This is a genomic window from Natrinema sp. CGMCC1.2065, from assembly GCF_051225675.1.
GTDB lineage: Archaea > Halobacteriota > Halobacteria > Halobacteriales > Natrialbaceae > Natrinema > Natrinema thermotolerans.
Genome location: NZ_JBPJSJ010000001.1, coordinates 111,535 through 221,378 on the forward strand (window position 1 = coordinate 111,535; position 109,844 = coordinate 221,378).

At 66.4% G+C, this 109,844-nt stretch carries 118 protein-coding genes and 2 pseudogenes (1 of these 120 running past the window's edge); 62 read left to right on the top strand and 58 right to left on the bottom strand.

Features of this window, described 5'->3' with window-relative positions:
• Together metX and ACSBP4_RS00545 are read left to right on the top strand one after the other, a co-directional pair.
• On the top strand, positions 1-727 hold the 3' portion of the coding sequence (gene metX, locus ACSBP4_RS00540) for a homoserine O-acetyltransferase MetX (RefSeq protein ID WP_049965193.1). 533 nt of this gene lie to the left of the window's left edge; 727 of the gene's 1,260 nt are visible here — the last part of the coding sequence; its start codon lies beyond the left edge, outside the window; the stop codon is at positions 725-727.
• Between the two features lie 137 nt (positions 728-864).
• Positions 865-1,656 (top strand): hypothetical protein, encoded by a 792-nt coding sequence (locus tag ACSBP4_RS00545; protein WP_006648544.1) that lies wholly within the window; start codon positions 865-867, stop codon positions 1,654-1,656.
• A gap of 147 nt (positions 1,657-1,803) precedes the next feature.
• Here ACSBP4_RS00545 and ACSBP4_RS00550 read toward each other — a convergent pair whose 3' ends face one another.
• Positions 1,804-2,181: a hypothetical protein gene (locus ACSBP4_RS00550; protein ID WP_049905506.1), complete on the bottom strand. Its 378-nt coding sequence runs from the start codon at positions 2,179-2,181 to the stop codon at positions 1,804-1,806.
• A 166-nt stretch (positions 2,182-2,347) separates the two neighbouring features.
• On the bottom strand, positions 2,348-3,040 hold the full coding sequence (locus ACSBP4_RS00555; RefSeq protein WP_435551063.1) for an HAD family hydrolase: 693 nt from the start codon (positions 3,038-3,040) through the stop codon (positions 2,348-2,350).
• A gap of 119 nt (positions 3,041-3,159) precedes the next feature.
• Here ACSBP4_RS00555 and ACSBP4_RS00560 point away from each other — a divergent pair, with 119 nt between their 5' ends.
• Together ACSBP4_RS00560 and ACSBP4_RS00565 are read left to right on the top strand one after the other, a co-directional pair.
• The gene (locus tag ACSBP4_RS00560; protein WP_435551064.1) at positions 3,160-3,327 is read left to right on the top strand and encodes a hypothetical protein; all 168 of its coding nucleotides are present in this window, start codon (positions 3,160-3,162) and stop codon (positions 3,325-3,327) included.
• A gap of 140 nt (positions 3,328-3,467) precedes the next feature.
• Positions 3,468-4,925, top strand: a complete 1,458-nt coding sequence (locus ACSBP4_RS00565; RefSeq protein ID WP_049965195.1) for a PAS domain S-box protein — start codon at positions 3,468-3,470, stop codon at positions 4,923-4,925.
• Positions 4,926-4,934: 9 nt separating this feature from the next.
• Here the strand turns inward: ACSBP4_RS00565 and ACSBP4_RS00570 are convergent, their stop codons facing one another.
• Complete coding sequence (locus ACSBP4_RS00570; protein ID WP_006183188.1) at positions 4,935-5,390, bottom strand: universal stress protein; 456 nt, start codon at positions 5,388-5,390, stop codon at positions 4,935-4,937.
• A 144-nt stretch (positions 5,391-5,534) separates the two neighbouring features.
• On the opposite strand from ACSBP4_RS00570, the gene serA reads away from it, so the two are divergent.
• Entirely contained in the window at positions 5,535-7,121 is a 1,587-nt protein-coding gene (gene serA / locus ACSBP4_RS00575; RefSeq protein WP_049965196.1) for a phosphoglycerate dehydrogenase, read from the top strand.
• 63 nt (positions 7,122-7,184) lie between these two features.
• Here serA and ACSBP4_RS00580 read toward each other — a convergent pair whose 3' ends face one another.
• Positions 7,185-7,625, bottom strand: a complete 441-nt coding sequence (locus ACSBP4_RS00580) for a PIN domain-containing protein (protein ID WP_049965197.1) — start codon at positions 7,623-7,625, stop codon at positions 7,185-7,187.
• Entirely contained in the window at positions 7,622-7,918 is a 297-nt protein-coding gene (locus ACSBP4_RS00585; RefSeq protein WP_049965198.1) for an AbrB/MazE/SpoVT family DNA-binding domain-containing protein, read from the bottom strand. Before ACSBP4_RS00585 ends, ACSBP4_RS00580 begins: the two co-directional genes overlap by 4 nt.
• A 182-nt stretch (positions 7,919-8,100) precedes the next feature.
• Here ACSBP4_RS00585 and ACSBP4_RS00590 point away from each other — a divergent pair, with 182 nt between their 5' ends.
• The 4 genes from ACSBP4_RS00590 (at position 8,101) to ACSBP4_RS00605 (ending at position 10,467) form a co-directional block, all read left to right on the top strand.
• Positions 8,101-8,358 (top strand): hypothetical protein, encoded by a 258-nt coding sequence (locus ACSBP4_RS00590; RefSeq protein ID WP_066300240.1) that lies wholly within the window; start codon positions 8,101-8,103, stop codon positions 8,356-8,358.
• Between the two features lie 77 nt (positions 8,359-8,435).
• Complete coding sequence (hisI, locus tag ACSBP4_RS00595) at positions 8,436-8,804, top strand: phosphoribosyl-AMP cyclohydrolase (protein ID WP_006648536.1); 369 nt, start codon at positions 8,436-8,438, stop codon at positions 8,802-8,804.
• 1 nt (position 8,805) lies between these two features.
• A complete protein-coding gene (locus ACSBP4_RS00600) occupies positions 8,806-9,984 on the top strand; it encodes a DUF7118 family protein (protein ID WP_435551065.1) in 1,179 nt (392 codons plus the stop codon).
• 87 nt (positions 9,985-10,071) lie between these two features.
• On the top strand, positions 10,072-10,467 hold the full coding sequence (locus ACSBP4_RS00605) for a universal stress protein (protein WP_049965201.1): 396 nt from the start codon (positions 10,072-10,074) through the stop codon (positions 10,465-10,467).
• 368 nt (positions 10,468-10,835) lie between these two features.
• On the opposite strand, the gene glmM is transcribed toward ACSBP4_RS00605, so the two are convergent.
• On the bottom strand, positions 10,836-12,212 hold the full coding sequence (glmM, locus tag ACSBP4_RS00610) for a phosphoglucosamine mutase (protein ID WP_435551066.1): 1,377 nt from the start codon (positions 12,210-12,212) through the stop codon (positions 10,836-10,838).
• A gap of 102 nt (positions 12,213-12,314) precedes the next feature.
• Between glmM and ACSBP4_RS00615 the strand changes: the two genes are divergently transcribed.
• From ACSBP4_RS00615 to ACSBP4_RS00630, 4 genes are all read left to right on the top strand, one after another.
• Complete coding sequence (locus ACSBP4_RS00615; protein ID WP_435551067.1) at positions 12,315-13,148, top strand: HVO_0234 family beta-propeller protein; 834 nt, start codon at positions 12,315-12,317, stop codon at positions 13,146-13,148.
• A 63-nt stretch (positions 13,149-13,211) separates the two neighbouring features.
• Positions 13,212-13,733 (top strand): hypothetical protein, encoded by a 522-nt coding sequence (locus ACSBP4_RS00620; protein WP_435551068.1) that lies wholly within the window; start codon positions 13,212-13,214, stop codon positions 13,731-13,733.
• Positions 13,734-13,823: 90 nt separating this feature from the next.
• A complete protein-coding gene (locus ACSBP4_RS00625; RefSeq protein ID WP_049965208.1) occupies positions 13,824-14,681 on the top strand; it encodes a ribose-phosphate diphosphokinase in 858 nt (285 codons plus the stop codon).
• Positions 14,682-14,775: 94 nt separating this feature from the next.
• Positions 14,776-15,315: a heme NO-binding domain-containing protein gene (locus ACSBP4_RS00630; protein ID WP_435551069.1), complete on the top strand. Its 540-nt coding sequence runs from the start codon at positions 14,776-14,778 to the stop codon at positions 15,313-15,315.
• Between the two features lie 15 nt (positions 15,316-15,330).
• Here the strand turns inward: ACSBP4_RS00630 and ACSBP4_RS00635 are convergent, their stop codons facing one another.
• From ACSBP4_RS00635 to ACSBP4_RS00645, 3 genes are all read right to left on the bottom strand, one after another.
• Positions 15,331-17,379 carry a hypothetical protein gene (locus tag ACSBP4_RS00635; RefSeq protein ID WP_435551070.1) on the bottom strand — a complete coding sequence of 683 codons (2,049 nt, stop codon included), beginning with the start codon at positions 17,377-17,379 and terminating at the stop codon, positions 15,331-15,333.
• 334 nt (positions 17,380-17,713) lie between these two features.
• Positions 17,714-20,920, bottom strand: a complete 3,207-nt coding sequence (gene ileS, locus ACSBP4_RS00640; protein ID WP_435551071.1) for an isoleucine--tRNA ligase — start codon at positions 20,918-20,920, stop codon at positions 17,714-17,716.
• Positions 20,921-21,011: 91 nt separating this feature from the next.
• Complete coding sequence (locus ACSBP4_RS00645) at positions 21,012-21,665, bottom strand: hypothetical protein (protein ID WP_435551072.1); 654 nt, start codon at positions 21,663-21,665, stop codon at positions 21,012-21,014.
• Positions 21,666-21,809: 144 nt separating this feature from the next.
• On the opposite strand from ACSBP4_RS00645, the gene ACSBP4_RS00650 reads away from it, so the two are divergent.
• Together ACSBP4_RS00650 and ACSBP4_RS00655 are read left to right on the top strand one after the other, a co-directional pair.
• Positions 21,810-22,382, top strand: coding sequence for a helix-turn-helix transcriptional regulator (locus ACSBP4_RS00650; RefSeq protein ID WP_373632075.1), 573 nt, complete (start codon positions 21,810-21,812; stop codon positions 22,380-22,382).
• Between the two features lie 173 nt (positions 22,383-22,555).
• Positions 22,556-23,575 (top strand): hypothetical protein, encoded by a 1,020-nt coding sequence (locus ACSBP4_RS00655; protein WP_435551073.1) that lies wholly within the window; start codon positions 22,556-22,558, stop codon positions 23,573-23,575.
• A 154-nt stretch (positions 23,576-23,729) separates the two neighbouring features.
• Here ACSBP4_RS00655 and ACSBP4_RS00660 read toward each other — a convergent pair whose 3' ends face one another.
• The gene (locus ACSBP4_RS00660; protein ID WP_006648523.1) at positions 23,730-23,960 is read right to left on the bottom strand and encodes a hypothetical protein; all 231 of its coding nucleotides are present in this window, start codon (positions 23,958-23,960) and stop codon (positions 23,730-23,732) included.
• Positions 23,961-24,099: 139 nt separating this feature from the next.
• On the opposite strand from ACSBP4_RS00660, the gene ACSBP4_RS00665 reads away from it, so the two are divergent.
• From ACSBP4_RS00665 to ACSBP4_RS00680, 4 genes are all read left to right on the top strand, one after another.
• Positions 24,100-24,807 carry a uracil-DNA glycosylase gene (locus ACSBP4_RS00665; RefSeq protein ID WP_435551074.1) on the top strand — a complete coding sequence of 236 codons (708 nt, stop codon included), beginning with the start codon at positions 24,100-24,102 and terminating at the stop codon, positions 24,805-24,807.
• Between the two features lie 32 nt (positions 24,808-24,839).
• Positions 24,840-25,259 (top strand): HIT family protein, encoded by a 420-nt coding sequence (locus ACSBP4_RS00670; protein WP_435551075.1) that lies wholly within the window; start codon positions 24,840-24,842, stop codon positions 25,257-25,259.
• A gap of 156 nt (positions 25,260-25,415) precedes the next feature.
• Positions 25,416-25,721, top strand: a complete 306-nt coding sequence (locus tag ACSBP4_RS00675) for a hypothetical protein (RefSeq protein ID WP_435551076.1) — start codon at positions 25,416-25,418, stop codon at positions 25,719-25,721.
• An 84-nt stretch (positions 25,722-25,805) separates the two neighbouring features.
• Positions 25,806-26,036, top strand: a complete 231-nt coding sequence (locus tag ACSBP4_RS00680) for a hypothetical protein (protein ID WP_049965218.1) — start codon at positions 25,806-25,808, stop codon at positions 26,034-26,036.
• Here the strand turns inward: ACSBP4_RS00680 and ACSBP4_RS00685 are convergent.
• Positions 26,028-27,056, bottom strand: a complete 1,029-nt coding sequence (locus tag ACSBP4_RS00685; RefSeq protein WP_435551077.1) for an A24 family peptidase C-terminal domain-containing protein — start codon at positions 27,054-27,056, stop codon at positions 26,028-26,030. The two genes, ACSBP4_RS00680 and ACSBP4_RS00685, sit on opposite strands and share 9 nt — an antisense overlap.
• Positions 27,057-27,291: 235 nt before the next feature.
• Between ACSBP4_RS00685 and ACSBP4_RS00690 the strand changes: the two genes are divergently transcribed.
• A complete protein-coding gene (locus tag ACSBP4_RS00690) occupies positions 27,292-27,798 on the top strand; it encodes an HPP family protein (RefSeq protein ID WP_435551078.1) in 507 nt (168 codons plus the stop codon).
• An 8-nt stretch (positions 27,799-27,806) separates the two neighbouring features.
• On the opposite strand, the gene ACSBP4_RS00695 is transcribed toward ACSBP4_RS00690, so the two are convergent.
• The 3 genes from ACSBP4_RS00695 to ACSBP4_RS00705 are packed head-to-tail and all read right to left on the bottom strand — an operon-like array spanning position 27,807 to position 29,814.
• Entirely contained in the window at positions 27,807-28,250 is a 444-nt protein-coding gene (locus ACSBP4_RS00695) for a low molecular weight phosphatase family protein (RefSeq protein WP_435551079.1), read from the bottom strand.
• Between the two features lie 15 nt (positions 28,251-28,265).
• A complete protein-coding gene (gene arsB, locus ACSBP4_RS00700; RefSeq protein ID WP_435551080.1) occupies positions 28,266-29,426 on the bottom strand; it encodes an ACR3 family arsenite efflux transporter in 1,161 nt (386 codons plus the stop codon).
• Positions 29,419-29,814 carry an ArsR/SmtB family transcription factor gene (locus ACSBP4_RS00705; RefSeq protein WP_435551081.1) on the bottom strand — a complete coding sequence of 132 codons (396 nt, stop codon included), beginning with the start codon at positions 29,812-29,814 and terminating at the stop codon, positions 29,419-29,421. Before ACSBP4_RS00705 ends, arsB begins: the two co-directional genes overlap by 8 nt.
• Before the next feature lie 140 nt (positions 29,815-29,954).
• Here ACSBP4_RS00705 and ACSBP4_RS00710 point away from each other — a divergent pair, with 140 nt between their 5' ends.
• Positions 29,955-30,374 carry a RidA family protein gene (locus ACSBP4_RS00710; RefSeq protein ID WP_006648513.1) on the top strand — a complete coding sequence of 140 codons (420 nt, stop codon included), beginning with the start codon at positions 29,955-29,957 and terminating at the stop codon, positions 30,372-30,374.
• Between the two features lie 304 nt (positions 30,375-30,678).
• Here the strand turns inward: ACSBP4_RS00710 and fer are convergent, their stop codons facing one another.
• The 5 genes from fer to ACSBP4_RS00735 all read right to left on the bottom strand — a co-directional run bounded on the left by fer (position 30,679) and on the right by ACSBP4_RS00735 (position 34,987).
• Positions 30,679-31,068, bottom strand: coding sequence for a ferredoxin Fer (fer, locus tag ACSBP4_RS00715; RefSeq protein ID WP_006183160.1), 390 nt, complete (start codon positions 31,066-31,068; stop codon positions 30,679-30,681).
• 356 nt (positions 31,069-31,424) lie between these two features.
• A complete protein-coding gene (locus tag ACSBP4_RS00720; protein WP_049965222.1) occupies positions 31,425-32,609 on the bottom strand; it encodes an inorganic phosphate transporter in 1,185 nt (394 codons plus the stop codon).
• Positions 32,610-32,834: 225 nt separating this feature from the next.
• Positions 32,835-33,260 (bottom strand): universal stress protein, encoded by a 426-nt coding sequence (locus ACSBP4_RS00725; RefSeq protein WP_435551082.1) that lies wholly within the window; start codon positions 33,258-33,260, stop codon positions 32,835-32,837.
• Positions 33,261-33,327: 67 nt separating this feature from the next.
• Positions 33,328-34,506, bottom strand: coding sequence for an inorganic phosphate transporter (locus ACSBP4_RS00730; RefSeq protein ID WP_006648510.1), 1,179 nt, complete (start codon positions 34,504-34,506; stop codon positions 33,328-33,330).
• A gap of 103 nt (positions 34,507-34,609) precedes the next feature.
• Complete coding sequence (locus tag ACSBP4_RS00735) at positions 34,610-34,987, bottom strand: hypothetical protein (RefSeq protein WP_373632090.1); 378 nt, start codon at positions 34,985-34,987, stop codon at positions 34,610-34,612.
• Between the two features lie 481 nt (positions 34,988-35,468).
• Between ACSBP4_RS00735 and hisA the strand changes: the two genes are divergently transcribed.
• The gene (gene hisA, locus ACSBP4_RS00740; RefSeq protein WP_006648507.1) at positions 35,469-36,221 is read left to right on the top strand and encodes a 1-(5-phosphoribosyl)-5-[(5-phosphoribosylamino)methylideneamino]imidazole-4-carboxamide isomerase; all 753 of its coding nucleotides are present in this window, start codon (positions 35,469-35,471) and stop codon (positions 36,219-36,221) included.
• Positions 36,222-36,331: 110 nt separating this feature from the next.
• Here hisA and ACSBP4_RS00745 read toward each other — a convergent pair whose 3' ends face one another.
• Complete coding sequence (locus ACSBP4_RS00745) at positions 36,332-36,589, bottom strand: hypothetical protein (RefSeq protein WP_006648506.1); 258 nt, start codon at positions 36,587-36,589, stop codon at positions 36,332-36,334.
• A gap of 276 nt (positions 36,590-36,865) precedes the next feature.
• Here ACSBP4_RS00745 and hisB point away from each other — a divergent pair, with 276 nt between their 5' ends.
• Positions 36,866-37,453 (top strand): imidazoleglycerol-phosphate dehydratase HisB, encoded by a 588-nt coding sequence (gene hisB, locus ACSBP4_RS00750; RefSeq protein WP_006183152.1) that lies wholly within the window; start codon positions 36,866-36,868, stop codon positions 37,451-37,453.
• Here hisB and ACSBP4_RS00755 read toward each other — a convergent pair whose 3' ends face one another.
• Positions 37,454-38,155 (bottom strand): hypothetical protein, encoded by a 702-nt coding sequence (locus ACSBP4_RS00755; RefSeq protein WP_049965224.1) that lies wholly within the window; start codon positions 38,153-38,155, stop codon positions 37,454-37,456. It abuts the gene before it with no gap.
• Between the two features lie 118 nt (positions 38,156-38,273).
• Here ACSBP4_RS00755 and ACSBP4_RS00760 point away from each other — a divergent pair, with 118 nt between their 5' ends.
• Entirely contained in the window at positions 38,274-38,777 is a 504-nt protein-coding gene (locus ACSBP4_RS00760; RefSeq protein ID WP_006183149.1) for a hypothetical protein, read from the top strand.
• Between the two features lie 4 nt (positions 38,778-38,781).
• On the opposite strand, the gene ACSBP4_RS00765 is transcribed toward ACSBP4_RS00760, so the two are convergent.
• The gene (locus tag ACSBP4_RS00765; RefSeq protein ID WP_006183148.1) at positions 38,782-39,204 is read right to left on the bottom strand and encodes a DUF7522 family protein; all 423 of its coding nucleotides are present in this window, start codon (positions 39,202-39,204) and stop codon (positions 38,782-38,784) included.
• Between the two features lie 210 nt (positions 39,205-39,414).
• On the opposite strand from ACSBP4_RS00765, the gene ACSBP4_RS00770 reads away from it, so the two are divergent.
• Entirely contained in the window at positions 39,415-40,023 is a 609-nt protein-coding gene (locus tag ACSBP4_RS00770) for an IMPACT family protein (protein ID WP_006183147.1), read from the top strand.
• A 2-nt stretch (positions 40,024-40,025) separates the two neighbouring features.
• Here the strand turns inward: ACSBP4_RS00770 and ACSBP4_RS00775 are convergent, their stop codons facing one another.
• From ACSBP4_RS00775 to upp, 6 genes are all read right to left on the bottom strand, one after another.
• Positions 40,026-40,895, bottom strand: coding sequence for a hypothetical protein (locus ACSBP4_RS00775; RefSeq protein WP_435551083.1), 870 nt, complete (start codon positions 40,893-40,895; stop codon positions 40,026-40,028).
• 51 nt (positions 40,896-40,946) lie between these two features.
• Positions 40,947-43,655, bottom strand: a complete 2,709-nt coding sequence (locus tag ACSBP4_RS00780) for a TRAP transporter permease (protein ID WP_435551084.1) — start codon at positions 43,653-43,655, stop codon at positions 40,947-40,949.
• Complete coding sequence (locus ACSBP4_RS00785) at positions 43,652-44,185, bottom strand: DUF1850 domain-containing protein (RefSeq protein ID WP_049965228.1); 534 nt, start codon at positions 44,183-44,185, stop codon at positions 43,652-43,654. The genes ACSBP4_RS00780 and ACSBP4_RS00785 overlap by 4 nt, the downstream gene beginning before the upstream one ends.
• A gap of 47 nt (positions 44,186-44,232) precedes the next feature.
• Positions 44,233-45,183 carry a TAXI family TRAP transporter solute-binding subunit gene (locus ACSBP4_RS00790; RefSeq protein ID WP_435551085.1) on the bottom strand — a complete coding sequence of 317 codons (951 nt, stop codon included), beginning with the start codon at positions 45,181-45,183 and terminating at the stop codon, positions 44,233-44,235.
• A 433-nt stretch (positions 45,184-45,616) separates the two neighbouring features.
• Entirely contained in the window at positions 45,617-45,991 is a 375-nt protein-coding gene (locus ACSBP4_RS00795; protein WP_435551086.1) for a cupin domain-containing protein, read from the bottom strand.
• Positions 45,992-46,144: 153 nt separating this feature from the next.
• Positions 46,145-46,822 (bottom strand): uracil phosphoribosyltransferase, encoded by a 678-nt coding sequence (gene upp, locus ACSBP4_RS00800; RefSeq protein WP_435551087.1) that lies wholly within the window; start codon positions 46,820-46,822, stop codon positions 46,145-46,147.
• Between the two features lie 461 nt (positions 46,823-47,283).
• Here upp and ACSBP4_RS00805 point away from each other — a divergent pair.
• The 5 genes and pseudogenes from ACSBP4_RS00805 (at position 47,284) to ACSBP4_RS00825 (ending at position 51,226) form a co-directional block, all read left to right on the top strand.
• Positions 47,284-47,765, top strand: a pseudogene (locus ACSBP4_RS00805) (hypothetical protein).
• A 77-nt stretch (positions 47,766-47,842) separates the two neighbouring features.
• Positions 47,843-48,565: a DUF5828 family protein gene (locus ACSBP4_RS00810; RefSeq protein ID WP_006183136.1), complete on the top strand. Its 723-nt coding sequence runs from the start codon at positions 47,843-47,845 to the stop codon at positions 48,563-48,565.
• A gap of 89 nt (positions 48,566-48,654) precedes the next feature.
• Positions 48,655-49,086 carry a hypothetical protein gene (locus ACSBP4_RS00815; protein WP_435551088.1) on the top strand — a complete coding sequence of 144 codons (432 nt, stop codon included), beginning with the start codon at positions 48,655-48,657 and terminating at the stop codon, positions 49,084-49,086.
• Between the two features lie 168 nt (positions 49,087-49,254).
• Positions 49,255-50,448: an inorganic phosphate transporter gene (locus ACSBP4_RS00820; RefSeq protein ID WP_435551089.1), complete on the top strand. Its 1,194-nt coding sequence runs from the start codon at positions 49,255-49,257 to the stop codon at positions 50,446-50,448.
• A gap of 49 nt (positions 50,449-50,497) precedes the next feature.
• A complete protein-coding gene (locus ACSBP4_RS00825) occupies positions 50,498-51,226 on the top strand; it encodes a hypothetical protein (protein WP_435551090.1) in 729 nt (242 codons plus the stop codon).
• Between the two features lie 48 nt (positions 51,227-51,274).
• On the opposite strand, the gene ACSBP4_RS00830 is transcribed toward ACSBP4_RS00825, so the two are convergent.
• Positions 51,275-52,678, bottom strand: a complete 1,404-nt coding sequence (locus tag ACSBP4_RS00830; protein WP_049965236.1) for a hemolysin family protein — start codon at positions 52,676-52,678, stop codon at positions 51,275-51,277.
• Between the two features lie 108 nt (positions 52,679-52,786).
• Here ACSBP4_RS00830 and ACSBP4_RS00835 point away from each other — a divergent pair, with 108 nt between their 5' ends.
• From ACSBP4_RS00835 to ACSBP4_RS00850, 4 genes are all read left to right on the top strand, one after another.
• Complete coding sequence (locus ACSBP4_RS00835) at positions 52,787-53,077, top strand: glutathione S-transferase N-terminal domain-containing protein (RefSeq protein WP_049905504.1); 291 nt, start codon at positions 52,787-52,789, stop codon at positions 53,075-53,077.
• Positions 53,077-53,592: a redoxin domain-containing protein gene (locus ACSBP4_RS00840; RefSeq protein ID WP_435551091.1), complete on the top strand. Its 516-nt coding sequence runs from the start codon at positions 53,077-53,079 to the stop codon at positions 53,590-53,592. Before ACSBP4_RS00835 ends, ACSBP4_RS00840 begins: the two co-directional genes overlap by 1 nt.
• Before the next feature lie 50 nt (positions 53,593-53,642).
• Positions 53,643-54,230, top strand: coding sequence for an L-threonylcarbamoyladenylate synthase (locus ACSBP4_RS00845; RefSeq protein ID WP_006648490.1), 588 nt, complete (start codon positions 53,643-53,645; stop codon positions 54,228-54,230).
• Positions 54,231-54,336: 106 nt separating this feature from the next.
• On the top strand, positions 54,337-54,546 hold the full coding sequence (locus ACSBP4_RS00850) for a hypothetical protein (RefSeq protein ID WP_435551092.1): 210 nt from the start codon (positions 54,337-54,339) through the stop codon (positions 54,544-54,546).
• Positions 54,547-54,552: 6 nt separating this feature from the next.
• Here ACSBP4_RS00850 and ACSBP4_RS00855 read toward each other — a convergent pair whose 3' ends face one another.
• Together ACSBP4_RS00855 and ACSBP4_RS00860 are read right to left on the bottom strand one after the other, a co-directional pair.
• Entirely contained in the window at positions 54,553-55,236 is a 684-nt protein-coding gene (locus ACSBP4_RS00855; protein WP_435551093.1) for a CRISPR-associated protein Cas4, read from the bottom strand.
• Between the two features lie 159 nt (positions 55,237-55,395).
• The gene (locus ACSBP4_RS00860) at positions 55,396-55,986 is read right to left on the bottom strand and encodes a hypothetical protein (protein WP_006648488.1); all 591 of its coding nucleotides are present in this window, start codon (positions 55,984-55,986) and stop codon (positions 55,396-55,398) included.
• Between the two features lie 180 nt (positions 55,987-56,166).
• Between ACSBP4_RS00860 and ACSBP4_RS00865 the strand changes: the two genes are divergently transcribed.
• Positions 56,167-58,353 (top strand): (Fe-S)-binding protein, encoded by a 2,187-nt coding sequence (locus ACSBP4_RS00865; protein ID WP_435551094.1) that lies wholly within the window; start codon positions 56,167-56,169, stop codon positions 58,351-58,353.
• A 154-nt stretch (positions 58,354-58,507) separates the two neighbouring features.
• On the opposite strand, the gene ACSBP4_RS00870 is transcribed toward ACSBP4_RS00865, so the two are convergent.
• From ACSBP4_RS00870 to alaS, 6 genes are all read right to left on the bottom strand, one after another.
• Complete coding sequence (locus tag ACSBP4_RS00870; RefSeq protein ID WP_049905484.1) at positions 58,508-58,960, bottom strand: type II toxin-antitoxin system VapC family toxin; 453 nt, start codon at positions 58,958-58,960, stop codon at positions 58,508-58,510.
• Entirely contained in the window at positions 58,957-59,235 is a 279-nt protein-coding gene (locus ACSBP4_RS00875) for a hypothetical protein (RefSeq protein ID WP_006648485.1), read from the bottom strand. Before ACSBP4_RS00875 ends, ACSBP4_RS00870 begins: the two co-directional genes overlap by 4 nt.
• A gap of 136 nt (positions 59,236-59,371) precedes the next feature.
• Positions 59,372-60,109, bottom strand: a complete 738-nt coding sequence (locus tag ACSBP4_RS00880) for a type 1 glutamine amidotransferase (protein ID WP_049965242.1) — start codon at positions 60,107-60,109, stop codon at positions 59,372-59,374.
• A gap of 128 nt (positions 60,110-60,237) precedes the next feature.
• Positions 60,238-61,491 (bottom strand): class I adenylate-forming enzyme family protein, encoded by a 1,254-nt coding sequence (locus ACSBP4_RS00885; RefSeq protein WP_435551095.1) that lies wholly within the window; start codon positions 61,489-61,491, stop codon positions 60,238-60,240.
• A gap of 59 nt (positions 61,492-61,550) precedes the next feature.
• Complete coding sequence (locus ACSBP4_RS00890) at positions 61,551-62,336, bottom strand: alpha/beta fold hydrolase (RefSeq protein ID WP_049965244.1); 786 nt, start codon at positions 62,334-62,336, stop codon at positions 61,551-61,553.
• 79 nt (positions 62,337-62,415) lie between these two features.
• Positions 62,416-65,193, bottom strand: coding sequence for an alanine--tRNA ligase (gene alaS / locus ACSBP4_RS00895; protein ID WP_435551096.1), 2,778 nt, complete (start codon positions 65,191-65,193; stop codon positions 62,416-62,418).
• Positions 65,194-65,525: 332 nt separating this feature from the next.
• Here alaS and ACSBP4_RS00900 point away from each other — a divergent pair, with 332 nt between their 5' ends.
• Genes ACSBP4_RS00900 through ACSBP4_RS00910 form a run of 3 tightly spaced genes read left to right on the top strand, consistent with a single transcriptional unit; the run spans position 65,526 to position 69,055 of the window.
• Positions 65,526-66,182, top strand: a complete 657-nt coding sequence (locus ACSBP4_RS00900; RefSeq protein ID WP_435551097.1) for a twin-arginine translocation signal domain-containing protein — start codon at positions 65,526-65,528, stop codon at positions 66,180-66,182.
• Positions 66,179-66,889, top strand: a complete 711-nt coding sequence (locus ACSBP4_RS00905; RefSeq protein WP_435551098.1) for a hypothetical protein — start codon at positions 66,179-66,181, stop codon at positions 66,887-66,889. The genes ACSBP4_RS00900 and ACSBP4_RS00905 overlap by 4 nt, the downstream gene beginning before the upstream one ends.
• Before the next feature lie 45 nt (positions 66,890-66,934).
• Complete coding sequence (locus tag ACSBP4_RS00910; RefSeq protein WP_435551099.1) at positions 66,935-69,055, top strand: GAF domain-containing protein; 2,121 nt, start codon at positions 66,935-66,937, stop codon at positions 69,053-69,055.
• A 9-nt stretch (positions 69,056-69,064) separates the two neighbouring features.
• Here ACSBP4_RS00910 and ACSBP4_RS00915 read toward each other — a convergent pair whose 3' ends face one another.
• The gene (locus tag ACSBP4_RS00915; RefSeq protein WP_006648477.1) at positions 69,065-70,057 is read right to left on the bottom strand and encodes a replication factor C small subunit; all 993 of its coding nucleotides are present in this window, start codon (positions 70,055-70,057) and stop codon (positions 69,065-69,067) included.
• 131 nt (positions 70,058-70,188) lie between these two features.
• Between ACSBP4_RS00915 and ACSBP4_RS00920 the strand changes: the two genes are divergently transcribed.
• The 4 genes from ACSBP4_RS00920 to ACSBP4_RS00935 all read left to right on the top strand — a co-directional run bounded on the left by ACSBP4_RS00920 (position 70,189) and on the right by ACSBP4_RS00935 (position 72,474).
• Positions 70,189-71,286, top strand: coding sequence for a bactofilin family protein (locus tag ACSBP4_RS00920; protein WP_435551100.1), 1,098 nt, complete (start codon positions 70,189-70,191; stop codon positions 71,284-71,286).
• Between the two features lie 82 nt (positions 71,287-71,368).
• On the top strand, positions 71,369-71,620 hold the full coding sequence (gene samp2 / locus ACSBP4_RS00925) for a ubiquitin-like small modifier protein SAMP2 (RefSeq protein ID WP_373632133.1): 252 nt from the start codon (positions 71,369-71,371) through the stop codon (positions 71,618-71,620).
• A 2-nt stretch (positions 71,621-71,622) separates the two neighbouring features.
• Entirely contained in the window at positions 71,623-72,045 is a 423-nt protein-coding gene (locus ACSBP4_RS00930) for a GNAT family N-acetyltransferase (RefSeq protein WP_006648474.1), read from the top strand.
• 60 nt (positions 72,046-72,105) lie between these two features.
• A complete protein-coding gene (locus ACSBP4_RS00935) occupies positions 72,106-72,474 on the top strand; it encodes a hypothetical protein (RefSeq protein WP_435551101.1) in 369 nt (122 codons plus the stop codon).
• A 41-nt stretch (positions 72,475-72,515) separates the two neighbouring features.
• Here ACSBP4_RS00935 and ACSBP4_RS00940 read toward each other — a convergent pair whose 3' ends face one another.
• The 3 genes from ACSBP4_RS00940 to ACSBP4_RS00950 form a co-directional block, all read right to left on the bottom strand.
• Complete coding sequence (locus ACSBP4_RS00940) at positions 72,516-73,862, bottom strand: tryptophanase (RefSeq protein WP_435551102.1); 1,347 nt, start codon at positions 73,860-73,862, stop codon at positions 72,516-72,518.
• A gap of 153 nt (positions 73,863-74,015) precedes the next feature.
• Positions 74,016-74,642, bottom strand: a complete 627-nt coding sequence (locus ACSBP4_RS00945; RefSeq protein ID WP_435551103.1) for a hypothetical protein — start codon at positions 74,640-74,642, stop codon at positions 74,016-74,018.
• Between the two features lie 144 nt (positions 74,643-74,786).
• Complete coding sequence (locus tag ACSBP4_RS00950; RefSeq protein ID WP_006648470.1) at positions 74,787-75,965, bottom strand: aspartate kinase; 1,179 nt, start codon at positions 75,963-75,965, stop codon at positions 74,787-74,789.
• Positions 75,966-76,171: 206 nt separating this feature from the next.
• Here ACSBP4_RS00950 and ACSBP4_RS00955 point away from each other — a divergent pair, with 206 nt between their 5' ends.
• Positions 76,172-76,609: a hypothetical protein gene (locus ACSBP4_RS00955; RefSeq protein ID WP_015298622.1), complete on the top strand. Its 438-nt coding sequence runs from the start codon at positions 76,172-76,174 to the stop codon at positions 76,607-76,609.
• A 232-nt stretch (positions 76,610-76,841) separates the two neighbouring features.
• The gene (locus tag ACSBP4_RS00960; RefSeq protein WP_435551104.1) at positions 76,842-77,030 is read left to right on the top strand and encodes a hypothetical protein; all 189 of its coding nucleotides are present in this window, start codon (positions 76,842-76,844) and stop codon (positions 77,028-77,030) included.
• Between the two features lie 29 nt (positions 77,031-77,059).
• Here the strand turns inward: ACSBP4_RS00960 and ACSBP4_RS00965 are convergent, their stop codons facing one another.
• Positions 77,060-78,619, bottom strand: a complete 1,560-nt coding sequence (locus ACSBP4_RS00965) for a DNA-directed DNA polymerase II small subunit (protein WP_006648469.1) — start codon at positions 78,617-78,619, stop codon at positions 77,060-77,062.
• A gap of 178 nt (positions 78,620-78,797) precedes the next feature.
• Here ACSBP4_RS00965 and ACSBP4_RS00970 point away from each other — a divergent pair, with 178 nt between their 5' ends.
• Positions 78,798-79,673: a S26 family signal peptidase gene (locus ACSBP4_RS00970; RefSeq protein ID WP_435551105.1), complete on the top strand. Its 876-nt coding sequence runs from the start codon at positions 78,798-78,800 to the stop codon at positions 79,671-79,673.
• 92 nt (positions 79,674-79,765) lie between these two features.
• Positions 79,766-80,725, top strand: coding sequence for a S26 family signal peptidase (locus ACSBP4_RS00975; RefSeq protein ID WP_435551106.1), 960 nt, complete (start codon positions 79,766-79,768; stop codon positions 80,723-80,725).
• 87 nt (positions 80,726-80,812) lie between these two features.
• Here the strand turns inward: ACSBP4_RS00975 and ACSBP4_RS00980 are convergent, their stop codons facing one another.
• Positions 80,813-82,573 (bottom strand): Cdc6/Cdc18 family protein, encoded by a 1,761-nt coding sequence (locus tag ACSBP4_RS00980; RefSeq protein WP_435551107.1) that lies wholly within the window; start codon positions 82,571-82,573, stop codon positions 80,813-80,815.
• A 1,247-nt stretch (positions 82,574-83,820) separates the two neighbouring features.
• Here ACSBP4_RS00980 and ACSBP4_RS00985 point away from each other — a divergent pair.
• The 5 genes from ACSBP4_RS00985 (at position 83,821) to ACSBP4_RS01005 (ending at position 87,014) form a co-directional block, all read left to right on the top strand.
• Positions 83,821-84,459, top strand: coding sequence for an Era-like GTP-binding protein (locus tag ACSBP4_RS00985; RefSeq protein ID WP_006648465.1), 639 nt, complete (start codon positions 83,821-83,823; stop codon positions 84,457-84,459).
• A gap of 6 nt (positions 84,460-84,465) precedes the next feature.
• Positions 84,466-84,867: a DUF2073 domain-containing protein gene (locus ACSBP4_RS00990; RefSeq protein ID WP_006183099.1), complete on the top strand. Its 402-nt coding sequence runs from the start codon at positions 84,466-84,468 to the stop codon at positions 84,865-84,867.
• A complete protein-coding gene (locus ACSBP4_RS00995) occupies positions 84,867-85,889 on the top strand; it encodes an OapC/ArvC family zinc-ribbon domain-containing protein (protein WP_435551108.1) in 1,023 nt (340 codons plus the stop codon). The genes ACSBP4_RS00990 and ACSBP4_RS00995 overlap by 1 nt, the downstream gene beginning before the upstream one ends.
• Positions 85,890-86,142: 253 nt before the next feature.
• On the top strand, positions 86,143-86,232 hold the full coding sequence (locus tag ACSBP4_RS01000) for a hypothetical protein (protein ID WP_015299283.1): 90 nt from the start codon (positions 86,143-86,145) through the stop codon (positions 86,230-86,232).
• Entirely contained in the window at positions 86,232-87,014 is a 783-nt protein-coding gene (locus tag ACSBP4_RS01005; RefSeq protein ID WP_049965258.1) for a DUF7089 family protein, read from the top strand. Before ACSBP4_RS01000 ends, ACSBP4_RS01005 begins: the two co-directional genes overlap by 1 nt.
• Before the next feature lie 128 nt (positions 87,015-87,142).
• Here ACSBP4_RS01005 and ACSBP4_RS01010 read toward each other — a convergent pair whose 3' ends face one another.
• Positions 87,143-87,721 carry a DUF7090 family protein gene (locus ACSBP4_RS01010; RefSeq protein ID WP_006648462.1) on the bottom strand — a complete coding sequence of 193 codons (579 nt, stop codon included), beginning with the start codon at positions 87,719-87,721 and terminating at the stop codon, positions 87,143-87,145.
• A gap of 349 nt (positions 87,722-88,070) precedes the next feature.
• Between ACSBP4_RS01010 and ACSBP4_RS01015 the strand changes: the two genes are divergently transcribed.
• A complete protein-coding gene (locus ACSBP4_RS01015) occupies positions 88,071-88,751 on the top strand; it encodes a class I SAM-dependent methyltransferase (RefSeq protein ID WP_006648461.1) in 681 nt (226 codons plus the stop codon).
• Between the two features lie 205 nt (positions 88,752-88,956).
• On the opposite strand, the gene ACSBP4_RS01020 is transcribed toward ACSBP4_RS01015, so the two are convergent.
• Positions 88,957-89,532: a DUF1684 domain-containing protein gene (locus ACSBP4_RS01020; protein ID WP_435551110.1), complete on the bottom strand. Its 576-nt coding sequence runs from the start codon at positions 89,530-89,532 to the stop codon at positions 88,957-88,959.
• Positions 89,533-89,676: 144 nt separating this feature from the next.
• Complete coding sequence (locus ACSBP4_RS01025; RefSeq protein ID WP_049965260.1) at positions 89,677-89,913, bottom strand: DUF7127 family protein; 237 nt, start codon at positions 89,911-89,913, stop codon at positions 89,677-89,679.
• A gap of 183 nt (positions 89,914-90,096) precedes the next feature.
• On the opposite strand from ACSBP4_RS01025, the gene ACSBP4_RS01030 reads away from it, so the two are divergent.
• Positions 90,097-92,469 carry an ATP-dependent DNA helicase gene (locus ACSBP4_RS01030; RefSeq protein WP_435551347.1) on the top strand — a complete coding sequence of 791 codons (2,373 nt, stop codon included), beginning with the start codon at positions 90,097-90,099 and terminating at the stop codon, positions 92,467-92,469.
• A gap of 25 nt (positions 92,470-92,494) precedes the next feature.
• Here ACSBP4_RS01030 and ACSBP4_RS01035 read toward each other — a convergent pair whose 3' ends face one another.
• Together ACSBP4_RS01035 and ACSBP4_RS01040 are read right to left on the bottom strand one after the other, a co-directional pair.
• Positions 92,495-92,983, bottom strand: coding sequence for an adenylyltransferase/cytidyltransferase family protein (locus ACSBP4_RS01035; RefSeq protein WP_435551112.1), 489 nt, complete (start codon positions 92,981-92,983; stop codon positions 92,495-92,497).
• Positions 92,980-93,288, bottom strand: a complete 309-nt coding sequence (locus ACSBP4_RS01040; protein WP_049965263.1) for a DUF7521 family protein — start codon at positions 93,286-93,288, stop codon at positions 92,980-92,982. Before ACSBP4_RS01040 ends, ACSBP4_RS01035 begins: the two co-directional genes overlap by 4 nt.
• Before the next feature lie 378 nt (positions 93,289-93,666).
• Between ACSBP4_RS01040 and ACSBP4_RS01045 the strand changes: the two genes are divergently transcribed.
• The gene (locus ACSBP4_RS01045; RefSeq protein ID WP_435551348.1) at positions 93,667-95,535 is read left to right on the top strand and encodes an SLC13 family permease; all 1,869 of its coding nucleotides are present in this window, start codon (positions 93,667-93,669) and stop codon (positions 95,533-95,535) included.
• A gap of 21 nt (positions 95,536-95,556) precedes the next feature.
• Here ACSBP4_RS01045 and ACSBP4_RS01050 read toward each other — a convergent pair whose 3' ends face one another.
• The 5 genes from ACSBP4_RS01050 to ACSBP4_RS01070 all read right to left on the bottom strand — a co-directional run bounded on the left by ACSBP4_RS01050 (position 95,557) and on the right by ACSBP4_RS01070 (position 100,241).
• Positions 95,557-95,748, bottom strand: a complete 192-nt coding sequence (locus ACSBP4_RS01050) for a hypothetical protein (RefSeq protein ID WP_049965264.1) — start codon at positions 95,746-95,748, stop codon at positions 95,557-95,559.
• A 74-nt stretch (positions 95,749-95,822) separates the two neighbouring features.
• Positions 95,823-96,134 (bottom strand): hypothetical protein, encoded by a 312-nt coding sequence (locus ACSBP4_RS01055; protein ID WP_006648452.1) that lies wholly within the window; start codon positions 96,132-96,134, stop codon positions 95,823-95,825.
• A gap of 84 nt (positions 96,135-96,218) precedes the next feature.
• Positions 96,219-97,256 (bottom strand): ABC transporter ATP-binding protein, encoded by a 1,038-nt coding sequence (locus tag ACSBP4_RS01060; protein WP_435551113.1) that lies wholly within the window; start codon positions 97,254-97,256, stop codon positions 96,219-96,221.
• Entirely contained in the window at positions 97,253-99,154 is a 1,902-nt protein-coding gene (locus tag ACSBP4_RS01065) for an ABC transporter permease (protein WP_435551114.1), read from the bottom strand. Before ACSBP4_RS01065 ends, ACSBP4_RS01060 begins: the two co-directional genes overlap by 4 nt.
• Before the next feature lie 4 nt (positions 99,155-99,158).
• Positions 99,159-100,241: a thiamine ABC transporter substrate-binding protein gene (locus ACSBP4_RS01070; RefSeq protein ID WP_435551115.1), complete on the bottom strand. Its 1,083-nt coding sequence runs from the start codon at positions 100,239-100,241 to the stop codon at positions 99,159-99,161.
• A gap of 98 nt (positions 100,242-100,339) precedes the next feature.
• On the opposite strand from ACSBP4_RS01070, the gene ACSBP4_RS01075 reads away from it, so the two are divergent.
• The 3 genes from ACSBP4_RS01075 (at position 100,340) to ACSBP4_RS01085 (ending at position 102,396) form a co-directional block, all read left to right on the top strand.
• Positions 100,340-101,452 (top strand): AI-2E family transporter, encoded by a 1,113-nt coding sequence (locus ACSBP4_RS01075; protein ID WP_435551116.1) that lies wholly within the window; start codon positions 100,340-100,342, stop codon positions 101,450-101,452.
• An 84-nt stretch (positions 101,453-101,536) separates the two neighbouring features.
• Positions 101,537-101,749: a hypothetical protein gene (locus ACSBP4_RS01080; protein ID WP_049965269.1), complete on the top strand. Its 213-nt coding sequence runs from the start codon at positions 101,537-101,539 to the stop codon at positions 101,747-101,749.
• Between the two features lie 89 nt (positions 101,750-101,838).
• Positions 101,839-102,396 carry a DUF5518 domain-containing protein gene (locus ACSBP4_RS01085; RefSeq protein WP_435551117.1) on the top strand — a complete coding sequence of 186 codons (558 nt, stop codon included), beginning with the start codon at positions 101,839-101,841 and terminating at the stop codon, positions 102,394-102,396.
• On the opposite strand, the gene ACSBP4_RS01090 is transcribed toward ACSBP4_RS01085, so the two are convergent.
• The 3 genes and pseudogenes from ACSBP4_RS01090 to ACSBP4_RS01100 form a co-directional block, all read right to left on the bottom strand.
• Positions 102,397-103,689: an ABC transporter permease gene (locus ACSBP4_RS01090; RefSeq protein ID WP_435551118.1), complete on the bottom strand. Its 1,293-nt coding sequence runs from the start codon at positions 103,687-103,689 to the stop codon at positions 102,397-102,399. It lies immediately after the preceding gene.
• The gene (locus ACSBP4_RS01095; protein ID WP_049965272.1) at positions 103,686-104,444 is read right to left on the bottom strand and encodes an ABC transporter ATP-binding protein; all 759 of its coding nucleotides are present in this window, start codon (positions 104,442-104,444) and stop codon (positions 103,686-103,688) included. Before ACSBP4_RS01095 ends, ACSBP4_RS01090 begins: the two co-directional genes overlap by 4 nt.
• Positions 104,445-104,553: 109 nt before the next feature.
• Positions 104,554-104,864: pseudogene (locus ACSBP4_RS01100) on the bottom strand (hypothetical protein).
• A gap of 318 nt (positions 104,865-105,182) precedes the next feature.
• Here ACSBP4_RS01100 and ACSBP4_RS01105 point away from each other — a divergent pair.
• From ACSBP4_RS01105 to rpiA, 3 genes are read left to right on the top strand one after another with little or no spacing between them, the layout of a single operon-like run.
• The gene (locus ACSBP4_RS01105; RefSeq protein WP_435551119.1) at positions 105,183-106,124 is read left to right on the top strand and encodes an ATP-binding cassette domain-containing protein; all 942 of its coding nucleotides are present in this window, start codon (positions 105,183-105,185) and stop codon (positions 106,122-106,124) included.
• Positions 106,121-106,975: an ABC transporter permease gene (locus ACSBP4_RS01110; RefSeq protein ID WP_006648441.1), complete on the top strand. Its 855-nt coding sequence runs from the start codon at positions 106,121-106,123 to the stop codon at positions 106,973-106,975. The genes ACSBP4_RS01105 and ACSBP4_RS01110 overlap by 4 nt, the downstream gene beginning before the upstream one ends.
• 53 nt (positions 106,976-107,028) lie before the next feature.
• Positions 107,029-107,736 carry a ribose-5-phosphate isomerase RpiA gene (gene rpiA / locus ACSBP4_RS01115; RefSeq protein ID WP_435551120.1) on the top strand — a complete coding sequence of 236 codons (708 nt, stop codon included), beginning with the start codon at positions 107,029-107,031 and terminating at the stop codon, positions 107,734-107,736.
• 22 nt (positions 107,737-107,758) lie between these two features.
• Here the strand turns inward: rpiA and ACSBP4_RS01120 are convergent, their stop codons facing one another.
• Complete coding sequence (locus tag ACSBP4_RS01120; RefSeq protein WP_435551121.1) at positions 107,759-108,214, bottom strand: hypothetical protein; 456 nt, start codon at positions 108,212-108,214, stop codon at positions 107,759-107,761.
• A gap of 117 nt (positions 108,215-108,331) precedes the next feature.
• Positions 108,332-108,499 carry a DUF1931 family protein gene (locus ACSBP4_RS01125; RefSeq protein ID WP_004267503.1) on the bottom strand — a complete coding sequence of 56 codons (168 nt, stop codon included), beginning with the start codon at positions 108,497-108,499 and terminating at the stop codon, positions 108,332-108,334.
• A 298-nt stretch (positions 108,500-108,797) separates the two neighbouring features.
• Between ACSBP4_RS01125 and larB the strand changes: the two genes are divergently transcribed.
• Positions 108,798-109,556: a nickel pincer cofactor biosynthesis protein LarB gene (gene larB, locus ACSBP4_RS01130; RefSeq protein ID WP_006648438.1), complete on the top strand. Its 759-nt coding sequence runs from the start codon at positions 108,798-108,800 to the stop codon at positions 109,554-109,556.
• Between the two features lie 117 nt (positions 109,557-109,673).
• Complete coding sequence (locus ACSBP4_RS01135; protein ID WP_006183067.1) at positions 109,674-109,823, top strand: DUF7563 family protein; 150 nt, start codon at positions 109,674-109,676, stop codon at positions 109,821-109,823.
• The last annotated feature ends 21 nt before the right edge of the window (positions 109,824-109,844 follow it).

The following is a 109,844-nucleotide window of genomic DNA, read 5'->3' on the forward strand; positions in this document are numbered from 1 at the left end:
GCAGTGTCTCGCGCTCGATACCGTCGCCCGCCGGGCCATCACGAGCGATCCCAACTGGAACGGCGGCCACTACTACGGCGCCTCCGAGAGCGACGCGAACGGAGGGTCGTCGGACTCGTCCGACGGGAGGGCCGAACCCGAGGAGGGGCTGGCTCGAGCCCGCCAGATCGGCCACATCATGTACCTCTCGAAGGCCTCGATGGGCCGGAAGTTCGGCCGGCGGTCGGCGGGCCGGGAGACGGTCCGCGAGGAACAGCCAGACCCCGCGGCCGCCTTCTTCCCGTATCGGGAGGTCGAGTCCTATCTGGACTATCAGGCCGACAAGTTCGTCGATCGGTTCGACGCCAACAGCTACCTCTACATGACCCGCGCGATGGACGACTTCGATCTGTCGGCGGGCTACGAGGGAGACGCCGATGCGCTGGCGGCCTTCGAGGGCGAACTCCTCTTGCTCTCCTTTACCGGCGACTGGCACTTCACCACCGAGCAGGCCGAAGCGCTGGCCGAGGCCGCCCGCGCGGCCGGCGTCGACGTCGCCCACCACGTCGTCGAGTCCGATCACGGCCACGACGCCTTCCTCGTCGAACCCGAGAAGGTCGGCCCGCCGCTGTCGGACCTGCTCGCAAGCGGGCTCGAGGGGCGGGCGATCACCGACACCGAACCGGAATCCGAGTCCGACGACTCCGGTGAGTTCGCGCCGGTCCACACGAGCCTGTTCTCCGAGTGAGATCGTGCCAGCACCGATACCAGACGGAAAGTCGACAGGTAGTTGGGACGGTTCACACGGTATTTCGCCAGCCAATATCGGTATCAGCGGGAAACAGTGCCGTAAATTATAATACCTGTCTGGCTGATGTATTGGTGATGTCAGACGGGAAGCAACTCGATTACGAGGATGAATCGGATGTACAGCGGCAGGTCCCGCAGGGCAGCGGGAACGAACTGCCGGTCAAAGAGGGGGCGGTGTTCGGGGCCATCGCCGTCGTCGCGACGTATCTCACGCACCTGCTCCTGACGATGATCGCGACGGCACAGTCATCGCCGATCGCCGAGGCGGTCGGAACGGGTGAGGACTCGTTGGTCATCACGGAGATGGTTCCTTCCTGGAAGGCTGCCGGGTGGAGTTACCTCAGTGTGTTCGGGACGGGATTCGAAGTCGACGGCGAAGCCGCGGCGCTCGGCGATGCCCCGAATCACGCTGCCGCGTTCGGCAGCGGCCCGGGTAGCCCATTTTTCCTGTCGGCGCTGTTTCTCTTCCTCGTGACGGTCGGGGGGATCGTTGCTGCCGGGTACGCGGTCGCCAAGTACACCGACGCCGACGATACCGTCGACGCCGCGAAGGCGGGTGTCACCGTCGCGCTCCCCTACGTTGCGTTCGCCGCCATCGCGGCGTTCCTGATGAGCCACAGCTACTCCGAAGTGCCCACCGTCGCGAGCCTCATCGGTTCCGAGGGCAGCGGTGTGCTGGGCCTCGAGGTCACCGAGTACCTCAACGACGCGGGCGATTCGGTCACCACTAACGCCAAATTCGGTCCGTCGATGACCGACGCGCTCCTCTTCGCTGGGATCATCGTGCCGGCGATCCTTGGTGCCGTCGGCGGCCTGCTCACCCAGCCCCGCGACGCCCTCGAAACGGTGATGGCGAAGATCCAGTAACGATCGGTCCGCATCGACGCACGGAGCCGACTCGCTCAATAGACCGAACCAATCGGTTTCTCACCCGGTCGAGACGAACACAAACGGACTGTCACGACCGTGGGATGGTAGAATGGCGGGTTCAGCACGAGACTATAGTCGAAGGAGTCAGTACTGTTGTTCGCGACCCTGCTCGAGCGCGAGGTACTGTTCAGCGTGAGAATCGGCCGATCGGCGGCGCGCGAGCCAGTACTGGAGATCGGAGACGAACAGCGCGAGGTTCTCCCGGGCGAACAACTTCATCGAGATGCCCTGGGGCGATCGGAACAGTGCGATCAGCGACCACATCGAGCCGGCGGCGAACGCGCCCATCGCCGAAAAAGTCATCCCGAGCGTGAAGAACGTCGTCGCGTAGACGAAGCCGATCCCCATCGACGGGAGACTCGTGCCGAGGGGGACCCGCGCGCTCGAGTCGCGCAGGGTCGGCGCGAGGAAGACGATCGAGAGGCCGCTACCGAGCATGAATACGAGGTCTTGCCACATCATCATCAGTACTTACTCGGTCACGAGTTAATAACTCCCCCGGTGCCGAAATCGGCAGTTAGACCCGAGATTCACGCCGAACTAGAGGACGAGCGGAAACGGCGAAGGGAGACGGCCAGTGGCGGAGATCGAATATCGGCGAGTGATACAACCAGCGATTACGGGACGGTCACTTGTCGTCGAGGACGTCGTCCGCGACGAGCGTCTCGCGGGCCTCAGCCATCGTCGAGACGACGGTATCACAGTGGGGTTCGACCGCCGGCTTGGGTTCGAACCCGATCGCCAGCCCTGCGACCTCGAGCATCGGCAGGTCGTTGGCCCCGTCGCCGACCGCGACGGTGTCGGCGAGGTCGACGCCGACCTCGTCGGCGAGGTCCGCCAGCGCGTCGTCCTTGGTGCCCTCGATCAGCGGCCCCTCGACCGCGCCGGTGAGTACTCGCGGCTGATCGCCGCTCGTACTGTCCGAGGCTGTCGCCTCGCTCTCGCCCGCTTTCATCGGCAGCCGGTTCGAGACGATGTGATCAACGGAGACGCCCTCGCGCTCCAACGCGGCCGCGACCCCGCGCTCGAACCCACCCGTGAGGATGGCGGTCGTGACGCCGGCGTCGTTCAACTCGGCGATGAGGTCGGCCGCGCCCTCGCGGAGGACGACCTCGTCGAAAGCGGCCTCGGCCTCGGCTTCGGGCAGTCCCTCGAGCAGGGCCGCGCGCTTGCGCAGGCTTTCGGCGTACTCGATCTCGTCGTTCATCGCACGCTCGGTGATCTCGTCCATGTCCGCGGCGACGCCACGGCGGTCACCCAGCAGGACCGTCATCTCGGAATCGGAAAGCGTCCCATCGAAGTCGAAAGCGACGACTGTCATCGCTCGCCGGTTGACCGTCCCGGGATAAACCAGTTCAGGTTTCCCATCGCGAGAGTTGCCGTTCGTTCAGCCAGAGCCGAACCGAAACGTAGTATCGAGCCGCCCACAGTAGCGCGTATGTGTCAGAGATACTATGTTTCGAGTACGAGAAGGGGTCGAGTCTCGAGGAAGCGGACCGGTCGGACGGCGACGCGGACGCCAACGAGAGCGACGCCGACCCAGCGGAGAGCGGTCGGCCGACGGGAATCGCCGTCGCGCCTTGGAAAGGGGACTCGCCGCCGGCGTGAGCGCGTTCGCGGTCGTGGTCGGGGCCGCCGTCGCCGCCGTTTCGCGACTGGCCGGACCGGCTCGGTAACCGACGCCGATCGTCTCACGTTTCCGCCCGGTGGCCGATGTTTATATAGGTTCAGCGCACTGTTTCCCTGGCGTGACCGACGGCGACCGGGCGCGTGAGCGGTCGAGTTCGACCGACGACCTCGAGTCGCCGCTGTTTCCCTTCGAGGAGGGCGAGTTCTTCCGGCAGTTGGTCGCCAACACTTCCGAGGGGTTGCTGACCATCGACGAGGAGAGTACCATCGTCTTCGCCAACCCCGCGATCGAGGAAATCCTCGGCTACAGCCCCGCGGAACTCATCGGCTCCTCGAAGATGACATTGATCCCCGAACGGCTGCAGGACGCCCACGCCGCCGGGTTGGAGAAGTATCTCCGAACCGGCGAGAAACACATCGACTGGGACGGGATCGAACTCCCCGCGTTACACAAGGACGGCCACGAAGTCCCCGTGCTGGTAAGCCTCCGGGAACACACCCACGAGGGCCAGCGGCTGTTCACCGGCCTCTTTCGTGATCTCTCCGACCGGAAGGCCCGACAGCGCCGCTTCGAGGCCGTCTTCAACAACACCTACCAGTTCACCGGTCTCCTCGAGCCCGACGGGACCGTCCTCGAAGTCAACCGGACGGCGCTTTCCTTCGCCGGGGTCGAACGAACCGACGTCGTCGGCAAGCCGGTCTGGGACACCGACTGGTTCCAACTGGACGACGCGGCGCGCGAAACCGCACTCGAGGCCGTCAAACGCGCCGGTGACGGAGAGCTGTTCCGGGACGAACTCCGGATCCGAGGTGCCGACCGAACCGCGATCATCGACTTTTCGATCCGGCCGATCACCGACGAACGGGGCGAGATTCAGCTGCTCGTCACCGAGGGACGGGACATCACGCCGCTGAAACTCCGGGAACAGCACCTACGAGTCCTCCACCGACTGCTCCGTCACAACCTCCGCAACGAACTCAACGTCATCAGCGGGTTCGCGGAGACACTGCTGGCGGAACTCGAGGACGAGACCCACCGCGAGTACGCGGCCGAAATCGCGGCGACGGCCGCGTCGTTGATCGATCTCAACGAGTCGGCGAAGGAACTCGCCGACGTGACCCTCGAGGACGGTCGCCCGCGGCGGCCGGTGGCCGTCGGTGACGTCCTCGAGACGGTCGTCGACGATCTCCGTGACCGACATCCCGCGAGTACGATCACGATCACCGGGGCGACGGCCGCCGTCGTCGCCGGCGACGATCGGCTCGCGACCGTTCTCGAGGAACTCGTCCACAACGCGATCGTCCACGCCGACGCGGCCGAGCCGGCCGTCGAAATCGGCGTCGACGAAAGCGCCGAAACGGTCGCCGTTCGGATCGCCGACACCGGGCCCGGCATCCCCGCATCCGAGCGGGCCGGCATCTTCAACGACGAACCGATCACGCAGGTCAGACACGGCAACGGGCTGGGGCTGTGGCTCGCCAGCCTCATCGTCGACGACTACGGGGGCTATCTCGACTACACGTCCCGCGATGGCGCGGGGAGTTGCGTCGTCGTCCGCCTCCCGCGAGCGAAATAACGGACGATCCTACTCGCCGTCCTCGACCGGGGTCTTGACGATCGTCACCGGACGAGAGGCCAATCGCGCGACGCGATCGGTGACGCTCCCGAGCAGCTGGCGGTAGTCGCCGGACCGTTCCTTCGACCCCATTACGAGCATGTCGACGTCGGCCTCGTCGGCGTACTCGAGGATCTGTTCGTGGGGGCGGCCGTGTCTGACGACCGTCGTGGGCTCGAGACCCGCGTCTCGGGCCGCTTCGGCGGCCGACTCGAGGGCCTCCTCGCCGACGTGTTCCAGCGCGGCCTCGAGGCTCTCGAACTCGTGGACGTACTCGTCCCCGCTGTAGGAGTTATAGACGTCGCTGTCGACGACGTACAGCAGGTGGAGGTCCGCACCGGTGTCCTCGGCGACGGCGACGGCGTGTTCGATCGCGAGTTCCGTTCCTTCCGCAGCGTCGGTCGGCAGCAGAATTTTGTCGTACATACGTACATACTGTCGTCCGTCGATTGATAACTCTTGGCCGTAATTCTCGGTCGATGGGACGACGAGGGCGGACAGACAGCGGTATTTTTTGCCGGCCCCGACCACAACGGAAGGGTTTACGTGTTCCGCCCGGTTGTCTCGCGCATGAAGGTTCTCGTCACGGATCCGATCGCGGACGCGGGTCTGGACGTACTCAGAGACGCCGGCCACGAGGTCGAAACGGGCTACGAACTCGAGGGCGAGGCACTCCTCGAGGCGGTTTCGGACGCCAACGGCATGATCGTTCGCTCCGGGACCGAGGTCACCGAGGAGGTCCTCGAGGCCGCCGAAGAGCTGGCCATCGTCGGCCGGGCCGGCATCGGCGTCGACAACATCGACATCGACGCCGCAACGGACAACGGCGTCATCGTCGCCAACGCCCCCGAGGGCAACGTTCGGGCGGCCGCCGAACACACCGTCGCGATGACGTTCGCGACCGCTCGCTCGATTCCCCAGGCACACATCCGCCTGAAAAACGGCGAGTGGGCCAAAAGCGACTATCTCGGAGCCGAACTCGACGGCAAGACCTTGGGCGTCGTCGGCCTCGGCCGCGTCGGCCAGGAGGTCGCCAAGAAACTCGACTCGCTGGGCATGGACATCGTCGCCTACGACCCCTACATCAGCGAGGAGCGCGCCGACCGCATCGGTGCCGAACTCGTCGAGTTCGAGGACTGTCTCGAGGCCGCCGACTTCGTGACCGTCCACACGCCGCTGACCCCCGAGACGGAGGGGCTGATCGGCGAGGACGAACTCGATCTGCTGGGCGACGGCTACCTCGTCAACTGCGCCCGCGGGGGCGTCGTCGACGAGGATGCGCTGGCCGCCAAGGTCGAGGACGGAACGCTGGCCGGCGCGGCGATCGACGTCTTCGCCGAGGAGCCCCTGTCCGCTGACTCACCGCTTCTAGAACACGACGAGATCATCGTCACGCCCCACCTGGGTGCCTCGACGGAGGCCGCTCAGGAGAACGTCGCCACCTCGACCGCCAGTCAGGTCAACGCTGCACTGGCCGAGGAACCCGTCGCGAACGCCCTGAACGCCCCCTCGATCGACGAGAGCGCGTTCCCCCGCGTCGAGCCCTACATCGAGATCGCCGAGACCGCGGGCAAGGTCGCCGCGCAACTGCTCGAGGGCCGCATCGAGGACGTCGAAGTCGTCTACGAGGGCGAGATCGCCGACGAGGACATCGAGTTCGTCACCGCCTCGGCGCTCAAGGGCGTCTTCCAGCCCCTCGAGTGGCAGGTCAACGCCGTCAACGCACCCCAGATCGCCGAGGATCGGGGCGTCGATGTGACGGAATCGAAAACGCGACAGGCCGAGGACTTCCAGAGCCTGATCTCGGTGACCGTCAGCAACGACGACGACGAGGTCTCCGTCGACGGGACCCTGTTCGCCGGCAACGATCCCCGGATCGTCCGCGTGGACGGCTACCGCGTCGACGCCATCCCCCACGGCCGGATGGTCATCGCCCGCAACACCGACGAACCCGGCGTCATCGGCCAGATCGGCTCCGTGATGGGCGAGTACGACGTCAACATCGCCGGCATGTTCAACGCCCGCGAGACCATCGGCGGCGAGGCCCTGACCGTCTACAACGTCGACAGCGAGGTCCCGGTCGAGGCCAAGGAGGAACTCGAGTCCGACGAGCGGATCATCGGGATCAACGACATCACGCTGAACGGTCAAAACTGATCGGACAAAGCGTAGAACCGATTCTGACCGGCGGAGCGTTCCTCCCGATCCGATCTAGTAGGGCTATACGCCGTGGTCACGGAACCGCTCGCACGACACCTCGAGCGGGAGATCGTCGAAATCGTCATCGCCACCGACGACGAGCGTCGCGTCGCGTTCGGACGCGAGTGCAACGGCGGCCGCGTCGGCCAGCGAAATGCGTCCGTCGCCCTTTACTTCCCCGACGAGTCGCCAGTCGGGAGTTGCGACGGCCACTCCGCGTCGCTCGAGGGCACGGAGATCGCGGTCGGCGACGCGAAACGAATGGGTGGTCGGCGTTCCGTCGTTGGCCCCCTCGAACCGAGCGACGAGATAGAACACTTCGCTGGCGTTCGCGTCCGCGAGAAAGCCGTCCGCGTCACCGGCGAAAACGTCCGAAAGGAGGTCTGCAACGACTTCGTGTCCGGGTTCGCCGTAGAAGTATGCGATGATGGCTTCGGTGTCGAAAACGTAGCACTCGGTCATTCGTCGCTATCGGGCCGTAGTCGTTCGAAGCGCTCTGCCTCACGGCGGCGGTCTTCGTCTTTGAGTTCGTGCATCCGTTCGGTAATCGAGCCGGGTTCGTGTGCGTCGGCGTGGATTCCGTGGAGTTCGTCCGGTGACGGAACCGGTTCGATGACGATTCGATCACTCTCCTCGTAGACGAACACCTCGCCAGGCGTCTCGATACCGAATTTCTCACGTAACGCCTTCGGGATGGTTGCCTGCCCCTTCTGCGAAACGCGTACTACCTCTGGACTAGTTGTATTACCACTCATTCTTAGTTGTACTCTTAGTGCCGTATCTTACTAAAAGCACCGTAGTAGCAGTACCGTCCGCTACTAGAGGCCGGACACTCACGCTCGAGCGAACCTGATCCCTCCACCACACGGACAGTCCAGCCGCTCGTGAACGCGCTTTATCCCCGTCGGGAGCCTCAGTTCTAGCGGAGGCGAACGACATGACAATTCAGGATCGCGGGACCGTACAGCAGCCGACCGACAGCGCCCGCGAGGACGCTGCCGACACGAGATGGGGTATCCGGGAGGGGATCGGCGTCTCGCTGGTCTCGATCTTCGGGCTGTTGTTCCTGGTGGTCGGCCTGCTGCTGGCTCCAGGACTGGCCGAAGCGGCGTCGACGGTCGCCATCACGGTCGGCCTGCTGGCGGTCGCGGTCGCGCTTGTCGTCGTCGGCCGCTGGAGTTGGCAGGGACGCTAGGGGATCATTTTTCGACGCGCTTGCGACGACCGAGTCGCGGCAAAAGACCTATCGCTCGGACGACCGATACCGCGAGTATGGACGAGGCAGTTTCGGTCGACTTCGGCGAGGACGGACTCGTCCCCGCCGTGGCACAGGACGCCGACTCCGGCGAGGTACTCATGCTCGCGTACGTCTCGCCGGAGGCCTTAGAGCGGACCCGCGAGACGGGGCGGGCCCACTACTACTCGCGGAGCCGCGAGGAGTTATGGGAAAAGGGCGCAACCAGCGGCCACGTCCAGTCCGTCAGGGAGGTCCGCGTCGACTGCGACGCCGACACCCTGCTCTATCTGGTCGACCAGGAGGGCGGCGCGTGTCACACCGGCCACCGGTCGTGCTTCTACCGGACGATCGAGGGCGAGACCGTCGGCGAACAAGTGTTCGACCCCGACGCCGTCTACGAATAGGATGAGCGAACGCGCTCCGCCCTCCGACGCGCGCGCAGGCGCTACCGCAGGGAGCGACGACGGGCCGACCCCGCTCGAGGAACTCGAGGCCGCCCGGAACCGTCTCGAGACGATCGAGGACCGCATCGCCGACCACGGCGAGGACACCGTCGACGAGGTCGCGACGGCCTATCGGCGGACCGAGACCCTGCTCGAGGACTACGTCGACCGCGCGACCGGCACCGGCAAGGAGAACTTCCAAGCCTACATCGAACTCGAGGGGAAGTTCGACGGGCTCGTCTCCGGGCTCTCCGAGGACCTGCCCGAACACGAGGCCTTCGAGGACGCCCTCGAGGCGATCGACAAGCGCCGGCTCAGCGAGTCGGACTTCGAACGGGCCCGCGAGGCCCTCGAACCCGCCGCCGAGTACGCCGATTTGCTCGACGACCGCGAGAGCGCCCGCGCGGAGTTGGCCGAGGCCCGGAAGACCGCGAGCAAGCGCCTCCGGACCGTCGAGGACGAGATCGACGACCGCAAGCGCCTGCTCGAACTCGCGACCGCCGACTTAGACGCCCCCGTCGAGCGGCTCCGCGAGCCGATCGAGCGCTACAACGAGGCCGTCCGCGAGGCGTTCCGCGAGTACCGGCTCGAGGCGAGCGCTCGCGAAGTGTTCGACCTGCTCGAGCGGAGTCGGTGGTACCCGTTCGTGGGCTACGAGCGGCCACCGGCGGACCTGTCGCGGTACGTCCGCGAGAACGACGCCGGCGAGTACACGATCCCCGAACTGCTCGAGTACGCCGACTACTCCCGGTCGAAGCTCTCTCATTACGTCGACAGCGCGGACGAACTCAAGCGCAACGTGGCGACCCAGCAGACGTTTCTCGACGGGATCGACGCCGAACCGCTGACGGTCGACTGGCCGCCCGAACCGGCCGGCGCACTGCGCCGCCGGGCGCGGGAGTATCGCCCCTTCGTCGCCCGGATCGCAGACGAGGACGTCGTGGCGAACCTCCGCGAGGTCCGGCTGCTCGCGACCGATCCCGACTACGATCGGCTCCAGACGGCCGCCCAGGCGGTCACACAGCTCTCGGCCGACCAGCGCCGACGGCTGACCGACGGCCGCGTCGAAGCCGAACTCGAGGAGTTGCGGGACGAACGCGAGCGGCTCGAGGACGCGCTCGAAACCGAGGACCCGGTCTGAGGCGTCGACCGGACGCGAGTCTCCGCGTCGGCGCACCCCCCTCGAGCCGCCCCCCGTACTTTAGCCGCCGCCAGCCGAACGACGCGTATGGGCAGACACGTCCTCGTGCCGATGGACGACTCCGAGCCGGCGCGGGCGGCACTGGACCACGCCCTCGAGTGGGTGCCGGCCGACCGCGTGACGGTCGTCCACGCGGTCGACGACCTCACGGCCGACTACGAGGGCATCGTTTCGGGGGCCGACGAGCCGGATTTCTTCGCCGACGCGCGGGCGATCGCCGAGGAGTATGGCCGGTCGCTCGAGACGACCGTCGTCGAGGGCGAGGGGGCGGCCGAGGCGATCCTCGAGTACGTCGACGAGGCCGACGTCGACGCGATCGTGATGGGCAGCGAGGGGAAGGCGGGCGTCTCGCGGCTGTTGTTGGGCAGCGTCGCAGAGGGGGTTACGCGGCGGGCCGCGGTTCCGGTAACGATTGTTCCCTGAGTCGGTCGCGCTGTTCAGTACAGATGCGTATGAAACACGATAGATTGAGCTACGAATTGTCAGCAGTTTGAAAGAGAGAATACAGACAAATAGCGATACTAATGAAAATCAGATATACTGTCCACGATTTGTCTCCACTTATAATAGTCACAACAGCAAGAACTGCAAACGCTAAGGCAACGATAGCCGAACGAATCGAACGGAGATGTGCTGTTAACAGCAAATACTGATCGTCATTCATAGATAATATATAGTATTTCTATAATATATGCCTTCTGTTAATAGAGGGTAGAGCTAATTACTACTTCGAGACCTGCATGGCCTGTACTGAACAGTTAGGCCGCTCGAGCGGACGATAGAAACCGGGTTCAGGCGTCGGCCTTCGCGTCGGCCAGCGCCTCGTACATGTCCGCAACGAGTTCCTCGGCGCGGTCGCCCTCGCGGGCTTCGGCGTAGACCCGGACGAGCGGCTCGGTGCCGGAGGGACGGGCCAGCACCCACGCGTCGCCGTAATCCAGCCGGTAGCCGTCTCGAGTGTTGAGGTCCGCGTCGGCCGCTTTGGCCTGGTTGGCGGCCGCATCGAGCATCGCGTCGCGTTCCGCCGTCGACTCGTACTCGAGGTTGCGCCGGACGTTGACGTAGCCGTCGTAGGGGGCGACGATCTCGCTGACCGGCCGCTCGGCGACCAGTTCGAGAAACCGGGCGGCGGTGAAGGCCCCGTCCCGGGAGAGCCGGTAGTTCGGGAAGAAGATCCCGCCGTTGCCCTCGCCGGCGATCGGGACCCGCTGGCCCGAGGCCTCGAGTTCGCGGATGCGGGTGATGATGTTCGTCGAACCGATCGGGGTGAGTTCGAGGTCGGCCCCGACCTCGTTCACGACGTCGACGAGCCGCTGGGAGACGTTGACCGCCGAGACGGTCGTGTCGCCGGCCTCGAGTTCGGCGGCCGCAAGCGCCGCGAGCGTGGCGTCGCCCTCGACGTACTCGCCGTCCTCGTCGAAGAAGATGGCCCGGTCGGCGTCGCCGTCGTGGGCGATCCCGACGTCGGCATCGGTCGATCGGACGAGCCGGCCCAGATCGGCGAGGTTGTCGGGGACGGGTTCGGGGTCACGACCGGGGAAGTGGCCGTCCGGCTGGCCGTTGACGGTAACGACCCGACAGCCCAGTTCCCGGAAGAACTCCGGGCTGGTCAGCGCGCCCGCGCCGTGGCCGGGATCCAACGCGACGGTCAGGTCCGCGTCGGCGATCGGCTGGCGGTCGGCGGCCGCGAGCAACCCCTCGACGTAGGCCCGGCGAACGCCGTCGATCTCGCGGACCCGGCCCGTCTCGTCCCAGGCGGCCGCGGTGAACGATTCGGTCAGCAGTCGGTCCTCGATGGTCTCGAGGGTCGCGACCGAGAGCTCGACGCCGTCGGCCCCGACGAGTTTGATCCCGTTGTACTGGGGCGGGTTGTGCGAGGCCGTGACGACGATCACCGGGACCGCCTCGTGTTCGGCGTAGGTTTGTGCCCCCGGCGTCGGAACGATCCCCAGTCGGTCGACGTCGATGCCGATGCTCGCTAACCCACTGGCGGCCGCATCGGCCAGCATGCGGCCGGTGTAGCGGGTGTCGCGAGCGATCCCGACCCGCTCCGCGCCGGCGTCCTCGGCCCAGATCGTCCCCGCCGCCTTCGCGACGCGGAGGACGAACGCGGGCGTCAACTCCTCGTTGGCGACGCCCCGCGTCCCGCTCGATCCGAATATCTCCATTACGCGTTAGTCAGCGGGGCCGCCCCATAGTGATTCCGCAAACCGCTCCCGAAGACGGCCCCGGGACGGAACGTTTTCGGCCCGTCCCGTCCACGGTCACGTATGCACTCGATCGAGGAGAAACGCGTCTACGGCGACCGAGAGGGCGCGATCACCGCCTACGTCGCGAGCGCGTTCGGTGTCGTTCGGGTCCGCGTCGCCGGCGACACCGTCGGCGAGTTCGGCCTCTGCGAACGCTGCGAGGGTCGAGGCGTCGCGACGACCGACGAGAGCGTCGCGATCGCGACCGACGAGGACGTCCGGGTGGCCCCGCTCGAGGACGGAGACGGGGGCGAGGAGTCGTTCGCCGAAACCGGGTTCGGTCCGGCGGTCGCCGTCGGTGCCGACGGCGGCGAGCTGCTCGCGGCCAGTCCCGATGGCCGGGTCGCCCGCCGGCCGGCAGGGGCCACGGAGTGGACCACGCTCACGGATGAGACCGTCGCGTCGGTACGGGCGATCGACGGCGATCTCGTCGGAACGGAAGACGGCGTCTATCGGATCCAAGACGGCGGACTCGACCACGCCGGTCTGACCGACGTACGAGACGTCTCGGCCGCCGGCGTCCCGCTCGCGGCCACCGCCGAGGGCCTATACAAACTGGGCAACGGGTGGATGGCGATCCGCGAGGGACCGTTCGATGCCGTCTCGGCGGACCCCCGATCGGAACAGGGGACGCTGACGCGCGCACACGCAGTCGCGAGCGAGGAAGTATACGGCTACGCCGGCGACGACGAGTGGGACGCGCTCCCGGACGCGAGCGAACCGATCGTCGACGTCGGCTACGGCGAGACGGTCTACGCCGTGACCGAGGACGGAACCTTCCTAGCGGCCGCCGAGGACGGATGGCGACCGCACCCGATCGGGGTCCGAGACGTGACCGGGCTGGCCGTGCGATAGCGGGAGACCGCCGATCCGCGTCTGACGGAGGTTTAATTACGTGGGCTGCTACCCACGGGATATATGGGAGAGCTACCACGACGGAAACTGCTAGCCGTAAGCGGTACTGCCCTCACCGGCGCGGTCGCCGGCTGCATGGGCGGTGACGACGGCGCCGACGGGAACGGTGACGGGTCCGGGGACGGCGGGACCGACGACCCCGCCGACGGGGAGACCGAAAGCGAAACCGTCGACGGAACGATCCTCGGCGAGATCACCGTCGACAACCTAGACGGCGATGCCCACACGGTCGACATCATCGTCGAATTCGACCGGGAAATCGAGGACTGGGCGACCGAGGAACTCGAGGCCGGCGGCGGGACGACCCTCGATCGAAACTGGCCGACCGAGTCGGGGCAGTTCCGCGTGACGACGCGGCTCGATCAGGGCGAGCCGGTCGAAGTCACGCCGGCGGACTGGAACGACCCGTCGTGTCTGAACCTCTTCGTTCGGATCGATCGGAACGGGGAACTGACGCTCCTGAGCGATACGACCAGCGGACCGTGTGGTGCCGGCGATCCGAGCGTCGACGACACCGACACGTGACAGGCCCCGCCGGCCGCGCTCACGCCTGCCCGAACGAGGGTGTGGGTCCAGAACGAAAACTGGTTTAGCCCCCGCGCTGTCGAACCGACTATGATCGTCAGCGGATCCGCGTCGCAGGCCCTGGCCGCGGCGCTGGCACGCGAACTCGAGGAATCGCTCGCCGCCGTCGAGTACGACCGCTTTCCCGACGGCGAACTGCTCGCGGCCGCCCCCGGCGTTGCCGAGGCCGACCCCGATCGAGCCGTGATCGTCGCCTCGACCGTCTCGAGCGACGCCCACCTCGAACTGCTCCAGCTCCAGGACGCCGTCCGCGAGGCTGGCGTCGAGGAGGTCGTCACCGTCCTCCCCTACATGGGATACGGCCGTCAGGACGCGGCGTTCGAACCGGGCCATCCCGTCTCCGCGCGAGCGGTCGCCCGCGCGATTTCGACCGGGAGCGACCGCGTGCTGACGGTCAACCCCCACGAAACCGCCGTCTGCGAGTTCTTCGAGCCGACGGCGACGGCCGTCGACGCGGCGGGCCGGCTAGCCGATCCCCTTCCCGACGACCTCACCGAACCCGTCTTTCTCTCGCCGGACGCTGGCGCGATCGAGTTGGCCGAGACGGCCCGCGACGCCTACGGGACGGGCGAAACCGACTACTTCGAGAAGACCCGCCACTCCGGTACCGAGGTCGAAATCTCGCCAAGCGACGTCGACGTGGCCGGCCGCGACGTCGTCGTCGTCGACGACATCATCGCGACGGGATCGACGATGAGCGAGGCCGTCAGCGTCCTCTGCGATCGCGACGCCGGCCGCCTGTTCGTCACCTGCGTTCACCCGCTGTTGGCCCGCGATGCCGTCACGAAGCTCTCTCGAGCCGGTGTCGAAGCGATCTACGGCACCGACACCATCGAGCGGGGCGTCGATACCGTCTCGGTCGCCCCCACGATCGCCGAACACCTGTAAGTAAACGATTAAGTAGCCGCCGAACACGGGTCTAGGTGGTATCGCGTCGCACGACTGCGGTCGGGTCGACCGCTCGGCGACGCGGGGGAGCCCGATGCACGGAATCGTCCACAAGACCCTCGAGGAGTACGTCGTTGAACGGACCGACGACGACACCTGGGACACGATCGTCGAGCGCTCGGAACTGGAGCCGCAGCTGTACCTGCCCGTCTCGCATTACGACGACGACGAGATCGACGCCATCCTCGAGACGCTCTCGGGGATGGCGACGCAGGACAGGGACGCGATCGAACGCGATTTCGGCCGGCGGCTGGCCCCGGAACTACTCTCGACGTTCAGCGCACACGTCGGCAGCGACTGGGACCTGCCCGAGTTGCTGGTCGGTCTCGAAGACGTCTACGACGACATCGAAACCGCAACCGACGAGACGTCGCTGCCGAAGCTGTCCTGTACTCGCGAGTCCGATCACGCGATCGTCACGTACGACACTCACCGAGATCGCCAGTACTGCGGGCTCGCCCACGGAATTCTCGACGGGCTCGTCGCTGCGTTCGACGCCGACGCGACGGTCACGAAAACCGACTGCGTCGAAGACGGGGCCGACGCCTGTCGGTTCCGGGTCGACTTCGAGTGAGCGCCGGCACGGAACTTACCGTCGCCGGACTGCCAGTACCGTCGCGAACAGCAGTAGAACCGCGCCGAGCGTCGCCGAAACCCCGAAGCCGGGGACGTCGTCGATCGCCGCGCCCGTCCCCGTCTCACCGACGCCGACCGTCGCCGTTCGCTCGCCGACGCCGACCTCGTACCGACCCGCCTCGTCGAACCGGAGTTCGGCTTCGACCGTCGCCGTCCCGTCGGGACGAACCGCTACCGGTCGCTTGGCGGCGACGCCGTCGACGGTCCGGAACGCGAGAACGGCAGCCCCGGGCCCGTCACCGGCGGCCTCGACGGTTGCGGTCGCCGTCACCGGCTCGCCGGGGTCGACCGCCTCGGGCTCGAGCCGGAGGTCGGTGACGGTCACGCTCGGCGACGAGCGGACGACGGCCGTCAGCCGCTCCGAACCGACGCGCAGGACGTACGTCCCGGGGTCTTCGGGCGTCCACGAGAGCCGGTGAGAGCGCTCCCCGCCGGGTGCGAGCGTCCCCTGCCGATGAGCGACGGTTCGGCCGTCGGCCCCCAGCGTCAAATCGTACGTCCCCTCGCGCTCGCCGACGTTGGTGACCGTCGCCGGGAGCGTCACCGACTCGCCGGCGGGCACGACGATCGCCTCGTCAGTGCCGGCCTCGACGCCCGCTTCGGACGCCGACCACCGCGGCCACTCCTCGCCGGCGACCTCGATCGGGCCGGTGCCGAACCCGGACGCGAAGCTCGCGACCGACTGGTCGAACGCGGCCCCGTGATCCGATCGGCTCCACACGTCGGGCGTCGCGTCCGTTCGGGTGTAGCGCTCGGCGTCGGTCCGAACGGCCGTCCCGGCGTAGGCCTCGATCGATCCCAGGAGGTCCGCCTCGGTCACCTCGTCGTCGTCGGCGTTCAGTTCCCGGACGACGTCCGACAGGGTCCGATCCCCGTCGGTCGCGACTCGTAACTGGCGGTCGATCTCGCCGGCCACGAGCGCGCCTTTGACGTAATCGGTGCGCTCGTGGTCCCACGTCGCGGGGTCGGCGAGCGCGCCGTCGGCGTAGGGCGACTCCGTCCCGCGCTCGAGCAGTCGACTGAACTGCTCGAAATCGGTGTATCCGGCCTCGAGAGCAAGCAGTCCAGCGTGGTAATCGGCCTGTCCCTCGACGACCCACTCCGTCTCGGTCGTCGTCCCGTCGGCGGTGTTGGCAAAGCGCTGGCGGACGTGGACGTACTCGTGGAGCCAGGCCGGGTTCGGGCTGTCGAGCGGTTCGTCCGCGACGACCCAGGCGTCGGACTCGCCGTACTGGATGCCCCGGGGACCCCAGTCGACGGTGTCGGGGACCGCGACGACGAACGTCTCGTCGGGTCGCGCTCCGACCTCGAGCCGGTCGCTCGCGTCGACCAGTGCGGAGAGGATCGTGTCGGGCGACTCCTCGAGCGTCGCGGCCTCGGGGATGGCCAGCCGGAACCGCTCCCCATCGACGGTCCGTTCGCGTTCGGTCACCGCGCCGAAGAAGGCGATATCGCCGCCGGTCGCGCCGGGGCCGTCCACCCGAACCGTCTCCTCGATGCCGACCGGATCCGTCCGACGCAGCGAGATCGCCACGTCCGGGACCGGGACGACCGCCCACTCGCCGGTGTCGACGAAGGAATATCCCTCGCCGGTCGCGCTGGCACCCTGGGTACCCGTTCGGTCGGCCGGCATCGTATATCGGACCGTCGGCTCGTCAGTCGTCCCCGTCCACTCGAGGGTCCGCTCGCCGGTCCGCTCGAACCCCGTCGTCGACTCGACGGCCGCACCTCGCTCGAGTTCGATCTCGAGTTCAGTCACCGAGTCGGGCACCCGAAACGTCGTTTCCGTCTCGAAGACATCAGTATCGGTCGGTCGATGGCGGAGCGTCGTCGTTCGATGGAGGACGTCCGACGAACTCCCAGTCGCTGCCGCGCCGACGGATGGACTCTCGAGATCGGCGCTCGCGGGCGCTCGATCGGTCGGTGTCCCGGCGGCGATGCCGGCCGGGAGGCTACAGGCGAGCAAGACGACGAACGCGAGGGTCACGAACCGGGAGGTCACTACCCCCCACTGGTGAATCAGCGGACAAGACTTTTATGGCAGCCGTAGTGTCACTCGACGACGAAAGAGCGGCCATCGCGAGTTTCTCGAGATTCCAAAACGCAGACCGGTCGGCTTCGCCTCCCGGTCTCAGTCCGACGGCTCGGCGGCCGCCAGCGGCTCGAGCGCGACCTCGACATCCACCTTTTTACGCGTCGGGTTCGGTCGCTGCTCACGGTTCCCGTTGGTCACCGCTCGCTGTCCGAGGACTCACTCTGTTCGCCCTCGCTTTCCTCCCTCACCACTCGCGTAAAAATCTGGACCAAAAAAGCCGTCTCGCTACGCTCGACGGGACTTAATCGGAGGCTTCAGCAGCCGCCAGCGGCTCGAGCGCGATTTCCATCGTCACACCTTCGACTTCCCACTCCTTGCGGTGGCCGTCCTCGACCTCGCGGCGCTCGTCGGCACGGACTTCCTCGCTGATGAGGTCCGTGCGCTCGGCGACGAGATCGGCCACGCGGTCGTCCTCGATCGTGAGATCCAGCGCGATCCGTTCCTCGACGTCGAGGTCGAGGTCCTTACGCATCTCCTGGACCCGGCGGATGACTTCGCGGGCATAGCCCTCGCTCTCGATGTCGTCGGTCAGCGAGGCGTCGACGTAGACGACGCCCCGGTCGTCGCCGTCGAGGCCGAAGGCGGTGCCGGCGACGCCGTCGGGCGTCTGGGTGACGAAGGAAACCATCTCGTCGGTGATCCCCTCGTCGTCCTCGAGGACGTCCGAAACGGCCGCTTCGATCGCCTCGAGGCCGGGCTCGTCGATGCGGGCCTCGTTGAGCGCGTTCATGACCTGTCCGGCGCGGTCCCCGAAGGCCGGCCCGAGTTCGCTCATGTCGGCCTCGGCGCTGTAGGAGAGTTCGCCCCAGCGTTCGTCGGGCGAGACGAGTTCGATCTCGCGGGCGTTGAGCCGCTCCTCGAGCAGGCCGGGGTGGCGGGACACGGCCTCGACGACCCGCTCGTCGTCGGCGGCGACGACGACCCGCGGGACGGGCCAGCGCAGCTTCCGGCCGGCCTGCTGACGGGCGTTCGCGCCGGCCTCCTCGATCGCGCGGAGGAGCGCGACGTCGGTCTCGAGTTGCTCGTCGGCCCAGTACTCCTCGACGGCGGGCCAGTCCTCCATGTGGACGGTCGGGTGGCCGTCGTCGCCGGTCAGCGTCCCGTAGATCTCCTCGCTGATGAACGGCGCATAGGGAGCAAGCAGCGCGACCGTCTCCCGCAGCACGCGGTAGAGCGTCGCGTAGGCGGCCCGCTTCGAATCGCTGTCGGCCTCGTCCCACATACGCTCGCGGACCGCCTGCACGTAGAACCGCGAGACGTCCTCGACGACGAACTCGAGGAGGGCATCGATCGCCTTGTCCTGGCGGAACTCCTCGAAGGCCGCGGTCATCTCGGCCTTCGTGGACTGCAGTCGGGCCAGCACCCACTCGTCGAGGGGCTCGAGGTGGTCGTCGACCGACTCGAGGGTGGTCTCAGTGGGGTCGAACTCGTCCAGCCGCATGTACGGCAGCGGGAACCGGAAGACGTTCCACAGCGTCCGGAGGTGGTTCTCCATCGTCTGCATCCCGTCCCAGTCGAAGCGCATGTCCTCGCCCTGTGGGTTGTTCGACAGCAGGAACAGCCGCATCACGTCCCGGCCGTGGCGGTCGATCGCCTCGTGGGGATCGATCAGGATGTCCTTGGACTTGGACATCGCGCGGCCGTCGGGCATCAGCGCGTGGCCGTGCATCAGGACCTCCTGATAGGGACTCTCGCCGAGCGCGGCGGTTCCCATCCCCAGCTGGGACCAGAACCAGCCCCGGGTCTGGTCGTGGGCCTCGAGGATGAAGTCGGCGGGCCAGAGTTCGTCGAACCGGCTGTCGTCCTCGGGGTAGTTCAGGGTGCCCCACGAGGCGACCGAGGAGTCGAGCCAGACGTCGAAGACGTCGGGGACGCGGGTGTAGGTGGTGCCGTCCTCGGTGATCGTCAACTCGTCGACGGTGTCCTTGTGGAGGTCCACGGTTTGGGAATCGATCTCCTGATCGACCCGCTCGGCGAGTTCCTCGCGGTCGCTGATGACGATTCGGTCCTCGTCGTCGTCGCGGTCCTCGGGGGTCCAGACGGGCAGCGGGATGCCCCAGTAGCGCTGGCGGGAGACGTTCCAGTCCGGCGCTTCCTCGACGAAGTCCCGGAAGCGGTTGTCGCGGGCCCACTCGGGGTGCCACTCGCTGTCCTCGATGTTGTCGAGCAGCTCGTCTTTCACGTCGGTGATCGTGATGAACCACTGGTCGGTGACGATCTGGACGATCCCCGTGTCACAGCGCCAGCAGTGGCCGTAGCTGTGGGAGATCGTCTCCGACGCGAGCAGGTCACCGTCGGCCTCGAGGTCGGCGATGATGTCCTCGTTGGCGTCGCGGACGAACTGCCCCTCGTAGTCGCCGCCCTGTTCGGTGTAGACGCCGTCGCTGCCGACTGGACAGAAGATCGGGAAGTCCAGTTCGCGACCGCGCTCGAAGTCCTCCTCACCGTGGCCGGGCGCGGAGTGGACCAGTCCGGTACCGTCGCCGTGCGTGTCGACGTAGTCGGCGGCATAGACCTGACAGGCTCCCTCGTGGTCGGGGTGGTCCGGAACGCGGTCGGCCATCGGGTGGTCGTAGGCCCAGCCCAGCAGGTCCTCGCCGGTGTGTTCTTCGACGACTTCGTAGTCATCGTAGCGGCCCGCTTTCAGCACGTCCTCGAACTTCGGTTCGGCGACGTACAGCAGTTCCTCCTCGCCATCTTTCTCGGCGCGGACACCGACGTAGTCGCCCGCCTCGTCGACCGCGACGAAGGTGTTGGCGGGGATGGTCCACGGCGTCGTCGTCCAGATGACGAGTTTCCCGTCCCGATCCTCGAGGTCGAACTTGACGTAGATCGAGGGGTCCTCGACGTCCTCGTACTCGACCTCGTTGTTCGCGATCGCGGTCTCACACCGGGGACACTGCGAGATCGAGCGGTGGCCCTTCTCGACGAGTCCGCGGTCGGCGGCGTTCGAAAAGCCCCACCAGGCGGCCTCCATGTACTCCGGTTCGACCGTCCGGTAGGGGTCGTCCCAGTCCATCCAGACGCCGAAGTCCTGGAAGTCCGCCTGCAGGCCCTCGAGTTGCTCGTCGGCGTAGTCCTTGCACTCCTGGATGAAGTTCTCCTCGCCGAACTCCTCGATGTCCTTCTTGTTCTCGAAACCCAGCCGCTCCTCGACGCGGGTCTCGATCGGGAGCCCGTGCATGTCGTAGCCCGGACGGTCGGTGACGTCGTACCCCTGCATTCGGAAGAAGCGGAGGTAGACGTCCTTCAGCGACTTGTTCCAGGTCGTCCCCATGTGGGCCGAACCCGACGTGTACGGCGGGCCGTCGACGAAGAAGAAGGACTCACCGTCCGACCGATGCTCGACCGTCTGCTCGTAGGCGTCGACGTCGTCCCAGTACTCGAAGACCCGCTGCTCGAGTTCGTGGGGGTCGTACTGGTCGTCGACCTCGGCGAACCTGCTCATACCCGACCTAATCGCCTCCGGCAGTAAAGAGGAATCGATATCGCGGGTCCCGCGCTAGCCGCAGTGTCGGCTCGGCGTCGTGGCGGGCAGCTCAGTCCGTGACGACGACGACCCGCTCGGCCGCCAGATCGACCTGCGCTTCGTATCGTACCTCGTTCGAGTCGGGATCGCTGATCGCGACGGTGACGTCGTCCTCGGCGTACGTCTGCTCGGCCGGCGAAACCACGACTGCGTCGGCTCCCCGCTCGACGGTGAAGTCCCCGGATTCGCCGGTGAACGTCCGGGTCGTGGTCCCGTTTTCCGCCTCGACGGTCGTCGTCTCCGAGAGGGAGATCGACATCCGGTGCATCGAGTCGGCGTGGATCCCCTTGATGGGTTCGACCGCGAGTTCGTAGTCGTCCATCGATTCGAGCCGCCGCGTGACGGTCTCGTTGGCGCGCGCGATCTCGAGCGCGCGGTCTCGTTCCGCGTCCGTCAGCGGATCGGCCGGCTCGGAATCGACGGTCAGCCGACCGTCGGCCGCCGCGATCTCGATCGATTCGGTTCCGGAGACGTTCTCGAGGACGGTGACCTCGCTGTCGCCGTCCGAAAACGTCACCCCGTTCTCGGAGACGCTGAACTCGCCGCCGGAGCCGGTCGCGATCGGGTCGCCGAGTCCGACGGCGGCCCCCGCCCACGCCGTTCCGACGCCGAACGACGCGAGAGCGAGCAGCGCGATCAGCCGGACGGCGACGGGACGGTTCATACGTTCTCCGTTGTCCGGAAGCCCTCATCAACGTTGTGTCGAAACTCGTTTGAAACGCGTTTCAAGCGCGTTTCAGTGGTGTTTCACGGCGGTTCTCCCGGTCAGAATCGGTGGTCATTAGGAGACGTGTTCGAATGGCGAACTATGGATCTGCGGGCCCTCCACACGAGACAACTCTTTGCGGCGGTCCTCTTTCTCGCATCGACGGTCGTACTGGCGATCCAGCTGATCAACCCGTCGCCGGTCATGGTCACGGTCGGCGAAAACGGGACCGAAGTCGCCGAGCTGGGCGGTTACTTCGAATACACCGACGTTGCAGTAATCGCGATCGCAGCGTGTTCGCTCGGCGCGAGCGGCACGTACGTCCTCCTCGGCGGGTCTGTCGGGGACCCGGCGAGCGCACGGGAACGGCGAACCAGCGACGGGGACGTAGCGGGGCCGGCTCCCGTCGAGACGGAACCCAACGGCGAACCGAGCGACGAACTCCTCGAGGCCCGCCGCCGAGAGTGGGAGGAGACGGCCGAGCGGCTCGCGAACAACGAGCGGACGATCTACGAGACGCTGCTCGAGGCCGACGGCGTGTTGCCCCAGAGCGAGATCGTCGAGCGGACCGACCTCTCGAAAGCGACCGTCAGTCGGGGATTGGACGGCCTCGAGACCAAGAACCTCGTCGAGCGGAAGCGCCGCGGGATGGGGAACACGGTCTTGCTGTTGTAGCCACAACCGGCGTATCGGCCGAAATTCGGCCCGTAACCGTTCCGAAACACGTTTTCAACGGGTGACTAAGGGGGCTTTCAAACGACCCGTAACCGGGCGGCGCGAACGACCGACCCGACGAACGACCGACGCTCGTCGACGGCCGGTCGACGCGCTCGCCCGAGAGAGACATCATGGAAACGAAAACGAAACTGACCGCACTCGCGCTCGCAGTGTTGCTTGCCATCGGGACCGGTGGCATCGCCGCCGCGACCGGCGCGAGTTCCGGGACTGACGAACTGGCCGACGAACCGCACCACCAGTCGACGGTCGACGTCGACGGATACGAGTTCACGGTTTCGACCGAAGACGACGGGTTCGGCGCGGATCGAACCGCCGACCTCGAGGCGATACCGGCGATGGTACTGAACGACGACGAAGCCGGGGACTGGCTCCGCGATCACGTCGGAACGGACGACGACCTCGTCCTCGAAGTCTACGGCTCGCTACAGCGAGACGACGACAGCGCACACGTCCGCATCCATCCGGACCGAACGGCCGAACACGGGGACGCGCGTCCCCTGCTGGAAGCGACGGTCGACACCGAGACCGGCACCGTCGACGTCGTCGGCACCGACACCGAGCCCGTCGAGTCGGCTCACCGACTCGAGGCCGCCGAATCGACCGATATCGACATGTCCGACCGACGGGTCACACTCGTCGACGACGGCGCGGTCGTGGACGAACTGACGACCGACGTGGTGTCCACCGTGGAGTCCATCACCCGGTTCGACATCCGATCGGTAGCGACCGTCGACGACGGGGAGACGTTCACCGTCGATACCGACGCCGACGACACCGAGCGAGCGACGACCGACGCCGATCTCGCGGTCCGCGATCCGAACGATGAACTGACCGACGCCGAACTCGAGACGGTTCGAACGCTCGTGACGAACGACGAAGCGGCGACGGAGCGGTTACGGGATCGGTTCCCGACCGCCGAGACGATCACGCTGACCGTCCACGGCGTCGAGCCAAGCGGAGACGTACACGTCGACGCTACTGCACCGGGTGACAACCCCGAGACGGCAGTCGTCGTCTCCCCGTCCAGCGGCAACGTGTCGGTCGATGCGGCTACGCTGCTCGAAGCCAGTGAGAGTAGCCGGATCGACACCGACGGCTCGACGGTCGTCTGGAAAACCAACGCAGCGTAACTGACCGGCGTCACTGACGACCGGCAAGCGGAATTCGAAGCGGCGCTCACGACGATCGCACGTCCGTCGTGCGATCGGCCGTGACGCACTGTCAGCGGCTGGTCGGTAGAGCAGTTGCGACGCGGGGTTCAAAATAGACCGGCGAACGGACGACTCAGACGTACTCCGAGAGGACCTTCTGGTAGCCGACGCCGTACGCACCGGCATACAGCATGAGGCCGCCGAGCGCGCCGAGCCACAGGGCGATCATCGCCTCGCCGGTACCGAGGTGTTGGAGACTCGCCTGCTCGACGAGGACGCCACCGACCGTCAAGACGCCGGCGACGACGGTATACAGGACCAGTTGCAGTGATTCCGCGAGCAGTTCCGGGCCGAGGGATGTCATTAGGACTTCTCTACCCACCCACCCAACGTAAACCTGTCCCCTCGAGTGCGACGCATCCACACGGTCGGCGACGACTACTCGACCGGCAGCCGCGACCGAGAACCGACTCGGCTAAACCGCTGGGAACGTAGTCCGGACCGTGCCCGCGTCCGATTCCGAGACCGACGCCGACGACGGGTCGGCGACCAGCGACGAACCCGCCGTTCCGACCGAGCGCAACGTCCTCGAGCCCGACTGTACGCGCTGTCCGAAACTGGCCGAGAGCCGCGAATGCATCTCGTGGGGGACCGGCCCGCTCGACGCGAGCGTCGTGGTCGTCGGCGAAGCACCCGGCTACGGGACCCCCGACGCGGACCGCTGGCAGGGCGGCAACTGGACCGGCAAGGCCTACACCTCGCGTCACTCCGGCCGCCGGATCCGTCGCATGCTCGAGCGAGTCGGCTACGGCGACGACGCCTACTACACGAACGCGGTGAAGTGTTTTCCAGCCGATCCGGACGACCCCACCACGAATCGCGAACCGACGCCCGAGGAACGAACGAACTGCCGATCGCATCTGCTGACCGAACTCGAGGCGATCGATCCGACGATCGTCCTCGCGACCGGCAAGCACGCGACGGAGACGGTACTCGCGGCCGAGAGCCGTGACCTCGAGGGATTTCTCGACAGCGTCCTCGAGCCGGTGTGGTGTGACCGCCTCGGCGTGTGGCTCGTACCGATCCTCCATCCCTCGTATCAGGACGTCTGGATCGGCCGGCTGGGATACGAACCCGAAGAGTATCTCGCGGCGATCGCCGAGACGCTCGACGACCTGTGTCGTGGCCGGGACAGCGGTAGCGGCGAGTAAGCTTCTTACGACGAGACGACACATACCCGCGTATGAGTACGATCTTCAGCCAGATCGTGGCGGGGGAGATCCCCGCACGGATCGTGTACGAGGACGAGACAACGATCGCCTTCCTGGATGCCAATCCGCTCGCGCCGGGCCACACGCTCGTCATCCCGAAAGACGAGTACGAGCGGCTGAACGACGTCCCTGACGACGTCGCCGCGGACCTCTACGAGACCGTCCACCACATGGTCCCCGTCGTCGAGGACGCGGTCGATGCCGACGCGACCACCGTCGCGTTCAACAACGGCGAAGAAGCCGGCCAGGAAGTACCCCACGTCCACTGTCACATCGTCCCCCGATTCGAGGGCGACGGCGGCGGCCCGATCCACGCCGTCGCGGGCGACCGCCCGGATCTCGACGACGACGAACTCGACGACATCGCCGCCGACATCGAGGCCAGCGCCTGAGATCGGCGGCTCAGTTCTCGCCGTCGCTCGAGCGGCCCACCCGCTCGAGCGCGCCGGCCACGTTCCGTGAGCGAAGCGCTCGTCCCTCGGTCGTCCGCCGCCGGCGAATATATTCGTCCCGAGGGCTTTGCACCGTCGCCCCGAGGTCGGGAACGAATGTGCGATCGGGAGGAGACCCTGCGGGAGCTGGCGGCGCAGCTGTGCGAGAAGGAGGCCGTCGCCGACGCGTTCGTCGCGAAGAGCTTCACCGATCACCACCTGCTGGTCGACCTCGAGGACGGGGAGTCGATGCCGACGGAGATCCGCGAGCTGCTTGCGGCCCACGACCTTCGTGGGGCGAACGCGGAGTACGACACCGACGCGGATGATCCCTCGTTCGCGGGCGAGTTAGAAGACGGAACGCGTCACCAGTTCGTCGATACCGAAACACGGGGCGACCACCAGTCCTACGTCGTGGACTGACGGCGGTGCCGTCGGTGGACGACCCGTTGGCTGCCACGGTATGGCTGTCGTGACGTTTTTGCCGTCCGCACGCGACGCTGGCGTATGGCCTTCGCCGGCATCGTCGCCCAGTTTCGCGCCCACCCCGTTGCCACCGTCCTCGAACTCGGCAGCGTCCTCGTCTGCTGTCTGCTGTTTGCCGGTACCTTCGTCCTGCTCTCGACTGGCGTGCCGACCGGGCGGGGCGACCCGTGGCTCGTCCTGATCGGGATCGGTGTCGCGTTCGTCCTCTTCTGGACGGCGCTGGTGCCGCTCTACGAGCGGACCCTAGAGTAGGGTCCCAAGCAGCAGGTCGCCGTAGACCAGTGCGATCACCAACCCGGCGAAGATCGGCACCAGGAACGGCGTCCCCGGCGAGATCCAGACCGTCTCGTTTTCGCTTAGCACCGCGAGTCCCTCCCGGAGCGTCTCGGGCGTCGTCCCGTAGGCCGAGCCCTCGATGTCGTCGAGGAACGCCTCGGCACCCCACGGATCGTCGACCGTGGGCGCTCCCTGCGGGTCGGTCGCCGCGGTCACGGCCGTCTCGGTTTCGGCCCCCTCGAGCGCGCCGCCGTCGCCCCGGAGATCGGCGTCGGCAGTCACCGCACCGTCGGTCGGCGGGTTCGGCTCGTCGGGGAGGGTGGCGGGGTCGCGGTACCGCTCGGGGGCTTCGCGCAACTGCGCCAGCGAGAGTCCCCGCCAGCGCAGGTACATCCGCAGGGCGTCGAGGTCGAGGCCGCCCCGCGAGAGCCCCGTCGGCGTCTCGAGCAGGCGGCCGTGGGTCTCCGGAATCCGCTCCCACGGGACCGGCCAGCCGACGAGCATCACGGGCGCGATCCGACCCGCGGCGGCGTTGCGGATCGCCAGCACGACCGGGAGCGCGACCGCGACGAGGACGGCGTTGGTCAGGATCGTAAACGAGAAGGCACCGATCCGGGTCGGCTCGAGCGGCAGCGTCACCGGCCCCAGCGCGTACTCGGGGAAGGTTGGGAACAGGACCGCGAGGACGAGTAAGGCCTTCGCGTCGGCCCCGCCGAAGCCGCCGACCCACCAGAACAGGTAGGCGATGGGGACGACCAGCCCCAGGCTGATCGCCGTCGGGACGAGGAAGTCGTAGCTCCAGGCGGTCCCGCCGGCGGCCCACGCCAGTCGGGCGTCCCAGAGCAGCAGGACGGCCCCGAGGAGCGCGAGGGGGATCCAGACGGTACTCGAGACGCGCCTGGTCTCGATGTCGCGGTAGGCGGTCCAGGCGAAGACGGGGACGGCGACGAGTCGAAGGAGGTCCGGCCCGGTCGCAACGGTACCAGCGAGCGTCACGGGCGTCCCTGCGAAGCGCGGTGCCGTTACGTTTTCGGCCTCCGGGCGGCATCGGGGGCGACCGCGACCGTACCGGTTTCCCCGGGTGTGCCGGTATCGGACAGCGAACCGGCCGGGAACTGAACGCAAGAGCAGCGGTGGTCGCTCACGGTCGAATTCCGACACCGGCTCGCGCGTTCGGCCGGTGATCGTCACAGCAAACGGCATATCCGTCCGTCCCCCGAACGCCTCGAGCATGAGGGACGGCGCGGCCTTCTCGACTCTGTACACCGGCGTCTTACTCGCGGTACCGGGCCTGCTGGCGTGGGTGACCGGGCAGGCACTGCTCTTTCCGAGCCTGGGGCCCACGGCGTTCCTGCTGGCGACAGTTCGGGAGGGAGAGGTGACCGCGCCGCGGCGGGTCATCGGCGGCCACGTCGTCGGGATCGTCGCCGGGCTCATCGCCTACCACACCATCGCGCCCGGCCTCGCGGTCACGACGGCTGCACCGATGTTCGCGGTCGGCCAGCTACGGCTGGTCACGAGCGGCGTCGCCGCCGTCGCACTGACCGCGGGTGGGATGCTCGCGACCGAGACGGTCCACCCGCCCGCCTGCGCGACGACGCTGATCGTCTCGCTGGGGCTGCTGGCGTCGCCGCTCGAGGGCACACTCATCGCGCTGGCCGTCGTCGTCCTCGTCGGCGTCCACGAACTGGTCACCCACGGCCGTCCGTTCCGCGAAGACCTCCCGATCGGGCGCTAAGGGCGCCCTCAGGGTGCGTCGCTGAACTCGTCGAACAGCGCGGCCACTCGGCGCTCGATCTCGTCGCGGATCTCCCGTACCGCCTCGGGATCGCCGCCGTCCGGATCGGGCAGCGCCCAGTCGCGGACGTCGACGCCGTCGACGTCGCCCAGCTCGAGCGTCGAACAACCCATCGTCGCGACGTAGTCACACGAGCGGAGTTCCTCGGTGGTGACCTCCCGCGGCGTTCGGTCGGACAGGTCGAACTCGAGTTCGGCCATGGCGTCGATCACGCCCGCGTGAACCTCGTCGGCCGGGTCCGTGCCGCCGGTCAGAATCTCGAGGGAGTCCGCGAGGCCGCGACGCTCGCGTTCGCGCTCGGCGAAGGCGGTCGACATCTGGGAGCGGCCGGCGTTTTGCACGCAGACGAAAGCGATGCGGATCGGGTCGTCGGAGTCGGTATCGATTGACATGGTGTGTTCTCGTAATCAGTCGTCGGTCGGTGTCTCTCGCGGTGTCGGCTCGAGGCTCCCCGTATCGCGCTCACCCCAGTCGAACCGGCGCTGGAAGTACAGCGCGACGTTGACCAGCGCGAGCAGGACGGGGACCTCGATGAGCGGGCCGACGACGGTGGCGAAGGCGACGCCGGAGCCGACGCCGAAGACGGCGACGGCGACGGCGATCGCGAGTTCGAAGTTGTTCGAGGCCGCGGTGAAGCCGATCGCGGTCGTCGTCGAGTAGTCCGCACCGATCCCCCGGCCCATCCCGAAGCTGACGAGGAACATGACGACGAAGTAGATCGTCAGCGGGACGGCGATCAGCAACACGTCGGCAGGCGCGGCGACGATGTTCTCGCCCTGCGTGGCGAACATCACGACGATGGTGAACAGCAGGGCGACCAGCGTGAGCGGGTCGATCGTCGGGACGAACTCGTCGTCGTACCACTCCTCGCCTTTGGTTCGGGTCCCGACGTATCGGGTGAGAATGCCCCCGGCGAAGGGGATCCCGAGGAAGACGGCGATCGCCCAGAACACCTGTTCGGGCGAGACGTTGAACGTCGTGATCTCGGCCGCGAGCGCCTCCATTCCGAGCAGCGGCGGGAGGACGAGCGCGAAGAACCAGACGTACACCCCGTAGGTGACGATCTGGAAGAGGCTGTTAAAGGCCACGAGGCCGGTCACGTACTCGGTCGAGCCCTCTGCGAGTTCGTTCCAGACCAACACCATGGCGATACACCGGGCCATCCCGATGAAGACGAGCCCCAGGAAGTACTCCGGGCGGGCGGGCAGGCCGGGCACGAGCCCGCTGAAGAAAAACACCGCCAGTCCGAACATCAGCGTCGGCCCGATGAGCCAGTTCTGGACGAGACTCAGACCCAGCACCCGCCAGTTGCTGAAGACCGTCGGGAGCCGCGAGTAGTCGGCCTTCGCCAGGGGCGGGTACATCATCGCGACGAGTCCGATCTCCACGAGGTGCAGGTCTCGAATCGGCTCGGTCACCGACGGCGCGACCTGCCCCAGGCCGACGCCGACGATCATCGCGGCGAAGATCCACACGGTGAGGTACTTGTCGAGGAAATCCATCGACCGCGGATCCCCACAGCTCTCGCAGCCGCAGTCCGGCCCGTGGTCGTGTGTCGCGCTACCCATCCACGCTCCCCTCGAGGACGGTCACGAGCGCTACGGCGCGGTTGGTCGCCCGGTACTTCTTCCAGCGGCCGTCCTTGCGGCCCTCGACGAGGCCGGCCTCGACCAGCCCCGAGAGCGCGTGACTGAGCCCGCTCTCGGTGACGTCGACGACCGCGTGGAGTTCGCAGACACAGAGTTCTGCCTCTGCGGCGACGAGAACGCGAACGAGCGTATAACGCGTCTCGTTGGCCAGTGCGGAAAGAACGTCGAGTTCGGTGTTGACCTGTTCCGGCCCGATCGCTGCCTCGAGCGTACTGAGTTCGTCGAGCCGTTCTTCGACATCTTCGCTGCGACACTCCCCGAGTTCGTCCTCGAGATATCGTTGGAGTCGCTCCGTCGCTCGTGCCATCGCTAGTTGGTTGAGTAGTAGCTCAATTAATGCTTCCGGTAGAAATCCATGCTAGTGGAAAGAGCCCTATATAGCGGGCATAGGACTAGAGTTTTGGAATCAGCCGAATACTTTTAGTTGAGCATTTTCTAAACTGTCGTATGGAGAATCAGCAGAGAGGCGAGTCTCGTCTCGATCGTGTCAGTGAAAGCAGTCGGAAGCAACGGGACGGAGCAGAATTCGTCGGTGCGTTCGGGAAGAAAACCGGGAGTTCCGATCTCGTCTTTCTCGAGGGGTTGCTCCCAGAACGGGACGGTGAGGTCGCTCGTAGGGAACCGCCGTCACGGCAGCTAGAAATCTGTCTCCAAACGCTCAAAGCGGAACTGGACCGGTATGGCAAAGACCCGTCAGACGTTCTTCAATTAACGGTGTATCTCACAGACATGGATGCGTACGGGGAAATCAATGACACGTACGAGCAGTTCTTCGAGACGACATGCCCCGCACGTACGACGGTGGGCGTCTGTGAACTCCTCGGAGGGGCAGCAGTGACCGTTGACGGTGTTATCGCCATCGAATGAACGCGACGTTCGCGTACGCCCGTACCGAATCACCTCGTTACGTTCGACGCGGTAAACAGTGGGAGACTACTGATACCGTAGCGGTCGCCGTCGAAGCGGTAAATCGGTGATGGAATCGTGGAATTCGCCGAAGATGGGGATACTCTCGGGCGGAATCTCGTCCGTACCTGACTGAGAACGGCTGCCGGCAGTTCCTGTCGTCGCCGGAGACACGGTAGAAAAGAGTCGAGACTACCCGCGGGTTGGGCGGCACTTGTCGGTTCGAAAAAACGTTGTTGTGGCCACGATGTGGCCCGCTCAAATTTTAAATGACGCGGTTCTGCAGGTAGTCGAGGTGCTTGGCGTTGTAGACGATCTTGACCTCGTCGGTCTCGGGCGAGCCGATGCAGGTCAGGCGGACGTTCTTCTCTTCGACTTCCTCGTCGGAGAGGATCTGCTGCATGTCCATGTCGATCTCGCCCTCCTTGACGATCGCCGCACAGTTCGCACAGGCACCCGCGCGACACGAGAACGGCCAGTCGTAGCCCTGGGCCTCGGCCGCCTCGAGGATGTATTCGCCCTCGGCGACGTCGAGCGAGCCGTAGTCCTCGTCGTCGAGGCCGGCGTCTGCGGCCTCGTCGAAGAGGTCCTCGTCGTCCATGTCCCAGCCGTGGTCGTCCAGTACTTCGTAGTTGAGGTATTCTACCGTGGGCATCAGTCTTCGGTTCGGGTCCCGCACTGGTATAGCTTGCTGTTCAGTCCTAAATTGTCTATGAGTCAGAATCGACTAATTCGAAGGAAAGAATCCCCGTGTTCGTTATAGAATCAGTGGATAGGAACGAGAAGAAAAAGAAATGTCGGAAAGAACCCGCCAAATGGTGGTGGTATTTGCCGAATCCGAAACCCGCCGCTGTACGGACATGAATCGTTGCTGGTCGCCGTCAGCGACGGCTCCGGATCGCGTACGGTCCGGCCACAGCGGGACGACGGAACGAACGTATCGAACAATCCGGCCAAAACGGAGAGACCAATGAGAGGGTACGCGACGAACCGACCGGGACCCGCGGGCGGTCAGAACCCGAAGATCGGGACGAACCGGAAGGTGAAGTAGGCCCCGATCGTCGAGATGGCCGGGACGACGTTTTGCATCAGGATCACGCGGGCGGTCGTCGAGGGATCGAATAGATCCGACGCCTTCGGGATGTCCTCGACGTCTTCCTCGCCGATTTCGGGGGAGCGTTCGCCCTCCGCTTCCGCGGTCAGCGCGCCGACGGAGACGCGGGTTTCCTCGCCGCGGGCGGCGTCGGACAGCGTCGTCGTCCGGGTGGCTCGCCCCCAGCCCAGCCCGACGATGCTCATCGTCGCGATGACGACGAAGCTCGCGGGGATCCCGATCCACGAGAGGCTGACGACGATCCCCGAACTGATAACCGCGACGACGATCGCCGCGGTCAGCGGGAGGTTCGTGATGTCGCTCCCGAGCGTGTCGAGGGTCCGGCGAGCGATCGTGAAACAGCCGACCGCGACCGCCGCACAGCCGATCAGGATCAGCGGCACCATGTCGACGTCGCCGGTGCCGTAGATCGGCGCGATCGCGTTGGCGATGTTGCTCGTCCCGGACGCAAAGCCCATCAGACACCCGATGGCGACGACAGTCAGTGCGCCAGTGATTTCCCGGCGGTCGGCATCGGCGCCGAACTGGAGCCGCGGGACGAGCCCCGACCGGTCGATCGAGACCATCGGCCGGCCCTCGTCTTTGGATTCGATGGCGATCCAGGCGTTGATCTGCGGATAGAAGTATCGTCCGACCACGCCGGCCACCCAGAACCCGATGATCGGCGCGACGATCCACCAAACGGCGATTTCGCCGAGTTCGTTCCAGTTGAGTTCGCCGGTCGCCATCCCCAGCGCGGCGATAGCGCCGACCGCGGTCATCGACGTCGAGGCGGGGACGCCGGCGTAGTTGCCGACGAACAGTGCGCCGCCGATAAAGAAGAGGACGGCGACGTTCGAGCGCAGCGTGAAGATCGAGGTGTCGGTAACGAGTTCCTCGCCGAGCGTCGTAACGACCTGCGGACCGATGGTGTAGGCCCCGACGAAGAAGAAGATCGACATCAGGCCGGCGGCCATCACCTTCGTGATCACGTTCGCGCCGACGGCCGGCCCGAACGCGGGGCCGGTCGTCGAGCCGCCGATGTTGTAGCCGACGAAGATGGCGGTGAGGATCCCGACGATAAGCAGCGGTTCCGCGTTCACGGTCAGTAGTCATGCGATCGGATATTAAAAATACGCCTATTCGTAGCTCTGGTCGTCCGCTCGTGTCGTCAGGGAAGGAACTCGCAGCTGACGGAATCGGCGCGCGTCTGCTACAGTCACGACGGTGGACCACACCACGGAACCGCACGCTCGAGGGAGTCGCGGAAGGCGGCGAGCGGGTCGTGATCGATCGCCGTGCCGACCGGCGGGTCGTCGGCCCGCGGCTTACCGGACGACGACGACCGGAACCGGGGAACTCCGGAAGACCTTCTCGGCGACGTTGCCAACGAAGATACGATCCGCGACGGATCCACTGTGAGTCCCGATAACGACCGTCTCGTAGTCGTCCGCCCGGTTGATGATCGCACGCGCGGGATGGCCGAATTCGATCGCGGTCTCGAGTTCCGCGTCGCCGTCGGCGTCCGCGACGATGTCGCGTGCGCGATCGAACACCTCTTTCGCGCGTTCCTCCGCCGCTTCCTCGAGATCGTCGGCGAGCGCGAGCCCCGTCGCGTGTCCCCACATCTGTGACGGTTCGCCGACGACGTGTAAGGCGGTTATCTCGGCGTTCGGGAAGACCTCGAGGGCGTACTCGAGGGCACGGTCGCTCATTTCCGAGTCCTCCATCGGGACCAGGACACGTGAGACCATACGTCCCCTTCACCGTTGGGACGAATAAACACGCGGGGGCCGGGTCGAGCTGAGCGGGCACGTCGAGTCAGAGGCCGAAGACTGGAACGAACCGGAAGGTGGCGTACGCGCCGGCCGTCGCGATGACCGGGACGATGTTCTGCATGAGGACCACGCGGGCCGTCGTTGCCGGATCGAAGAGATCGGACGCACGTGGGATCCGTTCCGGGTCCTCGTCGCCGATCGGCGGCAGCGTTTCGCCCTCCGCATCGGCGGTCAAGGCGTCGACGGAGATCGGGACCGATTCCTCGCCCCGGACGGCATCGGCCACGGTTATCGGGCGCGTCGCCCGTCCCCAGCCGAGGCCGATGATACACATCGTCGCGATGATGACGAAACTCGCGGGAATGCCGATCGCGGAGAGAAAGATGACGAGCGAGGCACTTACCGTCGCGGTGACGATCGCCGCCGTCAACGGCAGCTCCGTGAGATCGTTCCCCATCGTCTCGAGGGTGCGGCGCGCGATCGTGACCGTGCCGATCCCGACCGCGGCACAGCCGATGACGATCGCGGGGTTCATCGCGAGTTCGCCGCTGCCGACGAGCGGGGCGACCGCGTTCGCGATGTTCGAGGTCCCCGAGGAGAACGCCATCAGACAGCCGATGACGATCACCATCGCGATGCCCCCCAGCTCGCGCCGATTCGTGGTCTCGGTCGGGACCGGAACCGGAACCCGACGGGACCGATCGATTCGGTAGAGAGGGCCCTCACTGCGAACCATCGCGAGCCGTCGGTTGAGAGACGAGTAGAAGTAGCGGCCGATGATCAGCGAGACCCAGAACCCGATAAACGGCGAGACGACCCACCAGATAGCGATCTCACCCATGACCGCGACGTTGAGTTCGCCGGCGGCGAGGCCGAGTCCCGCGATCGAGCCGACGGCCGTCATCGACGTCGAGGCGGGGACGCCGAAGAAGTTCCCGACGAACAACGCAGCGCCGATAAAGAAGAGGACGCCGATACTCGCCTCGAGCGTGAAGACGCCGGGATCCCGGACGAGTTCGCGGCCGAGGGTATCGACGACGCGGCGACCGATCGTCCACGCTCCGACGAAGAAAAACACCGTCATCAACACGCCGGCCGCGGTCTTCGAGATCGCATCGGCACCGACGGCCGGGCCGAACGCCGGTCCTGTCGTCGCACCGCCGACGTTGTATCCGACGAAAACGGCCACGAGGATCCCGACGAGAAGCAACGCGGACACCATACTGAGAGGTAGCTATCACGTCGATTCGGATATTCGTTGTGCCGTCTCGTACGCAGAGAGGATCGACGGCCGTCGGACACGGGTTTCGATCGTCGACGAGGGACTATCGGGCGGGGTCGTCGGTCTCGTCCGATTCGTCGGTGTCGACGACAGTCTCCTCGAGGAGATTCTCGATTTCGTCCTCGCGTGGCCGACGATCGATGCGTTCGTCGACGGTTTCGATCCGTTGCTGGACCGTATCGACTTGCTCACCGATCGTCTGTTCGACGGCCTCTTCGACCGTCTCCTCCATCTCCGTCGTCATCCATTCCGGATCGAAGCGTGCCATCTTCCAGATGACGTGTAGTGCGTACGAGACGAGGACGCCTAACCCGAGCGCTAACCCGACTCGTGTTCCCTCGACGACGATCAAAACGACCGACACGAAAATCAGACCGCCGTAGGCGAGATCGATGATCGCGTCGATATAGCGTGGCTTCATCGCTCGGTCAGCCCCTTCAGCGCAGTCGCGGGTCGGTTTCGAACTCGAGCCATACGGGATCGCATCACATACCGTCATTTCAGGACAACGTGTGAAAGCACTTTGGGGAATCTGCATCGAACGGCCCGGAGGGACGCGATCGCAAACACCGTCCCGAGCGACGGAAGCAGCTGTAAGGTACACCGATCCGGCCGACGGTACCGAACCGGTAGCTGCCGGGGTCGGAATCAGGAGGACATCGCCGAGTCGATAGGAACCCCGTCGGCTGGACGACCAGCCAATGTCCCGCCACCGGCCTCCTCGAGCCCGATCCCACGCGGAATCGCACCGCCCACAGGAAGTTGATCTCCCACTCGACGGCCTCATCGAAGGCGATAGGCGCTAAGACGCCGATTGTGCCCACCGCGACGACGCCCACAACGCGGCGACGGCAGTCGACGAAACCGTCGCCTTTACTCGCGCCGGCCTCGCGCACTCGAGTATGGGTACTGATGGCAACGACGGAAGCGGGACGTTCGAGGTGATCCCGGCGGTCGACGTACAGGACGGCGAAGTCGTCCAACTCGTCCAGGGAGAACGCGGCACGGAAAAGAGCTACGGCGAGCCGATCGAGGCCGCTCAGCGGTGGCTCGACGCCGGTGCGGAGTCGCTGCACCTGGTCGATCTCGACGGGGCGTTCGAGGGCGAACGGGGGAACGCCGACGCCATCGATGCGGTGATCGACGCCGTCGACGTCCCCACGCAACTGGGCGGGGGCATCCGCACCGTCGACGACGCCGTCGACCTGCTCGAGCGGGGCGTCGACCGGGTGATCCTCGGGACGGCGGCGGTCGAGAACCCCGAGATCGTCGGCGAGATCAGCGAGCGCCACCCCGAGAGCGTCGTCGTCAGCCTCGACGCGAAAGACGGCGAGGTCGTCGTCGAGGGCTGGACCGAAGGCGCGGGGATTAGCCCCGTTGAGGCAGCCAAACGGTACGAGGATCTCGGTGCCGCCGGGATCCTCTTTACCAACGTCGACGTCGAGGGGCGACTCGAGGGGGTCGCGACCGAACCGGTCCGCGAACTGGTCGCGGCGACGGACATCCCCGTGATCGCCAGCGGCGGCGTCGCGACCCTCGCGGACGTCCGCGACCTCGCGGACGCCGGCGCAGCAGCCGTTGTCGTCGGGAGCGCGCTCTACGAGGGACAGTTCACGCTCGAGGAAGCACAGGCGGCGGTCGACGCCGCCGAGTAGCGTCGCGGATCGGTAGTGGCGGCCAGTCGCGGGAGAACGACGGACCGGTTCGGACGGTGGGCGGCGACCGACCGGTCGAACCGGGTGCGAAACCGCCTCGCGATGCAGCGTTACTGGTTGTAGCCGTGACCGAGGTAGAGTGCGAGGACGTTGATCGCAAGCAGGGCGAGGAAGGCCAGCGTCACGTGGGGATCGCCCAGTCCCTGCATGAGAAGCGGCACATGGACGAAGGGCAACGCGATGGCGCCCCAGAACGACAGGAACTGTGCGGGGCGTTTGACCGACCGGCGGAGTCGGCCGCGGTCACGCTCCGTCTCGGGGTTCGACGGAGCGATCGATTCGTTCGACAGTGGGGAGGGGTTTGACATCGGATCGGGGCACCTCGTCTCGACTGTGAGATTCACTGCAAACGTCATATAACGGGTCGACGGTTGGCGTCGTTTCGGCCCGTTTCAGCCCGTACGTGGCGAGTGAATGACTTTTTTATGGCGTCTGAAATCCCTTTAGACGTTTTATTATAGCATCTCCTCCGCTATCGGGAGTGCAGAGCTGAGTCGCCGAATTCGGCGGTCGATTCGGGAGGCGGTGCGATGCGAGTACCGACGAGCGGAACCGCCTTGTATCGGGGGCGGCATGGGTTCGACATGAGCGAGCGAACGGCAACGGTCACGCGCGAGACGGCCGAGACGTCGATCGAGTGTACTCTCGAGATCGACGGGAGCGGGACGGCCGCGGTCGACACCGGCATCGGCTTCTTCGATCACATGCTGACGTCGTTCGCGAAACACGGCCTGTTCGACCTCGAGGTCGACTGCGACGGCGATCTCGAGATCGACGACCACCACACGGTCGAGGACGTCGCGATCGTCCTCGGCGAGGCATTTGACGCGGCGCTTGGCGATCGATCGGGTATCGTCCGGTACGCCGACCGACGCGTTCCGTTGGACGAGGCGGTCGCGGGGGCCGTCGTCGACGTCAGCGGCCGCCCACGCTTTTACTTCGAGGGGACGTTCTCTCAGGCGTCGATCGGCGGGTTCACCAGCGACATGGCCCGTCATTTCGGGGAATCGCTGGCGATGAACGGCGGCCTGACGCTCCATCTCGAGGTCGACGGCGAGAACGCCCACCACGAGGTCGAGGCGCTGTTCAAGGCGCTGGCGCGGACGCTCGACGACGCGACCCGAATCGACGAGCGCCGGGAGGGGACGCCCAGTACGAAAGGGACGCTCTAGTCACGGTCGCCGAAGCGTCTCCCCCTTCTCGACGAACTCTCCGTCTTCGATCGCGTAATCGACGATCGCCTCGGCCTCGCGGGGCTCGAGGTCGTAGGCCCCGGCGGCCAGTTCCTCGACGGCGCTGCGGTCCATGGGAAACTCGCGATTGCGCAGGAGCCGAACGACCTTGGCGTAGGCCGCCGGTCGGCCGGTCGCGGTCCCGTCCCGATCGTCGCCTCGGTCGGGCTCGCCATCGGCGGCGTCGGCCGCGCCGGCACCGTCGTCGCCAGCGGTATCGGCCGCCGTCTCGTCGGCCGACTCGGTGGCGGCACCGCGTTCGTCGCGTTCGAACGTGATCCCGTCCTCGAGCGATGCGTCGGCAGCATCGGCGTCGGCCGTCGCGGTGGCGGCGTCGTTGGAGCCACTCTCGGGGACTGAATCGGCTTCTGCCGCGTCGGCAGTCGTCGGAACCGTCGCGGCCGAACTGCCCCCGTCGGATCGGTCGTCGCCGGTCGCATCGGTGTCCGTCCCACCGGCAGCCGCGCCGTCGCGGGCCCGGGCGAGCAACGGTTCGAGCAGCCCCTCGAGTCGCTCCCGACAGTCGGGACAGAGAACGACCCGTCGCTGTTCGGCTTCGGTCGGCTCGAGTTCGGGCGGGACGATCTCGAAGGTCCCGGCGGCGTCGCCCGCACAGAAGTCGCAGGTCCGGAGTTGGCGCATACGGACGGTATCGGACGGGGCGTACAAAAGCACACGTCAGACGGGTATCGGGGACGCCGTCGTCGAACGAGGTCAATCACCGGACATTATACCACCCCGGCCGTAGGGACGACAACGAATGTTCGACGAGATCATGGAGAAGTTCGAGGGATCACCGAGCCAGCAGGCGGTCATCAGGTTGCTACTCGAGCGGGGCTTTTCGGTCAACGACGACGGCCGGGTCGTCTCCGGCGGGATCGAGATCCCGAACACCGGCATCGCCCGCGAGATCGGCGTCGATCGGCGGGTCGTCGACTCGACGACCGACGTCATCCTCGAGGATCCCGAACTGCGGCGTATCTTCCAGAACATCTCGCAGGTACCGAGCCTGATGGATCTCGCCCCGGTGTTGGATCTGACCGTCCTGTCGGTCGCGGTTCAGAACGCCGAACAGGAGGGGATCGTCGCCGAGGTCACGGGAACGCTCGCTGACAACGGCATCTCGATCCGACAGACGATCAGCGAGGACCCCGAGTTCACCGACGAGCCGAAACTCTACCTGATCGCCGACGGCGACCTGCCGGGCGAGGTGATCACCGAGATCCGCGATCTCGAGTTCGTCCGGAAGATCGAACTCCAGTAACGGGTCAGGCGGCGTCGGTCCCGTCGGGGGTCGGCGCGTCGACGCTGTCGGCGTACTCGTCTAACACCGACGCAAGCGCGCTCGTTAGTTCCTCGAAGCGCTCGATCGACATGTCGTCGGTCGTCACCCAGACGCCGTGGGGCCCCCGGATGACTCGCGAGAGGAACCCGTTCTCGAACATTCGAATCGTCGCCTCGTACTCGCCGAGTTGGGTGTTCCGGTAGGCCGACTGCGAGTGGAACCCGAGCCGTTCGTGTTCGGCGAAGCCGATCAGATCGGCCGTCTGCTCCAAGTCCGACCGGAGATACAACTGTTCGACGTCGTCCTCGGTGAAGTAGGTGATACTGCGGAGTTCGTCGCCGACCGTCGTTCGGCAGACGCTGTGGATCTCATCTGCGAGGTCGGAATGGATTGCATCGCCGTCCATGTGTCCTCATTGGGCATGGGGGAATAATAGCGTATGGGAGCCAGCGACATACCCCGTGAGAAGCGACGAACCGCCGGCGCGTGACACCGGGCAAACGCTTGTGAGCCGGTCGAGGCGGTCCCGACGAGCGCCAACCGACGGGCTCTTTTCGCCGACCGTTGTAGCGGCAAATATGACACGCGTCCGGACTCGATCGCGGAGGGAACGCCCGTGAGCGACACCTACCGGACCGTCGCGGCGTCGGCCACCGCCGAGTTCGTCGTCCAGGGATCGGAGTTTCTCGGCCACGTCCGTCCCGTGGACTCCGTCTCAGCGGCCGAAGCGTTCGTCGAGACCGTCCGCGAGGAGTACGCCGACGCGACCCACAACGTGCCCGCGTACCGGGTCCGGGCCGGCGACGACGGCGAGTTCCTCCGGGAGTACTCGAGCGACGACGGCGAACCCTCCGGTTCGGCCGGCAAGCCGGCGCTGAACGTCCTCACCCAGCGGGAGATCGAGAACTGTGCGGTCGTCGTGACGCGGTACTACGGCGGGACGAACCTCGGCGTCGGCGGCCTCGTCCGGGCCTACTCGCGGGCGGTGAAAGACGCCCTCGACCGGGCCGGCGTCGTCGAGGAACGCCCCCACGAACGGCTCGAGATCACCGTCGATTACGACGACTCGGGGACCGTCCGCTCGATCCTGGAAAGCGAGGGCCACGAGTTCGACGCCGAGTACGAGGCCGAGGTCCGTTTTGCCGTTCGCGTTCCCCTCCCCGAGGGCGACGCCGTCCGGGATCGAATCCGGAGTGCCACGAGCGGTCGGGCGGACCTCGACTGAAATCACCCCGCCGCGCCGTTCGGGAGCCGGCCCTCGATCTCGGCCCGGAGCGCCTCGAGGTCCGGGAGTTCCTCGCGGTCGAAACGCACGTCGAAGAGTCCCCGATCGAGGACGAGTTCGTCTTCGCGGAGTCGGACGTGAGCGACATCGTCCCAGGGAACGAACTCCCGGGTGTAGGGCCGACGCTTGACGAGACCGTCCGCGTAGACCCGTATCTCGGGCGTGGCTCCGAACGCGCCGAGCCGCCAGCGACCCTCGACGAGTCCGCTGGCAACCCACGCGATCGCCAGCCCGGTCCAGACGAGCGTGCCCACCCAGTTCCCGGTGAGTGCGTCGCCGATTCCCAACAGGAGCCACATCGCAAGGAGGAGGGCGTCCAGCTTGGGGCTACTCGGCGGATTCCATCGCCACGTTGCGATGGGGTCACTGGGCGTGTACGCGTCGGTATAGCGGGTCGCGACCAGCCAGCGGAGGACCAGACCCGCGACGGCGGCGGCGATCGACGCCGCGAGCGCCACGACGCCGACGGGCGACTCGAGCGGTGTCACCAGCGAGACGCCGGCCGCGATCCCGACTGGAACTGGCAAGAGGACGAGCGCGGCCCGTCGACCCCACGTTCGGCCGAGCCGGACGGCCAGCCCACGGATTCGACTCGCGAGGACGACGCCGACGAGACAGCCGCCGCCCAGTCCAGCGGCGTACGTTCCCGCCACGCCGTTCGAAGTCGTCTCCGGACGGACCAGCACGACCAGTACCGTCACGAGACCCGCAACGAGAACGCCGACGTAGCCGCCGAACGCGAGTCGAAACACGCGGTCCGGTGAGGGCACGTCGTTAGGAACGAGCGAGCGATCAGACTCTCGAGCAGTCACGAACGACTCTTGGGCAGATTATGTTAAAACAGTAATGGGTCGACGGTTCGATTACACGTCGTTCGGCGTCGGTGTGGCGGCCCCCAACTCGGCACCGGATGCACGGGCGGAGTTGCGGTAGGAAAGCGAGACGAGAATCGCCAGTCCGAGCGCCCGGATCGGGAGCGTGACGAGGAGGTCGGTGAGGCCGACGGACAGTCCGGCCAGCGAGAGGACGCCCTCGAGGACGAGGAGCGGCACCTCGGGGACCATCAGGAAGATCGACGCGGCCGCGTACAGCGTCCGGCGACCGGAGTCGACCGGGGAGTACTGACAGCCGATGATCGTGACGCCGAGTGCGTACACGCCGAGGAACATTCCGAGGACGGGAACGACGACCTCGGGGAGGAAGAAGCCGAGGTCCGAGATATCGGCCCAGCCGATGAGTCCCCATTCACCACCGGTCTCTCGGACGAGCAGGATACCCGGCGAGAAGACGAACGCGAACGGGACGAGGATCTTGTTCAGCGAGAGGAGGAACGCAGTGATCGCGGTTTTGAGTTCGTCGGCTTTCGCGACGCCTGCACCGGCGAACGCGGCGACTGCGACGGGTGGCGTGACGTCCGCCATCAGCCCGAAGTAGAGGATAAAGAGGTGGGCGGCGACGACCCAAACGCCGAGGTCCTCCATCGGTCCGCCGAGCATCGCGACCAGGATGATGTACATCGCGGTCGTCGGCATCCCCATTCCGAAGATGATCGCCGCGACGCCCGTCAGGGCGAGCAGGATCAGGATCGACCCACCGCTGACGGCCTCGATGAGCGCGGCGAGGTTCGGGCCGAGCCCGGAGACGCTGATCACGCCAGGGACGACGCCCGCCGCTGCGACGGCGATGACGACCGTCGTTGCGGTCCGCGCGCCCGAATCCATCGATTTCACGACGAACGTGCCGAAGCGGTAGCCGGCGTTGCCGGCGATCGACGGACGGCCGATCGCTTCCGCGCTCCGGCGTGCGGAGTCGTCGACCGCACTGTCGAGTTCGAGCAGCGGTGCGTCCGACCGCGGCCGAGCGAGCAGGAAGCCGACGCTGACGAGGATCGCGATCGTCCCGAGGTCCGACGCGGCGGCGGTCGCCGCAGCACCGAGCGCGTACGGATCGGCCGCCGACTCGAGGCCGATCGGGACCTGAATCGCGGTCCCGAGCCCGACGCCGTAGGTCGCGAACGCCGCGGCGTGGGCGAGCGTAATCGCGGCGATCGATCCGAACAGCGGGCCGCGACTGCGTTCGTCGTAGGCGGCCACGACGGCGATCAACGCGACGATAGCGATGATCGTATACCAGCCGGCGCGGTTGATCGACAGTCGAGCGATGACCAGGAAGTGAATCAGGAGGACGAGCGGGATCAGATAGAACCATCCGGTGCGGAAGTTCTCGAGACCGTTCGGAAGCTCACCGCGTGCGATCCCGCCGATCCCGCCACGAACCGCCTCGAAATGGACCATGACCCACATCCCGAAGAAGAAGGCGATCGCGGGCAGAGTCGCCGCCACGATCACGTCCGAATACGCCGTCCCGGTGAACTCGACGATGAGGAACGCGGCCGCACCCATCACCGGCGGGAGGACCTGCCCGCCCGACGACGCCGAGGCCTCCACCGCGCCGGAGAACGATGGCGAGTAACCCGACCGTTTCATCAGCGGGATCGTGAACGCGCCCGTCGTCACCGTGTTGGCGATCGACGAGCCACTGAGCATTCCCATGAAGCCGCTCGAGACGACGCTCGCTTTCGCCGGGCCGCCCTTTCTGGTGCCGGTCAGCGAGTACGCGAGGTCGATGAACCACTTGCCGGCACCGCTCATCTCGAGGAAGGCACCGAAGAGAATAAAGATGTAGATGAAACGAACGCTGACCGCGACGGGCGTACTCATGATGCCCGCTTCGGTGGTGTACCAGAGGTCGTAGACGATACTCGCCCAGGTATCGGGCTGGATCGCCAGCGCCCCGATCGCCGAGTCGTGCGGGATGAAATATCCCCAGCGAGCGTAGGCGATGAACGACGCGATCAGCGACATGAGGACGACGCCGAGGGTCCGGCGCGTCGCCTCAAGCACCAGCACGATACCGAGCGCGCCAAGCAGGAACGCACCGGACTGCTCGTCGATCGGTACGCCGAACGTGGCCAGTGCGACCACGAACGGCTCGAGTAGCGGGATGGCCTCGCCGAGCGGCTCGCCCGACTGGATACCGAAGGTCGCCAGCCGCTTGATCTCGTCGTACGAGGTGACGACGTAGTACATCGGGAACAGCGAGAGGACGGCGAGGACGGCGTCGAGCGGCGTAATCCGTCGCAGGTTCGGATCGACGGCCGCCCAACGGAGCCCGTCTCCGAGCCGTTCGACGGCCCGGGTAACGGAGCTGTCCGGACCGAATCGGCGTCGGGCAGCGGGAACGATCGCGCCGAGTCGACGGGCGATGCGCCCGTCGCCGCCGCTCGCCGGGAACAACAGGAACGCGAGGACGAGCGCGAACGTCACGTGGATCGAGTACACCTGCAGTGGCTGTAGCGAGGCGATCTCGACGGATCCGACGACCGGTAGCGTCACGCTGAACTGATAGCTCCGGGCCGCGATCCACATCTGGAACGCCGAAAACGTGATCCCGATCAGGGCGACGAGCGCAGCCGAGAGTCCCTGATGGGTTCGGCTTCGATCGACCTCCTGTAGTACGTCGTCCTGTTCCTCAGTCGAAAGCGCGTCTTCGTCTCGTGTGTCCGTACTCATGGTTGCATGTGTAGTGATCTCGGATCGTCTATCGACGCGAAGCGAGCCTCGGTCCGGAGGAAATCGTCGACGAACGTCGGCTCGAGTATGGAGAGGGAAACTGCCCCATCGGAGAGCGAGACCAGATCGTAGCGCTCGCCGTCGACGATGAGTTCGTGTCCGGCGATCGATCCCGGAACGACCCCGACTTCGTCGTACGATTCGTTGAGGTCGAGGACGAGCCCCTCGTCGGTCGTCTCGATCGGCGCGTCCGAGGGCAGCCCAGCACCGTGTGAGTGAAAGACCATCCGATCCATTCGGAGCTGGGTGCCGTCGACGACGTAGATATCCTCGACGGGCGTCTTCTCGACGCTGTGCGTATACGAGAGCGTAACGACGTCGCCGTCGTCTACCGGCACCGAAAGCAGTTGCTCGTCGGTTTCCGTGTCGGTAACGACGAGCGTCCGATCCGCTGACGCCGTCGGCGCGACGGTCGCTGCCGCTCCGAGCAGGACGAGAAGAGCCAGTATACCGGCCAAGTAGCGCGACATTGAGCGGGTCACGGTCAGTGAGTGCGTATCAAGAACGGCGGAGCCGATCAGTCGAAGTACGCTGCAGCGCCCGAGTGGAGATCGATCGACATCCCGTTCTGTGCCGACTCGACATCGATGAACTCCGCCTTCTGATCGATGTCGCCGGTGTGGTCGAAGATCGCCGTCGTAACGGCCTCGACGGTCTCCTCGTCGACCCCCTCGTGGGTCGCGATCATCGCCTGGACCGACACCGTCTCGACGGCCTCACTGACCCCGTCGTAGGTGTCGGCAGGGATCGTGTCCTCGGCGAACCAGTCGGCCTCGTTCATTACGTTTTCGCGGGTCTCGCCGCCGATCTCGACGATAGAAATACCCGCACTGGTCGCGAGGTTCTCGATGGAGCCGACCGGCCAGCCACCGACGACGAACGCCGCGTCGACGTCGCCGTCGCGGATCTGGTCGGTCGCCGTATCGAAGTCGGTGTTTTGCTCGGTGAAGTCGCCCTGTTCGATGCCGGCAGTTTCGAGAATCTGCAACGCGTTGACCTGCGTCCCGCTGCCTGCATCGCCGGTGTTGACCGTTTTGCCGTCGAGGTCCGCGACCGTCTCGATGTCCGAATCGGCCTGCGTGATGACGTGAATCGTCTCAGGGTACAGCGTCGCGACGCCCCGGATGTTCTCCATCGCGTTGCCTTCGAGGTCCTTGTGACCCGTGCCGTTGACCGCGAAGTAAGCGATGTCGTTTTGAATCAGTGCGAACTCGGCGTCCTCACGGTTGAGGCTTCCGACGTTCTCGAGACTCGCGCCCGTCGACTGGACCTGCAGGGAGTACTCCGTGTTGTCTTCGACGATCGTTTTGAAGTTATTCGAGAGCGGGTAGTACGTGCCGCCAGTACCGCCCGCGTGCCACGAAAGCGTGTTTCCGTCACCGCCGCCACTGAGACAGCCGGCGAGACCGGCGATCCCAGCAGCACCCGCTGCCTTGACAAAATTGCGCCTGTTGAAATGAGATGACATACTTCGATTCCAAGTAACGGGGCTATATATACATTATTGATTGTCAATCGTATCCCCAGTATTAGTTTGCATCACTACATTACAGGCCCTAATGACGAATATTCGTTCAAAAACATAATTATCTATATAGCCTTATATTCCTCGCGACAGATGAGGGGAAGACAAAAGTCGGGTTCGACTGGAAACGAAGGGGTCGCGGACACCCATACTCACACCGGGATCGTTCGAATGAACACGGCCAGAAACGTCGGCGGTCTCGGTTGCATCGTCCTCGCAGTGCGTCTCAATCGGCTACCGGACCATATCCGGCCGATCGGCACCCCACGTTCATCGCCGGCAGTGACCTGCTCGCCACCGCGGTCAGCCAGCAGTAGCCGGTGAACGCGGCGCTGGGAATCGATGCCTGCAGCGAGGAGGTGGCGGACGCTCGAGGTTACGCCTCGGGTTCGTAGGGCGCGACGTCGTCGACCGCCGGCGCACCGATCGCCACGACCGACACCCGTTCGTCGGCGTCTTCGGGATTGTAGGCCCGGTGTGGCGACTCCGGCCGGGCCGCGAACAATGATCCCTCGGGAACCTCGAGGTCGCCCTCGGGCGTCTCGACGTGGAGCGTCCCAGAGAGGACGAGGAACGCCTCCTCTTGGGTGTCGTGGACGTGATAGGCCAGCGGTAACTGTTCGCCCGGTGCCGCGTCGAAGCGGTTGATCGCGACGTTGTCCAGGCCGGCCGCGTCGCTCAGTCGGCGGCGGTCACAAGGCCGTTCGTCGACGTACTCGAGGTCGTCCGGATCGACGACGCTGTACTCCATGGGGGTCTGTACGAGGCGGTCCGCAAAAGTCCGTCGCCACCAGTCCGCTCGGTGATACCTCGAGCGCGAGTTCATACGGTCGACTGTCCGTCATTACCGGTGGGACCGCGACCGCCCTGCAGTCCCGCCAGGACATCGGGACAGCAAACCGTATCAGGTCGTGCGGAACGCGCGGTCGCCGGCGTCGCCCAGTCCGGGGACGATGAAGCCGTTCTCGTCGAGTCGGTCGTCGATCGACACCGTCAGCAGGTCGGCCTCGTCGAACTCCTCGTCGACACGGAGCAGTCCCTCCGGTGCCGACACCGCCGAGAGGACGATCAGGTTCTCCGGCTGGACCGCGTTCTCGACGACGTGATCGAGGACGGTACACATCGTACTCCCGGTCGCGAGCATCGGGTCGGCGATGATGACCGTGTCGTCCTCGGTGATCTCGGGCAGTTTCACGTAGTCGACCGTGATGGGGAACGAGCCGTCCGCCTCGCGGCCGGCCTCCTCGTCGCGGCTCGCGCTAATGACGCCCTGTCGCGCCCGCGGGAAGGCCTTCAGCAGTCCCTCGACGAACGGCGTCGCCGCGCGCAAGACGTTGATGATCACGACGTCGTCGAGGCCGCGAACGCGCTCGCCCATCGTCTGCTCTAAGGGCGTCTCGATCTCGACGTACTCGGTCTCCATGCGGCCGTCGATGATCTCGTAGCCACAGATCCGACCGAGTTTGACCAGTCCCTTCCGGAAGCTGACCTGCTCGGTTTCGACGTCGCGGAGCCGACTCAGCGTGTCCTTGGCCAGTGCGTGAGTGATGAGATAGGCGTTGTCCCGGTCTTCGATCGGCATACCCGTATGGCCACCCGCCGGGTAGTTCACAGTGTCGATCAGCGGCGACGACCGTGCGACGCGACACCGTGTCGAGACGGTCGCACCGGGGGAAAGGATGAATTGTGACCGCTAACAGGGTTTTACCGAGGCGCAAGCCACACTTCGCCCGAAGTTCGGGCGGTCGCTACGATACCCGAAACCGGCCTTCGTCCGGCCGAAACGGTCGTAACGGTGGCTCCGGTTTAATCGGCCGATCGGCGTAGCCACCGGTGCCCGATCACGGGCGAGGAATTCCAATGAGCAACCAGCACCACCAGCAGCCGCGACAGGGACCGACGGGAGAGCAACCGACGAGCCGAGGCGGAATGCAGGGGACGGGCGGGCAACAACCGATGGGCAGGCAACGAATGAGCGGCCAGCAGCCGACCAGCGGCGGCCAACAAACGGGTGGTCAGCAGTCGATTGGCGGCGGCCAGCGGATGGGAAGCCAGGGAACGCAGGGCCAGCGATCGTTCGAGGACCACCTCACCAACGAACTGCGAATCGCGCTCGAGGACTTCACCGAACTGTCCCACGTCGCCGACTGGTGTGCGAAGATGTGTGCCTCGGAGGGGCCACAGCTGGCGACGTGTGCGGCGATCTGTCGCGACATCGCGGAACTGGCCGCGTTCAACGAGAAGCTGATCGCCAGGGACTCGATGTTCGGCCCCGAAATCGCGGACACGTTCGTCCGGATCGCCCGGGAGGGCCTGCCGGAACTCCAGCAGTTCCAGCAACATCCCCACGTCGCCGAGACGATCTCAGCGATCGATCGGACGATGGACTCCTGTACGACGCTGCTCGAGATGGTCGGCGGGCAGTCGATGGCGGCCAAGGAACGCAGGGATCGATGGAACGGTCCGGCGGCCAGGGGATGGGACAGCAGTCGATGGGCGGCCGCGGGACGAGCGGCCAGCGGTAACGTCCCCCGGTACCGATCCACGTGACCGACGGCAGAGAAGTTTATACCTGTCCGCACGCTACCACTCGGCCAGCCGAATGGAAGAGAGCATCTCGGGGTTCAAAGTCCGCGGTGACTGGGGCGATATCGTCGAACACGGGGAGCGAATCACGCGCGCGCTCCGCGACGTCGACGTCCACGATCCCGACCAGGAGTGGGGCGCGCGCTTCGCGCGCGCCTTCGAAGAGTGGGACGAGTGGCGACCCAAGGCCCACGAAACCCTCGATTCCGACGTCAGTGAAAAGACCGCCGACCAGGCCAGCGTCGAGGAAGGCAAAGGCGAGAAAGCGGGCAAAGAGCCCGACGAGGACATCAAGACCGCCGGCGAGAAGCTCTCGGAGTCCTACGAGAGCCTCGAGGACGACGACGCCGGGGCCGCGGTCGACAACTGGAAGGAGTCGATCGATTACGTCGCGCGCGCGGCCGACTCAGCGAGCCGCAAGGCCCTGCGTCGGGTCGAGGACACGGTCTACCAGAACGTGATGACCCAGCTCGCGCCGTACTACTTCGACAACGAACTCGTCAGCGCCAACGTCCAGCAGTCGACGCGCAACGGCGGCAACGGCGAACAGTTCGTCTTCGAGGTCAACGTCAACGACGACGACCTCAAGGAAGCCGTCTCGGAACGACTCGCCGAGTACGAGGACGAGATCGACCGCTGGCACGTCGAAGTCGAAAAGGACACCGACGCGGCCGAGGCCATCGAGGGCGCGGAGCCGCCGCCGGAGCCCGACGACAACTCGCGGTCGACGACGAACTGAGACGCCCCGTCGGATCGCCGCCTCGCTCGGTCCCGGAGCGATCCGCTAGAAAATAAAAAGGGTATATGTCTGAATGATAGAAGCATCGTATGGAGCGCGACGGATGCGCGACCGCGAAATGGCTCCTCGAGCCGACCGCCGACGGGACACCGCTCAGCGTCGGAATACTGGGCTGGCTCATCCTAATCAACGGAGTTAGGAACGGTATTCAAGCCAGTAGTGGAGAGAACCCCGTGGAGATCTGGCCAGCAATCGTCATCAGTGTGTGTACAGTCGGTATCGGCTGGACGATTATCACTGGCCGGCCAATCGGCCTCGCCGGTGGATTTCTCGGTTGGAGTTTTCATATTACAGGGGGATTTCTTGGGATTCTCGACTCAGGTACTGTCCAAGGCGATGACGATCTACTACTAAGTGCCGTGGCTGCCACAACACTCTGGCTGACTGGCCTATGGATCCTGTACAAACACAGGGCGTTCTTTCTCGAGTACGTCGCGACCGATTCCGAGCCAGTGAAGTGATGTATGCGGGTTTCCGACGCGGCACAAAACGGATCTGTGATCGGACAGTTTCTCACGGATCTTTCCACCGCATTGACTCGAGCAGACTCCGCGGTTTAGCCGCTCGGCCGCCACTGGCGACCGCAGGTCGGCACACACTTGTAGGGGCCGCTAATAGGAAGCGGATAGATGGTCGATATCGCCACGCTCGGGACCTTCGGCGTCGCCGCGATCGCGAGCCTCTTCATGGCGTGGGCGATCGGTGCCGGCTCGAGCGGGTCGACCCCGTTCGCGCCGGCGGTCGGTGCGAACGCGATCTCGGTGATGCGGGCGGGCTTTCTCGTGGGACTGCTCGGCTTTTCCGGCGCGGTCTTACAGGGTGCGAACGTCTCCGAGGCGGTCGGAACGGAGCTGATCGGCGGCGTGACCCTCTCCTCGCTGGCCGCGACGCTGGCGCTGCTGATCGCGGCCGCCCTGGTGGCGATCGGGATCTTCACGGGGTATCCGATCGCGACGGCGTTTACCGTCACGGGCGCGGTCATCGGCGTCGGCCTCGCGATGGGCGGCGATCCGGCGTGGGCCAAATACACCGAGATCGCCACCCTGTGGGTCCTCACGCCGTTCGTCGGCGGCTCGATCGCCTACGCGGTCGCTCGCGCGCTGCGCGCCGAGGTGGTTCCCGAAGAGTATCTCATCGTCGTGCTGGCCGCCGTGGTCGGCGCGATCGTCGCCAACATCGAGTTCGCGCTGCTGGGCCCGGCGGACGCGGGCGGACAGTCGATCGCACAGGCCTCGAGCGTCTCGCTTCCCGGGCCGGCGATCGCCGGGACCGCCCTCGCAACGGCCGTGATCGCGGTGCTGTGGGCGGTCGCGATCGGGCTGGACCTCCGCAACGGCACCGAACGGGGCGAGCGGCACTTCCTGCTCGTGTTGGGCGGGCTCGTGGCCTTTTCCGCCGGCGGCAGTCAGGTCGGGCTGGCGATCGGCCCGCTGATCCCGCTGTCGGGCGAACTCGATCTGCCGCTGCTCGCGATGCTGGTCGGTGGCGGGTTCGGCCTCCTGCTGGGGTCGTGGACCGGTGCGCCACGAATGATCAAGGCGATCTCGCAGGACTACTCCTCGCTGGGTCCGCGGCGGTCGATCGCCGCGCTCATTCCTTCGTTTATCATCGCCCAGACCGCCGTCTTCTACGGCATTCCGGTCTCGTTCAACGAGATCATCGTCAGCGCGATCATCGGGAGCGGCTACGCCGCGGCCGGCGCCGGCGGCGGCGTCAGCGCCCGCAAAATGGGCGTGACCGTCCTCGCGTGGATCGGGTCGCTGGCCGGCGCGATCACCGTCTCCTTTGTCGGCTACACCGCCGTCGCCGCGGTCCTGCTGTGAGCCGGCCGACATCGAACGGTCTTTACCCGACGGGTCGTGAGTCCGACGTATGGACGAGGACGCCGTCGACGTCACCGACGCCGCCGACGAGACGATCCAGTGGCGTCGCGACGCCAGTACCTCACGTACCGTCCGACTGCTGTGGACGTTCGGCGTCGGCACCTTTTTCGCCGCGATCCTGACGGTCGTCTGCTGGCGGCTCTACAGGCTCGCCGGCGAGGCAGCCGGCGGGACCGGCCACACCGTCGTCGTCGCGCTCATCGCAGCCATCGCCGCGACCGTCCTCGCGGTCGCCGCCTCGAGCGACACCGAACGCCACCTCGAGCGACTCCCGGTCGACATCCCCGGCGAGAAGCGACTGGACCGCGCGGTCGACGCGGCCGTCGGGACCGTCGTGATGGGGGGTGTCATCGGCCTGTTGATGGGGGTCGGGCGGTACGTCTCGCAAAACGAACTGTTGGCCGTCGGTGCCAGTCCCTTTACCTTCGTCGCGGCGGTATCGGTTCCGCTCGCGCTCGTCGCGCTCGTTCTCGCGTCGTTTCTCCAGTCGGTCGGCAGGCTCGACCCCGAAGAGCGAACGATCTATCTCTACGAACCCGAACAGGTGATCGATCTCGCAGTCATCGAAGCGGTTTCGATCCGCCGCCTCGGCGACGCGGCCGTCCTCTCGCTGACGTACGCCCAGCCGGACGGGCAGTACGTGCAGGGACCCCGTCGAATCGTCGTCCCGCCGGCGGTCGCACGCGATGTCGCCGCACTCGTCGGTTCGGAGAGCTGATCCGGCCCGCGGTCGCGCTCGATCGACAGGAAGCAGTGACCCGGCGGGCTACTCGTGGTCGTTGTCGGCCTCGAGCGGCGCTGCGTCGTCGGGTTCCGGTTCGTCGTCGTCCGGCTGCTCGAGTTTCGTGAGTCGGGCTTTCAGGATGCGGGTGTTCTCGACGGTCTCGACGGTGATACGGACGCCGTCGTAGGTGATCTCCTCACCCTCCTCGACGAGCCGGCCGGCACGGTTGAAGATGAAGCCGGCGATGGTCTCGAACTCCTGTCCCTCGGGGAGTTCGATGTCCAGCGCTTCGTTGACGTCCTCGATGTTGACCTCGCCGCGGACGAGGACGGTGTCGTCGGCGATCTCCTCGATGGGCTGTTCCTCGCCGCCCTCCAAGATTTCGCCGATGATCTCCTCGATCATGTCCTCCATCGTCACTAGCCCCTCGGTGGTGCCGAACTCGTCGATAACGATGGCCATGTGCATCCGGTTTTCCCGCATCTCGGTCAACAGTTCGTCGACGTTTTTCGACTCGGGAACGTGTAGCGTCGGCTGGATGAGATCCGCTAGCTCGAGTTCGTCGTTTGCCGCCTCGCCGTAGTTCAGGTCCCGGACGAGATCGCGGATGTGGACGACGCCTTGCACGTTGTCGAGGCTGCCCTCGTAGACCGGGATGCGGGCGTGACCGCTCTGGATACAGGTCTCGATGGCCTCGTCGATCGGGGCGTCTTTCGGCACCGCCGTCATGTCGAGTCGCGGGGTCATCACCTCCTTGACGATGGTGTTGTTAAAGCGGAAGATCCGCGTGAGCATCTCGTGTTCCTCTTCCTCCAGGACGCCCTCGCGCTCGCCGGATTCGATCATCTCTTGGATCTCGTCGCGGGTGACGTAGGGCGACTCGATCGCGCCCGTCGAGCCGATGAGGCGGTTGATCTGCCGGGTGAGGTAGTCGAAGAGGACGATCAGCGGAAAGAGTAGGTACTCGGTGAGCTTCAGCGGTTTCGAGATGCGGACCGACCACGACTCGGTGTTCTCCACGGCGTAGGACTTGGGGACGCTCTCGCCGAACAGGAGGACGATCGCCGTCACGCCGAACGTCGACAGCACGACCGGCACCAGCCCCGACTCGAAGTACAGGCCGAGCAGCGCCGTCGCGATCGACGACATCGCGATGTTGACGAGGTTGTTGCCGACCAGAATCGTCACGAGCAGCCGGTGGGGATCGTCTTTGAGCGACTTCACCAGCTCCGCGCCGGTGATCTCTTCCTCTAACATCCCCTCGAGACGGTGTTTCGGGAGGTTGAACATCGCGATCTCCGAGGAGGAGAAAAACGCCGACAGGGCGACGAGAACGACGATCACGAGTGCGCCGAGGGCCGCCACTATCGACTGATCGAACTCGACGCCCACGACCGGCAGCTCGTAGGCAACCATCGGGACCGCAAGCGACGGAGACAACGCCATTGATGTACAGCCTAATAGCCGGATCGGTTAACCGTTTCCCATTTTACAATGACGGCCATCGCCGCCGCCGACGACACGTTTACCCGGCTGTTTCCCCTAGACGCGACGATGAGCGACACCGACGACCGACAGATCACGTTCTACCGGCTCCAAGGCTGTCCGTTCTGCGAGCGAGTCGCGCGGCTCCTCGAGGAGTACGAGCTGGGCTATCGCTCGCGGTTCGTCGAACCGATGCACTCCGAGCGAGACGTCGTCAAACGCGTCGCCGGCGTCCGGACCGTTCCCGTCGTCGTCGACGAGAACACCGGCGTCACGATGGCCGAAAGCGCCAATATCGTCGACTACCTCGAGTCGACCTATGGCGAGGGAGCCGCGGCGACGGCCGGAGGTGACGACTGATGCCGGAGTTCGACGTCGTCGAGTTGGGTCCGGCGGATCACCCCGAGCCCGGCGCGGACGCGCCCGACTTCACCCGGCCGCTCGTCACCGACGAGTTCTGGGAGGACCGGACGCTGTCGGAGATCGTCGCCGAGACCGACGGCCGGACGATCCTCGTGTTCACGCCGATGACCGGCTCGTTCCTCGCCAAGTACGTCTGGGACGAACTGACGGAGCGAAACTGGGACGAACGCGCCGGCCGCGTCGTCGGCCTCACGGCCTCGACTCCCTACGGCGTTAAGCGGTTCCTCGGGGACAACGACTATCCCTTCACGTTCTTTAGCGACCCGAGCAACGAGGTCGCCGCGTCCTACGGCATCGCCCACGACTTCGACGACATGACCGGCCTCGGCGAACCCCGCGTCGCCTTCTTCGCGCTCGCGGACGACCGCACGATCGAGGGCGCGTGGGTCGCCACCGACTGGCCCGACTTCCCCGACTACGACGCCCTCGAGGCCGAACTCGGCCTCGAGTGACCGGCGCTGAGCGACAGGTTTTTGCCCGAGATCCGCCGAGTTCGACCCGAATGAGCGAGTACGACCGCGCAGCCGAGGCGATCGAGGAGGGGAAACTCGTCGTCTACCCGACGGAGACGGTCTACGGCCTCGCCGCGGACGCCCTCTCGCCCGCCGCCGTCGAGCGGGTCTTCGAGGTGAAAGGCCGGGACCGATCGAAGCCGGTCTCCATGGCGGTGCCGTCGGTCCCGTCAGCGCTACAGCACGTCCGCGCGACCGAGCGGGAACGGCAGTTCATGGGCACGTTTCTCCCCGGCCCCGTGACGGTCCTCTGTCGGCGACGCGAGAGGGTTCCGGACGAACTCACGGCTGGCCAGGACCGCGTCGGGATCCGTGTCCCGGACCACGCAGTCGCGTTGCGACTCTGTGAGCGGGCCGGGACGCCGATTACGTCGACCAGCGCGAACGTCAGCGGCCGGGAAAGCGCACGCCGGATCGACGACCTCGATCCGGAAATCCGCGAAGCCGCGACCGTCGTCCTCGGCAGCGGCGAGACCGATGGCGGGACCGAGAGTACCGTCGTCGACGTCTCGAGCGGAACGATCCACCGCCGCGGTGCGATGGCCGACGAGATCGAGGCCTGGCTCGAGCGACACTGAACCGCAGCAGCCGTGGCTGCCGGTCGCTCCGAACACGTCGCTGCTGCCCCCTTTGACAACGAAACCCACATACGACAACGGTACGACGTGTTTCCGTACGCCGCCCATGAGCAGTCAGCCCATCACCGACTCGTGGTTTCGGACGCGGTCAGTGCTATGGCACCTCCTCACCGTGACGGTCCCCGGCGGTGTGTACGCCGGCAGCCGGATCGTGATCGGCGGGCAGTCGCCCGAGAGCGCGGTGCCCATCGGCATCGTCTTCGGGCTCGTCTTCGCCGTCACGACCGCGGTCCTGAAACACGTACTGGCACGGTAGCCGAGCCTACAGCCCCAGCAGCGATCGAAGCGTCCGCGTCGTGACACCACACTCGGCCGCGAACTCACAGGACTCACATTTCGAGCGGTTGGTCGTCCGCGCCGGCGGCCCGTCGATCTCCCGGACCGCCCGCAACGCGCTTCTGTAGGTCGCTTTCCGGCGGGTCGTCATGTCGACCGAGCGGATCACGCCATGGGCGGGATACTCGAGCCAGGCCCGTTCGACCGTCGTCCCGTGTTCCCAGGCGACTGCCTTCGCGGCCGCGACCGCCTGGACCGACTGGGACTCCCAGACGCCGTTCTCGGGTGGGTCTCCCGAAGACACCAGCACCGGCTCGAGCGGGTCGGAAAGGACCTTGTGAACGATCCCGCGACAGTGGCGGCCGGTGGCGAACACGTCGCGGTCGTGCGGGTCTCGAAGCCGGTCCCACTGCCCGCTCTCCGCGAGCCGGTCCCGGGTCGCCGCCAGTCGATCCCGGTACCGAACCGCCGGAACGGCGATCGGTTCGTCCTCGAGATCTCCCGGTGGGGCCGCGAGCAGCGATTCGTAGCGGGGCTCGAGCGCCCGGATCGAGTCGACTTCGGGCGGTGGCTCGCGCTCCTCGGCCGGCAGTCGCTGCTGATAGTAGCACTTTCGAGGGCAGTAGGCGGCGGTCCGCAGGTCGCTGAACGAGACGGGAGAGCGGGTCACGCCTCGTCTGGCCGCGGCTTCGTATAAGAAGTCTCGCCGGAAACGGCGGTGCAATCGGTCGTGCCGAGCGCGAGCGGAGCGAGCGCTCGGCCTTTTTCATCGAAGTTTTTGCGCCGAGTGGTTCGCCTGCGGCGAACCCGAGGCGCAAAAAGTTCGGTTCTAGAACTCCACGTCCGTCTCCATCCCCTCGGTCGCATCCTCGAGGCCGTCCTCGCGGAGGTCGGAGGCCATGCGTTCGGAGAGGTCGGCGTCCGAGAGGACACTATCGAACTCGTCGCGGTAGCGGTCGTTCGCCGTCCGAGACTGGTCGTCCGCCTCGGCGACACGGCGGTACCGACGGATCCGGTCCTCGCTGACGCCGTACTCCGCCGCCAGCGTCGCGTCGTCCTCGCCGCGATCGCGAATCGCCGCGAGGTCGACTTCGTCGGCGTCGTCCTCGTCCACGAGATGCAACGACATGCGGGCCTCGAAGACCGCGTCCACATCGACGCCGAGTTCGTCGGCGATCTCGTCGTCGCTCCGACCGTCGTAGAAGGCTCTGGCGACCGTTATCAACTCCTCGTCTGCGAGGGGCGTCTCGAACTCGTAGCGCTCGCGCATCTGCTGGACGACGCTCTCGAGGCGTTCCTGATCCGTCCGTTCGTCCCGCTCTAAGGAGCCGCGGGTGTCTTCTTGGGATTCGGTGACGGTCTCCTCGCCGTCGGTGACGTCGGTGAAGATGTCCCGGAGTTCCTCGGTTTTGTCGTTCATGGGTGGACACTCCCGACGGGCGGCTATTTAAGCCTGTTGCCAGATAGGTTGGGCGGGCGAAACGAACATGGACGACTATTATAAACTCGAAATAGTAGGAAAATTTTCGCAAGACGGCGTCGGGGTTGCCTTCGACCGAGTGTGGCAAGAATTAAGTTACCGCCCTCCCCGTCATTGGATATGCATGCACTAGCACAGTCAGACGTGGCGAGGGAGACGTACTGGGGCATCACCAGCGTCGAGTACGCGACGTTTTACTTCCTCGCGTTTACCGCCATCGCCGTCTTCACCTACGGCGTCTATCGGCGGTTCGCCCGCTACTCGCAGGGCGACGACGACTCCTTCGCGCGTCTGAACGACCTGCCGAACCGCATCGTGAGCTCGGCCAAGATCGTGCTCTCGAACGAGAAGCAGTTCAACAGGGACCTCTACGGCGGCCTGATGCACTCGTTTATCCTGTGGGGATTCCTGACGCTGTTTATCGCGACGCTGATCCTGATGGCCGAGGAGTACGCCGCCCAGAAGATCCTTCACATGTCGTTCTGGGACGGTGACTTCTATCTCGCCTACCAGTTCATGGTCGACGCGCTGGGGCTGCTGTTCGTCGTCGGCATCGGGATGGCGATGTATCGGCGCTACTGGGTGCGCAACCACCGTCTCTGGGGCCGACACACCTCCAACGAGGACGATATCTTCATCTGGACGCTGTTCGCGCTGGGCATCGGCGGCTTCCTGCTCGAGGGGCTGCGCGTCTACAGCGCCGGGATTCCGGACCACGAGGTCGTCAGTTTCGTCGCCTACGGAATGGCGCTTGGCTTCGACGCCGTCGGGCTCCCGACGCTGGGTGCCGACCAGGCCGGACTGAACGGGGGCGGCTTCAACGTCGAGAACCTCCACTGGCTCGCGTGGTGGTCCCACTCGCTGATCGCGTTCTTCTTCATCGCGTGGATCCCCTACGCGAAGCCGTTCCACATGATCTCCTCCTTTGCGAACGTCGTCACGCGCGACGAGAAGGCCGGCGCGCGTCTGCCGAACGTCCCCTCGGATCTGGACGCGACGAACGCCGAATCCATCGACGACTTCACCTGGAAGGAGATCCTCGACCAGGACGCCTGTACCAAATGCGGTCGCTGTTCGTCGGTCTGTCCGGCCAAGGCCTCCGACCGGCCGCTCGACCCGCGGAACGTCATCCTCGACCTGAAGTCCTACCGGGAGGCTCTCGAGGCCGGCGGGGAGGAGAAACCGATCATCGCCGACGGCGGTACCTCGGTGATTAACTCCGAGACGATGGACTCCTGTATGGCCTGTATGGCCTGTATGGACGCCTGCCCCGTCGAGATCGAACACCTCAAGAGCTTCACCCGGCTCAACCGCCAGCAGACCGATCAGGGCGACGTCTCCTCGAGCATGCAGGACGTCTTCCAGAACGTCATGCAGAACGGCAACACCTTCGGTGACTCGCCACGCAATCGCGGCGACTGGACCGAGGACCTCGAGTTCGACGTCACCGACGCCCGCGAGGAGGAAGTCGATTACCTCTGGTACGTCGGCGACTTCCCGAGCTACGACGAGCGCAACAAGCAGGTCGCCCGCTCGCTGGCGACGATTCTGAAGGAGGCCGACGTCAGCTTCGGCATCCTCTTCGACGACGAGAAGTTCGATGGCAACGACATCCGGCGGGTCGGCGAGGAACTGCTCTACGTCGAACTGGCCGGCCACCACGTCGAGACGTGGGAGGACTGTGAGTTCGACAAGATCGTCTGTACGGACCCCCACTCCTACAACACCTTCAAGAACGAGTACCCGGAACTCAACTTCGACGAGTTCTCGGACGATCCGATGATGCCCTTCGAGTACGACGAGCAGTGGAACGACGACGGCGAGATCGACGTCTACCACTGGACCCAGGCCGTCGAGGAGCTCGTCGAGGACGGCAAACTCGACCTGGACGGGACCGAACTCGACTACACGGTCACCTACCACGACCCGTGTCATCTGGGTCGATACAACGACGAGTACGAGGCCCCGCGCGAACTCATCAAAGCGACCGGCTGTACGCTCGACGAGATGCCCCGCAACCGCAGCAACTCCTTCTGCTGTGGCGGCGGCGGTGGCGGCCTCTGGATGGACTTCGAGGAAGAGCCAAAGCCAAGCGAGGAACGCATTCGAGAGGCGCTCGAGGACACCGACGCCGGCAGCGGGATCGAGAAGTTCGTCGTCGCCTGTCCGATGTGTATGACGATGTACGAGGACGGCCGCAAGACCGGCGACTTCGAGGACGAGATCGAGATCGTCGACGTGGCCGAACTCATCGTCGAGGCCATCGGCAAGGCAGACGAAGCGAAGGTCGAAGTCGCCGCGGACTGATTGGCACTCCGGTCGGTCCGGTAGCCGACGAATCGGATTCGTTTTGCGGATCGGTCGAACGGGAGAATTCGAACGGTTGTACTGCTATAGTAGCCGCTGAAAGTCATTGCACACCTGATCGCACGACAGCGTTGCGATCAGTGTGTAAATCGTTTCAACGGCTACTATAGTCGTCGCCGATTATCGTCGGATCGATCCGATCGACGAGGCCGTCGAAGTCGTCGTCGAAGCTGAGAACGGAATCGATACCGTCCCGCTCAACGATCGCGATCGTGTTCGCGTCGGTGAAACTAAGCGAATGATCCCGATAGTTCTCGAACGTTTCGAGCGTCTCCTCGAACAGTTCCGGTGTCGTCTGCTGTAGTTCGATCCGATCCGGGTATCCACCACGACCGAGGATTCGCCGTCCGATAGTCCACGCGGCGTCGTAGCTACCCGTTCGTTTCCGGGTAAGCGTGATCGCTTCGTCGATCACGTAGTCGCTCGTGTATGGACGGCCGAGACTGCCTGCGAGGACTGTCTGCATTGCATTGGCTGCCGCTTCATGCCTCGCTGCGGCACGATCGTGCTGCGCGAAGAAAACACCAGTGTCGATAAATACGCTCATTCGCCGTACAGAACCTCATCGATGTCTTCTTCCGTCGTCTCGACACCTGAGTCGACGGTTCCGGACAGCCACCGATCGATCTCGTCCTCCGACAGTGGCTCGAAATCGTCCCGATACGAGTCGATTATCTCGTCTTTCGATTCGTACGTGTTCGTAACGATCCGTTCGAGGAGGTCCTGTTGAGTCACGTTCGTTCCCGTCTCGAGGCGAATCTCTGCTTGAAGTTCCTCGAGGTACGATTTCGTGACATCCGTGACCTTGATCGAGGTACTCATATGCGCTAGTAGCGGACTCCACTGAGAAAACTGTTCTCCCGCTACGAGCAATGTCTTCCGACGGGCGAATTCAGAACGTTACAGTCGCTATCGAATGCCGTTCGAGCAGATAGCAATCGGAGGGGGAACCGGCTAGTCAGTCGGAGCGACCGGCTCGAGTCGCAGTCCGATTGTCGGTCCCGGAATCGACACCGTCCGCGCGCACCTCGCGAACGAACTCGAGGAAGTTGTCGAAGACGAGTTTCGCTTCGCTGGCCTGCCGGTAGTTCTCCGCGGTGATCTCGGCGAGGATCGACTCGCGGCGCTCGTCGGAGAGGTCCTTGCGGTGGACGAGTTCGCGGGCGGTTTTCGCGTCGTACTCGGGGTGGAACTGGACGCCGAAGACGCGGCCCGTGCGGAAGCCGTGGTTCGAGTAGTCGTTTTCGGCGAGGGGGTCGGCACCGGGCGGGAGGGTAGTAACCGCGTCGGAGTGGCTGGTAAAGGACAGGAAGGTCTCGTCGATGCCGTCGAACAGCCGCGAGTCGCCGGTGTGTTCGATCTCGCTGTAGCCGACCTCGTAGACACCCATGTCCTCGACGGTGCCCCCGAGGACGTCGGCGAGCAGCTGGTGGCCCCAACAGACCCCGAGGAAGGGGATCCCGCGATCGATCGCCTCGCCGACCCACTCCTTGACGGGCCGCATCCAGTCGTCGTCCCAGTAGACCGACGAGCGGGAGCCGGTGACGACGGCACCGTCGTAGTCGAAGTCGTCGGGGACTGTACCGTCGGTGGCGTCGAACTCCGCCAGCGAGGCGTCGAGTTCACGTCGGAAGTTCCGCGTCGTGTTCTCGTCCCGGTGAGCCGCGTTCAGGACGGCGATTCGGGGTTTACTCATTACGCCATACTGCCCACTGGACAAGAATAGGTGTTCCGCCCGATGCCGTGGTTGCCGCAACTGCCGACGGCCAGCGCCGCGCCTCGAGCGCCGACGGAATCGAACTCGGTCACGCTCGCGACTGCGACTCATCGCAGGTAGTAGGTCCCCGCTTCGTCCCGCCGGAACCGGTCGCCCGTATCGAACCAGCCGTCGGCGATCCAACCGCGGTCGCCGGCGTCGTCCCCGGTACGCTCGAGTGCGGTCGGCTCGTCCCGCTGTTCGTCGGCGGTTCCGGCAGCGTTTACGTAACCGTCGGCCACCACCGGCCCCGAGAGTTGGAGGCGGCCGTCGGCCGCTCCCTCGAGGACCGTCCCCTCGTCGTCGACCAGCCGGGCACGACAGTCCGGAACCGGACGGCCGACCGGTGACCCCTCGGACTCGTCGACACGGGTGTCGCCGACGAACCCCTCGCTCAGGGCCGTCGGACACTCGAGGCGGCCGTAGACCCGTGCGACCGGCACGTCCCGATCTCGGTAGGCCCGGACCACAGCCCCGTCGTCCGGCGCTTCGCAGACCGCACGCTCGAGCCGGTCGGCGGCGGCGTCGAAGCCGGTTTCGGCTGCGATATCGCGGAGGACCGTCGCTCGGCCGGGCAACAGCGTCGCTCCCTCCTCGGCGATCGCGGTCGCGGCGTCGCCGGGGTCGAAGGCCCGATCGAGCAGGAGCGTTCCGCCGACGTACAACACCGACAGCGCGACGCGGACGAGCCCGTCCGGCGCGGCCAGCGGCGTCGTGAGGGGAACGACGTCGTTCGCGGCCAGTCCCCACGCGGCGACGGCCGTCCGGCAGTTGCGTTTGAGGGTCTCGCTCGCATAGCCCGCGACCGGTCGACCTGACTGGCCATGGAGGGCGAGCAGCGGAGCGTCGCCCGGCCGGCGATCGTCGACTTCGACACCGGCGCGATCCGTCTCGGACAGTTCCGCAAGCGTCACCGATCGGTCGAACGGGATCGACCGCACTAGATCGCGCTGGGCCGCCTCCGCGACGACGATCTCGGGCTCGAGGACATCGAAGGGACGCTCGACGGAGGCAGGCGTCAGCAGATGGGAAACCGGCGCGAGCGTCGCCCCGAGCCGTCGACAGGCGAAAAACAGCCCCAGCGTCGCGACCCGGTTTCGGGTGACGAGACAGACCGTGTCGCCGGGTCCGATCCCGAGCGTGGCGAGCCGTTCGGCGGTTCGGTCTGCGATCGCCGACAGCGCTCCGTAGGAAACCCGGTCCTCGTGAATCGTCTCCGCGGGCGCGTACAGCCGATCCTCGGAGATGTCGACGACCGCCGTCCGATCCGGGAAGCGGTCCGCCCAGCGGGCCAGCGAGAGGGTCACGGAGGTCGCTTCCACGCTCGCATACGTAGTATGGCGGGGGTCAGTCGCAAGCACTCCCCGCATCGGCCGAGCCGTTACGTGGATTCATCCGTCCGATCCGCGAGAAAGCCCAGCAGGAGATCGTTGACCGTCCGCGAGCGCTCGATGAAACAGAGATGCCCCGCGCCCTCGAGGTTGCGGAACTCCCCGCGGGGCAGTCCCCGCGCCAACGCCGTCCCGGCCGCGGGCGACACGAGTTCGTCCGCGCCGCCGTGGATCACCCGCGTGGGCTGGGTCACCTCGACCAGCCAGTCGGTCGCGTCGAACCCCTCGAGCGCCGCGACCTGTGCCTCCCAGCCGTCCCGTTCGGCGTCGCCGTCGGCCCGCCAGTCGACGATCCCCTCGAGTGCGTCGGGTTGGGCCTCGCGGAAGTCCGTCGAGAGGCCGGCCGTGAGCGACTCCCGAAGCGCGTCACGGTCGTCCGGCGGCGCAAAGAGCGGTTCGAGGTCGAACGCCTCGCCCTCGGCCGCCGTTCCGAACAGCGTCAGCGTCGCGACGCGACTCGAGTCTCGAGCGGCACGAAGTGCGATCGCACCGCCGAGCCCGCAGCCGACGAGATGTGCGTTCGGAATCCCGCAGTCGGCCAGCACCGCCTCGAGGTCGGCGGCGAGCGTCTCGAGGTCGTAGGGACCGGGCGGTGCATCCGAGCGACCCGTCCCACGGAGATCCCAGACGACGGCCTCGTGGGGGCCGGCGACGGCGGCGTGTTGCCAGCCCCACAGCCAGCCGCCGAGGCCGGCCTCGGGGACGAAGACGACGGGCGCGCCCTCGCCCGCACGGTCGTAGTACAGCGAGACGGAGCCGTTCGTTGCGGTCGGCATGAGAGAATCGACGGGGCGGCGGTGAAAGAAGGGGACGGTTTCGACTCGAGCGGGAGATCGAACGGCGTCGAACCGCCGATCAGGCGTTCAAGATCTGGCGCAACACGTCGGGGGCGTCCTCGAGCGCGTCGTCGAGGTCCTCGACGTTGGGGCCGCCGCCCTGTGCGAAGTCCGGTGGGCCGCCGCCGCCGCCGCCGACCTTGGCTGCGAGTTCGCCGACGACCTCGCCGGCGTTGACGCCCACGTCGTCGGGGACGGCGACGACGAACTGGGCACCGCTCTCGCCGCTGCCGAGGACGGCGATCTTGCCGTCCTCGACGAGGGCGTTGGCGGTCGCGCGGAGTTCGTCCATGTCGGCGTCGATGCGGTCGACGACGGCGGTCGTCTCGCCGACCTCGACCTCCTCGCCGCCGCCACCGCCGCCGGCGCGGGCCGCGGCGAGCTGTTCGGTCAGGTCCTCGATCTCCTTGCCTCGAGCTTTCCACTCCTCGAAGAATCGCTCGGCGGTCTCGGGGACGTCCTCGGGGGAGACGTCGAGGGTGTCGGCGGCCTCGTAGAGGGCGTCCTCCTTCGCTTGCGTGGCCTCGATGGCGGCCTCGCCGGCCGCGAAGGTGATCCGCTCGACGCCGTCTTGGACGCGCTCGGTCGAGAGGACCTTGATCGTGCCGATGTCGCCGGTGCGGGCGACGTGGGTCCCGCCGCAGGCCTGGACGTCCTCGTCGACGGTGATCAGCCGGATCTGCTCGCCCGGCGGGATCCCGCCCTGATAGAGGTCGAAGCCGTGTTCGGCCTCGGCGTCGTGGCGGTCGGGCCACTCCTGTGTGACCTGCGTGTTGTCCATGACGATCTCGTTTGCTAGGGACTCGATCTCCTTGACGTCCGCCCGGGAGATCCGGTCGTAGTGGCGGACGTCGATCCGCGAGGAGTCGACCCCCTTCTGTGCGCCGGCCTGGCGGATGTGTTCACCGAGTACCTGCCGGGCGGCGTGGATGACGATGTGGGTCGCCGTGTGGTGGCGCATGAGCTGACGGCGACGACCGCCGTCGACCTGCCCGTTGACGAACTCGCCCTTGCCGGGGCTCTCGTCGGTCCGGTGGAGGATCACGCCGTCCTCGATCTGGACGTCTTCGACCTCGACGGTGGTGTCGTCGGTCGAGAGTGTCCCCGTGTCCGCGGGCTGGCCACCGCCCTCGGGGTAGAACATCGTCTGATCGAGGACGACGTCGTAGCCCTCCTCGCGCTCGAAGACGTCCAGCACGACCGCCTCGAACTGGGTGCGCCCCTGATCGTCGTAGTAGAGCTTGTCCGTCTCGGGGAGGTCGGCGAAACGTTCGTCTTCCTCGTCTTCGGCCTCCGCAACGACCTCGGGCGTATCGTGGCGCTTCGCGACGAGGCTGTAGAAGTCGTCGGGGATCTCGACGTCAGCCCCCGACTCCGCGGCGATCTCCGCGACCATGTCCGGCTGGATACCGTGGGAGTCGTAGAGTTCGATCAGTTCGTCGGTCGGGATCGGCTCGCCTTTCTTCGCGTACTCCTCGGCCAGCGTCTCGACCCGGCGGCCGCCCCGTTCGAGCGTCTCGCGGTACTTCTCGACCTCGGTGCGGACGATGTCCCGGATCGTGTCGCGGTTCTCGTACTCGAGCCGTTCGGCCTGCATGTCGACGAGTTCGTCCAGCGGCGCGTCGACGCCGACGGTGTCACAGAGCCGTTTGGTGCGGCGAAGCACCATCCGTGCGAGGTAGCCGGTGCCGACGTTCGAGGGGACGATGCCGTCGCCGAGCATGTACGCCAGCGTCCGGCAGTGATCGGCGATCGCGTAGATGTCCTCGAGCGGCTCCATCAGTTCCTCGAGGGTGTCGACGTCGACGTCGAGTTCGGCCGCGATCTCGCCGCGGGCGGTCTCCATGTCCTCGGCCTCGTCGATGTCCATGTGGCCCGCGAGTTTCGCGGCCCGATGGATCAGTGCCTCCTGCTCGTCGGTGTGGTCGAGGCCGGCGTTGTCCTTCAAAAAGGCGATCATGTCGGGGTAGACCGCCTCGTAGACGGTCGGGGTCCCCTGTGAGACCCAGGTCCAGCGCTCGAGGCCGTAGCCCGTGTCGACGATGTAGGTGTCCATCGGGCTGTAGCGGTTCCCGTCTTTCATCTCGTACTCGCCGTCCGGGTCCTGTTCCATCGACATGAAGACCAGCGTGGCGAGTTCGACGCCGCGGTAGATGACCTCGATGGCGGGGCCGGCGTTGCCGCCGCCGACCCACGGGTCCTCGATGTAAATGACTTCCTCGAGGTCGACGCCCATCGAGTCGAAGAAGCCGTCACAGAGTTCGACGGTGCGGTCCTTCCAGTAGACCTCGCCGTGGTAGGCGTACTCGTCTTCCTCGACCTCCTCGCGCGTGTTGAACGCGTGATGGGCCATCATCTCGAAGGCCATCGTGTGTCGCCCGGTCTTGCCGACGTTGTCGATGTCCTGCATCCGGATGCAGGGCTGGGAGACCGTCAGCGGGTTCGCGGGCGGGGGCGTCTCGCCGCTGGTCACCAGCGGCTGGAAATCGTAGATCGACGCCTGAGTCAGCAAGACGTCGTCTCGCCAGCGGTTCGCCGCGACCGGGTAGGGATCGATTCGCTCGTGGTCGTGGTCCTCGAAGTAAGAGAGAAAGGCCTCGCGCATCCCCGAGAGGTCGTACGACTCCTCGAAGCCGGAGTTGTCGATGAAGCCGTACTCCTCGCAGGGTGGTTCACCGCAGGTCTCCCTGGCGTGATCGCGCGTCCAGAAGTGCGCGCCACACTCCGGGCACTCCTTGCGCTCGAACCCTTCCTCCTCGAAGTACTCGAGGCGGTATTCCGCCGCCAGTTCGCTCATTACGCGTCTATTGGCCCTGCAGCGCGTAAAACAGTTCCGCAACCCCGCCGCCCGCCAGCGAGCGGGGCGAACGTGATCGGGAACGTAACGGCCGGACACGGATGTCGACCGACGACGATCAGGCGTGAGAGTCCCGAAAGGGACCGCCGCTGCGCGTTATTGTCCACGTGTCAAATTGGAAAACTAATAAATAAGATCTTGTTGAACTGGTGACCAATGAGACAGGGTCAGCGGAACCGAGGCGAACGACGAGCGATCGGCGACGACGGCGGAGAGCGCCCGCCGTCGACTCCGGGTTCGGGAGTCGGACGCCAGCGACGGCGGAGGTAACCGTGTCGACGCGACGGGACTTCCTCGGGAAGTTCGGGCTGGCCGGCGTCGGAACGGTCGTCGGAGCGGCGCTGCTCCCGTCGCCGCCGGACGCGACCGACTCGAGCGGGACGGTCGAGGCCGCCGAACCGCCCGCGGAAGCCGGCGACTGGGTCGACGACCCGATCACCGACGAGGACGAGACACCGATCGGCCGCTACCACTACGAGCCGACGCTCGACGGCTACCGGGCGACCGCACCGTTCAACGTCGTCGTCCTCCCGGCTGCAGAGGGCGAGAGCGGCCTCGAGCGGATCGTGTCGGTCCTCATCGACGAGGGCTGGGTCCGCAACCCCGAGGAGTACACCCGGTACGCCTGGGACCGGACGGCCGAGGAGTACGTCCGACAGGAGGCGACGGCCGCCCAGACCTACTACGGGATCAACGGGCGGCGACACGTCCGGTGCTGGTCGTTCGAGGGCGTCGTCTCCATGCAGGCCCACGAGGACACCCCCGCCCGGCCGACACACGGGGTCACGTCCTACCTGCGCGGCCGGGAGACGATGGAACGGATCTTCGCCGACGAGGGGTGGCGCGTCTCCCCGCGCGCGATCGACCTGCGAAACGAGACGGAGCCCGACCACGACGGGCTCGCGACCGTCATCGCGGAGGAGCCATGAGTCCCGGCACGGACGGCCGGAACGCGACGGGCGCGGCCACGTCGATCGGTGCCGCGCTCGAGCATCCCCTCGTCGGCCGCTATCGGCGACGGACGGCGCTGACGATTGCGTATCTGGGCGGACTGATCGCGATGTTCGCCGGGAGCTACCTCGGGGCGCGAGTGAGCGTCGGCGGCGACGTCCTCGACACCGTCTCGACGACGGGGTTCGACGCGCTCAGCATGGTCTTTATCGCGTTCGTCACGCTCACGCTGCTGGTCGTTCCCGTCTGCTATGCACTCTGGAACGGCGGTCCCGGACTGGCCGCGCTCCTCCCGCTGGTCCCGGTCGCGCTCGGCGACCTCGTCGTCGGGAGCTACGTCCTCGATCTCGATCTCGCGACCGGGCTGACCGTCGGTGCGAGCGCGGCTGCGCTCGCGCTCGTCGCGGCGGACGCCCGGCGAGCTGGCTCGCTGCGGTTCTGGGAGGCCCCGATCGACGACGACGGCTTGCTGTTCGTCACGGCGGTGTCGCTCGTCGGCGCGTTCGGCGTAGCCCGGTTCGTCGCCGCCGCACCCGCGTACGTCTACGAGTGGTACGCGCCCTTCGGCGCCCTCTGGCTCGTCCCTGCGGTCGTCGTCGGGAGCTACTGGCTCCGCCGGCTCCGGTCGGCGTGGCGTTCCCGATCGACGGCCGCCGCTCTGACGACCCGGCTCACCGGTCGATAGCGACGACAGAACTTTATCCCGCCGGTCCAGTCACGTCGGACAGACGTGAGCCGCGACGGCACACCCCCTTCGGCGACCTCGCGACCCCGAACGGTTCTCTACGTGGCCGACACCGAACGGGCCGCCAGCGACGGTGCCGCCGCGCTCGAGGCCGTCGAGTCGGGACCGGCGCGGTCGGTCCACGCCGTGACGACGGTCGAGCGGGTCCGCAACTGGGCGGCAGAGGCCGACTGCGTCGTCTTCGCCGAGACGCCGACGACGGCGGCGGGAGCGACGCTGCTCGAGGTCGTCGACGCCTGCGGGGAAACGCCGCTGGTCCTCTTTACCGAGTCGTCGTACGCGCCGACGGCCGCCCGATCGACCGACGGGATCGACGGCTACGTTCGCCGGGACACCGACGACGCCGTTTCGCATCTCGCCGACGAGATCGAGTGGGTCTGTGCGGTGGCCGGGACCGTGGCCGACGGGCCGGAACGAGAGCCCGAGTCCGAACCCGATGCGATCGCGCTGGCCGGCGACCGGGCGCCGTCGACCGACCGGGCGGCCGAGCGACTGCTCGAGGCGGTCCCCGAGCTGGCCGCCTGTCGCGACCGCGACCGGCTCTTCGAGCTGGTCGTCGAGACGGTCGCAGACGCCCTCGAGCGGGATCGCTGCTGGCTGTCGACGGTCAACTTCGGGACGTTCGAGCCACGGGTGACGACATCGGCGGTCGGGACCGACGAGCTATCGCCGCTTCCCCGCGAGGGACCGCTCGAGGGCATCCTGCAGTCCGGCGAGGCGCTTCGGATCGACGACCTCGCCGCCGACGATCGGCTGGCCGCCCCGCTCGCGGACGCGGCGTCGCTGTGTTGTGTCCCCGTCGGCGACGTCGGCCTGCTCTGTGTCGCCGCCGCCGAACCTGACGCGTTCGACGAGGCCGACTGCGAGGTCCTCTCGGCGTGGTGTCGGGCCGCCGGCGCGGTCCGCGAGCGGATCGACGACGAAACGGGTCGCCGACGCGAGCGGGACCGCCTCGAGAACCAGCGGGATCGATTCCGGAGCGAGCGGGATCGACTCGCCGAGGAACGCGACCGACTCGAAGACGAACGCGATCGCTTCCGGGCGCTGTTCGCGAACGTCCCGGAGCCGACAGTCCGTTATGAGACCGACGACGGCCAGCCGGTCATCCGAGATGTCAACGCGGCGTTCCACGAGGTGTTCGACGTCGATCCCGAGTCGATTACGGGGACGCCGGTCGGCGAAGACGCCGTCCCGCCGGGACTCGAACACCGACAGACCGCACTGGCGGACGCGCTCCGGTCGGGCGAGCGTCGCCAGCTCGTCAGCCGCCGGGAGTCGGTCGAGGGAGTCCGGGAGTTCCTGCTGACGCTGGTCCCCGTCGAGCCCGACCCGGAGCGCGACGATCACAACCCCGAGGGGCTGATCGTCTACAGCGACGTCACCGCGGCCAACCGGACCGAGCGGGAACTGGCCGCCGCGCGGGCGCGCCTCGAGACGATCACGGACCTGGTCGACGACGACGTTCGAACGCCGCTGAACGTCGCCCGGGGCTACCTCGAACTCGCGGCCGAGACCGGCGACCCTGACCACTTCGCGGAGGTCGACGAGGCACAGGAACTGCTGCGGGAACGGATCGACGAACTGGCCGCGATCGCCCGCGAGGACGACGTCCTCGTCGAGACCGAACCCGTCGCGGTCCACGACGTCGCCCGGCGGGCCTGGGTCGCCGTCGACACCGGCGACGCGCGGCTCGTGACGCAGGCGCCAAACGACCGCGTCCTCGAGGCGGACAAGGCGCGGCTCCGGGAGCTGTTCGAACACGTGCTGGCGGCCGTTATCGACGAGACGGCCGAGAGCGAGGGCGGCACGGACGGTGGCGGCGGGCGCGACGACGGCACCAGTGAGACGCCACCGGTCGTCACCGTCGGCGCGACCGACGACGGGTTCTACGTCGCCCGGCGGGCCAGTGAGGACGCCGACGAGGGAAGTCCGGCGACGGAGCCCGTACCCGGCCAGTTGGCCGCCGCCGACGGCACCGGGTACGGGCTCGGCACCGTCGAACGGATCGCCGACGCCCACGGCTGGGACGTCGGCGTCGCCGAGGACGGCGACCGCATCGCTTTCGCTTTCCGGGGCGTCGACTCGGCCGACGACGGACCTGCGTAGAAAAGCGCGTTAGGGCTCGTTCTCGAGGGCCAGCGACGCCAGCATCGCCTCGAGTTGCAGGCGTTCGTTCGCTCCCTCCGTGATCCGGTAATCGACCTCGCCGAGTCGCTCGAGCAGGCGCACGGTCGCCCGCTCGGGGACGTCGAACTCCCACGCGGAACGGTGCAGTTGGTCGATCACGTCGCCGCCGGCCAGCCCGCGCTCGGTCAGGAGGTCCTCGAGGGCGGCGCGGGCAGCGGTGAAGTCGCCGTCGATGGCGTGTTCGACCATCGCCTCGACCTCCTCGGGGCGGGCGGTGGCGGTGATCGCGAAGACCGTCTCCTCGTCGACGGTCTCGCCCATCACGGCGGCGGCCTGCAGCCCGTTGATCGCCTTCCGCATGTCGCCGTCGGCCGCGAAGACTAGCGCGTCGACCCCGTCGTCGGTGACGTCGATCCCCTCGTTCGCGGCGATCTCACGAACCTGTGCCTCGATGGCGTCTTCCGTGAGTTCGGTAAACCGGAAGACGGCACACCGCGACTGAATGGGGTCGATGATCTGACTCGAGTAGTTACACGAGAGGATAAAACGGGTGTTGTTCGAGAACTGCTCCATCGTCCGCCGGAGCGCGGACTGGGCGTCGGAGGTCAGCGCGTCGGCCTCGTCGAGGAAGATGATTCGATGCGAGTAACCGCCGAACGAAGAACGTGCGAAGTCCTTGATGCGGTCGCGGACAACGTCGATCCCGCGCTGGTCGGAGGCGTTCAGCTCGAGGAAGTTCTCCCGCCAGTCGTCGTCGTAGACCTCGCGGGCGATGGCCTGTGCGGCCGTGGTCTTTCCCGTACCCGCAGGACCGGCGAAAAGAAGATGGGGGAGGTCGTCCTGCTCGACGTAGTTCTCGAGTCGCGGGACGATATCCGTGTGGCCCTTGATATCGGCGAGCAGTTCCGGCCGGTACTTCTCGATCCAGACCTCCGTCTTCCCGGGGGTGGGCTCCGCCGCCTCGGCGTCGGCCTCGCTCATACCGGTCGAAGGTGCGGACGCAAGATAAATCGCCCGAAGGGAGTTCTCGCATCTCGAGCCGACAGCGGAACCGGCACGGGTATTGATACTCGCATAACACGTTTTTCTATTTGCTCGTGGTCGGGAGGCGTATGCAGGGAGAGCGCTACGGTTCACGGCTCCTCGTCGCGATGCTAGTCACAATCGTGATCATCGGCATCGGTCCGCTGACGGTCGCCGCCCAGTCGAACGGCCAGACCGGCGGCACCGTCGTCGTCGAGGAGGACGAAACGGTCGACAGCCTCGAGGCATTCGGGGGCAGCGTCGTCGTTCGGGGAACCGTCACCGGCGACGTCAGTGCCGTGGGCGGTGACGTCCGGATCGAACGCACCGGCGAGGTCGGCGGCGACCTCGAGGCCGCGGGCGGGAGCGTGACGATCGCTGGTACCGTCGATGGCGACGTCGACGCCGGCGCGGGGAGTCTGACGATCACCGAAGACGGAACCGTCGGCGGGACCCTCACGGCCGGCGTCGGGACCGCGACGATCGACGGCACGATCGAGGGCGACGCCGAGATCGGGGCCGATACCATCCGGCTGGGCGAGACGGCGTCGATCGCCGGGGATCTGCGGTACGACGGCGACCTCGAGGGCAACACCGACGCGGTCGGGGGCGAAATCGTGCAGGACGCCTCGCTGGGAGTTGACGTCGCGCCGACGATCCAGCCGTTCGCGTCGTGGTTGTTCACGGCCTACGCCTTCGCCGTGAACCTGTTGCTGGGCGCGCTCTTGCTCGGGCTGTTCCCGCGGTTCTCCGACGGCGTGGCCGACCGCGTCGCAAGCAGTCCGCTCCGGTCGGGGCTGGTCGGGCTGGCCGCCTTCATCGGGATTCCCGTCCTCCTGATCGCGCTCGCGATCAGCATCGTCGGCCTCCCACTGGCGTTCGTCGGCGGCTTCGCGTTCGCCCTGCTGCTATGGGTCGGAGTCATCTACGGTCGCTTTGCCATCGCCGCCTGGGTCCTGTCGCTCGTCGGGCTCGGGAACCGCTGGCTCGCACTCATCGTCGGGCTGGTCGCCGGTGCCCTCCTCTCGCGGCTACCGGTTCCGATCGTCGGCGAGGTGATCGGACTGGTCGTCCTCCTGCTCGGGCTCGGTGGACTCGTTCGCGGCCTCGTCGGCCACTGGCGGACCGCACGGGATCGCGACCGCGAGCGGCCGGCTCCCGGCTCCGACGAACCGACCGTGGACTGACGGCGGCCGACGAGACGGGGTCGGCTCCGCCGCCATCGACTGCGAGCGACGCGCTCAAGAACGCCCCGTTACAAGTGGGGGTATGCAGGTCACCGTCGACGTCAAGGGCGAGGACACCTACGAGTTCGATCTCGAGGCGGTTGCAGGAGCCGACGCCGGCGGGGTCGACGGCCGCGACGCCGAGCCGCCGACCTACGCCGATCTCCTCCGCGAGATCGACCTGAGTCCCCACGAGGTGAGCGTCCTCATCGACGGCCGTCCGGTGCCCGAGGATCGACCGGTCGAGAGCGAGCAGGTGACCGTGCTGCGGCTCATCAAGGGCGGCAGCCGGTAGAGATGTTCGTCCGTCCCGCGACCCCCGAGGAGTCCCTCGACGTGCGGCGGATCCTCGACGCCGCCATGCTCGAGCCCGGCGACGTCGAGGCCCGAATCGAGGACGGCGACGTCCTCGTGGCGGGCGACCGGCGCGACGCGAGCGCCGACGGAACGGCCGGAACCGACCGGATCCTCGGCACCGTCGTCCTCGAGCCCCTCCCGGACGAGCGGGGTGCCCACGTCGCGTCGATCGGCGTTCGCCGTCGCCACCGCGATCGGGGGCTCGGGTCGGCCCTGATCGATCGCGCCTTGGAGCGCGAGCGCCGGCTCACGGCCCGATTCGACGACAGCGTCCGACCGTTCTACGAGCGACTGGGGTTTACGATCGAGGCGATCGACGACCGGCGACACCGCGGCGTCGCGGTGCAGGGAGACGACGATTGACCGAGACCCGTCGCCTGCCGGCCCAGCTTTATCCCGACGGAACGTGGTAGCCACCGTCGCATGGCGCTCCAACGGCTGCTCAGCGGTGATCCGTCGAAGCGTTCGAAGGTCTATCTGGCGATCGGTGCGCTCTCGCTGGCGAAAGCGATCGCCGTCCGCAACGACCGGGAGCGGTTCCGACGCGAGCTACGCGACGCCGGCCTGTTCCTCGGCGTCGGGCTGGCGCTGCGCCGGTTCGGCAAGATGCGGGCCCAGAAGCGCCGGGAACTCGAGTCACAGGTCCCTGACTGGGCGATCGAGTTGGCGACCTCCGAGCCGGCAAAGCGGGGCGTGCGAAACGTCGCGAAACAGCGTCTCGGGCGTGTGTCGGAACCGCAAGCGGAACCGAGCCTGAAGGATCGAGCCCAGCGCGTCCTCTCGAGTCGCTGATTGCCCAGTACAGCGACCGTCTCGAGCGATCGGTCGCGTTCTCACGACGGGATCGGCTCGAGGCTGGCAGTGAAGTGACGCAGTTCGCGGTTTTCGGGCTCGGACGTGATCTCGAGTCCGTCGACCGCTTCGCGCTTCTCGAGGACGGTCGCGGCGGTCTCGGCGACGTGTTCGAAGTGTTCCGCGTGGTACGTACGGCGTGGCACTGCGAGGCGAACCAGTTCCGGTCGGTCGGTGTCGGGGAACGCGAAGCTCCCGAGTTCGACCCCGCGGACGCCGCCCTCGCGATACAGTTCACAGACCAGGGCCTGGCCCGGGAACTCGTCGTCGGAGAGGTGGGGAAGCGCCGCGCCGGCGTCGAGGTAGACGGCGTGACCGCCGGGCGGCGTGTAGATCGGGACGCCCGCGTCCTCGAGCAGATCCGCGAACGCGCGGACGCCGTCGAGGCGGTCGTCGACGTAGGCCGCTTCGACGGCCTCGCGAAGGCCGGTAGCCATCGCGGCGAGGTCCCGTCCGGACATCCCGCCGTACGTGGGAAAGCCCTCGTAGAGGATCGCGCGCTGCTTGCACCGCTCGAACAGCGCCTCGTTGTCGGTCGCGACGAAGCCGCCCGCGTTGGCGAGCCCGTCTTTCTTGCCGCTCATGACGATCGCGTCGGCGTAGCCGAGTTGCTCGCGGGCGATCTCGTCGATGTCGGCGCCGGCGAACTCGTCCTCGCGGCGGCGAACGAAGCCGGCATTCTCGGCGAACCGGCAGGCGTCGACGACGAACGTCGCGCCGATCTCGTCGGCGAACGCCCGCACCCGACGGGTGTTCTCGACGGAGACCGGCTGGCCCGACGTCGAGTTGTTCGTGATCGTCAGAATCACCAACGGTACGCGCTCAGCGCCCACTTCGTCGACGACCGAGCGGGCCCGCTCGAGCGAGAAGTTGCCCTTGAACGGCTCGTCAGACGTGAGGTCGTGGGCTCCTTCGACGGGACAGTCGACCGGGTCGGCCCCCTGATTCGCGACGTGGGCCCGCGTCGTATCGAAGTGCGTGTTGTTGAGCGCGACGTCGCCCTCCTCGAGAAGGGCGCCGTAGAGGACGTTCTCCGCGCCGCGACCCTGATGGGTCGGGACGACACGCTCGAAGCCCATCACGTCCCGAACGGCGGACTCGAGGTCGTCGAAGCTCCGCGACCCCGCGTAGGACTCGTCGCCACGCAACAGTGCGGCCCACTGGGCGTCACTCATCGCACCGGTGCCGCTGTCGGTCAGGAGATCGACGAAGACGTCCTCGGCATCGAGATCGAAGACGTTGTAGCCGGCCTCGGCGAGCGCTCGTTCGCGACGGTCTCGAGAGGGGAGCCGGATCCGTTCGACGACTTTCGACTTGTAGGCGACCATACGGCAACGAGGACGGCGCGCGTGTTCAGTCTAGTTGCGGCTCCGTGTCCATCGATGGCGCGAACCGTCCGTTGCAGGATGGATCGGCTCATCGACGGCCGAAACGGGCGGCCTGCGGTCGAACGCGGCTGCCGAACGCCTCGTCGACCGCAGTCAACGGGCACCGGTGTCGCCGAACGCGTCGTTCCCGACCCGCGTCGGCGTCGGTTCGGGACCGACGAGTTCCAGATCGGTTCCGGCCCGGACGGTGAGCGCGGAATTCGAGTCGCCACCGTCCCCGCCCGCATCGCCGGTCTCGATCGTCTCGGCTCGCCGGCTCGAGGCCGTGGCACCGCCACTCGAGGCGGCGTCGGAGCCGTTGTCGGTATCGGCCGACGCGTCCTCGCTCGACCCGGTCGCCGTGACGGCGCTGAGTTCGGTCGCCGTCGCGTCGATCACGTCGCCGTCGTCACGGACGACGACGTCCGGATCGCCGACGAATTCGAACGCGAGGGCAGCGGCGGGACCGGCCACCCCGTCGGCCGCGTCGCTCCGATCGGGCGGGTCCGGGTCAGCCGCTGAGTCCGCGTCCGCCGGCGTGACGGTCTGGAGGTCGGCGAAGAGTTCGGCCGCCGTCGTGTCGTCGACGGCAGCGTCGTCGGGGATCGGGTCGTGAGCGCCGTCACCCTCGAGGTCCGCCGGCGAATCGACGCCGAACTCGGCGAGGACCGCGTCTGGATCTGGCTCGACGTCGGGGAACACTTCAGTCGGGGTTGAATCCGGGCTCATGACTCGCCCCATTCGGCACCGCCCCTTCGTTACGGCGTCGCTACCGTTGTTTCGGTAGTGATAGTCACGTACTAAAATTTGTCTCGATCGGGCGACAGTCACGATCTGGAATCGATCGAGCGGCGTCGGAGCGGAGCCGACGCCGGAAACCGGTGCCTAGAACAGGTCCTGGGTCAACTCGAGGGTCTTCTCTCGGTCCTCCCAGTCGACGAACAGCGCGACGCTGGTCGCGCTGGTGATGATGTCGTTGAGGTGGATCCGGGCCTCGGACAGCGGGTTGACGATCTCGCTGATGATGCCGGGCTGGTTGGGGAGTTCGCCGCCGGTGACGCGGACGACCGCGACCGGCGAGTCGACGGTGACACTCGAGAGTTCGTCGCGGGCGATGACCTCGCGGTGAAGGATGTTCTCGGCGCGTTCGGCCTCCTCCTCGTCGATGTAGAAGGTGATGGTGTCCATCCCGCTGGCGACGGCGTCGACGTTGACGTCGCTTTCGGCAAGCGCCTCCGAGAGGTGGTTGAAGATGCCGGGCTGGTTACGGATCGCCCGGCCGGCGACCGTGAGACAGGCCAGGGGCCGCTCGCGCAGGTCGACGAGGTTCTTGAACTCGCCCTCGATGCTCGTCCCGCCCGACAGCAAGTCACCGTGCTGGTAGTGGACGACGCGGACGTCTAGCTTGCCGTCCTTGTAGGAGAGCGCGGAAGGGGCGACGACCTCGGCCCCGCGAAACGAGAGGTTCCGGAGTTCGTCGACCGAAATCTCGCCGACGTTGCGAGCCCCTTCGACGACGTGGGGGTCGCCGGTCATGACGCCCTCGACGTCGGTCACGATGACGACCTCGTCGGCGTCCATGTACTTGCCCATCATGACGGCGGTGGTGTCGCTGCCGCCCCGACCCAGCGTCGTGATCGAGCCGTCCGGCCCCTCCGCGAGGAAGCCGGTGATGACCGGAACCGTGCCGTCGAGGTCGGCGGCGACCTCCTGGGCGCGTTTCTGGGTCTCCTCGACGTTGACCTCGCCGTACTCGTCGGTGACGACGGGCCAGCGATCGCTGCCGGGTTCCAGGAAGACGGCGTCGATGCCCCGGGCCGTGAGTGCGGCCTTGAGCATCCGAACCGACGTGCGCTCGCCCATGCTGACGATCTGGGCGCGGTCTTCCTCGTCGGTCTCGAAGGTGATCTCCTCGAGCAGTTCGTCGGTGGTCGACCCCATCGCACTGGCGACGACGGCGATCTCGTGACCGTCCTCGACGGCGGCGGCGATCGAGTCCGCGGCGCGGTTGATCCGGTCGCCGCTACCGAGACTCGTGCCGCCGAACTTGGCTACGACGCGCATGCTGACACCTCGCTGACCGTGTGCGTGACGGTGGTGTGACTCATACTCGTTCCGTTACCAAGGCGTGCAGATAACTGTGTCCCATCGACCGTGTTTTTGCCCCGGTCGTTCGGCCCGCAACGGCCCGAAACTGACAGTAACGATACCAGTCAGGGAAGACACTCGCGACCGGGATTTATTGTCGTGCGTAGCATTACCACATGCCGATGAACGTACGGGACGCTCTCGAGGCCGACGCCGACGCGCTCGCGTCGATCGCCGACTCCCCGACCGACGTGATGCGGAATCTCGTCCACGACCGGACGGTGCGGGTCGCGGAAGACGGGAATCACGATCCCAACGCCGACGTCTCGGGATCGCAATACGACGGCTCCGATCCGGAGGACCTCCTCGGGTTCATTAGCTTCGACGCGCGCGAAGATACTGTTCACGTTACCCAACTCGACGGGACGGACGAAGCCTGCAAACGGCTGCTGGCCGAACCGGTCCGGTTCGCCGAACGCGAGTCGATGGCCGTCGAAGTGCTGGCCGCTCGCGACGCCGATCCGATCGAGACCGCCGCCGAGGACCTCGGCTTCGAGCGCCGGGGCCGCGGCCCGCGGTTCAACGGCTCCCCGACGGTCCGGTTTCGACTCGAGCCCTAGGTTCGACCCCGGTCGGTAGCGACCGCCTCAGCCGACGGTCGACTCGCGTACGGCGACGAGAGCGTTTTCGCTGGGACTTGATTTACTCGACCCCACCGTGATCCCAACTCGAGGTGCTGTTCGGAACGGCGATGCACCGGTACGGGTGAGTGGATCACGAATGACCTACGCAACAAAAATGAGGGGGACCAAAGGAAGTTTTTAACCAGTGTGACGCTACACATGTAGATTCATGGACGCTTCCGACCTCGTTCAAGTATTACTCCTCTGGTACGTTGTGCGAATCGCTCTCGATATGACTCACCTCTCAGGGACAATGGGAGCAGTCTCCGACGTGGTCGGACTCGCACTCTTCTTTTTCCTCCTGCTCTATATTGCCAAAGGAGTTGTAGAAGTGATTGGAGATGCATCTAACGTGTGACTTCGGACGCCACATCGAGTGACACGGAGCTAACTGAACTTCTGGACGGTCACGTCGAGCGTGTCTAGATCGACGATCGGCGCGAAGCCGGCGTCGGGATCGATGTTGACGCTCTTCTGGAAGTCCGTCTGGGCCTGCCAGCAGCCGGAGTTGATCGCCAGCACGTCGTGGTACTTGCCGAACCCGAGCTTGTGGACGTGACCGGTGTGGAAGATATCGGGTACCTCGTCGATGACGAGGTAGTCCTCCTCCTCCGGTGCGAGCCGCGTGTGGCCGCCGAACTGCGGCGCGACGTGGCGCTTCTTGAGGAGGTGGTACATCGCCTTGTGGGGGTCGTCGTAGCTGGCTTTGTCCTCGGGCAGTTCCGCGATGACCTCGTCCAGACTGACGCCGTGGTACATCAGGACGGAGACGCCCTCGAGGGTCACCATCGAGGGGTTGCTCACGATCCGGGGATCGTGGGCGGACATGATCTCGCGCAGTTCCTCGTCGAAGCCGGGCTGGGGTTCGGCCAGTCGGACCGCGTCGTGGTTGCCCGGGATCATGACGATCTCGATGTCGCCGGGGATCTTCTTGAGATGTTCGCTGAAGGCCTCGTACTGTTCGTAGATGTCGACGATGTCGAGTTCCTCGTCCTGATCGGGATAGACGCCGACGCCCTCGACCATGTCGCCGGCCAGCAGCAGGTACTCGACGTGTTCCGCTTCCGCGGTGTGAAGCCAGTCCGCGAAGGCGTTCCAGGCGTCGGCCATGAACTCCTGACTGCCGACGTGGACGTCGCTGATCAGTGCCGCCTGGACGTGACGGTCGGCCGTCGACGGCTCGTGGGTCCGGGGAACGTCGGGGAAATGCAGCGAGTCGACGAAGGCGATCCCCGAGTCGTCCGCCAAGGTCCCCTCCATCGCCAGCACCTCGTCACAGAGCAACTCGTCGACCAGATCGACGTACTCCCGGTCCTTCATCACCAGCCACGGAAAGGTTCCCGTGGCGTCCTCGAGTTCGATCAGCCAGTGGCCGCTGGCAGTCGATCGGATATCGTTGACCAGTCCGACCATCGCGACCTCGCTGCCGCCCGGCATGTCCTGAATGGCGGTCGCCGGCCGGTGGTTGACCCGTCCCTTGAGCTTGCCGCCCAGCCGGTCGAGCCGGTCGCGAAAGACCGAGACGAAGTCCTCGTACTCGCCCGTCCCGGTACTCTGGCCGGTCATGTCGCCGACGATCTCGAGAGCGCGTTTCGCGGGATCGACGGAGCGATCAGCGGGCAGGGACCCCCCCGTTTCAACTGGAGTGGCTCCGGCCGGTTCGTCGCCCGGGTCCGGGTCGGTTCCAGTTGAAACGGAGGGGGTCGAATCGCCGTCGGGAACGGCGGTCGGCTCGGCACGAGCGGCGTCGGGGGCGTCCGCCGAGAGCGCCGCCTCGACGTGTTCGGTCCGGACGACTAAGGCGTCCTCGGGGACCGCCTCGAGGACGCGTTCGAGGGCCGCACCGGGATCCGAGGCCCCGGCGAGCCGCGTCACGGCCTCGCGTTCGGCGTTGTAGCCGCGGCTCGTGAGTTCGCCGACGATCCGCGCGGGGGCCTCGAGTGGCACAGCCGTCACATTCGCGAGCGGAACAAAAAGGGTAGCGAATGCCGGGTCCGCCGGCAACCGGCGACCGATCGGGCTGCTCCGTCGCCGGGACGGGTTCGTCCGAAGCCGGACGAGCGATCGGTCGACCGACCGGCCGCCGCCGGAAGGTTCATGCGCGACTCGACGCAACTGCTCGTCAATGGACGGGCCCGACGCCGGCGAGAGCGACCGCGGCCGATCGGGGCCACCCGACGATCCGCCGACCGCCGACGTGTCCAATTCGGCGGCCGAGCGGGACGGAGCCGACGACCGACTCGCGTCCCGTCCCCGCCCGGGCGAAGGCGTCACGATCGACGACGGGATCGTCCGCTGGTTCCTCGAGGCCGACGACCGAGCGGCAGCCGTGGGTCGGGATATCGCTGCGAGCCTCGCGATCGTCGCCGTCGTCGGCCTCCTGCTGTTTGCCGTCGCCGGTACCTGGCCGCCGCTGGTCGCCGTCGAGAGCGGCAGCATGGAACCCCACCTCGAGCGGGGAGATCTCGTGATCGTCGTCGACGAGGGGCGATTCGCCGGCGACGGTGCCGTCGGCGGAACCGGTATCGTCACGCGCGAGCGCGGACTGGAGACGGGCCACGAGACGCTCGGCGATGCGGGCGACGTCGTCGTTTTCAGACCGAACGGCGACCCGCACCAGACCCCGACGATCCACCGGGTCGCGTTTCGGGTCGAGAAAGGGGAACGCTGGATCGAGACGAAGGCCGACCCGGCGTTCGTCAACGGCGCGGCCTGCGAAGAGATCGCGTCCTGTCCCGCTCCCTACGACGGGTTCATCACGAAAGGCGACGCCAACCCAGCATACGATCAGATCCCGCGGTCCGGGGCGGATACGACCGTCGTCAAACCCGAGTGGGTCCGGAGCAAAGCGATGGTTCGGCTCCCGTGGCTCGGCGAGATCCGGCTGGCGGTGGATTCCGCCCGTTCGCTTTTGGGCGTGGGTCCGGCGGGCGTCGCAGTCGTCGCAGGACTGGTCGCGATCGCGCTGTTTGCCGCGGCTGCCGACGGCCGCGATCCGTAGGACGTTTCGTGCCGGGCACTGCGATCCGTCGCGGCGATTGGCAGTCGCGACGAACGGAAAGTTGATTGGCGGCCCCGGCAAAACGGGGCACGATGAGCGGTTCTGATTCCGGGGATCCCCCCGGCGATTCCGGCGACGATCGCGAGCGGTCGGCGGCGAGTCCCGGCCGCGACTCGCCGGATGACAACGCCGAGAGTTCACAGCAGCGCGATGACCGCAAACACGCCAGTGGCGACGGCGTCACGATCGAGGACGACGGCATCGTCCGCTGGTTCCTCGAGACCGACGACGAGAACGTCGTGTTGGTTCGCGACGTCGCGAGCAGCGTTGCTCTCGTTGCCGTCGTCGGCCTCCTGTTGTTCGCGGTCAGCGGACTCTGGCCGCCGTTGGTCGCCGTCGAAAGTCCGAGCATGGAACCGAACATGCACAGGGGCGACCTGATCTTCATCGTCGAGGACGGGCGGTTCACCGGCGACGGGGCCGTCGGCGACACCGGCATCGTCACGATGCAGCGGGGCGAGGAAACCGGCTACTCGGAGTTCGGGAATCCCGGCGACGTGATCGTCTTCCGGCCGAACGGCGTGACCGAAACAACGCCGATAATCCATCGCGCCCACTTCTGGGTCGAGAAGAACGAGAGGTGGGTGGAAACGAAGGCCAGCGAGGAGTTCGTCAACGGCGCGACCTGCGAAGAGATCGCGTCCTGTCCCGCTCCCTATGCCGGGTTCATTACGAAAGGCGACAACAACCCCGGCTACGATCAGTTGCCGGGGTCGGGTGCCAGAACGACCGTCGTCAAACCCGAGTGGGTGACCGGCAAGGCCATGTACCGGATCCCGTGGCTTGGCCACGTTCGACTGACCGTCGACAGCTTCCTGGGCGGCATGGTCGTCCCCGGCTCGCCTGCGGGTTCGGCCGCTCCCGCGACGACCGCGTCGGCTGCTGGCTCCGGAGCGTCAGGGACAGGACTCGGTGGGGCAGTCGCCGGCGCGACCGGTATCGCCGGACTCGCCGGCGGTGCCGTCCTCGCTGCCGGTCGCTACCGGTCCTGACTCGCAGTTCCGTTCTTGGAGCGTCACCCGTCGGTACTGGCAGCGAAACGAATCGGCGACGAAAAGACCATCGGAGACCGGCGGAACTCAGTTCTCGAACCGAGCCTGTACGAACGGCTGGACGTCGTCGATATCGGAAAGCCGTGAATCGGAAAGGAGGACGGCCTCCGTCTCCTCGAGCGGGACCGAGAGGCTGATCTCCTTGGTCCGGCCGTACCGGCCCTTGGAGACGACGACGGCGTTGACGATGCCGAGCATGTCGAGTTCACTGATGAGGTCCGTTACGCGACGCTGCGTAAGGACGTCCGCGTCGATCTCCTCGCAGAGCCGTTTGTAGATGTTGAACACCTCGCCCGTGTTGATGCTGTGGACGCCGTTTTTCTCGAGCAGGATGATCGCGAAAAGGACGAGTTTGCTCTGGGTGGGGAGGGTGCGAACGACCTCGACGACGCGGTCGAGTTCGATCTTGTCCTGAGCCTGTCGGACGTGTTCCTCGACGATCGTCTCCGACTGGGAGCGCTCGGCGAGTTCGCCGGCGGTCCGCAGCAGGTCCAGCGCACGCCGTGCGTCCCCGTGTTCCTGTGCGGCGAAGGCCGCACACAGCGGGATCACGTCGCCTGAAAGCGCGCCCCCCTTGAACGCGACTTCGGAGCGATGTTCGAGGATGTCCCGCAGTTGATTGGCGTCGTAGGGCGGGAAGACGATCTCCTCTTCCCCCAGCGAGGACTTCACGCGGGGATCGAGGAAGTCGGTAAACTTCAGGTCGTTCGAGATGCCGATGATCGAGACCCGCGAGTTCTCGAGTTCGGAGTTCATCCGCGAGAGATTGTACAGCGTGTCGTCACCGCTTTTCTCGACGAGTTTGTCGATCTCGTCTAACATGATGACGACGACCCGCTCGTCGTAGTCGACGGCATCGAAGAAGACGCTGTAGACCCGGTCGGTCGGCCAGCCGGTCATCGGTACCTCTTCGAAGGAGTCCTTGTCGTCTCGTAACCCCGCGATCCGGGCTTCGATCTCGTCCCGGTCGTCGAACGGCGTCGATGCGAGCGGGTGGTCGGGCGTCAGATCGGCGGCCCCATCTCCGGACGCCTCGGTCCCGTCGGCAGCGTTCTCGAGTGCTGCCGGTTCGGTTTCGGACGATGAATCTGTTCGGTCACCGGACCCCCCTTTTTCGAGTGGAGAATCACCGGACTGCGGTCCGATGTCAGTTCCAGTCGAAGTTTCGGCGTCGCCGTCAACCTCGTCCTCGGAGACGAAATCGAACGGGTCCGACGCCGTCCCGTCCGCCGGCTCGTCGCTCGAGGCATCGACGTCGATAGCGCGGTCGTACGCCTCGAGATCGTCCAGCAGGGACTGGAGTTCGTCGATCCGCTCGTCGATTCGAGCCTCGTTTTTCTCGATGAACTTGTTCGCGAGCTGTGCGAGGACCCGGTACTGGGTGTCGGTGACCTCGCAGTTGATGTACTCGACGTCACAGGGGACCGAGTACTTCTGTGATGTACTCTCGAGTTCCTTGCTGACGAACTTCGCGCTCGCGGTCTTGCCGGTCCCGGTTTTCCCGTAGATGAGAATGTTCGAGGGGGTCTCCCCGCGGAGCGCGGCGACCAGAATCGTCGCCATCTTGTTGATCTGATCGCTCCGATGGGGGAGTTCGTGTGGGGTATAGGACGGTCGCAGGACCTCCTTGTTCTCGAAGATCGGTTCGCCGCTCAACAGATCATCGAACAGGCCCTGATTCGACTCTTCGTCGCCGAGATCAGCGTTCTCGAAGTTTCCCGAGAACCCGTTCGCTCCGTCGACCTCGACCTCGTCCGAACCCGTGATCTCTGAATCGTCGTCTGACATCGGTCGTACACGAACCCCCTGGTTTCGGGTGGAGTACCGAGCCGGCAGCCGGGAAGAGCCTCGTACGATGGCTTCCTTCAGTGGATTCGCGATCCCGGTTACACGATTCGGGTCCAGTTGATGCAAACGAAACAGAGGAAAACCACGCTAATAAATTTGTCCCTTCCCCGTCCGGATCGAGAAGCAGCCGCCGATCGATGGCTGTGACTCGGCCCTGCCAACGACGTCGCGTCCGCCGTTCGGTGGCCGAACGGAACCGATCGCCGCTGTTCACACGCTTGAGTCACGAGCGACACCGCCGTCCGAAAGGTGAGTTCGAACCCGGGATCGGGGGCAGGGGAGAGCATTGGGAACGGAATTTCGAGTCGACCGGCAGGGGGCTGGCTTCGACTGGAACGGACGGACGTACTGCGTGTGCGTTGGTATCTACATGTCGACGTACATGTCGACGATACATGTTGGGGTAGTAACCGAAGAGTGCGGCCGAGTTCTGTATCGGAAGTGGATGTGGGACCGACTGACAGAGTTGGAAGAGAATGTGTGGTGTGCGATACCAATAGCCGATACCTCTCCCCCCCACCCCTTCGTTTCGGGTGGAACGTAGTCCAAGGGTGGGGTGGGGGGAGGGGGTCATTTTGGAGAGAAAGTTTTATTTAGATAGACTAGAAACAGTATCCGCAGAACTAGCAGACAACAGTATTTTGCTAGAGGGTTATTTGGTATTGCTAGTACCTACTAGATCGACACCTCATAGCTCCTCTAATTACTAGATTAGTCTTCGAGTTACTAGAACCGATCCCTCCGCCGCGTTCGGCCTCGAGACCCTCCCGAACGGCGGCTCGAGTGGAAGTCAAGGGAGAATCCGCACCGACTCCGTCTCTTGATCCACTCCCCCGTTCGTTGGTCTCCACTCGAAACGAAGGGGTGGGGGGCTCCGCTCCGTGATCCTACTAGGTGGTCCTTTATCACATACAGTTCGACACACCGTATCGGGCCACTCGTTACCAGAGACCAATGTTGCCCTTCGAAACACGGGTCTATGCTAACGGCTCGGAGAGGAACGCGTTCTCGAGTCCTACTGCCGTTTTCCCTCGATTATCAGTCACTTCTCGTCAGTTCTAGGTAAACCACTGTCCGTCCGACCGACAACTCCCGTTCATCGAATTGTCTACATGTCTGACGTAGGCTTAAGTGAGTTCAGTTTGTAGTACGCGCAACTGCACCCCGCGGTGCTGGAGGCCCCACAGATGGGACTGTTCACAGAACTCAAAGATAGTATCTCTCGGGCAACGGATCGCCTGTTTTCGGAACAGGAGCCCAAACGAATCGGTATCTACGGTCCGCCCAACGCTGGAAAGACGACGCTCGCGAACCGCATCGCGCGTGACTGGACCGGTGACGCGGTCGGCGCGGAGAGTCACGTCCCGCACGAGACGCGACGCGCACGCCGGAAAGAAAACGTCGAGATCGAACGCGACGGCAAGACGGTGACCATCGATATCGTCGACACGCCCGGCGTGACGACGAAGGTCGACTACGAGGAGTTCACCGACGATATGGACGAGGAAGACGCCATCCGTCGCTCCCGGGAAGCGACCGAAGGCGTCGCCGAGGCGATGCACTGGCTGCGCGAGGACGTCGACGGCGTCATCTACGTCTTAGACAGCGCCGAGGATCCGATCACACAGGTCAACACGATGCTGATCGGCATCATCGAATCGCGCGATCTCCCCGTTCTCATCTTCGCGAACAAGACCGACCTCGACGACTCGAGCGTCAAACGGATCGAAGACGCGTTCCCCCAACACAAGACCGTCCCTCTGTCGGCCAAAGAGGGGGACAACATGGACGAAGTCTACGACAACATCGCGGAGTACTTCGGGTGACCACCGATGCCAAAAGCAACTAACGCGGACGATGCCGATGCCCCCGACGGCGTCCAGATCGACCTGATCAGCGGCGAACGCATGGCCGGCATGGCGACGATGGAGAAGATCAGGATGATCCTCGACGGTGTCCACGACGGCAATATCGTCATCTTAGAGGAGGGGCTGACGCCCGACGAGGAAAGCCGGCTCATCGAGGTGACGATGGCCGAGATCAGTCCCGACGAGTTCAACGGGATCGAGATCGAGACCTATCCCAAATCCGAGACCCGCGACTCGTCGCTGTTGGGCCGAATCATGGGCAGCAACGAGACGGAAGCGAAACTGACGGTGATCGGCCCGGCCAACCAGATCGAGACGCTCCACAAGGACGAAACGCTCATCAGCGCGCTCGTGTCCCGCAACTAATGCCCCATCAGTGTACGAACTGTGGCCGGCAATTCGCCGACGGCTCGAAGGAGATGCTGTCGGGCTGTCCCGACTGCGGCGGGAACAAGTTCCAGTTCGCGCCGACCACGACGGCCGCAGCCGATTCGTCGGCCTCGACGGAGGCCGAAACCGACGGTTCAGGGGCAGTCGACGCCGGATCGTCACCGGACTCGAGCGACACCGAGTCCCCGGACGGCGTCGCGACTCGAGCCGCCGAAACCGTCCGGAACCTGATGTCCGCCGGCTCGGCCGACGACGCCGAATCGGACGGTGCCGACCACCGACGACCGGCGGATACGGAACCGACTGCGGACACGGAACCGACCGTGGACACGGAACCGACCGTGGACACGGAACCGACCGTGGACGACGGTTCCTGGCCCTCGGGCGGGGCCGCCGAGACGGACGGTTCGGAGCCGGCAACCGGCAACGATGCCGGTTCCGCAGGGGAATTCGACGAATGGCCGGAGACGGCTCGCCGACCCGCGGACCGCTCCGACCCGCCGGCGGATCGGACGGTTGACGACACCGACCGGCCCGATCGGTCGTCGGACGGCTCGAGCCGGCCGACAGAGGGCCCGACGACGACGTACGCCGACGACGAGAACACGGCACAGGCCGACGCCCGAAGCGAGGTCGTTCCCACGGACGAACTGCCGGCACACGAGGGTGACGAACCCCGACTCGAGACCGAGAGTGGCGACGAGTCCCATCCCGGCACCGATGCCACGGGCGACTCCTCACCCGTGACCGACGCCGCCGACGCGCCACCGGACCACGGACGGGTCGTTCAGGAGCCGAGCGGCCAGCGCCCGTCGATCGAGGAACTCCGGGCGGAACTCAACGAACAGTTCGAGAGCATCAAGATCGTCCGCCCGGGTCAGTACGAACTCAACCTGATGGAGCTGTACAACCGCGAGGAGTACATCATCTCGCTTCAGGAGGACGGCCGCTACGTGATCGACGTACCGGACTCGTGGCGAGACGCCGACGACGAGTGACACGGCCTCCGACACCCCTCCGTTTCGATTGTAATTCACCTGTCGTCTCCTTCGTGGCTCTCTCACACAGTGAAACCCGTTCCATTGGAAACGATGCCCACAATCCGGCTCTCCAACAGGTCGTACTGACGGCGATCCGACGACGGAGTCTCACGCAACTTCGGTGTGACCGTCGAATCCACTGTAGCCGCTCGAGGGCAGTCTCCGAACGAAGAAAGATGGATTTAAACGACGCGGCTACGACCCCTCGAACATGAGTACCGCAACCAAGGTCGTTCTCGCGACGGTCGGAGTATCGGCGCTCCTGTCGATCCTGCTCGTCTTCCAGACCGCACTCGCCTGATGTTCGAGGCCCGTGCGCTCTCGGCGGCGGTCGACGCCGTCCGCGAGAGCCACGCACCCGACGTCCGTGTCCTCGACTGCGAACGCGACTTCGAGACGTTGAACCCGGCACGCGCGGAGGATCTCGGGCTGGTCGTCGACTCGCTCGAGCCCGCGAGCTACCCGGCAGCGTGGCTGCCCGAGGACGCACCGACGCTGCTCGCTCGCTACGCGAGTTCGGAGCTGACGATCGGGATGCCGGGCGACGGCAGCGTCGCCTGGACCCGCCAGACCGAGCCTCCGATCGTGCTGGTCAAACCGCGCGTCGAGGGCTCGCCCGACGCCTTCATCGACTTCCTGATCGCCGAGGCACTGGTCCAACTCGATCTCGGTGTTCCGGAACACTTCATCGGCTTCTTCGAGGACTCCTATCCCGCCCTCGATCGGGCGGTCGAACTGGACCCGAACGGCACCTATCAGGTCGCCGCGGCGCTGTACGACGGCTGGGTCGGACTGCAGACCCGGGAGGTATTCGCCGAGTGGCACGACGACCACCCCGGCCTCGCCGACGCTTGGCAGGACGCGGGGACCCGCCTCGAGGATCGTGTTTCGGACCTGCCGCGGGCGGTCGCACGCGGCGACACCGACTTCGCCGACGCGACGGAACTGGCGTGTGCGGCGATCAAGCACGCGATCGAGTTGCCGGCACCCTTCGCCGCGCTCGACACCGAGGCCTACCTCGATCACGGCCCCGAGTACGCCATCCAGTGGGCCGAGACGACCTTCGAGTCGCTCGAGAACTAGTTCGTTTGGCGTCGGCTGTCGGCAACTAGACGCCTGCACTCGATCGTCCAAACGAGTCATGACACAGCACGCGCCACGCTGCGACGCTTTTCTGTGACCGGGAACCCGAACTCACCGCTGATCGCCGCTCAGAAGTCGGCGTCGATGCTGCCGTCCTCGTCGAGGTCGATTACGCCGTCGAACCGGTCGCGGAATCGGTCGACCAGTTCCTCGTCGTGGGGGTCCTTGGCGAGGTGGAACAGTCCGACCGCGTCGTACTCGGCGAGCAACTCGAGGATCCGGTCGACGGCCTCGAGGGCCTGCTCGTCGCCGGCGTAGTAGGCGAGTTCGGTGACGGAGTCGATACTGATGCGGCGTTTGCCGTCGTGTTCCGCGAGGAAGCCGTCGATGTGATCGACGATGCCGTCGACGTCGTCGGGGGCAGCGACGTAGTGGACGGTATCGGAGGAGCGCCGGGAGTAGCCGCGTTCGATGCTCAGCGTGTCTAGGATCTCGGCCCGTTCCTCGTCGACATCGTAGTACTCGAGTTTCTGTCTGACTTCGCGGGCGGTGGTTCGGGTGGAGACGACGAGGAAGTTGTCGGTATCGGTCTTGAAGAAGTCGGTGTCGATACGGTCGGTCTCGCCGGTACTCGGATGCAACAGGAGTACCCCGGTGCCGCCCGGTATGGTTGCCGGTGTCCCGTCTATCTCGAGCGTATACTCCATACTGGCCGCAACAACTCCGGGAACTCCCTTAAGCGTGCGGATGTCTCTCCCGGGGAAGTCGGAAGCGGTGGAAGGGTCTGAAAAACTGGCGAGGGGTGGGACAGTGCGACTCACCGAACGTCGAGACGAAATCCGGATGCCCACGGATTTCGATCCGACGACCCTTCGCCCACTACTTTTTAGGCCAGCCTAAAGAGTCTGTCGGTGGTTCTCGTGGCAGTGAGAACGATCGCCGATACCGGTGATCGTCGTCCCATCGATACCCCTGCGCTACTGCTGTCCCATTCCATCGGGGTTGCTTCCGTCTCGATGCGAACGCGTTTAGGGTCGCGGCGCGACGCTTGTGGATATGAGCGTTCGCGAGGAGTTCGACGACTGGGCGGCCAGCGGTCGGGATAGAGGCATGGAAGAACGACACTGGCACACCGCAAAACACGCGCTCGCACGGATGCCGATCGAGTCCGGCGACACCGTCCTCGATCTCGGCTGCGGGAGCGGCTACGCCGGCCGCGCCCTGCGGGACACGAAGGACGCAGGGCGGGTCTACGGCCTCGACGGCTCGCCGGAAATGGCACACAACGCGGCCGGTTACACGGACGAGTCGGCCGTTGGCTACCTCGTCGGGGACTTCGACGAGTTGCCTTTCGCCGACGATTCGATCGATCACATCTGGAGCATGGAGGCGTTCTACTACGCCGCCGACCCCCACCACACCCTCGAGGAGATCGCCCGGGTTCTCCGGCCCGGCGGTACCTTCTACTGTGCGGTCAACTACTACGAGGAGAACGTCCACTCCCACGAGTGGCAGGAGTTCATCGCCATCGAGATGACCCGGTGGGACCGCCACCAGTACCGCGACGCCTTCCGGGAGGCGGGCTTGCACGTCGCCGAACAGGACAACATTCCCGACCGCGAGATCACGATTCCGCCCGCGGCCGAGTTCCCGACCGAGGACTGGGAGACCCGCGAGGCGATGGTCGAACGCTACCGCGAGTTCGGGACCCTCTTGACCGTCGGCGTCGCACCCTGATTCCCCGCATTCGGCCGCCCGCCACACAAGAATCGCGTTCTGCCGCCCGCGATCGATCCGGAGTCGTGGGTCGAAACCCCCCGGTTTCCACTCGAGGTTCGTAACCCCCTTCGAGGGGCCGTCACACGGCCGCTGACTCGAGTCGAAACGGTCCCCTCCGATCGGTGACAGTCTCGGGATCGTGACCGCGGTGACTCCGCCGCCGCTACTCGTGGCGTTCGCCGGCCGGAATCGCGACCTCGAGCCAGTTCTCCTCGGGCGGGAGCGGACAGTCGAACGTCTCGCTGTAGGCACAGAACGGCGAGTACGCGAGGTTGAAGTCGACGACGATCTCGTCGCCGTCCGCGAGGTCCCGATCGGGCTCGAGTTCCATGTAGCGGCCGCCGTCGTAGCTCTGCTGCCCCGTCGTCTTGTCCCGGAAGGGAACGAACAGCGGCTGTTCGTTCGGGCTCTCCTGCTCGTAGGCCGCGAGTTCGAACGTCCCGTCCTCGAGGTCCTCGTCCTCTCGATCCAGTTCGAACTCGAGCGTCGCGACCCGCAGATAGCGCATCTCTCGGCCCGCCGTGGTGTCCATCAGCACGACCTCGGGCTCGTCGTGGACCGTCGCGGTCGCGGTCACGCGGTAGGCCGGATCCGGCTCGAAGTAGTCCAGTCCCGCGAAGTCCTCGCGCTCTTCGGGCGGGATCGGCGACTGCGGATGATCGGCGAAAAAGTCGTCTTTCTCGGCGCGCTTGGACTCGAGTTCCGTGCGCCAGCGGTCGACGTCGATGGAATCGCTCATAGCCGACGTAGTCGACCGAGTGGGGAAGGCGTTGCGCTTCGGCTCGCGGGGTCGCTGCGGGGCGCGTTCGATCGGCGCGTCGAAAACGGCGCGTAAGCGGGCCCTCTCTGTGACCGGTCGGTCGCTCTCCGACAGTCCGGCTCGTTACTCGTCGATCGTGAGGACGCCGTTCCGGGCCGAGACGGCGGTCGCTTCCGGCGGGAGTTCGAACTCGAACTGCTCGCCGTCCGCGACGATGATCGCGGTCGACCCGACGACGTCGACCGAGATGTCTGCGGCCGAGGTGCCGAAATCGACCGCGATGGTGCTACCGTCATCGTATTCGAACGTGCGAACGACGACGTCTCGGTCGACGTTCTCGAGAGAGTGGGGAACCTTCACATACGGTCGTAGGTACTGAGCTAAGTAAAGGCTCACGCTGGCAGCAATCGGGCGAGTCGATCGCGGAGGGTTCGGTGGCCGTCATCGCGTTCCGATCCGCTGCTCGACCCGACGTTTATCACTGATCGGGCGGCGACTCCAGTCCGTCAACGCTATGGACGACCGACCATGAGTACTGGCAGAATGACGGACTGGCGGACGGTGTTCGGCCACGACGAGCCCTACGAGCCGCAGGTCGACGGTATCGAGACGGCCATCGACACCGGACGGGAGGGCGGTTACACCGTTATCGAAGGGGCCTGTGGCACCGGGAAGACGATGATCGCGCTCACCGCCGGGATCGATCTGGTGCGCGATCCCGACACCGACTACGAGCGCGTGTTCGTCCTCACGAGCGTCAAACAGCAACTCCGCCAGTTCGAAGCGGACCTCGAGACGATCAACGAGAACCTGCCGGCCGACTGGAACCCCGTGTCGGGACTGACACTCGTCGGGAAGGCCGACGTCTGCCCGTACAACCGGGAGAAGACGGCGGGGTTCGACGACGGCAACGTCTACGACCGCTGTGAAACCCTGCGGGACCGCACCCGCGATCTCACCGGCGAGGGCGGCGACACGACCGCGAAGAACCTGGCCGCCCGCGCCCGCAGCCAGCAGATCGGGCTGGCCGACAGCGGGACCCGATCGAAAAACACCTTCCTCGAGACCGCCGGGGAGCCGACGCCGTACCCGCCTGACCTGCCGGAGTACGGCGAGGGCGGGCCGGTCGGGGCCGAGACCGAGTACTGTCCGTTCTACGCACAGTATCTGGAGGACCTGCCGGACGACGAGGACGGATCGCCCGCGGAGGCGATACCCTACGACTTCACCGATGCGGGAATGATCACGCCCGAGGACCTCGTGGCCCGATCGGTGACACACGGCACCTGCCCCCACTCCGTGATGGGGGCCGCCCTCGGCGAGGCCGAGGTCGTCATCGGCAACTACTACCACGCCTTCGATCCCCGCACCGTCGGCTCTTTCACCGGCGCGCTACTCGACGACTCCACGTTCGTCGTCTGCGACGAGGCCCACATGTTAGAGCCCCGGGTCCGCGACCTGGTCAGCGAGGGCGTCGCCGACGCGACGCTTCGAGACGCCGAGACCGAACTCTCGCGGGTCATCCAGCCGGTCAAGTTCGAGCGCGAGGGCCGACAGGCCGAGGGCGGCTCCAAGACCGCCGACGCCGACCTCGTCCGCGCGGAGCTGAACGACAGCGACGTCTCCTACGAGGAACTCAACCGCACCCTCGAGTTCGTACAGGACCTCCGGGCCGAACTCGATCGGCGCGTGACGGCCTACCTCGACCGGTCGTATCGGGGCTGGCAGTCGAACCTGAACGACCTCGAGGATGCGGAACTTCCCCTCCGGGACCCCGCAGCGCCCGCCGAGGACGAACTGACCGAGTGGGCCCGCGAGGCGGGGTACGGTGACGCCGACTGGGTCCGCGCCGAGGCCGTCGGCGCGGTCGTCCAGCGGGTCTTAAACGAGGCGGAAGACGAGGACCGGACCCGCGCCGCGCCCGCCGTCGGGCGGGTCCTCGGCGAGTGGTACCGCCGCGGCCACACCGATTACTTCCGCGAGATCGAACTCGAGCGCACCTGGGACGACACCGAGCCGCCCGATTCGTGGCGACGGGCCTACAACGCTCGCCTCTCGCTTCACAACTGCGTCCCAAGCGACGCCATCGGCGACCGACTCGGGCACTTCGGCGGCGGCGTCCTGATGAGTGCCACCCTCGAGCCGATCGAGGCCTTCACCGAGGTGACGGGCCTGCAGTACCTCGCACGGGAGGAGGACCGACCGGTCGTCGAACGCCGGTACGGCCTGCACTTCCCCGCCGAGAACCGCGAAAGCTTCGCGGTCGCCGCGCCGAAGTACACCTACGACAACCGCGGCCGGCCGGGCGAGGAGAACCCGACCCGCCGCTCCTACGCGAACGCCGTCGCGACGGTCGCCCGGCTCCCCGGCAACGTCCTCGTCGGCATGCCCAGTTACGCTGAGGCCGAGTGGATCGCCGGCCGGCTCGAGAGCCGGGTCGACAAACCCGTCCTGCTCGACGTCGCCAGCGACGACGAGACCACCGAGTCGCTCAAAGACGAGTTCTTCGCGGGCGAGGGGAAGGTACTCGTCACGAGCCTGCGGGGCACGCTGACCGAGGGCGTCGACTACAGCGGCGACCGCCTCGCCGCCGCGGTCGTCTGTGGCGTGCCGATCGTCAACACCTCGAGCCCGCGAACGAAGGCCGTCCGGCGGGCTTACGACGACGAGTTCGGCGACGGCTTCACCTACGCCCTGACGATCCCCGCGGTCCGGAAGGCTCGACAGGCCATCGGTCGGGTCATCCGCAGCCCCGAAGACGTCGGCGTTCGCGTCCTGCTCGACGAACGGTACGCCCGCGACAGCTGGGACTCGGTCCGCCCGTATCTCCCCGACGACAACGAGTTCCAGCCGGTCAGTCCCGACATGCTCGACGTGGGTCTCGATCGGTTTCAGTCGCGGCTCTCCTCGCAGTAGTAGCCGGCGATAATCACTGCCCCGCTCAGTCGTCCGATTCGGCCTCGAGCGACGGCCGTCGCTCTCCCCGCCGCCGCGCGAGAACCCGGTCGACGATGTCGCTGCTCGAGTGCAGGCGCTCCCCCGTCGGCTCGAGGCCGCCGGCCCGCTCGACCCGACAGTCGATCCCCCACGCCGCGAGCAGCCCGGCGATCTCGTCCTCGTCGTGGTGCTGGTCGTGGCCCAGCACGACGACGTCGGGATCGATCTCGCGGATCGGCACCGAGAAGTCCTCCGGATGGCCCAGTCGGGCGTGATCGACCGCCTCGAGCGCGGCGACGGCGTCCCGACGCTGTTCGCCCGGCAGCACGGGGTCGGGTTTGTGCGTGACGCCCGCCGCGCGGGCGACGATGACGTGGAGTTCGTCGCCCGCGTCCGCGGCCGCCTCGAGGTAGTGAACGTGGCCCGGATGCAGGAGATCGAAGGTGCCCTGGGCGACGACCCGCGTCGCTCGGCCGGACGGTCCGTCGGTCATGTCGATAGCTCCGTGGTTACGGTAATGCCGCCCGTTTCGGCGTACAGCGAGTAGAGCAAGATCGCGAACCCGAGCGCCGTCGCCGAACTCTGGAGGGCGATGCCCAGTCCCATCGTGTCGCCGAGGAGGTGGACGCCGCCGCCGAGGATCGAGCCGACGACGATGACGCCGAAGCCGCCGGCGACGGCACGCAGCGCCGCCGACCCGGTCCGGCGGAAGGCCCGATAGGCGAGCGACGCGATTGCGCCGCCGGTCAGTACCGTCGCCGTGTTCGCGATCGCGATGGGGAGCGTGTACTCGTTCATGACTCGGTGGGTCCGGGGCCGCCGTCCGACTCTCCCGCTCGAGTCGGTCGCCGCGAGAGCCGGTGGGGTGCTGCGGCGACGCGAGGGGGTCGACCGCCGGCCGTCTCCGTACCCGTTCGTCCTCGGAGCAGTCACTTGAGTACACCCATCGGTTCCCGAACCAAAGGAACGTGGCCGATGATGTTCGCCGCACTCCGACGGATCGAGTCGACGCCGGTCGCCGGGCGGGCAGCCGATCGCGGCGGCGTCGGCGAACCGGGGACTTCAAGCGGCGGCGTAAGGGAACCCGTACTACCAACCGTGACCGGACGTCTCTTCTTCGAGAGCGGAGTCGCACCGCTGGCAGCCGAGGCGGGCGGGCTCGCGGTAACGCCCCAGATGCTCGTGGTGTTCGCGATCATCCTCCTCGCGCTGGTGCTTTTCGTGACCGAGTGGCTGCCGATCGACGTGACCGCCATCCTCGTGATGGTCCTGTTGATGGTGCTGGGCGCGGACGGCGTCGCGAACTTCACCGAGATATCGACGGCCGAAGGGACCTCCGGGTTCTCGAACTCGGCGACGATCACCGTGCTGGCGATGCTCATTCTGAGTTCCGGAATTAGCCAGACCGGGGTCGTCCAGATCATCGGCCGGAAGATGTCCGCGTTCGCCGGCGAGGACCTCGACAAACAACTGCTCGCGACGATCGGCGTCAGCGGCCCCATCTCCGGGTTCATCAACAACACGCCGGTCGTCGCCATCCTCGTGCCCGTCGTCTCCGACATCGCCCACAAGGGCAAGACCTCGCCGTCGAAGCTGCTGATTCCGCTCTCCTACGCGTCAATGTTCGGCGGGATGCTCACGCTGATCGGCACCTCGACGAACATCCTCGCGAGCGACGTCTCCGCGCGCTTGCTCGATCATCCCTTCTCGATGTTCGAGTTCACCAAGCTCGGCGTCATCGTCCTCCTCGTCGGCAGCCTCTATCTCATGACCGTCGGCCACCGGCTGCTCCCCGAGCGGGTCCCCGTCGACGAGGACTACGTCACGGAGTACGACATCGAGGAGTACCTGACCGAGGTGATCGTCGACGAGGAGTCCCCGATCGTCGGCTCGACCGTCGCCGACGCCATCGACCGCGTCGCGTTCGACGCCGACATCCTGCAAGTCGTCCGCGACGACGAGGAGTTCATCGAACCCATCGGTCAGAAGACGATCCGCGCCGGCGACACGCTGCGACTCCGCGCGGATCGGCCGACCGTCCAGCAACTCGTCGAACGCGAGACGCTCACGATCGACGGCGGTCCGGAGACCGACGCCGAACTCGAGCCCGAGGAGATCCCCGACCGCACGCTGGTCGAGGTCGTCGTCCCCCGGGGCTCGTTCCTCGTGGGCGAGTCGCTCGAGACGTCGACGTTCCGCCAGCGCTACGACGCGACCGTGTTGGCCTTCCGCAGTCGCGGGGAGACGGTCCGCAGCGACATGGACGAACGCCGCATTCGGGTCGGCGACACGCTGTTGGTCCAGGCGGCGCCCGACAGCATCGACCGCCTCTCGCAGAACGACGACTTCATCGTGGCTCACGAGCCCGACGAGCCCGATTACCGCACGGAGAAGATCCCTCACGCGGCGGCGATCATGGCCGGCGTCGTCGGCTTCGTCGCCGTCCCGTGGGGGGCCGTCGGGACCGCGCTGGCCGGCGTGACCGGCGTCGCCGCCCTCGAGTCCATGTCGGCGCTCTCCTTGCCGATCATGGTCACAGCACTGGCCGGCGTCGTCGCGATGGTCGCGTCGGGCGTCCTCAAGCCGACCGAGATCTACGACGCCGTCGAGTGGGACGTGATCTTCCTGCTTGCGGGCATCATCCCGCTGGGGATCGCCTTAGAACAGACCGGCGGGGCCGACCTCCTGGGGTCGCTCGTCGCGTCGACCGGGGCCTACCTCCCGGCGCTCGGCGTCCTCTGGGTGTTCTACCTCGCGACGGGGCTCATCACGGGCGTGATCTCGAACAACGCCAGCGTCGTGTTGATGCTCCCGGTGGCCGTCGAGACCGCCTCCCAGATCGGTGCGAACCCCTTCGCGTTCGTGCTGGCGGTCACCTTCGCGGCCTCGACGGCGTTTCTCACGCCCGTCGGCTACCAGACGAACCTGTTCGTCTACGGCCCCGGCGGCTACAAGTTCATGGACTTCGTCCGGGTCGGCGCGCCGCTGCAGTTCCTGCTCTCGATCGTCACCGTCCTCGGGATCAACTTCTTCTGGGGGCTGTAGCCCTCGCGTATCGCCCGACCGCTACTCGTCGCTCGAGTCGCCTTCCTCGGCCGATTCCTCGTCGTCCGCGGCCGACTCGTCCCCGTCGCCCGCCTCGTCGGCCGGCGGCTCGTCCTCGTCGTCGCGCTCGAGGGCCTCCTCGAGTTCCCGCTCGCGCTGGCGCTCCTCGGCGTCGTCGGCCTGGTCCTCGCGCCCGTCCTTGGTGTCTGCCATAATCCCACACACATCGCCGACGGGGATAACGCTGTGCCATGGCGCTTCAACGCCGTCCGCCCGCCGAGCGCTCGTCACCGGGACCCGACGAGACGACGCGGTCGGCGTCTCGAGGCCGTCGAGACGACCCGAACGAGCGCCGACCCCGGCTCGTAGGCCACGCGGTCGGTCGGGGACTTCGCGGCGACGAGCTTCCAGAAGCCCGGCGCGTCGAGTCGCAGCCGACACAGTCCCCGCTCGTCCGTGCGGGCCGATTTCCGTCCCGCCTCGACGAACGCCCCTTCGACCGGCCGTCGCCGGTCGTCGCGGACGCGAACGGTGAACTCGGTTCCGACGGGTACCTCGTGGCGCTCGAGGTCGACCCGGAGCCGACGAGTAACTTGCATGCAGGTAAGTAACACGATCCGATCGAAAAGCGGCCACCCTGTGTATTCCGGTCCGGAGACGGGGCGCCGCGTCACGCGCGCGGCTCAGTCGGTCGCGACGACGTGGGCATCGTCGGGGTCGAACCCGACCGTCAGTTCGTCGGCTTCGGGGACCGCGGGCAGTTGGAGGACCATCTCGGTCCCGTTCCAGCGGCCGTGGACGCGGACGGTCTCGCCGAGGAACTCGCTGGTTTCGACGGTCACCGGCAGCCGGTTGGTCCCGACGTTCCGGGAGAGCGCACCCGGTCGCACGCAGACGGTGACCCGGTCGGCCCCCGGCGGGACCGCCGACACCGCGAGGGTCTCGCCGCCGACGTCGATCCGCGCCTGGTCCTCCTCTCGAGCCCGAACCGTGCCCTCGAAAACGTTGTTGTCGCCGACGAACTCGGCGACGAACCGCGTCGCGGGCTCGCGGTAGATCGCCTGTGGCCGGCCGACCTGCTCGACCCGGCCGCCGTTCATCACCGCCACGCGATCGGAAATCGCCAGCGCCTCGGCCTGATCGTGGGTGACGTAGACGGTCGTGATTGCGAGTGCCGACTGGATCCGTTTGACCTGCCGGCGCAGCGACTCCCGGAGCTGTGCGTCGAGCGCGCTCATCGGCTCGTCGAGCAAGAGCAGGTCGGGAGCCGGCGCGAGCGCCCGCGCCAGCGCGACCCGCTGGCGCTGCCCGCCCGACAACTGATCGGGGTCGCGCTCGCCCATTCCCTCGAGGTCGACCAGCGCGAGCAGTTCCCGGACGCGTTCGTCGACGGTCTGCCCGTCCGGCGGCTCCCGGAACCGCAGCCCGTAGCCGACGTTCTCGGCGACGCTCATGTGCGGAAACAGCGCGTAGCTCTGGAAGACGACGCCGACGTCTCGCGCCTCCGGCGGGACGCCGTCCATCGCCCGGCCGTCGAATCGGACGGTCCCCGCCGTCGGCGACTCGAAGCCGGCGATGGTCCGCAGCGTCGTCGTCTTCCCGCAGCCCGAGGGGCCGACGAGGGTGAAAAACTCCCCGTCCCGGACCGTCAGGTCGATCCCCTCGAGCGCGACGGTCCCGTCGTAGCGTTTGGCGACGCCCTCGAGTTCGAGGTCGGTCATCGCTCGAACCTCCCGCCGACGCGGTCGACGACGACGAAACTGGCGGCCGTGACGAACAGCAGAACCGTTCCCATGGCGATCGCGGGGCCGGAGCGACGGCCGAGATAGCGCTCGACGGCGACTGGCATCGTGTAGGTGTCGCCGCCGCCCGCCAAAATCACCGTCGAAGAGAACTCCCCGATCGAGATAGCGAAGGCGAAGGCCGCGCCGGCGACGATGCCGCTGGCCACGAGTGGCAACTCGACGTCCCGGAGCGCGCGGTACCGGGAGGCACCCAGCGCACGGGCGGACTCGACCATCGCCGGATCCAGGTTCGCGAGCAGCGGCGAGACGTTGCGCGTGACGAACGGGTAGGCCGCGACCGCGTGGGCCGCGACGATCGCGACCGCGCCGGTCACCTGAAACCGCCAGCCGCCGGGCAACGGAATCCCGAAGACCAGTCCTCGGAGCAGGCCGATCCCGAAGACGACGCCGCTGACCGCAAGCGGCAACATCGCCAGCGCGTCGACGACGGCCCCCGCACGGCCCGCCCGGGCAGTTACGACCGAGATCACGACGCCCATCGGGACGGCGACCGCGAGCGTCGCGACGCCAAACAGCAGCGAGTTCCGGATCGCGATCCACGGCAGCGTCTGGTAGCTGGCCCCCTCGAGCTGGCGCTCGAGCAGGAACGCGTAATGGCGACCCGTGAGCCCGCTCCCGTCGGTGACGCTGCCGACGATCAGGCTCGCCATCGGTCCGACGAAGACCACCAGTACGACGAGTCCGTAAGCGACGATCGCCAGCCGGCGCGGCGACAGCGCGGTCCGCAGGTCGGGAACGAGCGGCCGCCTCGCGGTCGACCCGGCCGCACGTGCCAGTCCCGACTGGGCGGACTCGTATCGGAGATAGGCGTACGTCAGTCCCAGCGAGAGCAGCGTCTCGAGGACGGCAAGCGTCGCGGCCTCGCCGTAGGCCAACTGGCGCACCCGGTCGTAGATCCAGACCTCGACGGTCGCCAACTGGAGCCCGCCCAGCGCGAGGACGATGGGGAAGGTCATGAACGTGAAGATGAAGGTCAGCAACGCGCCGGTCAACACTGCGGGAAACAGTTGCGGGACGACCACGTCGCGGAACGCCCGTCGCGGACTCGCGCCGAGGCTGCGGGCCGTCTCGACGGCCCGGCGGTCGACGGACTCCCACGCGGCGACGGTCACGCGGGCCACCAGCGGCGCGTTGTAAAAGGCGTGGGCGACGATCACGATCGCCAGCGGGTTCCACTCGATGAACGGGTACGGCCCGAGCCCGACCAGTCCGAGCAGGCCGTTGAGCGTCCCGCCCCGGCCGAACATCGCGTAGAAGCCGACCGCGACCATGATCCCGGGCAGGACGAAGGGCAGGATCGTCAGCGACCGGACCGTCCGCCGGCCCCGGAACTCGTAGGTCGCCAGGACGTAGGCCGCGGGCAGCCCGAGCGCGACGCTTGCCACCGTCGACAGCGCCGCCTGATAGGCCGTAAAGCCGAACAGTCCCAACCGGACCCCCGGCGTCTCGAGGGCGAGCCACGGCACCGGCAGGTCGAGGCCGGGGATCGGCCGGACGACGGTACCGGACACCGAGACGGCCCCGAGCCAGCCGGCGACGCCCTCGAGATGTGTCCGGACGGCGAGCGGCTCCGCGAGGACGTCCGCGAGCGCCCCGACATAGAACGGATCGGTCAGGACCGCGCGGAAATGGGCGAGCGTCGGCCGGCCCGCCTCGAGGACGGCCTCGACGAAGACGACCCCGACCGGCAGGTAGAGCATGATCGCAAGCACCGCGGCCGTCGCGAGCGCCGCGAGCGAGAGGGCGTGGCGCTCGAGGCGCGACCGGAGGGTCACGACCGCGTTCCGGAGCCCAGGGCGATCCGATGCGGGCACGGGCTTACTGGCTGACGTACTCGCGGGCCCAGTCGTCGACCCAGCCGCCGAGGCTGCCCCGAAGCGCCTCGTAGTCGAATGCGACCGTTTCGGACGGCTCGTGGGCGTACTCGTCGAACGTCGAATCGAGGTCGACGTGATCGTCCGCGACGGCCGGGAACTGGACGTTTCGCTGGGCGATTTCGGCCTGGGGCTCGCTCGAGAGGACGAAATCGAAGAAGTCGTAGGCGACGTCGACGTCCGTCGCTCCCTCGAGGATGCCCATTCCTTCGGGGTTGGCGTAGCCCTGCCCGTTCGGGAACGCGACCTGATGGCGGCTCATCTCGTAATCGAACTCGTTCGCGTACACCTGATCGGTCGAGTAGGAGACGACCATCGCCCGCTCGCCCTCCATGTACGCGCCGCTGTAGGACTCCGTCCAGCCGTCGAGGACGCGAACGCCGTTGTCCTCGAGGTCGCCCCAGTAGTCGAGGTAGCCGCCCTCGCCGTGGGCGTCGATCGTCCACAGCAGGAACGCCCGTCCCGGATCCGAGTTCTGGGCGTTCTGAGCCAGCAACGCGTCCTCGTAGGCCGGCTCGGTCAGGTCCGCGAACGTCTCGGGTTCGTCGACGAGCGTCTCGTCGTAGACGAGACAGATGTAGCCCGTGTCGTAGGGCAGCACGCGACCGTGGGGGTCGCCCATCTCGAGTTCGTCGCGGATCCGATCGGCGTTGTCGAGCCGATCGACCTCGAGTTCCTGCAGGAGTTCGCCGTCGCCGAGTTCGTCGTCGATCCGGACGAGGTCGTCGACGTTGACCCCGACGTAGGCGTCGGCGTCGATGTCCGCGTTCTCCCGCGCGCTCCGCACGTACTGTGTGAGCCCTTGGTCGGGAACCGTCCACTCGATTTCGGCGTCGTGTTCGGCCTCGAACGCCTCTTTGAGCCACGGCCCGGCCGAGTTCTCCGTGTTGACCATCGAATCGTAGGTCGCGATCCGCAGCGTTCCGTCGTCGCCGTCGCCGTTCCCGCCGCCGTCGCGAGTCAGACAGCCGGCGACGCCGGTGACCGTCCCCGCACCGACCGTCCCGATGAACGTCCGTCGATCCATTACTCGGTGGTTACACTGAGTGGTCTTAAACGGCGTGATCGGCCGATCGGTCCCGTCAATCGGACAAAGACTTTACCGCTCGAGTGAGAGTCTCGGCTGTGACTGGGACCGCTCGCGGGGACGATCGCTCGAGACGAAAGCGCCGCTACGTCCTCGCGGGGATCGTCGTCGCGCTCGGGGTCGTGACCGGCGGGATCCTGCTCGAGGTACTGGGAACGATCCTCTTCGCACTGACGGTTGCCTACGTCCTCATGCCGGTCCAGGGGTGGCTCGTCAGGCGCGGGCTCTCGGAGTGGACGGCCGCGCTCGCGGCGACCGTGATCGGCTTCGCGAGCGCAACCGCCGTCTTCGCGCCGATCGTCGTGACGCTGTACTTCCGCATCGAGGGCGTCCTCGAGGCGGTCGAGGCCCTGCCGCGTGAGCTGTCGATCACGGCCTTCGGGGCGACCCAGACCATCGAGGCCGGTGAGGTTCAATCGATGGCGGTCGATTCCCTGAGCGGCGTCGCGACCGACTTCGCGCTTTCCCTCCCGGTCCTCGCGATCAAGTTCGCGCTGTTTCTCGTCCTCATTTTCGGCGTCCTGCTCAAAGGCGACGAGGCGGGCCGGGCCGCCGTCGCGCCGATCCCCTACGACTATCGCGACGTCGTCTACGCGCTCGCCACGCGCGCTCGAGAGACGCTGTACGCGATCTACGTCCTGCAGGTGGCGACCTCGCTCGCGACGTTCGCCGTCGCCTACCCGCTGTTCTGGGCGCTGGGATACGAGGGCGCGCTGACGCTCGCGATCGTCGCCGCCGTGTTACAGTTCGTCCCGATCATCGGGCCGAGCATGCTGATCGCGCCGATCGCGATCTACCAGGCCATCGCCGGCGACCTCGTCGCGGCAGCCCTGATCGGCGTTCTCGGCCTCGTCCTCGTCGGCTGGCTCCCCGATGTCGCCGTCCGGCCGCGGCTGGCGCGTCGCTCCGCCGGCCTCCCCGGCAGCCTCTACTTCGTCGGCTTCACCGGTGGGCTCTTTACTCTCGGCCCGATCGGCGTCGTCGTCGGCCCGCTACTGGTCGCCGTCTTCGTCGAGGCCGTCGACCTGCTGGCCGACGAGGTCAACACCGACGCCACGTTCAGCGAGATCATCGAAGCCGACCTCGAGTCCGATTCCGAGGACACCGAGACGACCTTCGAGGAGTCGAGTCCGCGGACGGCCGACGACTGAGGCCGGGATATCGCTGGCGCGGCCGGTCGCCGTCGGAGCGGGGTGAACGACACGTTAATCCAGTTGGGTAACAAACACGTTCGCATGAAACGTCAGCCCCCGCTTCCCGTCGCCCTCTTGATCGTAGGGATCGCAACCGTCTGTGCGCTCGTCATCGCGTCCGGCTTCCTCGATCCCGAGTGGATGCTCGAGACGCTCGGGCTCGAGCTGTATCTCGGTGCGATCGTCGGGATGCTGGGCTGTGGCGTCCTCTCGTTCTGGTTCGACCTCGCCGGACCCATTCGCCGAGCGCTGTAACGCTGCCTTCGGTTCCCCGCTAATCGATATCGTCACCGTGCCGATCGCTTTCTCCCCACAATTTTTAGGATCCCCGTCATCCGTTCGGTATGGTCACCACTCGGACGCTTCTCAACGCCGTCATCGGTGCCGTCGTCGGTGTCGTCCTCTCGTTCATCCCGTTCTCGACCGTCCTCGGCGGCCTCGTCGCCGGGTTCCTCGAGGGACCGGACGGCCGCGAGGGCGCGATCGTCGGTGCGCTGGCCGGTGCGATCGCGTTCCTGCCGATCGCGGGGCTGGGACTGCTCCTGTTCGGGCTCCTCGGAATCGGCCTCGCCGGCGGGGTTCCGCTCGAGGGGTTCGCGGTGGTCTCGGTCGTGATCGTCGTCGCCGGGTTCTTCGCGCTTGCCTACACGGTCGGGCCGTCCTTGCTCGGCGGCTATCTGGGCGCGTATCTCGCCCGCGAGTATCCCGACCAACACCACCGGACGCGGGCCACCATCGGCTACGAAACGGAGTCGGGTGGGGCTCCCCCCACCGAGGGCGCGCCGACGCGGGACCGCGAGTACGACCGCGACTCGGGAACCGCGGACTCGAGGGAGTTCGGTGCCGATCGAATCGACGACGAACGGGACGACGATCGCGAACGGAACCACGACCGGTTCTGATCACTCGTAGCGCAGTGCGTCGATCGGGTCCGTCCGCGCGGCCCGCCACGCGGGGTACAGCCCCGCGAGGACCCCGACGAGTATCCCCACGCCGATCGCGAGCGCGACGTACTCGAGGGGATAGACGAGCGGTAGATCGACGTATTCGGCCCCGACGTAGCCACCGATCAGGCCGAGTCCGGTTCCCAGAATCGCGCCGATCACCCCGAGGATGACCGCCTCGGTCAGGAACAGGCCCAAGACGTCGCGGTTCTGCGCGCCGACGGCTTTCATGATGCCGATCTCGCGGGTTCGCTCGGTGACGCTGACCAGCATGATGTTGGCGATGCCGATCGAGCCGACCAGCAGGGAGATGGCCGCGATGCCGACGATGAAGTTCCGTAACAGATCCAGCACGTCCTGGAGCTGCTGGAGCAGCTCCGTACTCGTCCGGAACGTGACCGCGAGGTCGTCGCCGAGGAACTCGCTGGCGTCGGACCGATCGCTCTCGAGGTAGTCGGTCGCGCTCTCGCGGGCGGCGTCGATGTCGGCCTCGTCGTCGGAGGGGGCTTCGACGATGATCGCGAGGAAGCGGGCCTCGCCGCTCTCACCGGCGCTTTCGTTGTCCGCCCCGTCATCGCCCCCGCCGGCTCCGAGTCCCGACGCTTGTTCCGTGTAGTAGGGATCGGTCGGGACGTACACCCGCGGCGAGGACTCGAACCCCTCGAAGGGGCTCTGTCCCTCGCTGGTGTCGGTGATCCCGACCACTTCGACGGTCCGTCGTTCGCCGCCGAGGATCGTCACGGTCAGTTCGTCGCCGACGGTGACGTTCTCCTCGAACTGGTTGGCCGCCGCCGGGTTGAGGACCGCCTCGCGTTCGCCCTGCCGGAACTGTCTGCCCTCGGCCAACCGCTCTTCGCGGATGTACGACGGTCCCGAGGCGATCAGTCCGTTCCCCTGGGCGACCGTCTCCTCGCCGTTCGAGATCGCTTGCGTCTGAATCGTCGCGTAGCCGTAGGCCGCCTCGACCTCGTCTAAGTCCCCGACCGCCGCGAGGTCGTCGTCCGTAAACACCGGTTGGGCACCCGCGAGCGGCCCGCCCTCGGTGTCGGGATCGGCGGCCCAGCCGTAGACGTTGCGCTGATCGTCGGGACTGATGTCGCCGATGATACCGGCCTGTAGGCTCGCACCCAGTGTGACGAACGCGATCACCGCCGCGATCCCGATCACGATCCCCAGCGTCGTCAGCGCCGACCGGAGCTTATGGCCCCGGATCGAGCGCCACGCCAGCCGCAGGCTCTCGAGCGGGTTCACTCGGAATCGGCCTCCGTCGGCTCCGACGAACCTGTTCGGGAGGCCGGCTCCGGTGTGCCGTCGCCCTCGAGTTCCTCGATCCGTTCGATCCGCCCGTCGAGCAGGTGGACGATCCGGTCGGCCCGCTCGGCGACGTGGCGCTCGTGGGTAACGACGATCATCGTCGTCCCGGCGTCGTGGAACTCGTCGAAGAGATCCAGGATCTCGGCCTCGGTGTCGGTATCGAGGTTGCCGGAGGGCTCGTCGGCCAGCACGATCGCCGGGTCGTTGACCAGCGCCCGGGCCAGTGCGACCCGTTGGCGCTGGCCGCCCGACAGTTCGTTGGGCAGGTGATCCCCGCGGTCGGCGAGCCCGACCCGCTCGAGCAGGTCACGCGCTCGCTCGCGCCGTTCCGTTCGGTCGATCCCCTGAAACAGCTGCGGGAGGGCGACGTTCTCGACGGCGTTCAGTCGGGGCATGAGGTTGAACGTCTGGAAGACGAAGCCGACCTCGGTGCCCCGGAGGCGGGTCCGCTCGCGGTCGTCCAGCGTGTCGACCGCTCGACCGCCGACGACGACCTCGCCCTCCGTCGGGGTGTCCAGACAGCCCACGAGGTTCATCAGCGTCGACTTGCCCGAGCCGCTGGGGCCCATGATCGCCGTATAGGACCCTTCCGGTACCTCGAGCGAGACGCCGTCGAGCGCGTGGACGGGCTCGCCGATCCGATAGGTCTTGCGGACGTCCGAGAGGGAGACGGCCGTCTCCGCCGTTGCCATGAGCGTTGATCGACGGACGGCTCAAAAAAAGTTCGGCGTAACGATGTGTCCGCAACGGCGGCCGACTGCACGGACGTCGGGTCTCGGAGTCGGCGACGATCCGGTGGCGCTACCACTCCCCGCTCGTCGCGTCGCCGCCCATCGGCTCCGTCGCCGTCTCGTCGCCTCGGAGGAGGACGTACGCGATGACGGCGAGGATACCGATCGGGAAGACGACGAACAGCAACGCGCCGACGCCGACGGCCCACGCGAGTTCGTTGTTCTCGCGTTTCGCGGGTCCTTGTACACCCAGTAGGCGACGCCGACCGTGATCGCGACGGCGATGACGAAGCCGATCACCATCGCGGCGAGCATCGTCGTCGAGTCGACGGGGAGTTCTTCACCGCCGGACTGGAGCGGAAGGAGGGCGAGTTGCAACATTATACCACCCGGCTCGAGCGGCGGGTCGGTCGTCGAGCGGGACCATGTTGCCGATCGGGACCGGCGTAATCGGCGGGGTGGAGAGCAGGGTCTCGCATACAAGTGATTGTGTCCCAACAGGTACTATAGCTCTTCCGATCCGATTCCGAAATTGACAATACGTCCTCGCTGCCGGGACGGATATCGTAGCCGCTGAAACGATTGACACACTGATTGCAACGCTGTCGTACGATCAGGTTCGCAGTGAGTTTCAGTGGCGACTATCGTTCCGGCATGCAGAAAGTTATTTGTCACCCAAAATAGTAGTATAGTTAAACAGTGCCCTCCATCGATATATCCAACGTGACGAAACGGTACGGTACCGAAACGGCACTCGACGGACTCTCGCTGTCCGTCGAGCGCGGCGAAATATACGGCTTTCTCGGTCCCAACGGGGCCGGTAAGTCGACAACGATCAACCTCCTATTGGACTTCATTCGGCCGACTACCGGCGAGGTTCGGGTGTTCGACCTCGATGCGCAGGCGGACTCCCTCGAGATCCGCCAGCGAACCGGTATCCTTCCCGAGGGCGCCGAACTCTACGAGCGCCTGACCGGCCGCCAGCACGTCGAGTTCGCGATCGAGTCCAAGGGGGCCGACGACGACCCCGACGAACTCATCGAGCGGGTCGGTCTCTCGCCCGACGCGGCCGCGAAGAAGGCCGGCGGCTACTCGAAGGGGATGGCCCAGCGGCTCACCTTCGCGACGGCCCTGGTCGGCGAGCCCGACCTCCTGATCTTAGACGAGCCCTCCACCGGCCTCGACCCCAACGGGGCTCGCCGAATGCGCGAGATCATCCGCGAGGAAAACGAACGCGGCGCGACCGTCTTCTTCTCGAGTCACGTCCTCGGGCAGGTCGAGGCGGTCTGTGACCGCGTCGGCATCCTCCGGGACGGCGACCTGATCACCGAGGACACCGTCGAGGGACTGCGCGACTCGATGCCCGACCAGACCAGACTCCGCGTGACCCTCGATCGGATCCCCGACGACTCGGATGCTGCCCTCGCAGCGGTCGAGGCGATCGACGGCGTCTCCTCGGTGACCCCGGAGGGACGGTCCCTCGTCGTCGCCTGCGAGGACCGCGCCAAGACCGAGGTCCTCCACGCGATCGAGGAGTACGGCGTCACTGTCGAGGACTTCGAGACCGACGAGTCCTCGCTGGAGGACCTGTTCGTCGCCTACACTACGGGGGCCGACGGCGGCCGGGAGGTGGTTCGATGAGCGCGATCACCGTCGCGAAGAAGGACTTTCGTGACGCAGTCCGGTCGCGCCTGCTGCTGGGACTGACCGCGCTCTTTGCCCTGTTTACCGTCGGCGGAGCCGCGCTGGCCTCGTGGGCTTCCGGGTTGTTTTCGGAGGGTGGCGGCGAGTCGACGATCGGACTAATCTTCGCGTTGCAGACGCCGGCGGGCTTTCTCGTCCCCGTGATCGCACTGATCGTCGGCTACGGTGCGATCGCGGGCGAACGCGAGACCGGGAGCCTGAAGTTCCTGCTCGGACTGCCCCACCGCCGTCGGGACGTCGTCCTCGGGAAGGTCCTCGGTCGAACGGGCGTCGTCGCAGTGTCGATCCTGATCGGCTTCGCCGTCGGCCTGATCGGGCTCGTCGCCTTCGTCGGCGAGGTCTCGCCCGTCGACTATCTCGCCTTTACGCTGGTGACGGTCGCTTTCGGGTTCGTCTACGTCTGTCTCGGCGTCGGCATCTCCGCGATGACCCGGTCGACGACCAAGGCTGCCGTCGGCGCGATCGCACTCGTGGTCCTATTCAAAGCCCTCTGGGGAATACTCTCACAGGTCCTGCTCTACGCCATCGAGGGAACGTTCCTTCCCGAGACGTTCCCCGGCTGGTACCTCGTCTTCAACTCCATCACGCCGGATGCCGCCTACGGCTCCGCGATCGGGTTCGTCCTCCGCGAATCGCAGTTCACCTCGGCGGGTGCCTACGAGTCACAGGGACTGATCGAGAGCGTGCCGCTGGTGGCCGAGCCGTGGTTCGGTTTCGTGATCCTCGCCGTCTGGGCGCTCCTGCCGCTGGCACTGGGTCTCTGGGGGTTCGGACGAGCGGATCTCTGAGCGGCCGACCGCGAATTACAACGTTTTTGCCCTCGCCGCTCCCGTGAGGAGGTATGAAGACGGCAGGTGGCTCCGACGCGGCGAAACGACGGGCCGGCGAACGCGCGGCCGAGGACGTCGCCGACGGGTTCGTCGTCGGCCTCGGCACCGGCTCGACGACCGCCCACGTGATCCGCGCGCTCGGCCGGGCCGTCGACGACGGCCTCGAGATCCGGGGGATCCCGACTTCCTTCCAGTCCCGCCAGTTGGCTCTCGAGGTCGGCATCGAACTCACGGACCTCGACGCGGTCGACGGCCTCGATCTGGCGATCGACGGGGCGGATCGGGTCGTCGACGACCCGGACGCGGCCGCACACGGCGCGTTGATCAAGGGTGGCGGCGCGGCACACGCACGCGAGAAACTCGTGGACGCGGCGGCCGACCGGTTCGTCGTCGTCGCCGACCCCTCGAAGCTGACCACTCGCCTCGAGCGGTCGGTCCCGGTCGCCGTCCTTCCGGACGCCCATACCGTCGTCGCGGACCGGATTCGGGACCTCGGCGGCGAGCCGACGCTCCGAGATGCCGGCGAGAAGGACGGCCCGGTCGTGACCGACAACGGCAATCTCGTCCTCGACTGTGCGTTCGGCGCGATCGACGATCCCGACGAACTGGCGGCGCGGCTCTCGGCGATTCCGGGTGTGGTCGAACACGGGCTGTTCGTCGGTATGGCCGACGCGACCTACGTCGGCACCGACGACGGCGTCGAGGTCCGCCGGTACTGAAACGGTTTCGGGCTGGAGCCCCTTACCGCGCCGGGAGCGGGAGCCGACCCGACGACTCCGCGATCTCGGATTCCCGTTGCTCGGTCGCCGACTCCTCGTTCGTACTCCGCGAGAGCAGCGTCACGGTCAGATAGAGGACGCCGAGCAGCCGCGCCGCGGGCTCGACCCACGGCCGCAACTCGAGGTCGTCGGTGTTGGCATAGACCAGGTGCTGACTGAGGTCGATGACCGGCCGCGGGACGAGGACGAGCGTCAGCCCGGCGAGCCCGAGCAGCCCGGAAACCAGCGTCGATCCTTGCCGGCCGCGGACGAGCAGCCAGACGAAGACCAGCCCCTCGAGCCGAGCGCCGGCGAGCGCGAGCGGCCGCGGTTGGGGCTCGCCGGGGTTTCGGAGGCCGATCCGTTCGCAGGCGGCGATCACCGGTTCCGGTTTCACGATCTCGAGGAGGCCGAAGCCGATCAGCAGTCTGCGCAACATATCCGTCCGTATCACGGCATCGGGCAAAAAACTCGAGCCGGCAACGTCGCCCGGGTGTCGGCCGGCGACAGCTATCGCTATCGACCGTAGCGTCCGAAAAAATTGGGGTGGCGTCCCTTACAGGTCGCGGGGCTGGACCGTTTTCCGGTCGTTGGCTTCCGCGCGTCGGGCGGCGTCCTCGAGAAGCTCGTCGACTTCCTCGTCGAGTGCGTCGTAGAAGTCGGAGGCAACGTTTTTGTCATCGAGCGCTTCCTTTACGGCGGCTTTGACGATAAGATCTGCCATACGGTGTATCGGTTTCGCATAACTCCATATAAGAATTTTGGTTAGCAGCGGAAATACGGGGGTTGCAGCGGTTGATTCGCCCGTTTCGACCACCGATTTCACCGGAAAGTATATGGCATATGAGTGGCGACCCCGCCGAACGGGGGTCGCGAATCGGCTGAGTTGCCTCGCGCGCGGTCCTCCGGGGCTCGCACGTACGTTACGAGATCACAAGATCCTCGACGGCGTCCGCGCCGTGACTCGTCCCGGACCGACCGCCAGCCGACGCATTCGAGTACGTCGACCCCGGAACGGCGGTATGCGCGAACTCCTCGAGGCCGTGGCCGACGGCGACCTGTCGCCGGCCGAGGCCGAAGCCGAACTCAGGGGGTACGTGGTCGGCGAGGCGGGCCGGTTCGACGCGGCCCGTCGACAGCGCCGCGGGATCCCGGAAGCGATCTTCGCGGAGGGGAAGTCGGCCGAACAGGTCGTCGCGCTCGCCGAAACCGCCCTCGAGACGACGGGCCGAGCGCTGCTGACGCGTCTGTCGGAGCCGCAGTTCGACGCGCTCAGGGATCACTTCGCAGCGACCGCCCCCGACGCGACGCTCGAGCGCCGGAGCGCGACGGCGCGAGTGCTGGCTCCCGACTACGAGCCGCCGTCGCTCGATGCGACGGTGGGGATCGCCACCGGCGGGACGGTCGACGAAGCGGTTGCCGACGAGGCCGAAACAGTCCTGCTGGACGCGGGCGTGACGGTCGATCGCGTCGACGACATCGGCGTCGCCGCGCTGTCCCGAACCCTCGACCAACTCGACCGGCTCCGCGGGGCCGACGTGTTGATCGTCGTCGCCGGCCGAGAGGGCGCGTTGCCGACCGTCGTCGCCGGCCTCGTCGATACGCCGGTCATCGGTGTCCCCGTCGCGAGCGGCTACGGCTACGGTGGCGACGGCGAGGCGGCGCTTGCCGGGATGCTCCAGTCCTGTACCGTCCTTTCGGTCGTCAACGTCGATGCGGGCTTCGTCGCCGGGGCACAGGCGACCCTCATCGCCCGTTCGATCGCCGCCGGCCGCGACTGAGCCCTACCCCGTTCGGCAAAAATAGTTTCCACAACCCAAAAGCCAAACAGTGTTTGGAGAAGGCTATTTAACCGTACACCCGGTATACCCTGATACCGGCTCCGGCCGGTGTGACCAATGCCCAAGTGTGACCACTGCGGCGCGCACGTTTCCGAACGGTTCGCACGCGTCTTCGCCGACGAACGCGGCGAGATCCACGCGTGTGTCAGTTGTTCGGCCAACGCCGGCATCGCTGAAGCCGCGAAAGAGCGCGCTCGCGGCACCTGACCATCACGATCGATCACGACT

Bases quoted from the DNA above. Each gene is read 5' to 3' on its own strand.
- ACSBP4_RS00545 (WP_006648544.1), top strand. From the start codon at position 865: ATGTCAGACGGGAAGCAACTCGATTACGAGGATGAATCGGATGTACAG.
- ACSBP4_RS00550 (WP_049905506.1), bottom strand. From the start codon at position 2,181: ATGATGTGGCAAGACCTCGTATTCATGCTCGGTAGCGGCCTCTCGATC.
- ACSBP4_RS00555 (WP_435551063.1), bottom strand. From the start codon at position 3,040: ATGACAGTCGTCGCTTTCGACTTCGATGGGACGCTTTCCGATTCCGAG.
- ACSBP4_RS00570 (WP_006183188.1), bottom strand. From the start codon at position 5,390: ATGTACGACAAAATTCTGCTGCCGACCGACGCTGCGGAAGGAACGGAA.
- serA (WP_049965196.1), top strand. From the start codon at position 5,535: ATGAAGGTTCTCGTCACGGATCCGATCGCGGACGCGGGTCTGGACGTA.
- ACSBP4_RS00580 (WP_049965197.1), bottom strand. From the start codon at position 7,625: ATGACCGAGTGCTACGTTTTCGACACCGAAGCCATCATCGCATACTTC.
- ACSBP4_RS00585 (WP_049965198.1), bottom strand. From the start codon at position 7,918: ATGAGTGGTAATACAACTAGTCCAGAGGTAGTACGCGTTTCGCAGAAG.
- ACSBP4_RS00590 (WP_066300240.1), top strand. From the start codon at position 8,101: ATGACAATTCAGGATCGCGGGACCGTACAGCAGCCGACCGACAGCGCC.
- hisI (WP_006648536.1), top strand. From the start codon at position 8,436: ATGGACGAGGCAGTTTCGGTCGACTTCGGCGAGGACGGACTCGTCCCC.
- ACSBP4_RS00600 (WP_435551065.1), top strand. From the start codon at position 8,806: ATGAGCGAACGCGCTCCGCCCTCCGACGCGCGCGCAGGCGCTACCGCA.
- ACSBP4_RS00605 (WP_049965201.1), top strand. From the start codon at position 10,072: ATGGGCAGACACGTCCTCGTGCCGATGGACGACTCCGAGCCGGCGCGG.
- glmM (WP_435551066.1), bottom strand. From the start codon at position 12,212: ATGGAGATATTCGGATCGAGCGGGACGCGGGGCGTCGCCAACGAGGAG.
- ACSBP4_RS00615 (WP_435551067.1), top strand. From the start codon at position 12,315: ATGCACTCGATCGAGGAGAAACGCGTCTACGGCGACCGAGAGGGCGCG.
- ACSBP4_RS00620 (WP_435551068.1), top strand. From the start codon at position 13,212: ATGGGAGAGCTACCACGACGGAAACTGCTAGCCGTAAGCGGTACTGCC.
- ACSBP4_RS00625 (WP_049965208.1), top strand. From the start codon at position 13,824: ATGATCGTCAGCGGATCCGCGTCGCAGGCCCTGGCCGCGGCGCTGGCA.
- ACSBP4_RS00630 (WP_435551069.1), top strand. From the start codon at position 14,776: ATGCACGGAATCGTCCACAAGACCCTCGAGGAGTACGTCGTTGAACGG.
- ileS (WP_435551071.1), bottom strand. From the start codon at position 20,920: ATGAGCAGGTTCGCCGAGGTCGACGACCAGTACGACCCCCACGAACTC.
- ACSBP4_RS00645 (WP_435551072.1), bottom strand. From the start codon at position 21,665: ATGAACCGTCCCGTCGCCGTCCGGCTGATCGCGCTGCTCGCTCTCGCG.
- ACSBP4_RS00650 (WP_373632075.1), top strand. From the start codon at position 21,810: ATGGATCTGCGGGCCCTCCACACGAGACAACTCTTTGCGGCGGTCCTC.
- ACSBP4_RS00655 (WP_435551073.1), top strand. From the start codon at position 22,556: ATGGAAACGAAAACGAAACTGACCGCACTCGCGCTCGCAGTGTTGCTT.
- ACSBP4_RS00660 (WP_006648523.1), bottom strand. From the start codon at position 23,960: ATGACATCCCTCGGCCCGGAACTGCTCGCGGAATCACTGCAACTGGTC.
- ACSBP4_RS00670 (WP_435551075.1), top strand. From the start codon at position 24,840: ATGAGTACGATCTTCAGCCAGATCGTGGCGGGGGAGATCCCCGCACGG.
- ACSBP4_RS00675 (WP_435551076.1), top strand. From the start codon at position 25,416: ATGTGCGATCGGGAGGAGACCCTGCGGGAGCTGGCGGCGCAGCTGTGC.
- ACSBP4_RS00680 (WP_049965218.1), top strand. From the start codon at position 25,806: ATGGCCTTCGCCGGCATCGTCGCCCAGTTTCGCGCCCACCCCGTTGCC.
- ACSBP4_RS00690 (WP_435551078.1), top strand. From the start codon at position 27,292: ATGAGGGACGGCGCGGCCTTCTCGACTCTGTACACCGGCGTCTTACTC.
- ACSBP4_RS00695 (WP_435551079.1), bottom strand. From the start codon at position 28,250: ATGTCAATCGATACCGACTCCGACGACCCGATCCGCATCGCTTTCGTC.
- arsB (WP_435551080.1), bottom strand. From the start codon at position 29,426: ATGGGTAGCGCGACACACGACCACGGGCCGGACTGCGGCTGCGAGAGC.
- ACSBP4_RS00705 (WP_435551081.1), bottom strand. From the start codon at position 29,814: ATGGCACGAGCGACGGAGCGACTCCAACGATATCTCGAGGACGAACTC.
- ACSBP4_RS00710 (WP_006648513.1), top strand. From the start codon at position 29,955: ATGGAGAATCAGCAGAGAGGCGAGTCTCGTCTCGATCGTGTCAGTGAA.
- fer (WP_006183160.1), bottom strand. From the start codon at position 31,068: ATGCCCACGGTAGAATACCTCAACTACGAAGTACTGGACGACCACGGC.
- ACSBP4_RS00725 (WP_435551082.1), bottom strand. From the start codon at position 33,260: ATGGTCTCACGTGTCCTGGTCCCGATGGAGGACTCGGAAATGAGCGAC.
- ACSBP4_RS00730 (WP_006648510.1), bottom strand. From the start codon at position 34,506: ATGGTGTCCGCGTTGCTTCTCGTCGGGATCCTCGTGGCCGTTTTCGTC.
- ACSBP4_RS00735 (WP_373632090.1), bottom strand. From the start codon at position 34,987: ATGAAGCCACGCTATATCGACGCGATCATCGATCTCGCCTACGGCGGT.
- hisA (WP_006648507.1), top strand. From the start codon at position 35,469: ATGGGTACTGATGGCAACGACGGAAGCGGGACGTTCGAGGTGATCCCG.
- ACSBP4_RS00745 (WP_006648506.1), bottom strand. From the start codon at position 36,589: ATGTCAAACCCCTCCCCACTGTCGAACGAATCGATCGCTCCGTCGAAC.
- hisB (WP_006183152.1), top strand. From the start codon at position 36,866: ATGAGCGAGCGAACGGCAACGGTCACGCGCGAGACGGCCGAGACGTCG.
- ACSBP4_RS00755 (WP_049965224.1), bottom strand. From the start codon at position 38,155: ATGCGCCAACTCCGGACCTGCGACTTCTGTGCGGGCGACGCCGCCGGG.
- ACSBP4_RS00760 (WP_006183149.1), top strand. From the start codon at position 38,274: ATGTTCGACGAGATCATGGAGAAGTTCGAGGGATCACCGAGCCAGCAG.
- ACSBP4_RS00765 (WP_006183148.1), bottom strand. From the start codon at position 39,204: ATGGACGGCGATGCAATCCATTCCGACCTCGCAGATGAGATCCACAGC.
- ACSBP4_RS00780 (WP_435551084.1), bottom strand. From the start codon at position 43,655: ATGAGTACGGACACACGAGACGAAGACGCGCTTTCGACTGAGGAACAG.
- ACSBP4_RS00785 (WP_049965228.1), bottom strand. From the start codon at position 44,185: ATGTCGCGCTACTTGGCCGGTATACTGGCTCTTCTCGTCCTGCTCGGA.
- ACSBP4_RS00790 (WP_435551085.1), bottom strand. From the start codon at position 45,183: ATGTCATCTCATTTCAACAGGCGCAATTTTGTCAAGGCAGCGGGTGCT.
- ACSBP4_RS00795 (WP_435551086.1), bottom strand. From the start codon at position 45,991: ATGGAGTACAGCGTCGTCGATCCGGACGACCTCGAGTACGTCGACGAA.
- upp (WP_435551087.1), bottom strand. From the start codon at position 46,822: ATGCCGATCGAAGACCGGGACAACGCCTATCTCATCACTCACGCACTG.
- ACSBP4_RS00810 (WP_006183136.1), top strand. From the start codon at position 47,843: ATGGAAGAGAGCATCTCGGGGTTCAAAGTCCGCGGTGACTGGGGCGAT.
- ACSBP4_RS00815 (WP_435551088.1), top strand. From the start codon at position 48,655: ATGGAGCGCGACGGATGCGCGACCGCGAAATGGCTCCTCGAGCCGACC.
- ACSBP4_RS00820 (WP_435551089.1), top strand. From the start codon at position 49,255: ATGGTCGATATCGCCACGCTCGGGACCTTCGGCGTCGCCGCGATCGCG.
- ACSBP4_RS00825 (WP_435551090.1), top strand. From the start codon at position 50,498: ATGGACGAGGACGCCGTCGACGTCACCGACGCCGCCGACGAGACGATC.
- ACSBP4_RS00830 (WP_049965236.1), bottom strand. From the start codon at position 52,678: ATGGCGTTGTCTCCGTCGCTTGCGGTCCCGATGGTTGCCTACGAGCTG.
- ACSBP4_RS00835 (WP_049905504.1), top strand. From the start codon at position 52,787: ATGAGCGACACCGACGACCGACAGATCACGTTCTACCGGCTCCAAGGC.
- ACSBP4_RS00840 (WP_435551091.1), top strand. From the start codon at position 53,077: ATGCCGGAGTTCGACGTCGTCGAGTTGGGTCCGGCGGATCACCCCGAG.
- ACSBP4_RS00845 (WP_006648490.1), top strand. From the start codon at position 53,643: ATGAGCGAGTACGACCGCGCAGCCGAGGCGATCGAGGAGGGGAAACTC.
- ACSBP4_RS00850 (WP_435551092.1), top strand. From the start codon at position 54,337: ATGAGCAGTCAGCCCATCACCGACTCGTGGTTTCGGACGCGGTCAGTG.
- ACSBP4_RS00860 (WP_006648488.1), bottom strand. From the start codon at position 55,986: ATGAACGACAAAACCGAGGAACTCCGGGACATCTTCACCGACGTCACC.
- ACSBP4_RS00865 (WP_435551094.1), top strand. From the start codon at position 56,167: ATGCATGCACTAGCACAGTCAGACGTGGCGAGGGAGACGTACTGGGGC.
- ACSBP4_RS00870 (WP_049905484.1), bottom strand. From the start codon at position 58,960: ATGAGCGTATTTATCGACACTGGTGTTTTCTTCGCGCAGCACGATCGT.
- ACSBP4_RS00875 (WP_006648485.1), bottom strand. From the start codon at position 59,235: ATGAGTACCTCGATCAAGGTCACGGATGTCACGAAATCGTACCTCGAG.
- ACSBP4_RS00880 (WP_049965242.1), bottom strand. From the start codon at position 60,109: ATGAGTAAACCCCGAATCGCCGTCCTGAACGCGGCTCACCGGGACGAG.
- ACSBP4_RS00890 (WP_049965244.1), bottom strand. From the start codon at position 62,336: ATGCCGACCGCAACGAACGGCTCCGTCTCGCTGTACTACGACCGTGCG.
- alaS (WP_435551096.1), bottom strand. From the start codon at position 65,193: ATGAGCGAACTGGCGGCGGAATACCGCCTCGAGTACTTCGAGGAGGAA.
- ACSBP4_RS00905 (WP_435551098.1), top strand. From the start codon at position 66,179: ATGAGTCCCGGCACGGACGGCCGGAACGCGACGGGCGCGGCCACGTCG.
- ACSBP4_RS00915 (WP_006648477.1), bottom strand. From the start codon at position 70,057: ATGAGCGAGGCCGACGCCGAGGCGGCGGAGCCCACCCCCGGGAAGACG.
- ACSBP4_RS00920 (WP_435551100.1), top strand. From the start codon at position 70,189: ATGCAGGGAGAGCGCTACGGTTCACGGCTCCTCGTCGCGATGCTAGTC.
- samp2 (WP_373632133.1), top strand. From the start codon at position 71,369: ATGCAGGTCACCGTCGACGTCAAGGGCGAGGACACCTACGAGTTCGAT.
- ACSBP4_RS00930 (WP_006648474.1), top strand. From the start codon at position 71,623: ATGTTCGTCCGTCCCGCGACCCCCGAGGAGTCCCTCGACGTGCGGCGG.
- ACSBP4_RS00935 (WP_435551101.1), top strand. From the start codon at position 72,106: ATGGCGCTCCAACGGCTGCTCAGCGGTGATCCGTCGAAGCGTTCGAAG.
- ACSBP4_RS00940 (WP_435551102.1), bottom strand. From the start codon at position 73,862: ATGGTCGCCTACAAGTCGAAAGTCGTCGAACGGATCCGGCTCCCCTCT.
- ACSBP4_RS00945 (WP_435551103.1), bottom strand. From the start codon at position 74,642: ATGGGGCGAGTCATGAGCCCGGATTCAACCCCGACTGAAGTGTTCCCC.
- ACSBP4_RS00950 (WP_006648470.1), bottom strand. From the start codon at position 75,965: ATGCGCGTCGTAGCCAAGTTCGGCGGCACGAGTCTCGGTAGCGGCGAC.
- ACSBP4_RS00955 (WP_015298622.1), top strand. From the start codon at position 76,172: ATGAACGTACGGGACGCTCTCGAGGCCGACGCCGACGCGCTCGCGTCG.
- ACSBP4_RS00960 (WP_435551104.1), top strand. From the start codon at position 76,842: ATGGACGCTTCCGACCTCGTTCAAGTATTACTCCTCTGGTACGTTGTG.
- ACSBP4_RS00970 (WP_435551105.1), top strand. From the start codon at position 78,798: ATGGACGGGCCCGACGCCGGCGAGAGCGACCGCGGCCGATCGGGGCCA.
- ACSBP4_RS00975 (WP_435551106.1), top strand. From the start codon at position 79,766: ATGAGCGGTTCTGATTCCGGGGATCCCCCCGGCGATTCCGGCGACGAT.
- ACSBP4_RS00980 (WP_435551107.1), bottom strand. From the start codon at position 82,573: ATGTCAGACGACGATTCAGAGATCACGGGTTCGGACGAGGTCGAGGTC.
- ACSBP4_RS00985 (WP_006648465.1), top strand. From the start codon at position 83,821: ATGGGACTGTTCACAGAACTCAAAGATAGTATCTCTCGGGCAACGGAT.
- ACSBP4_RS00990 (WP_006183099.1), top strand. From the start codon at position 84,466: ATGCCAAAAGCAACTAACGCGGACGATGCCGATGCCCCCGACGGCGTC.
- ACSBP4_RS00995 (WP_435551108.1), top strand. From the start codon at position 84,867: ATGCCCCATCAGTGTACGAACTGTGGCCGGCAATTCGCCGACGGCTCG.
- ACSBP4_RS01000 (WP_015299283.1), top strand. From the start codon at position 86,143: ATGAGTACCGCAACCAAGGTCGTTCTCGCGACGGTCGGAGTATCGGCG.
- ACSBP4_RS01005 (WP_049965258.1), top strand. From the start codon at position 86,232: ATGTTCGAGGCCCGTGCGCTCTCGGCGGCGGTCGACGCCGTCCGCGAG.
- ACSBP4_RS01010 (WP_006648462.1), bottom strand. From the start codon at position 87,721: ATGGAGTATACGCTCGAGATAGACGGGACACCGGCAACCATACCGGGC.
- ACSBP4_RS01015 (WP_006648461.1), top strand. From the start codon at position 88,071: ATGAGCGTTCGCGAGGAGTTCGACGACTGGGCGGCCAGCGGTCGGGAT.
- ACSBP4_RS01020 (WP_435551110.1), bottom strand. From the start codon at position 89,532: ATGAGCGATTCCATCGACGTCGACCGCTGGCGCACGGAACTCGAGTCC.
- ACSBP4_RS01030 (WP_435551347.1), top strand. From the start codon at position 90,097: ATGACGGACTGGCGGACGGTGTTCGGCCACGACGAGCCCTACGAGCCG.
- ACSBP4_RS01035 (WP_435551112.1), bottom strand. From the start codon at position 92,983: ATGACCGACGGACCGTCCGGCCGAGCGACGCGGGTCGTCGCCCAGGGC.
- ACSBP4_RS01040 (WP_049965263.1), bottom strand. From the start codon at position 93,288: ATGAACGAGTACACGCTCCCCATCGCGATCGCGAACACGGCGACGGTA.
- ACSBP4_RS01045 (WP_435551348.1), top strand. From the start codon at position 93,667: ATGCTCGTGGTGTTCGCGATCATCCTCCTCGCGCTGGTGCTTTTCGTG.
- ACSBP4_RS01050 (WP_049965264.1), bottom strand. From the start codon at position 95,748: ATGGCAGACACCAAGGACGGGCGCGAGGACCAGGCCGACGACGCCGAG.
- ACSBP4_RS01055 (WP_006648452.1), bottom strand. From the start codon at position 96,134: ATGCAAGTTACTCGTCGGCTCCGGGTCGACCTCGAGCGCCACGAGGTA.
- ACSBP4_RS01060 (WP_435551113.1), bottom strand. From the start codon at position 97,256: ATGACCGACCTCGAACTCGAGGGCGTCGCCAAACGCTACGACGGGACC.
- ACSBP4_RS01070 (WP_435551115.1), bottom strand. From the start codon at position 100,241: ATGGATCGACGGACGTTCATCGGGACGGTCGGTGCGGGGACGGTCACC.
- ACSBP4_RS01080 (WP_049965269.1), top strand. From the start codon at position 101,537: ATGAAACGTCAGCCCCCGCTTCCCGTCGCCCTCTTGATCGTAGGGATC.
- ACSBP4_RS01085 (WP_435551117.1), top strand. From the start codon at position 101,839: ATGGTCACCACTCGGACGCTTCTCAACGCCGTCATCGGTGCCGTCGTC.
- ACSBP4_RS01095 (WP_049965272.1), bottom strand. From the start codon at position 104,444: ATGGCAACGGCGGAGACGGCCGTCTCCCTCTCGGACGTCCGCAAGACC.
- ACSBP4_RS01110 (WP_006648441.1), top strand. From the start codon at position 106,121: ATGAGCGCGATCACCGTCGCGAAGAAGGACTTTCGTGACGCAGTCCGG.
- rpiA (WP_435551120.1), top strand. From the start codon at position 107,029: ATGAAGACGGCAGGTGGCTCCGACGCGGCGAAACGACGGGCCGGCGAA.
- ACSBP4_RS01120 (WP_435551121.1), bottom strand. From the start codon at position 108,214: ATGTTGCGCAGACTGCTGATCGGCTTCGGCCTCCTCGAGATCGTGAAA.
- ACSBP4_RS01125 (WP_004267503.1), bottom strand. From the start codon at position 108,499: ATGGCAGATCTTATCGTCAAAGCCGCCGTAAAGGAAGCGCTCGATGAC.
- larB (WP_006648438.1), top strand. From the start codon at position 108,798: ATGCGCGAACTCCTCGAGGCCGTGGCCGACGGCGACCTGTCGCCGGCC.
- ACSBP4_RS01135 (WP_006183067.1), top strand. From the start codon at position 109,674: ATGCCCAAGTGTGACCACTGCGGCGCGCACGTTTCCGAACGGTTCGCA.